127 protein-coding genes, 5 tRNA genes and 2 pseudogenes (2 of these 134 cut by a window edge) are annotated in these 109697 nt (G+C 58.9%); 102 read left to right on the top strand and 32 right to left on the bottom strand.

Translation table 11 applies throughout. The features are described 5' to 3' along the window. The 5 genes from plsX to LPU83_RS45620 all read left to right on the top strand — a co-directional run. Positions 1–673 carry the 3' portion of a phosphate acyltransferase PlsX gene (gene plsX / locus LPU83_RS45600; protein WP_024316599.1) on the top strand. It extends 374 nt beyond the left edge of the window, so 673 of the gene's 1047 nt are visible here — the last part of the coding sequence; the start codon falls outside the window, past its left edge; it ends in the stop codon at positions 671–673. Between the two features lie 19 nt (positions 674–692). Next, on the top strand, positions 693–1664 hold the full coding sequence (locus LPU83_RS45605) for a beta-ketoacyl-ACP synthase III (protein WP_024316598.1): 972 nt from the start codon (positions 693–695) through the stop codon (positions 1662–1664). A gap of 107 nt (positions 1665–1771) precedes the next feature. Beyond that, complete coding sequence (locus LPU83_RS45610) at positions 1772–2110, top strand: integration host factor subunit alpha (RefSeq protein ID WP_024316597.1); 339 nt, start codon at positions 1772–1774, stop codon at positions 2108–2110. 217 nt (positions 2111–2327) lie between these two features. Then, on the top strand, positions 2328–2870 hold the full coding sequence (locus tag LPU83_RS45615; protein ID WP_024316596.1) for a MerR family transcriptional regulator: 543 nt from the start codon (positions 2328–2330) through the stop codon (positions 2868–2870). Positions 2871–2982: 112 nt separating this feature from the next. Further along, on the top strand, positions 2983–3648 hold the full coding sequence (locus LPU83_RS45620) for an HAD family hydrolase (RefSeq protein ID WP_024316595.1): 666 nt from the start codon (positions 2983–2985) through the stop codon (positions 3646–3648). Positions 3649–3654: 6 nt separating this feature from the next. Here LPU83_RS45620 and LPU83_RS45625 read toward each other — a convergent pair whose 3' ends face one another. The 3 genes from LPU83_RS45625 to LPU83_RS45635 all read right to left on the bottom strand — a co-directional run bounded on the left by LPU83_RS45625 (position 3655) and on the right by LPU83_RS45635 (position 4950). Beyond that, positions 3655–3849 carry a hypothetical protein gene (locus LPU83_RS45625; RefSeq protein ID WP_141652586.1) on the bottom strand — a complete coding sequence of 65 codons (195 nt, stop codon included), beginning with the start codon at positions 3847–3849 and terminating at the stop codon, positions 3655–3657. Between the two features lie 99 nt (positions 3850–3948). Next, entirely contained in the window at positions 3949–4461 is a 513-nt protein-coding gene (locus tag LPU83_RS45630) for a CAP domain-containing protein (protein ID WP_309475112.1), read from the bottom strand. A gap of 105 nt (positions 4462–4566) precedes the next feature. Further along, positions 4567–4950 (bottom strand): hypothetical protein, encoded by a 384-nt coding sequence (locus LPU83_RS45635; protein WP_029710222.1) that lies wholly within the window; start codon positions 4948–4950, stop codon positions 4567–4569. Between the two features lie 368 nt (positions 4951–5318). On the opposite strand from LPU83_RS45635, the gene LPU83_RS45640 reads away from it, so the two are divergent. The 3 genes from LPU83_RS45640 to LPU83_RS45650 all read left to right on the top strand — a co-directional run bounded on the left by LPU83_RS45640 (position 5319) and on the right by LPU83_RS45650 (position 6199). Next, positions 5319–5395 (top strand) — tRNA-Pro (locus LPU83_RS45640). Positions 5396–5592: 197 nt separating this feature from the next. Continuing rightward, positions 5593–5808: a hypothetical protein gene (locus LPU83_RS45645; RefSeq protein WP_024316592.1), complete on the top strand. Its 216-nt coding sequence runs from the start codon at positions 5593–5595 to the stop codon at positions 5806–5808. Positions 5809–5986: 178 nt separating this feature from the next. Next, complete coding sequence (locus LPU83_RS45650; RefSeq protein ID WP_024316591.1) at positions 5987–6199, top strand: hypothetical protein; 213 nt, start codon at positions 5987–5989, stop codon at positions 6197–6199. Between the two features lie 27 nt (positions 6200–6226). Here the strand turns inward: LPU83_RS45650 and LPU83_RS45655 are convergent, their stop codons facing one another. The 5 genes from LPU83_RS45655 to LPU83_RS45675 are packed head-to-tail and all read right to left on the bottom strand — an operon-like array spanning position 6227 to position 11168. After that, positions 6227–6520, bottom strand: coding sequence for a helix-turn-helix domain-containing protein (locus LPU83_RS45655; protein WP_024316590.1), 294 nt, complete (start codon positions 6518–6520; stop codon positions 6227–6229). Between the two features lie 3 nt (positions 6521–6523). After that, the gene (locus tag LPU83_RS45660; protein ID WP_024316589.1) at positions 6524–7804 is read right to left on the bottom strand and encodes an O-antigen ligase family protein; all 1281 of its coding nucleotides are present in this window, start codon (positions 7802–7804) and stop codon (positions 6524–6526) included. Beyond that, positions 7801–9360, bottom strand: coding sequence for an undecaprenyl-phosphate glucose phosphotransferase (locus LPU83_RS45665; RefSeq protein ID WP_024316588.1), 1560 nt, complete (start codon positions 9358–9360; stop codon positions 7801–7803). Before LPU83_RS45665 ends, LPU83_RS45660 begins: the two co-directional genes overlap by 4 nt. A 56-nt stretch (positions 9361–9416) precedes the next feature. After that, positions 9417–10586, bottom strand: coding sequence for a glycosyltransferase family 4 protein (locus tag LPU83_RS45670; RefSeq protein WP_024316587.1), 1170 nt, complete (start codon positions 10584–10586; stop codon positions 9417–9419). Between the two features lie 6 nt (positions 10587–10592). Continuing rightward, the gene (locus tag LPU83_RS45675) at positions 10593–11168 is read right to left on the bottom strand and encodes a polysaccharide biosynthesis/export family protein (RefSeq protein ID WP_024316586.1); all 576 of its coding nucleotides are present in this window, start codon (positions 11166–11168) and stop codon (positions 10593–10595) included. Between the two features lie 191 nt (positions 11169–11359). Between LPU83_RS45675 and LPU83_RS45680 the strand changes: the two genes are divergently transcribed. Continuing rightward, positions 11360–13510, top strand: coding sequence for a GumC family protein (locus tag LPU83_RS45680; protein ID WP_024316585.1), 2151 nt, complete (start codon positions 11360–11362; stop codon positions 13508–13510). On the opposite strand, the gene LPU83_RS45685 is transcribed toward LPU83_RS45680, so the two are convergent. Both LPU83_RS45685 and LPU83_RS45690 read right to left on the bottom strand, forming a co-directional pair. Beyond that, the gene (locus tag LPU83_RS45685; RefSeq protein WP_024316584.1) at positions 13511–14752 is read right to left on the bottom strand and encodes a GNAT family N-acetyltransferase; all 1242 of its coding nucleotides are present in this window, start codon (positions 14750–14752) and stop codon (positions 13511–13513) included. Positions 14753–14870: 118 nt separating this feature from the next. Beyond that, complete coding sequence (locus LPU83_RS45690) at positions 14871–15080, bottom strand: DUF2842 domain-containing protein (protein ID WP_024316583.1); 210 nt, start codon at positions 15078–15080, stop codon at positions 14871–14873. Positions 15081–15193: 113 nt separating this feature from the next. On the opposite strand from LPU83_RS45690, the gene LPU83_RS45695 reads away from it, so the two are divergent. Further along, positions 15194–16297 carry a COX15/CtaA family protein gene (locus LPU83_RS45695; RefSeq protein ID WP_024316582.1) on the top strand — a complete coding sequence of 368 codons (1104 nt, stop codon included), beginning with the start codon at positions 15194–15196 and terminating at the stop codon, positions 16295–16297. Between the two features lie 96 nt (positions 16298–16393). Then, on the top strand, positions 16394–16954 hold the full coding sequence (locus tag LPU83_RS45700) for a dihydrofolate reductase family protein (RefSeq protein ID WP_024316581.1): 561 nt from the start codon (positions 16394–16396) through the stop codon (positions 16952–16954). Positions 16955–17044: 90 nt separating this feature from the next. On the opposite strand, the gene LPU83_RS45705 is transcribed toward LPU83_RS45700, so the two are convergent. Next, entirely contained in the window at positions 17045–19873 is a 2829-nt protein-coding gene (locus tag LPU83_RS45705) for an Rne/Rng family ribonuclease (RefSeq protein WP_024316580.1), read from the bottom strand. 635 nt (positions 19874–20508) lie between these two features. Between LPU83_RS45705 and LPU83_RS45710 the strand changes: the two genes are divergently transcribed. The 3 genes from LPU83_RS45710 (at position 20509) to prfB (ending at position 25696) form a co-directional block, all read left to right on the top strand. Next, a complete protein-coding gene (locus LPU83_RS45710) occupies positions 20509–21774 on the top strand; it encodes an N-acetylmuramoyl-L-alanine amidase (RefSeq protein ID WP_024316579.1) in 1266 nt (421 codons plus the stop codon). Positions 21775–22016: 242 nt separating this feature from the next. After that, positions 22017–24464, top strand: a complete 2448-nt coding sequence (locus tag LPU83_RS45715) for a penicillin-binding protein 1A (protein WP_024316578.1) — start codon at positions 22017–22019, stop codon at positions 24462–24464. Positions 24465–24564: 100 nt separating this feature from the next. Next, positions 24565–25696, top strand: a protein-coding gene (gene prfB / locus LPU83_RS45720; protein WP_112334072.1) for a peptide chain release factor 2 whose coding sequence is annotated in 2 segments (ribosomal slippage) — positions 24565–24633 and positions 24635–25696 — 1131 coding nt in all. Because the reading frame shifts where the segments join, the coding sequence is not laid out codon by codon here. Between the two features lie 107 nt (positions 25697–25803). Here the strand turns inward: prfB and LPU83_RS45725 are convergent. The 3 genes from LPU83_RS45725 to LPU83_RS45735 all read right to left on the bottom strand — a co-directional run bounded on the left by LPU83_RS45725 (position 25804) and on the right by LPU83_RS45735 (position 28613). Further along, entirely contained in the window at positions 25804–26319 is a 516-nt protein-coding gene (locus LPU83_RS45725; RefSeq protein ID WP_024316576.1) for a hypothetical protein, read from the bottom strand. A 3-nt stretch (positions 26320–26322) separates the two neighbouring features. Further along, positions 26323–27096: an NAD kinase gene (locus tag LPU83_RS45730; RefSeq protein WP_024316575.1), complete on the bottom strand. Its 774-nt coding sequence runs from the start codon at positions 27094–27096 to the stop codon at positions 26323–26325. A 281-nt stretch (positions 27097–27377) separates the two neighbouring features. Next, entirely contained in the window at positions 27378–28613 is a 1236-nt protein-coding gene (locus tag LPU83_RS45735; protein WP_051509103.1) for a tyrosine-type recombinase/integrase, read from the bottom strand. 177 nt (positions 28614–28790) lie between these two features. On the opposite strand from LPU83_RS45735, the gene LPU83_RS45740 reads away from it, so the two are divergent. The 5 genes from LPU83_RS45740 to LPU83_RS45760 all read left to right on the top strand — a co-directional run bounded on the left by LPU83_RS45740 (position 28791) and on the right by LPU83_RS45760 (position 33877). Beyond that, positions 28791–29006: a helix-turn-helix domain-containing protein gene (locus LPU83_RS45740; RefSeq protein ID WP_037069233.1), complete on the top strand. Its 216-nt coding sequence runs from the start codon at positions 28791–28793 to the stop codon at positions 29004–29006. 60 nt (positions 29007–29066) lie between these two features. Next, positions 29067–29483, top strand: coding sequence for a hypothetical protein (locus LPU83_RS45745; RefSeq protein WP_037069235.1), 417 nt, complete (start codon positions 29067–29069; stop codon positions 29481–29483). 256 nt (positions 29484–29739) lie between these two features. Next, positions 29740–32088 carry a DNA-primase RepB domain-containing protein gene (locus tag LPU83_RS45750; protein ID WP_051509070.1) on the top strand — a complete coding sequence of 783 codons (2349 nt, stop codon included), beginning with the start codon at positions 29740–29742 and terminating at the stop codon, positions 32086–32088. Between the two features lie 389 nt (positions 32089–32477). Then, complete coding sequence (locus LPU83_RS73430; RefSeq protein ID WP_197901958.1) at positions 32478–32747, top strand: hypothetical protein; 270 nt, start codon at positions 32478–32480, stop codon at positions 32745–32747. A 2-nt stretch (positions 32748–32749) separates the two neighbouring features. Then, entirely contained in the window at positions 32750–33877 is a 1128-nt protein-coding gene (locus LPU83_RS45760; RefSeq protein ID WP_037070228.1) for a hypothetical protein, read from the top strand. Between the two features lie 776 nt (positions 33878–34653). Here LPU83_RS45760 and LPU83_RS45765 read toward each other — a convergent pair. Further along, complete coding sequence (locus LPU83_RS45765; RefSeq protein ID WP_037069240.1) at positions 34654–35088, bottom strand: hypothetical protein; 435 nt, start codon at positions 35086–35088, stop codon at positions 34654–34656. A gap of 740 nt (positions 35089–35828) precedes the next feature. After that, positions 35829–36011 carry a DUF3606 domain-containing protein gene (locus tag LPU83_RS45770; protein ID WP_037069244.1) on the bottom strand — a complete coding sequence of 61 codons (183 nt, stop codon included), beginning with the start codon at positions 36009–36011 and terminating at the stop codon, positions 35829–35831. 468 nt (positions 36012–36479) lie between these two features. Here LPU83_RS45770 and LPU83_RS45775 point away from each other — a divergent pair, with 468 nt between their 5' ends. The 13 genes from LPU83_RS45775 to LPU83_RS45830 all read left to right on the top strand — a co-directional run bounded on the left by LPU83_RS45775 (position 36480) and on the right by LPU83_RS45830 (position 44801). Continuing rightward, positions 36480–36908, top strand: a complete 429-nt coding sequence (locus LPU83_RS45775) for a hypothetical protein (protein ID WP_037069251.1) — start codon at positions 36480–36482, stop codon at positions 36906–36908. A gap of 91 nt (positions 36909–36999) precedes the next feature. Beyond that, the gene (locus LPU83_RS45780) at positions 37000–38457 is read left to right on the top strand and encodes a terminase TerL endonuclease subunit (protein ID WP_244656136.1); all 1458 of its coding nucleotides are present in this window, start codon (positions 37000–37002) and stop codon (positions 38455–38457) included. A 101-nt stretch (positions 38458–38558) separates the two neighbouring features. After that, complete coding sequence (locus LPU83_RS45785; protein ID WP_244656137.1) at positions 38559–39734, top strand: phage portal protein; 1176 nt, start codon at positions 38559–38561, stop codon at positions 39732–39734. After that, positions 39731–40342, top strand: a complete 612-nt coding sequence (locus LPU83_RS45790) for an HK97 family phage prohead protease (RefSeq protein ID WP_037069260.1) — start codon at positions 39731–39733, stop codon at positions 40340–40342. The genes LPU83_RS45785 and LPU83_RS45790 overlap by 4 nt, the downstream gene beginning before the upstream one ends. An 86-nt stretch (positions 40343–40428) precedes the next feature. After that, positions 40429–41682, top strand: a complete 1254-nt coding sequence (locus LPU83_RS45795) for a phage major capsid protein (RefSeq protein ID WP_037069263.1) — start codon at positions 40429–40431, stop codon at positions 41680–41682. A gap of 55 nt (positions 41683–41737) precedes the next feature. Then, the gene (locus LPU83_RS45800) at positions 41738–41911 is read left to right on the top strand and encodes a hypothetical protein (protein WP_157997332.1); all 174 of its coding nucleotides are present in this window, start codon (positions 41738–41740) and stop codon (positions 41909–41911) included. After that, positions 41911–42453 (top strand): head-tail connector protein, encoded by a 543-nt coding sequence (locus LPU83_RS45805; RefSeq protein ID WP_037069266.1) that lies wholly within the window; start codon positions 41911–41913, stop codon positions 42451–42453. The genes LPU83_RS45800 and LPU83_RS45805 overlap by 1 nt, the downstream gene beginning before the upstream one ends. Before the next feature lie 61 nt (positions 42454–42514). Next, positions 42515–42691, top strand: coding sequence for a hypothetical protein (locus LPU83_RS73020; RefSeq protein ID WP_167546203.1), 177 nt, complete (start codon positions 42515–42517; stop codon positions 42689–42691). After that, on the top strand, positions 42678–43028 hold the full coding sequence (locus LPU83_RS45810; protein ID WP_037069268.1) for a phage head completion protein: 351 nt from the start codon (positions 42678–42680) through the stop codon (positions 43026–43028). Before LPU83_RS73020 ends, LPU83_RS45810 begins: the two co-directional genes overlap by 14 nt. A 9-nt stretch (positions 43029–43037) precedes the next feature. Continuing rightward, entirely contained in the window at positions 43038–43451 is a 414-nt protein-coding gene (locus tag LPU83_RS45815) for a DUF3168 domain-containing protein (protein WP_051509072.1), read from the top strand. Continuing rightward, positions 43451–43915 (top strand): HK97-gp10 family putative phage morphogenesis protein, encoded by a 465-nt coding sequence (locus LPU83_RS45820; protein WP_037069271.1) that lies wholly within the window; start codon positions 43451–43453, stop codon positions 43913–43915. Before LPU83_RS45815 ends, LPU83_RS45820 begins: the two co-directional genes overlap by 1 nt. A 26-nt stretch (positions 43916–43941) precedes the next feature. Further along, complete coding sequence (locus LPU83_RS45825) at positions 43942–44385, top strand: phage tail tube protein (RefSeq protein WP_037069274.1); 444 nt, start codon at positions 43942–43944, stop codon at positions 44383–44385. Beyond that, positions 44385–44801: a gene transfer agent family protein gene (locus LPU83_RS45830; RefSeq protein WP_037069276.1), complete on the top strand. Its 417-nt coding sequence runs from the start codon at positions 44385–44387 to the stop codon at positions 44799–44801. The genes LPU83_RS45825 and LPU83_RS45830 overlap by 1 nt, the downstream gene beginning before the upstream one ends. Before the next feature lie 152 nt (positions 44802–44953). On the opposite strand, the gene LPU83_RS45835 is transcribed toward LPU83_RS45830, so the two are convergent. After that, positions 44954–45268, bottom strand: coding sequence for a hypothetical protein (locus tag LPU83_RS45835; protein ID WP_037069279.1), 315 nt, complete (start codon positions 45266–45268; stop codon positions 44954–44956). A 52-nt stretch (positions 45269–45320) separates the two neighbouring features. On the opposite strand from LPU83_RS45835, the gene LPU83_RS45840 reads away from it, so the two are divergent. The 19 genes from LPU83_RS45840 (at position 45321) to LPU83_RS45930 (ending at position 58724) form a co-directional block, all read left to right on the top strand. Beyond that, a complete protein-coding gene (locus tag LPU83_RS45840; RefSeq protein WP_037069282.1) occupies positions 45321–47549 on the top strand; it encodes a tape measure protein in 2229 nt (742 codons plus the stop codon). Then, positions 47550–48188, top strand: coding sequence for a hypothetical protein (locus LPU83_RS45845; protein WP_037069285.1), 639 nt, complete (start codon positions 47550–47552; stop codon positions 48186–48188). It begins immediately after the preceding gene. Continuing rightward, positions 48188–48856: a hypothetical protein gene (locus LPU83_RS45850; protein WP_037069287.1), complete on the top strand. Its 669-nt coding sequence runs from the start codon at positions 48188–48190 to the stop codon at positions 48854–48856. The genes LPU83_RS45845 and LPU83_RS45850 overlap by 1 nt, the downstream gene beginning before the upstream one ends. Next, a complete protein-coding gene (locus LPU83_RS45855; protein WP_037069290.1) occupies positions 48856–49296 on the top strand; it encodes a GNAT family N-acetyltransferase in 441 nt (146 codons plus the stop codon). The genes LPU83_RS45850 and LPU83_RS45855 overlap by 1 nt, the downstream gene beginning before the upstream one ends. Positions 49297–49299: 3 nt before the next feature. Beyond that, complete coding sequence (locus tag LPU83_RS45860) at positions 49300–51939, top strand: phage tail protein (protein WP_037069294.1); 2640 nt, start codon at positions 49300–49302, stop codon at positions 51937–51939. Further along, positions 51939–52349 (top strand): hypothetical protein, encoded by a 411-nt coding sequence (locus LPU83_RS45865; RefSeq protein ID WP_037069297.1) that lies wholly within the window; start codon positions 51939–51941, stop codon positions 52347–52349. The genes LPU83_RS45860 and LPU83_RS45865 overlap by 1 nt, the downstream gene beginning before the upstream one ends. Next, complete coding sequence (locus LPU83_RS45870; RefSeq protein WP_037069300.1) at positions 52350–52829, top strand: hypothetical protein; 480 nt, start codon at positions 52350–52352, stop codon at positions 52827–52829. After that, positions 52829–53185: a hypothetical protein gene (locus LPU83_RS45875; protein ID WP_037069303.1), complete on the top strand. Its 357-nt coding sequence runs from the start codon at positions 52829–52831 to the stop codon at positions 53183–53185. Before LPU83_RS45870 ends, LPU83_RS45875 begins: the two co-directional genes overlap by 1 nt. Before the next feature lie 12 nt (positions 53186–53197). Continuing rightward, positions 53198–53521, top strand: coding sequence for a hypothetical protein (locus LPU83_RS45880; RefSeq protein ID WP_037069306.1), 324 nt, complete (start codon positions 53198–53200; stop codon positions 53519–53521). Further along, positions 53521–55278 (top strand): hypothetical protein, encoded by a 1758-nt coding sequence (locus tag LPU83_RS45885; protein ID WP_051509073.1) that lies wholly within the window; start codon positions 53521–53523, stop codon positions 55276–55278. Before LPU83_RS45880 ends, LPU83_RS45885 begins: the two co-directional genes overlap by 1 nt. Before the next feature lie 2 nt (positions 55279–55280). Beyond that, the gene (locus tag LPU83_RS45890; protein ID WP_037069309.1) at positions 55281–55745 is read left to right on the top strand and encodes a hypothetical protein; all 465 of its coding nucleotides are present in this window, start codon (positions 55281–55283) and stop codon (positions 55743–55745) included. Between the two features lie 154 nt (positions 55746–55899). Further along, positions 55900–56112, top strand: coding sequence for a DUF7940 domain-containing protein (locus LPU83_RS45895; protein ID WP_082321254.1), 213 nt, complete (start codon positions 55900–55902; stop codon positions 56110–56112). Further along, on the top strand, positions 56096–56575 hold the full coding sequence (locus tag LPU83_RS45900) for a lysozyme (RefSeq protein WP_037069312.1): 480 nt from the start codon (positions 56096–56098) through the stop codon (positions 56573–56575). The genes LPU83_RS45895 and LPU83_RS45900 overlap by 17 nt, the downstream gene beginning before the upstream one ends. Continuing rightward, positions 56572–56784, top strand: coding sequence for a hypothetical protein (locus tag LPU83_RS45905; protein WP_037069315.1), 213 nt, complete (start codon positions 56572–56574; stop codon positions 56782–56784). Before LPU83_RS45900 ends, LPU83_RS45905 begins: the two co-directional genes overlap by 4 nt. After that, positions 56781–57179, top strand: a complete 399-nt coding sequence (locus LPU83_RS45910; RefSeq protein ID WP_037069319.1) for a hypothetical protein — start codon at positions 56781–56783, stop codon at positions 57177–57179. The genes LPU83_RS45905 and LPU83_RS45910 overlap by 4 nt, the downstream gene beginning before the upstream one ends. Before the next feature lie 31 nt (positions 57180–57210). Beyond that, entirely contained in the window at positions 57211–57411 is a 201-nt protein-coding gene (locus tag LPU83_RS45915; RefSeq protein ID WP_244656143.1) for an anaerobic dehydrogenase, read from the top strand. Next, positions 57408–57713, top strand: a complete 306-nt coding sequence (locus LPU83_RS45920; RefSeq protein ID WP_037069325.1) for a hypothetical protein — start codon at positions 57408–57410, stop codon at positions 57711–57713. Before LPU83_RS45915 ends, LPU83_RS45920 begins: the two co-directional genes overlap by 4 nt. 96 nt (positions 57714–57809) lie before the next feature. Next, positions 57810–58262 (top strand): Panacea domain-containing protein, encoded by a 453-nt coding sequence (locus tag LPU83_RS45925; RefSeq protein ID WP_037069328.1) that lies wholly within the window; start codon positions 57810–57812, stop codon positions 58260–58262. A gap of 3 nt (positions 58263–58265) precedes the next feature. Beyond that, positions 58266–58724: a hypothetical protein gene (locus LPU83_RS45930; protein ID WP_037069330.1), complete on the top strand. Its 459-nt coding sequence runs from the start codon at positions 58266–58268 to the stop codon at positions 58722–58724. A gap of 176 nt (positions 58725–58900) precedes the next feature. Here the strand turns inward: LPU83_RS45930 and LPU83_RS45935 are convergent, their stop codons facing one another. Beyond that, complete coding sequence (locus LPU83_RS45935; RefSeq protein ID WP_037069332.1) at positions 58901–59221, bottom strand: hypothetical protein; 321 nt, start codon at positions 59219–59221, stop codon at positions 58901–58903. 166 nt (positions 59222–59387) lie between these two features. On the opposite strand from LPU83_RS45935, the gene LPU83_RS45940 reads away from it, so the two are divergent. The 3 genes from LPU83_RS45940 to ligD all read left to right on the top strand — a co-directional run bounded on the left by LPU83_RS45940 (position 59388) and on the right by ligD (position 61193). Continuing rightward, positions 59388–59648 carry a hypothetical protein gene (locus LPU83_RS45940; protein ID WP_037069335.1) on the top strand — a complete coding sequence of 87 codons (261 nt, stop codon included), beginning with the start codon at positions 59388–59390 and terminating at the stop codon, positions 59646–59648. Between the two features lie 220 nt (positions 59649–59868). After that, complete coding sequence (locus LPU83_RS45945) at positions 59869–60153, top strand: DUF982 domain-containing protein (RefSeq protein WP_037069338.1); 285 nt, start codon at positions 59869–59871, stop codon at positions 60151–60153. Next, entirely contained in the window at positions 60153–61193 is a 1041-nt protein-coding gene (gene ligD / locus LPU83_RS45950; protein WP_037069342.1) for a non-homologous end-joining DNA ligase, read from the top strand. The genes LPU83_RS45945 and ligD overlap by 1 nt, the downstream gene beginning before the upstream one ends. 593 nt (positions 61194–61786) lie before the next feature. Here ligD and LPU83_RS45955 read toward each other — a convergent pair. The 4 genes and pseudogenes from LPU83_RS45955 to LPU83_RS45970 all read right to left on the bottom strand — a co-directional run bounded on the left by LPU83_RS45955 (position 61787) and on the right by LPU83_RS45970 (position 65133). Further along, positions 61787–62162: pseudogene (locus LPU83_RS45955) on the bottom strand (thermonuclease family protein). Between the two features lie 486 nt (positions 62163–62648). Beyond that, on the bottom strand, positions 62649–62987 hold the full coding sequence (locus tag LPU83_RS45960; RefSeq protein ID WP_037069348.1) for a hypothetical protein: 339 nt from the start codon (positions 62985–62987) through the stop codon (positions 62649–62651). Between the two features lie 1291 nt (positions 62988–64278). After that, a complete protein-coding gene (locus LPU83_RS45965; protein ID WP_082321181.1) occupies positions 64279–64896 on the bottom strand; it encodes a hypothetical protein in 618 nt (205 codons plus the stop codon). Positions 64897–64899: 3 nt separating this feature from the next. Next, a complete protein-coding gene (locus tag LPU83_RS45970) occupies positions 64900–65133 on the bottom strand; it encodes a helix-turn-helix domain-containing protein (protein WP_425301931.1) in 234 nt (77 codons plus the stop codon). Positions 65134–65225: 92 nt separating this feature from the next. Between LPU83_RS45970 and LPU83_RS72785 the strand changes: the two genes are divergently transcribed. After that, complete coding sequence (locus LPU83_RS72785; protein ID WP_162392069.1) at positions 65226–65573, top strand: hypothetical protein; 348 nt, start codon at positions 65226–65228, stop codon at positions 65571–65573. Continuing rightward, a complete protein-coding gene (locus tag LPU83_RS45975) occupies positions 65551–65736 on the top strand; it encodes an HNH endonuclease (RefSeq protein ID WP_244656144.1) in 186 nt (61 codons plus the stop codon). The genes LPU83_RS72785 and LPU83_RS45975 overlap by 23 nt, the downstream gene beginning before the upstream one ends. Positions 65737–65947: 211 nt before the next feature. On the opposite strand, the gene LPU83_RS45980 is transcribed toward LPU83_RS45975, so the two are convergent. The 5 genes from LPU83_RS45980 to rlmB all read right to left on the bottom strand — a co-directional run bounded on the left by LPU83_RS45980 (position 65948) and on the right by rlmB (position 69764). Further along, positions 65948–66967 carry a hypothetical protein gene (locus tag LPU83_RS45980; RefSeq protein WP_051509074.1) on the bottom strand — a complete coding sequence of 340 codons (1020 nt, stop codon included), beginning with the start codon at positions 66965–66967 and terminating at the stop codon, positions 65948–65950. Positions 66968–67364: 397 nt separating this feature from the next. Continuing rightward, positions 67365–67658 carry a hypothetical protein gene (locus tag LPU83_RS45985; protein ID WP_037069356.1) on the bottom strand — a complete coding sequence of 98 codons (294 nt, stop codon included), beginning with the start codon at positions 67656–67658 and terminating at the stop codon, positions 67365–67367. Positions 67659–67924: 266 nt separating this feature from the next. Then, positions 67925–68000, bottom strand: a tRNA-Thr gene (locus tag LPU83_RS45990). 129 nt (positions 68001–68129) lie between these two features. Then, positions 68130–68258 (bottom strand): hypothetical protein, encoded by a 129-nt coding sequence (locus tag LPU83_RS75130; protein ID WP_258579660.1) that lies wholly within the window; start codon positions 68256–68258, stop codon positions 68130–68132. Positions 68259–68873: 615 nt separating this feature from the next. Next, positions 68874–69764 (bottom strand): 23S rRNA (guanosine(2251)-2'-O)-methyltransferase RlmB, encoded by an 891-nt coding sequence (gene rlmB / locus LPU83_RS45995; RefSeq protein WP_024316574.1) that lies wholly within the window; start codon positions 69762–69764, stop codon positions 68874–68876. Between the two features lie 206 nt (positions 69765–69970). Here rlmB and LPU83_RS46000 point away from each other — a divergent pair. Then, positions 69971–70055: transfer RNA gene (locus LPU83_RS46000), tRNA-Tyr, on the top strand. Positions 70056–70081: 26 nt separating this feature from the next. Further along, positions 70082–70155: transfer RNA gene (locus LPU83_RS46005), tRNA-Gly, on the top strand. A gap of 64 nt (positions 70156–70219) precedes the next feature. Here LPU83_RS46005 and LPU83_RS46010 read toward each other — a convergent pair. After that, positions 70220–70729, bottom strand: coding sequence for a hypothetical protein (locus LPU83_RS46010; protein WP_024316573.1), 510 nt, complete (start codon positions 70727–70729; stop codon positions 70220–70222). Positions 70730–71002: 273 nt separating this feature from the next. Between LPU83_RS46010 and tuf (LPU83_RS46015) the strand changes: the two genes are divergently transcribed. The 11 genes from tuf (LPU83_RS46015) (at position 71003) to rpoC (ending at position 86223) form a co-directional block, all read left to right on the top strand. Continuing rightward, positions 71003–72178 carry an elongation factor Tu gene (tuf, locus tag LPU83_RS46015; RefSeq protein WP_037069361.1) on the top strand — a complete coding sequence of 392 codons (1176 nt, stop codon included), beginning with the start codon at positions 71003–71005 and terminating at the stop codon, positions 72176–72178. Positions 72179–72831: 653 nt separating this feature from the next. Continuing rightward, positions 72832–73725 carry an NAD-dependent epimerase/dehydratase family protein gene (locus LPU83_RS46020; protein ID WP_024318432.1) on the top strand — a complete coding sequence of 298 codons (894 nt, stop codon included), beginning with the start codon at positions 72832–72834 and terminating at the stop codon, positions 73723–73725. 140 nt (positions 73726–73865) lie between these two features. Continuing rightward, positions 73866–73941, top strand: a tRNA-Trp gene (locus tag LPU83_RS46025). 188 nt (positions 73942–74129) lie between these two features. Continuing rightward, positions 74130–74330: a preprotein translocase subunit SecE gene (gene secE / locus LPU83_RS46030; RefSeq protein ID WP_007531587.1), complete on the top strand. Its 201-nt coding sequence runs from the start codon at positions 74130–74132 to the stop codon at positions 74328–74330. Positions 74331–74347: 17 nt separating this feature from the next. Then, on the top strand, positions 74348–74878 hold the full coding sequence (gene nusG / locus LPU83_RS46035) for a transcription termination/antitermination protein NusG (RefSeq protein ID WP_024318431.1): 531 nt from the start codon (positions 74348–74350) through the stop codon (positions 74876–74878). A gap of 142 nt (positions 74879–75020) precedes the next feature. Beyond that, the gene (gene rplK / locus LPU83_RS46040; RefSeq protein WP_024318430.1) at positions 75021–75452 is read left to right on the top strand and encodes a 50S ribosomal protein L11; all 432 of its coding nucleotides are present in this window, start codon (positions 75021–75023) and stop codon (positions 75450–75452) included. Between the two features lie 4 nt (positions 75453–75456). After that, on the top strand, positions 75457–76149 hold the full coding sequence (gene rplA / locus LPU83_RS46045) for a 50S ribosomal protein L1 (protein ID WP_024318429.1): 693 nt from the start codon (positions 75457–75459) through the stop codon (positions 76147–76149). Positions 76150–76477: 328 nt separating this feature from the next. Beyond that, positions 76478–76996: a 50S ribosomal protein L10 gene (gene rplJ / locus LPU83_RS46050; RefSeq protein WP_024318428.1), complete on the top strand. Its 519-nt coding sequence runs from the start codon at positions 76478–76480 to the stop codon at positions 76994–76996. A 58-nt stretch (positions 76997–77054) separates the two neighbouring features. Next, complete coding sequence (gene rplL, locus LPU83_RS46055) at positions 77055–77432, top strand: 50S ribosomal protein L7/L12 (RefSeq protein ID WP_024318427.1); 378 nt, start codon at positions 77055–77057, stop codon at positions 77430–77432. Positions 77433–77688: 256 nt separating this feature from the next. Continuing rightward, on the top strand, positions 77689–81828 hold the full coding sequence (rpoB, locus tag LPU83_RS46060; protein ID WP_024318426.1) for a DNA-directed RNA polymerase subunit beta: 4140 nt from the start codon (positions 77689–77691) through the stop codon (positions 81826–81828). 186 nt (positions 81829–82014) lie between these two features. Beyond that, positions 82015–86223: a DNA-directed RNA polymerase subunit beta' gene (rpoC, locus tag LPU83_RS46065; protein WP_024318425.1), complete on the top strand. Its 4209-nt coding sequence runs from the start codon at positions 82015–82017 to the stop codon at positions 86221–86223. Positions 86224–86309: 86 nt separating this feature from the next. On the opposite strand, the gene LPU83_RS46070 is transcribed toward rpoC, so the two are convergent. Further along, positions 86310–86738 carry an NUDIX hydrolase gene (locus LPU83_RS46070; protein WP_024318424.1) on the bottom strand — a complete coding sequence of 143 codons (429 nt, stop codon included), beginning with the start codon at positions 86736–86738 and terminating at the stop codon, positions 86310–86312. Between the two features lie 6 nt (positions 86739–86744). Continuing rightward, on the bottom strand, positions 86745–87038 hold the full coding sequence (locus tag LPU83_RS46075; protein WP_024318423.1) for a hypothetical protein: 294 nt from the start codon (positions 87036–87038) through the stop codon (positions 86745–86747). Between the two features lie 484 nt (positions 87039–87522). On the opposite strand from LPU83_RS46075, the gene rpsL reads away from it, so the two are divergent. The 32 genes and pseudogenes from rpsL (at position 87523) to LPU83_RS46235 (ending at position 107473) form a co-directional block, all read left to right on the top strand. Then, positions 87523–87894, top strand: coding sequence for a 30S ribosomal protein S12 (rpsL, locus tag LPU83_RS46080; protein WP_011424978.1), 372 nt, complete (start codon positions 87523–87525; stop codon positions 87892–87894). Positions 87895–87972: 78 nt separating this feature from the next. Then, on the top strand, positions 87973–88443 hold the full coding sequence (gene rpsG, locus LPU83_RS46085; protein WP_024318422.1) for a 30S ribosomal protein S7: 471 nt from the start codon (positions 87973–87975) through the stop codon (positions 88441–88443). 29 nt (positions 88444–88472) lie between these two features. Next, positions 88473–90572: an elongation factor G gene (gene fusA, locus LPU83_RS46090; RefSeq protein WP_024318421.1), complete on the top strand. Its 2100-nt coding sequence runs from the start codon at positions 88473–88475 to the stop codon at positions 90570–90572. A gap of 69 nt (positions 90573–90641) precedes the next feature. Further along, positions 90642–91817, top strand: a complete 1176-nt coding sequence (gene tuf, locus LPU83_RS46095; RefSeq protein ID WP_037069361.1) for an elongation factor Tu — start codon at positions 90642–90644, stop codon at positions 91815–91817. A 311-nt stretch (positions 91818–92128) separates the two neighbouring features. Beyond that, positions 92129–92437, top strand: a complete 309-nt coding sequence (gene rpsJ / locus LPU83_RS46100) for a 30S ribosomal protein S10 (RefSeq protein ID WP_003547547.1) — start codon at positions 92129–92131, stop codon at positions 92435–92437. Between the two features lie 34 nt (positions 92438–92471). Next, the gene (rplC, locus tag LPU83_RS46105) at positions 92472–93113 is read left to right on the top strand and encodes a 50S ribosomal protein L3 (protein ID WP_024314776.1); all 642 of its coding nucleotides are present in this window, start codon (positions 92472–92474) and stop codon (positions 93111–93113) included. Between the two features lie 13 nt (positions 93114–93126). Next, positions 93127–93747, top strand: a complete 621-nt coding sequence (gene rplD / locus LPU83_RS46110) for a 50S ribosomal protein L4 (RefSeq protein ID WP_024314775.1) — start codon at positions 93127–93129, stop codon at positions 93745–93747. Then, the gene (locus LPU83_RS46115) at positions 93744–94037 is read left to right on the top strand and encodes a 50S ribosomal protein L23 (RefSeq protein ID WP_024314774.1); all 294 of its coding nucleotides are present in this window, start codon (positions 93744–93746) and stop codon (positions 94035–94037) included. The genes rplD and LPU83_RS46115 overlap by 4 nt, the downstream gene beginning before the upstream one ends. 11 nt (positions 94038–94048) lie before the next feature. Next, positions 94049–94885 (top strand): 50S ribosomal protein L2, encoded by an 837-nt coding sequence (rplB, locus tag LPU83_RS46120; protein ID WP_024314773.1) that lies wholly within the window; start codon positions 94049–94051, stop codon positions 94883–94885. A gap of 15 nt (positions 94886–94900) precedes the next feature. Continuing rightward, complete coding sequence (gene rpsS, locus LPU83_RS46125; protein WP_007531666.1) at positions 94901–95179, top strand: 30S ribosomal protein S19; 279 nt, start codon at positions 94901–94903, stop codon at positions 95177–95179. Positions 95180–95181: 2 nt separating this feature from the next. After that, positions 95182–95571 carry a 50S ribosomal protein L22 gene (gene rplV, locus LPU83_RS46130; protein WP_007787740.1) on the top strand — a complete coding sequence of 130 codons (390 nt, stop codon included), beginning with the start codon at positions 95182–95184 and terminating at the stop codon, positions 95569–95571. Further along, entirely contained in the window at positions 95571–96290 is a 720-nt protein-coding gene (gene rpsC, locus LPU83_RS46135; protein WP_007531669.1) for a 30S ribosomal protein S3, read from the top strand. The genes rplV and rpsC overlap by 1 nt, the downstream gene beginning before the upstream one ends. Before the next feature lie 36 nt (positions 96291–96326). Further along, positions 96327–96740, top strand: a complete 414-nt coding sequence (gene rplP, locus LPU83_RS46140) for a 50S ribosomal protein L16 (protein ID WP_003573792.1) — start codon at positions 96327–96329, stop codon at positions 96738–96740. A 12-nt stretch (positions 96741–96752) separates the two neighbouring features. Continuing rightward, a complete protein-coding gene (rpmC, locus tag LPU83_RS46145) occupies positions 96753–96953 on the top strand; it encodes a 50S ribosomal protein L29 (protein WP_016553554.1) in 201 nt (66 codons plus the stop codon). A gap of 11 nt (positions 96954–96964) precedes the next feature. Next, the gene (rpsQ, locus tag LPU83_RS46150) at positions 96965–97204 is read left to right on the top strand and encodes a 30S ribosomal protein S17 (protein ID WP_007787739.1); all 240 of its coding nucleotides are present in this window, start codon (positions 96965–96967) and stop codon (positions 97202–97204) included. A 260-nt stretch (positions 97205–97464) separates the two neighbouring features. Beyond that, positions 97465–97833 (top strand): 50S ribosomal protein L14, encoded by a 369-nt coding sequence (gene rplN / locus LPU83_RS46155; RefSeq protein WP_007787738.1) that lies wholly within the window; start codon positions 97465–97467, stop codon positions 97831–97833. Positions 97834–97845: 12 nt separating this feature from the next. Further along, positions 97846–98154: a 50S ribosomal protein L24 gene (rplX, locus tag LPU83_RS46160; protein WP_024314772.1), complete on the top strand. Its 309-nt coding sequence runs from the start codon at positions 97846–97848 to the stop codon at positions 98152–98154. Beyond that, positions 98147–98704, top strand: coding sequence for a 50S ribosomal protein L5 (gene rplE, locus LPU83_RS46165; protein WP_024314771.1), 558 nt, complete (start codon positions 98147–98149; stop codon positions 98702–98704). The genes rplX and rplE overlap by 8 nt, the downstream gene beginning before the upstream one ends. Before the next feature lie 32 nt (positions 98705–98736). Next, positions 98737–99042, top strand: a complete 306-nt coding sequence (gene rpsN / locus LPU83_RS46170) for a 30S ribosomal protein S14 (protein ID WP_003573787.1) — start codon at positions 98737–98739, stop codon at positions 99040–99042. 12 nt (positions 99043–99054) lie between these two features. After that, positions 99055–99453, top strand: a complete 399-nt coding sequence (rpsH, locus tag LPU83_RS46175; RefSeq protein WP_003547562.1) for a 30S ribosomal protein S8 — start codon at positions 99055–99057, stop codon at positions 99451–99453. Positions 99454–99495: 42 nt separating this feature from the next. Next, the gene (gene rplF, locus LPU83_RS46180) at positions 99496–100029 is read left to right on the top strand and encodes a 50S ribosomal protein L6 (RefSeq protein ID WP_024314770.1); all 534 of its coding nucleotides are present in this window, start codon (positions 99496–99498) and stop codon (positions 100027–100029) included. Positions 100030–100041: 12 nt separating this feature from the next. Beyond that, complete coding sequence (gene rplR / locus LPU83_RS46185) at positions 100042–100404, top strand: 50S ribosomal protein L18 (protein ID WP_024314769.1); 363 nt, start codon at positions 100042–100044, stop codon at positions 100402–100404. 132 nt (positions 100405–100536) lie between these two features. After that, positions 100537–101106, top strand: coding sequence for a 30S ribosomal protein S5 (gene rpsE, locus LPU83_RS46190; RefSeq protein WP_016553561.1), 570 nt, complete (start codon positions 100537–100539; stop codon positions 101104–101106). Between the two features lie 14 nt (positions 101107–101120). Next, positions 101121–101330 carry a 50S ribosomal protein L30 gene (gene rpmD, locus LPU83_RS46195; RefSeq protein ID WP_007531681.1) on the top strand — a complete coding sequence of 70 codons (210 nt, stop codon included), beginning with the start codon at positions 101121–101123 and terminating at the stop codon, positions 101328–101330. Between the two features lie 15 nt (positions 101331–101345). Next, the gene (gene rplO / locus LPU83_RS46200) at positions 101346–101819 is read left to right on the top strand and encodes a 50S ribosomal protein L15 (RefSeq protein WP_024314768.1); all 474 of its coding nucleotides are present in this window, start codon (positions 101346–101348) and stop codon (positions 101817–101819) included. Between the two features lie 239 nt (positions 101820–102058). Next, positions 102059–103399, top strand: a complete 1341-nt coding sequence (secY, locus tag LPU83_RS46205; protein WP_024314767.1) for a preprotein translocase subunit SecY — start codon at positions 102059–102061, stop codon at positions 103397–103399. Further along, a complete protein-coding gene (locus tag LPU83_RS46210; protein WP_024314766.1) occupies positions 103396–104046 on the top strand; it encodes an adenylate kinase in 651 nt (216 codons plus the stop codon). Before secY ends, LPU83_RS46210 begins: the two co-directional genes overlap by 4 nt. Positions 104047–104266: 220 nt before the next feature. After that, entirely contained in the window at positions 104267–104635 is a 369-nt protein-coding gene (gene rpsM / locus LPU83_RS46215) for a 30S ribosomal protein S13 (protein ID WP_024314765.1), read from the top strand. Between the two features lie 134 nt (positions 104636–104769). Further along, positions 104770–105159 (top strand): 30S ribosomal protein S11, encoded by a 390-nt coding sequence (rpsK, locus tag LPU83_RS46220; protein ID WP_003547577.1) that lies wholly within the window; start codon positions 104770–104772, stop codon positions 105157–105159. A 100-nt stretch (positions 105160–105259) separates the two neighbouring features. After that, positions 105260–106270 carry a DNA-directed RNA polymerase subunit alpha gene (locus tag LPU83_RS46225; protein WP_024314764.1) on the top strand — a complete coding sequence of 337 codons (1011 nt, stop codon included), beginning with the start codon at positions 105260–105262 and terminating at the stop codon, positions 106268–106270. Between the two features lie 145 nt (positions 106271–106415). Beyond that, positions 106416–106841 (top strand): 50S ribosomal protein L17, encoded by a 426-nt coding sequence (gene rplQ / locus LPU83_RS46230; RefSeq protein ID WP_024314763.1) that lies wholly within the window; start codon positions 106416–106418, stop codon positions 106839–106841. A gap of 251 nt (positions 106842–107092) precedes the next feature. Beyond that, positions 107093–107473, top strand: a pseudogene (locus tag LPU83_RS46235) (VOC family protein). A gap of 63 nt (positions 107474–107536) precedes the next feature. On the opposite strand, the gene msrQ reads toward LPU83_RS46235, so the two are convergent. Both msrQ and msrP read right to left on the bottom strand, forming a co-directional pair. After that, positions 107537–108193: a protein-methionine-sulfoxide reductase heme-binding subunit MsrQ gene (msrQ, locus tag LPU83_RS46240; protein ID WP_024314762.1), complete on the bottom strand. Its 657-nt coding sequence runs from the start codon at positions 108191–108193 to the stop codon at positions 107537–107539. Then, positions 108193–109140 carry a protein-methionine-sulfoxide reductase catalytic subunit MsrP gene (msrP, locus tag LPU83_RS46245; protein WP_024314761.1) on the bottom strand — a complete coding sequence of 316 codons (948 nt, stop codon included), beginning with the start codon at positions 109138–109140 and terminating at the stop codon, positions 108193–108195. The genes msrQ and msrP overlap by 1 nt, the downstream gene beginning before the upstream one ends. 319 nt (positions 109141–109459) lie before the next feature. Between msrP and ilvD the strand changes: the two genes are divergently transcribed. Then, on the top strand, positions 109460–109697 hold the start of the coding sequence (ilvD, locus tag LPU83_RS46250) for a dihydroxy-acid dehydratase (protein ID WP_024314760.1). It continues 1601 nt past the right edge of the window; 238 of the gene's 1839 nt are visible here — the first part of the coding sequence; its start codon is at positions 109460–109462; its stop codon lies beyond the right edge, outside the window.

Genomic DNA, 109697 nt, shown 5'->3' on the forward strand with positions numbered 1-109697 from the left:
GCCGGCGATCGCCGCTATCTGGCCGACGCTGAAGGGCGAGAGCATCGTGCTTGATGTCGGCGCGACGATCGGGGCGGATTCACAGCAGTTGATGGATTTCGCCCTCATGGGTGGGGCAATGGCACGCGCACTGTTTGAGATCGAACGTCCGACGATCGGCTTGCTGAACGTCGGTGTCGAAGAGATCAAGGGGCAGGAAGAGGTGAAGGAAGCGGGGCGCCTGCTCCGCGAGGCGAACATCGACTCGCTCGAGTACTATGGCTTCGTCGAAGGAAACGATCTCGGCAAGGGGACCGTCGATGTCGTCGTGACCGAAGGCTTCTCCGGCAATATTGCGTTGAAGGCGGCCGAAGGTACGGCGCGCCAGATCGGCGAATATCTGCGCGCTGCAATGTCGCGCACGCTTCTTGCCAGGATCGGCTACTTCTTCGCGAAAGGCGCGTTCGACATGCTGCGCGAAAAGATGGATCCGAGCCGTGTGAACGGCGGTGTCTTCCTGGGCCTCAACGGCGTTGTCATCAAGAGCCATGGTGGCGCTAACGCCGAAGGCATCGCTGCTGCCATCGAGGTCGGCTATGACATGGCCAAGAATGGCCTCAATCAGAAAATAGAAAACGATCTTCAAAAGTATCATGCCAAGCGGCAGCCGCCGATCGGGCCGGAAGCCGCATGAGCGACGGGGTTTAAGCAATATGATCCGTTCAGTTGTTCGCGGGTTCGGAGCCGCACTTCCGAAACGCGTTATGACCAACCGCGACATGGAAGATGTCGTGGACACATCTGACGAATGGATTGTCCAGCGCACGGGCATTCGCCAGCGCTACATTGCCGGCGAGGGCGAGACGACATCGTCGCTCGGCGAAGCGGCAGCGCGTGCTGCGCTCGACAGGGCCGGACTGACGCCGGCCGATATCGACCTCATCATCTGTGCCACCTCGACGCCGGATAACACCTTTCCGGCAACTGCCGTCAATATTCAGAATCGCCTCGGCATGAGCCATGGCTTTGCCTTCGACGTGCAGGCGGTTTGCACGGGCTTCGTCTATGCTGTGACGACGGCCGACGCCTATATCCGCGGCGGTCTTGCCAAGCGCGTGCTGGTGATTGGCGCCGAGACTTTCTCGCGCATCCTCGACTGGAACGATCGCACAACATGCGTACTCTTCGGTGACGGTGCAGGCGCGATTGTGCTCGAAGCCGCGGAAGGCGAGGGCACGACTGCCGATCGCGGCGTACTGACGGCGCATCTGCGCTCCGATGGCTCCCACAAGGACAAGCTCTATGTGGACGGTGGCCCCTCGACGACGGGCACGGTCGGCAAGCTGCGTATGGAAGGCCGGGAAGTCTTCAAATATGCCGTCGGTATGATCACCGATGTCATTCAGGCTGGCTTCGACGCAACCGGGACGACTGCGGATGATCTCGACTGGCTGGTGCCGCATCAGGCCAATCGGCGTATCATTGATGGCTCCGCCAAGAAGTTGCATATCTCTCCTGAGAAAGTAGTCATTACGGTTGATCTTCACGGCAACACGTCTGCCGCCTCGATTCCGCTCGCGCTGGCAACGGCAGCCGGCGATGGCCGGATCAAGGAAGGCGATCTGGTGATGCTGGAGGCGATGGGCGGCGGCTTCACCTGGGGCGCAGCACTCCTGCGCTGGTAACCCGAAAATCCAAAAAACTACCGACGAACAAGAGCTTGACCGTGAGGCGCAAGACAAATACTCTTTGTTCGCTTTCATAATATAATTGGCAAATGGGCGGGGAAACCATGACCGGAAAGACAGTGACGCGAGCAGACTTGGCGGAATCGGTTTTTCGCAAGGTCGGTCTTTCGAGAACCGAATCTGCCGAGCTCGTGGAAACTGTCATCGACGAGATTTGTAACGCGATTGTCCGCGGCGAGACCGTCAAGCTCTCGTCCTTTGCGACCTTCCAGGTGCGAGACAAGAACGAGCGCATCGGACGTAACCCCAAGACGGGCGAGGAAGTACCGATCTCTCCCCGACGCGTCATGACCTTCAAGGCGTCCAATGTCTTGAAGATGCGGATTCTCAAGGCGCACACCCTGCGCAAGACCAAGCAGAAAACCGCCAATCCGGCCTCCTGATCGGACCCAAAAGAGAGAATCGTTCTCTCGTTCGGCGACAACAACTATAATCTTCCCTGAACGATCTGTGCGGTATTCAAGACGTGACTTGAATTCACGGCGTCAAACCGTTGAAATATGATGAGTCGCGGCTCGGTTCTGGCGTTCGTGAGATACAGCTGTGTCCTATCAGCCGAAGAGACGCGCGGCACGCCCCGAGACCGCGTAGGGAGTAAGGATGTTGGATAAGAGCCCCGATGCTTTCCGCACCATCAGCGAGGTGGCGGATGACCTAGACCTTCCACAGCATGTCCTACGCTTCTGGGAAACGCGATTTCCTCAGATCAAGCCGATGAAGCGCGGCGGTGGCCGCCGCTATTACAGGCCCGAGGATATCGATCTCCTGAAGGGCATTCGCCACCTGCTCTATGATCACGGCTACACGATCAAGGGCGTGCAGAAGCTTCTGAAGACCAATGGCAACAAGTTCGTCATCTCGATAGGACATGGCGACCTTGCCAGTGTCCAGGCGCTGACGGGCGGCCCGCAGGATGACGCCAACACCGCCGAACCGCGGGTCGGAATGTCCGACGAGGATCAGGTGGTCGGGCGCGCGAAACCGCCGATCACCCGCCGCTTCTTCAATTTCGGCGGTGGCGACGAAGAATCTCCCGAGATTTCGATCGGCAAGTCGAGCGTCGGCAAGGAGGATCGGGCTCTGCTGCAGGAAGCACTCTACGATCTCCTGGAGTGCAAACGCTTGCTGGACCAGGTTCGCTGACCAACGTGTTCGCCTTCGGGTGATCTAGGGAAGCACCGTTCCTTCATTCGATCGGAGAAGACGCCATCGGCTGCCGATGCGGAATTCGATACAACTTACCAAGGAAGCCCTCGTGACTGCGTCTCATTCCGTTCCCGGCAAACTTTATGACGCCTTCCTCTTCGATATGGACGGCACGCTCTTGAATTCCATTGCCGTGGTTGAACGGGTCTGGAGCGAGTGGGCAGTGCGCCATGGACTGGAGCCGGAGGTTTTCCTCAAGACGATTCACGGCATTCGCGCCAGCGATGTCATTCGCCAGCTGGCGCTGCCGGGCGTCGATCCTCAACATGAGGCGAGGCAATTGTTGAAAGAGGAGATGGAGGATGTCGAAGGCATCGTCCCGATCCCGGGAGCGATTGATTTCCTAAACAGCATTCCGCAGGCGAAGTGGGCGATCGTAACCTCGGCACCGATCGAACTCGCCAGAAGCCGCATGGCGGCGGCGGGAATTCCGACGCCGGTCGCGATGGTGAGCGGCGAAGAAGTGGCGGCTGGAAAGCCTAGCCCGGAATGCTACCTGCTGGGTGCCAAGCGCCTCGGAGTCGATCCGACGAAATGCCTGGTGTTCGAGGATGCCGTTGCCGGAATCCTCGCGGGCGAAGCGGCGGGCGCAGATGTGACGGTCATTACCGAAACGCATACGACGCCGTTCGCGACGCCGCATTTTTCGATCCCCGACTACCGGGGCTGGCGTGTTGACACCAGCGCCGACGGCCGCGTTGCGCTCGCCAAATAGCGCGGGCTAGTGCTTGCGTTGTTGCTGCGCTTGCTTCTTCATGCGCTCGTAGGCGGCAAGCATTTTTGCCTTGACCGAGCCCAGCGTCCCCAATTCATGCCCGCAGGTGAAGCAGATGAGGATATCGGTGTCGAGCGGCTCGGGACGCTCGAATTTCATTCGTGTGTTCCTGCATTTCGGGCAGGGGATCTCGATCTGCATGTTCTTATCCAAAGTCTCGCGTTTTGCAGGTCTCTTATTCGCGTAGCGCGGATCGAGCAAGCATTTTTGAGTTACTGGCCAACAGCGACATGTGACGTGCTACTGGCAAGCAAAGAAAGTCGAGTAGCCTCCGATCACAGCTACTCCCGCGTATCGCAGGTTAGGTCGAAGCAAGTTCGTGTTGTGACCCGGGGACCTCCTCCAGCCGGCAAAAAGCTGCTGCGGAGTCGTATACCCGACGCCGACATTTTCTGAACACACCACGCTGAGCCCCGCAGCTCTGGCTTGAGCCGATCTCTGGCGAAAGCCATCATGGTTGATGGCTCTCCGTGTTGCTTGGTACCGGCTGTGTTGGCGAGCCAAGGCTTTCAAAGTGCCATTTGCGGCGAGGGGAGATAGGCCGCGGCTCGTCCTATAAGAATTAATGAGAGCCAGTGTCTGGGAGCCAAAATCGCTTGTCGTCGTTGGCGGTTGTGCTGCACTTGCACATGCTGAACTGAGAATCGCAATTGCTGTTGTCCGTAGCATTTTCATGGTCGGATTTCCCATCTTGGCAACGATTCGCCTTTGGCCTGCCCGAGCAGAAACAAAGCAAGCGATCCAGGCAACCATAAACGAGGCATTGCGCCACAGTTATCGATATCGAGCAGAAATGTGAGCTACAAAGAGCTAGGCCAGCTGGATCGATGCGGTGAGGAGGCACTCGAAGGACGAGCCTCAGCTGACGACGCCGTTCTGCCGGCACATGTCGTTGAGGTTTGTTTGTGCGTTGCCCTGGGCGGTCAGGGTGAACGAAAAGGCGGATCTCCCGGCCGCAATCGTGTTTTTCAAAACGCCAGCGAAGGGCTCACCGCCAGTAAAGGCCCCAGCTTTGTTCTTCGAGTTTACTATGCCGCAAACATAGACGATGCCTGGTTGTCTCTGTGCTGCCATCATGCGTCCGAACGTCGCACTGGCGGGATCTTTAAGGAACCTTCGAATTCCATTCTGAACGGCAGAAATCTCGCCCATGGAGAGCGTGTACGGGATCGTTTGGTCTCGCTGAGTGAAGCCTGCGCAAGAACTGAGCATCAATATGCCGGCAATCACGATTTTCTTCATGTCGTCCCCCAAGAGCATCGCCGAATTGCATGGTATGTCCCCGGGAAAATTCGCCTTAAGTGGTTGCTAACGCAAGCCCGTATTTCGACGTATATCGATATGAGGCGCGAGCCGGGATTCCAAGAGTCCGTTGCGTCTCAGAAATTTGTGGCTCACTTGGCCCATCGCAAAGCCACTGCGTCCCGACAAGCGAATGGCGTTCGCTCACGCGACTTGTTGTGAGATGCATTGCCTCCCGGAACGCAGCGGAACCCTTAGCGGCCGAAGCGCGCTTTTCCCCTCGTCGTTCCTTTTTTATTCTCTCCTGTCGATTTCCTCTTGCGCCCCAAATCCCAAAATACTAACAGGATCAGGCCGTTTCGGCAGGTCGGGGCGTAGCGCAGCCCGGTAGCGCACTTGACTGGGGGTCAAGGGGTCGCTGGTTCAAATCCAGTCGCCCCGACCATTTACAATCTAACCTTCGGCACCCCCAGCAGCCCGAAGGTCACCTCTCCTGCTTGATGGTCACTTGTTGAACAATCGGCTGATGGTTTGCCTGTTGGGGCCTCAACGGAAATACAGCTGTTAGAAATTTGTCTTCGCAACTCGAATAAACTATTAGTGTCCTGTAATATACGTCCCGCGAATATTGGTGGATGACGCATGGCAGACCGCGAAACGAGCGAAACATGCCGGGAAGCACTATCGGAGCCCTTTGGGGCTCTGGTCGAGAAGGCTGTGTCGTCGGGCTGGCCGGAGCACGAAATCGCGCTGGCGTTGACCGAACTGGCCGAGGCCTATGTCGTCAAGGTCAGCGCAAGGATCATCATTGAGGGCTCGCTCCAGTCGCAGCTTGCCTCGGAGCGGCTGAAAAACTGAAGCCGGATGTGCGCATTAAGCCGGCTCGGTATGCGCCGTTCACACACATGTTTCTGTCGGAAATGTTCGGTTGATAAATGGTTGGCTCGGGTGCATAGTGGCCGCAATGTCGGCTATGGATGGGCGGTCGACGACAATGTTTTCCGTGTTGATAGCCCCTGATGGGACCTGTGGCGTCATGCTCAAATCCCCAGTTCTTCCGCGTGACCTGCCGCTTTTCTCGGACGATCTCGATCTTCTGTCCGGGGTGCTTGACGATGTCTGCAAGGACAGGGGGCTCGAGCGGAACACCTCGGCCGCCGAGACCATCGGTGCGCTCCTGATCCAGCTTTACCGACAGGGTGTCAGGGATCAGGGCAAGCTCGCGGCTCTTGCAAAGGCCTATTTGTAATCCCGGAGCTCTAAGAACGCCGACGAGCTAGTCGTCGTTTGCGGCGTTGAGGTTTTCTGGGCGGATACCTTCATCGATCCCGGTACGCGCTCGTAGCCTGACGCCCGGTCCGCCTTCGTCGTGATTGCCGCTGGCGATGAAGATGATGCCCGCCGCTTCAAGCGCTTGCTTTACGGCGAGCAGCGCGTGCGGCGGGCCTTCCTGCTCGTCGCGCTCCATCGTTTCGATAGTGGCAGCGGGCAGACCGGATGCGGCTGCCAGTTGCTCGATGCTCATTCCGGTCATCGCGCGGGCGCCGCGCATCTGTGTTGCTGTGATCATGAATCAAAGACTAGCGCGCCGGTGCTCATTCGCAAGGCCGATGTGCGGCACTTGTGCCGCATGATTGCGTATGTGGCGCTGTTCCAGCGCGGCGCAGCCCCAGACGACGCCGAAAAGCAAGTAGACATGCCGCCAGTGGTCGATGTCGATGACGTTGCCGATCGCTGCATGGCCAAGCACTCCGATCCAGGCAATCATCAGATAGGGTTGCCAGGGACGATCCTTGAGGAGATTCCTGAACCCGAGATAGATCGTCCAGCAAAGCATTGTGATATAGCTGACAAAGCCGAGCCAGCCGTAGCTCGTCAGCGATTTCAGCCAGATGTTGTGCTCATCCTCCGGGAACATCGTGCCGAAGACCAGCGGACCGATTCCGAGCGGCCGCTCCATCATCATCGTGAAGCCGATGCGGTGGCGATCGAAACGGCCGAGATGCTCGCCGTCATATTGCTGCACGAGCTGGGCACGCGCCGAAAAGAGCGCACTGATTTTCGGGAACTGCAATGCAACGACCAGTGACGCAGCCAGCAACATGACCGCCGCGAGCGACAAGATCAGGATACGCAGGCGAAACGCGCCGCTGCGCTCCTTGAGCAGCATGCAGAAGATCAAAAGGATGATGCCGAGAAGAAAGAGGCCCCAGGCCGCACGCGAGAAAGACAGAAACACGCCAAGTGCCAAAATCAGCAGCGCAAAGGCCTTGATCGGCGCAGCTCTGAAATTGCCGACAAGAATGCCATGGACGAGATAGATGGACGGCGGGACCAGGAATGGGCCAAATACGTTCGGGTCCTGGAAGGCACCCTTGGCGCGATCATAGAGCGTGAAAACCTCCGCTCCCGGGAAGGCGTGAAAATAGCCAAGGATCCCAAGCAAAGAGGTGATGACAGCGGCGAATGCCCAGGCATCGAAGATGAGCGGCAGTCGCCGATGGCTTTCCTCGATGATCGCCGCGTAGAAGATGGCCGTAAGTGCGAGGAAGGTCGAGACGGCCACATACATCGGCGCGGTCCCGAGATCCTTCATTTGCGTCAGCGAGAGCATTCCGCCGACGTTGAAGGCAAGCAGCAGGGCAAGAAGCGGCGCGGTGAAGCGAGAGATCCTGAGGCCCAGGATGAACCAGATGCCGAGGAGGGCTGCCATCCAAAGCTCGTAGGGCGCCGGCTCGTCGATGACGAAGCCGGAGAGAAAGACCCCAAAGGCGACCATCGCCGACCCAATCAAGCGCAGCGTCGCCCGCTGTGGCTGGGCAACCCGCAGATGTGTCGCCTCGACCGCACTCAATAGGCGTTTTCCGTGTTGAACAACCGGAAGGGCGTCAGGAACAGGATCTTCAGATCGAACCAGAGCGACCAGTTCTCGATGTAGTAGAGGTCGTAGGCCGTCCGGAACTTGATCTTGTCGTCGTGATCGACTTCTCCTCGCCAGCCGTTGATCTGCGCCCAGCCGGTCACCCCGGGCTTCACGCGATGGCGGGCGAAATAACCTTCCACGACATCACCAAAGGCCCGGTCCCGCGCCTGGGCAAGAATGGCATGCGGACGCGGCCCGACCAGCGACAGGTCGCCCTTCAAGACGTTGAAAAGTTGCGGCAATTCGTCGATCGAACTTTTGCGGATGAAGCGTCCGACAGGTGTGACGCGAGGATCCCCCTTGGTGACGGCGGCCCGCCCGGTGGGGTCGCCCTTGTCGGCGTACATCGAGCGAAACTTGAAGATGTTGATGATCTCGTTGTTGAAGCCATGGCGGTTCTGCATGAAGAAGACCGGCCCCTTCGAGGTCAACTTTATGGCGATCGCTGTTGCCAGCATGACCGGCCAGAGAAGCGCCAGAGAAAGCAGCGTAAAGAAGATGTCGAAGCAGCGCTTGGCGACCGAGTCCCAGTCCCGGATCGGCTTGTTGAAGATATCCAGCATCGGCACAGACCCGATGCGCGAATAGGCGCGCGGGCGAAAGCGCAGGCGATTTGCGTGAGCGGCCAGGCGGATGTCGACCGGCAGTACCCAGAGCTTTTTCAACAGCTGCAGGATGCGGGCCTCCGCGCTTAGCGGAAGCGAAATGATCAGCATGTCGATGCGGGTGATGCGGACGAATTCGACCAGTTCGGCGACCGTTCCGAGCTTCGGATAGCCGGCGACCATGATCGGCGACCGTTTCTCGCCACGGTCATCGAAGATGCCGCAGATCCGGATGTCGTTGTCGGCCTGCTGTTCGAGGACACGGATCAGATTCTTGGCCGGTTCTCCGCCACCGACGATCACCGCACGGCGCTCCATGATACCGTTGCGCGACCAGTTGCGGATGCCGTAGGCGATCAGGAAGCGCGCGGCGAGCAGGAAGATTGCCCCAGTAACGAACCAGGCAAGGTAGGCCTGCGCCTGTCCCAACCCGACATTGCCGGAGAGCGCGCTTCCGGCAATGACGATCAGGAAGACCGATGTCCACACCGCAAAGACGCGTGGCAGCAGACGCATACGGGCGCGGAGCGCTGGGATGGAGTAGGTGTCGGCCGTCTGGAGCGCACAAACGAGGAGAACCGCAACAATAGCCGCAGTGATCCCGCGGCCCGAAAGCGTCTCCGCCCCATTCCCAGGCCAGAAAGGGAACGCGAGCAGCCCGATCAGAAACTGCGTTGCAAATTCGAACAGGCGGAGCTGGCCGATGATGATGGCCGGCGAGCGGTTTCCAGCGCTGAATTGCTCGGCGATCTGACGGGCATAGGTGTTGATCGGCTCCGGCTGAACCTCTTCGTCCGCCTCTTCGGCGCGTCGCTTGATGTCCGAAACCTGCTTGCGCAGCGCTTCCAGGTCAAACTGATCGCTTTTCTCTGCCTTGTTCATGAGGCTACCGCCGCTGGTTATCGGAACGGCAATAGCAGAAAGGCCCTAAGAAACTTTTACGAAGCAACCGCAATAGCTTGCTTGGATTGGGGATCCAGGAGGTCGTGGTACAATTTCAGGACATCATTGGCCATGATCGAGGCCGAAAAGACCGACTTGACCTTTTCCATCGGCGGCATTGCCTCATCGTGCCAGCCCGAGATGCGGATTGCATCCGCCATCACGCGCGCCAGATCGTCGGAATCTTCGGGGTTGACGAGGGCAGGGCTATCTCTGCCCAATACCTCGGGAATTCCGCCGACGCGGGTCGCGATGATGGTCTTGCCGGCGCCGAGGCCTTCGAGCACGATGTACGGCATGGCTTCGGCCCGCGACGGCACGACGAGGTTCTGGGACATGGCGAAAGCCTGCTGAACGCGCATTGCCGGCAGCATGCTGATCCGCTTGCCGAGGCCACGCTCGATCATCATCTCGCGGTATCTGTCGCGGTCTGGCCCATCGCCGATCATCACAGCCGAAAGCGGGCGTCCGAGAATGCGCTCCGCTTTCGCGAAGGCCTCCACAAAGAGATCGGGACCCTTAAGGTCCCGCAGCATGCCGACATAGATGTAGTGGACAGCATCCGAACGGGTCGGGATGAGCTCGAAGTCTCGCTCGGCGATCCCATTGTAGATCAGCCGCGTTGCCGTCTGCGGTCGTCCGACCTTCTTCGTGTAGGCATCACGCTCGTATTCGCAGATGAAGACGAGCGCGTCCGTGAAGTATTCCTGCAAGCGCTCCATGCGGAGCACGAATTGCCCCGTGAGCGACCTGCGGGAATAATGCAGACTTCCGCCGTGCGCAGTGTAGAGGCGGGCTACGCGATACCTGTTCACCCGCAGGGCTGAGCCGGCAAGCCGCGCGAGCACACCGCCTTTGGCGCCGTGACCGTGCAGCACATCCGGCCGCAAACTTTTAATGTTCTTGTACGTATCCCAGATCACTCCGATGTCGGAGAGGCTGACATGCCGCCGCATGGGCATGCGCGTCAATCCCATCGACAGAAAGGGACGAATGTCGTCGAACAGCCGGTCCTCATGCTCGCCGCCCGTTGAACTGTCGCAAAGAATGCCGACCTCATGCCCCGCCTTGCTGTGTTCCAGCACCAGATCGCGGACATGGCGGAAGATTCCGCCGACCGGTGACCTGAAGCAATGGAGGATGCGGAGGGGGCGCTGTTCGGTCATCGAGGATCAGAACAGTCGTTCGCGCACGTAGATGGTGTCGCCGGCGATGATCGCAGAAGAGATGTTGACGCGGCCGGTGATAACTTGCCCATTGATCTTGCGGGTGACGTCGACGGCGCCTTGATTGGCGCGCGAGGTAAAGCCGCCGGCAACGGCAACGGCGTTCTGCACCGTCATTCCGGGAACGTAGGCGTATTGGCCGGACTGGCCGACTTCGCCCATAACGAAGATCGAGCGGTAGCGGTCGACATCGATCGTCACGTCTGGATCCCGCAGGTAGCCTTGCCGGAGTTTCTGGGCGATCTGGCCCGACAGCTGCTGCAGCGTCCGTCCGCGAGCCGGGACCTGGCCAACCAGCGGGAAGGCAATGTAGCCAGCCTGGTCGATCGTATAGGTGTTGGTCATGCTCGGTTGGTCGAACACGGTGATGCGCAGCCGGTCGCCGCTGTCCAGCGAATAGGGCTGGATCGTCGCCTGATTGAAGGCCTGAGGGGCGGGCTTATAGCTATTGCAGCCGCTCACGACCGCGGTCATGGCGGCGAGGCTCAGAGCCATCAGGAACTTGGGCTGTGCGAAAGGCATCGCGTCTGCTCATAGGAAAACGAATTCGGTCTCAGCCGTTATCAATCCGTTAGGGTTAATGGTCGGTAAAAACCGCCGATTTTTTTGGCTTCGGCCAGCCGACGTACCGCCGGAATGCCGGAGCGGACATTAACCGTTGGGTTACTATAGTCATTTACCCTCGCGGCCACGTTTGTTCTTGGAGTACAAGCATGTCCGGCGTATCGGGTAATCAGGATGTGGACATAGATCTTGGACAATTGGTCCGCGCCGTTTGGGCACGCCGGCTGAAGGTCTTGGCAATCACCGCGTTGGGGGCAGGGGTCGCCTTCACGGGCGCCAAGATGATCTCCCCCAAATACCGAAGTGAAACGCGCATCCTGATCGAGCCGCGCGCTCCTGCCTTCGCCAATGCCCAGGTAAACGATACCAACGCGGGTCCGTTGCTGGACGAACTCAATATTGCGAGCCAGGTGCAGCTTCTGCAGTCCGCAGACCTCATCAAGCAGGTCATCAACGGCCAGAAGCTCTACGATTTGCCGGAGTTCGATGCGGCCGCCAACGGCTCCGCTCTCACCGATATCCTGGTGGCCCTTCACCTCAAGAAAAATCCATATGAAAATCCCCCCGAAGAGCGCGTGATCGACGCCTTCACGGAGCGGCTTCAGGTCTATCAGGTGCCGGGATCGCGCGTGATCGGTATTACCTTCACCTCGAAGGATCCGAAGCTCGCGGCAACGATTCCGAATGCGATGGCCCGTGTCTATCTCGCTACACAAAGCGGCGCCAAGCTGGATTCGAATTCGGAGGCGACACGTTGGCTGGAGCCGGAAATCGAAAATCTCCGCCAGAAGGTGAATGACGCCGAGCAGAAGGTGGCGGAATACCGTGCCGAGCACGGATTGCTGCCGACCAATGGTGGCGCGAATTTCCCGACGCAGCAATTGAACGACATTTCGGCAGAGCTTACCCGCGTCCGAGGAGAGCGAGCCAATGCCGATGCACGCGCACAGTCCGTGCGCAATGCCCTCTCTGCCGGCGAGGCATCCGATACGCTGCAGGACATCATGTCGTCTCAGTCGATCCAGCGGCTGAAGAGCACTGAGTCAGGCCTGCAGTCGCAGATCTCCGACCTGCAGACCTCATTGCTCAATAGCCATCCGCGGCTGAAGAGCCTGCGAGCGCAGCTTTCGGACATCAAGGTTCAGATTCGCCAGGAGACGCAGAAGATCCTGGCAAGCATCGAAAACGAAGCGAAGGTCTCAGCGGTTCGCCAAAAGGAATTGGAACAGCAGGCCGACAAACTGAAGGCCAACAGTGCCCAAGCCGGCGAAGACGAGGTCGGTCTCAATGCCCTGACGCGCGAAGCCACGGCACAGCGGCAACTCCTGGAAACCTATCTCTCTCGTTACCGCGAGGCGGCGTCGCGGGCCGACAAGAACTCAAGCCCGGCCGACGCCCGCATTGTGTCGAAGGCCATACAGCCGGTTGATCCCTATTTCCCGAAGGTTCTGCCAATCGTCATCGTCGCTGCCTTGGCGACCTTCATCATGTCATCGATTGTGATCATGCTCGCCGAACTCTTCAGCGGTCGGGCACTCCGCTCCATCGAGCCGCCCGAGGAGGAGGTGGCGCGTGAAGAAGCAGAGGAACCTCACGCAACAACGGCCGGCTCCGCCAAGCGAACGGCTACGCCGAGCCTGCTCGCCACCCCCGCAGACGAGGAGCCGGTTGCCCAGCTAGTCGAGGAAGAAGATGCCGTTGAAACGAACGAGTTCTCGATCGCATCTGTCTCGGATTACCTTCGCGGCAGCAGGGCGCCACTGGCGATTGCCATTTCGCCGACCGGCGATGATGGATCGGTGGCAACCGTATCGCTTGTGCGCAAGTTGGCCGAGGATGGCTCGCGGGTCATCCTGGTCGACATGACGGGCTCGGGGCTGCCGACCGACCTCATGGCCGAGGATCGCAATATGCTCGGCATAACCGATTTGCTCTGCGGGGATGCGGCCTTCGGCGATACGATCCATGGCGACAGCCGCACCGACGCGCACTTCATTCCGCAGGGCATCAGCGATCCGCGGCGGGCGATGCGCGGTGCCGATCGGCTGTCCCTGCTGCTGGACGCTCTTGTCTCGGCCTACGACCTGGTGATCGTGGAATGCGGCGCTGCCGACGTGGCCGGCGTTTCGCGCCTGACGCAGAGCAAGGACGTCGAAATCATCCTCTCCATGCCTGAAATCGTCGAGCAGGAGTTCGTGACTGCTATGACCGAGTTCGAAGCGGCCGGCTACGAGCGTGTCGTGCTGATGTCCGATAGCGACGAGCCCCTTGAGAGCCCGGTCTCGCGGCACGCAGCGTGATCAAACGCCGATCACCCGGTGTATGCGCTGGGCAAGGTGGTAGATCTTCGGGCGAGACTTAGTGAAGGCTTTGCCTCGTGTGATTGCCCGATGGACGAGGCCGCCCACTCTGCCGCGTAGCGAAAGCGGCAGAACAACGTCATAGTGCTCGGTTTCTACAGGCGCCCAGGAGCGCTTGTATCTTTGGTCGCCGAGGCCGAAGTCGAACAGGCCGACGCCCTTACCATGCTGCCCGGCGATCATCTGCCAGAACAGGAATTCGCCAGGGCTCGTCTCCGCCGCCAAGCTCTCATCGATGGCGCTGAATTGGCAGATGATGTGGTCGCCCTTACGAGAAATGCCAGCCAGGGCCGCGATATGACCATCGTACGCACCCTTCAGGCGGATCGCGTGCATTTCCAGCCCTACCGTCTTGCTGCCGGGGTCGCGAATGTCGAGTGCGCCGTGCAGAAAAGCCTTGGTCTGCGAGGCTTCAAACACATCCGGCAGTCCGAGCGCGTTGAATCGTTCGCCCTTCTGTTCGAAGAAGCGATCGAGCAGCCGGTGTTGCTCATCTGAAGTTCCGCTAGAAATGTAGTCGAACCCGCCGAGCGCCTCCAGGCGTCTCAGCTGCGTTCGGAACTTCTTACGCCGGCCCTTTGCATTCACTTGTTGGAGTGTCGACTCCATGTTTGCCAGGAGCGGAAGATGGTAGGCGTGGTTCTGGTTCTGGACCATCGGCAGCAGTGCCAGGGGACTGTGGCATCCGCGCCATTCCAACGGTATGTTCTGCAGCAACAGAAGGTCGGCGCTTCCGACCAGAGCACGGCGCAGCAGCTCCGCGAATTTCCGCGGCTCGAGATTCGTGGCCAGTTCGATGAAGCGCGCTGTGAAAAGGCCCGTGTTGATGTTGCTGTGATCGGCACCGACAAATCTGGCGGTGCGGAAGCCGTGAAACCTGTTTATCTCTATTGGCAGAATGAATGCGGTCTCTTCGCCAAGCCTGCCCCAGACGATCGACAATGGGTTTCCATGGGCCTTGGCCCAGGATAGGCACCAGTCGTAGCCTTGGTGCAGGGAATTCAGATCGTCACGATCGAGTTCACGCCAGATCTCTTCCAGCGGCCCCAAGCTATCCAAGACGACGATATCGAGTTCGGCCACCGCAATCTGCGCGTTCAGCGCCCGCAATTCGGAAACTTCCGCGTTGGATTCTGTTGAATGGTGCGCTTTGCGTGCGACAGGAAGCTTCTGCGCCTGCACGGTTTTTCTCCGGTCTGACTTGCCGGCGCGGAGAATAGCGGAGCGGTGCATCCATTTCGTTTATGAGCCGCGAGGGACAGTGGTTTCCGTTGATCACGGTTATCCTGTCGTTAACGGATCACTGCTGGTTCGGCCCAGCCATCCATTTGATGATGACCATGGCGGGAAGCACCCACAGTAGTCCTGTCAGGAAAAAGTACAGGAGTTGCCCCCACCATGGAGCGTTGCCGAGCGTCGCAACGGCGATCGTGTTTGCAAGCAGCGCGTAGGCGAGCACGAGCACGACGATCAGGATCGTACCGATGAATTTGCGGAGGCGGACAGGCATCAAATATCTTTCGCACTGGTGTTTGAACTGCCGCGACGGCATGCCGCAAAGGTTCGGGGCTTGTTTTGCATGAGCCGCTCAGGCAAATCAACTGCCGGACGTAAGGAGCAGTCATGGCGATCGCGAACTTGAGCACTGAACAGCAGATCCTGCGTGAGATACGCCGACAGGACGGCAATCGCCGGGCTGTTCGCATCTGGCTGGGCTTTGTGCTTCTGGCGCTGTTCTGTCTCGTAATCGTCGGCGGTGCCACCAGACTCACGAATTCGGGCCTGTCGATCACCGAGTGGAAGCCGATCCACGGCGTGATTCCGCCTCTGGGTGTCGCGCAATGGGACGAGGAATTCAAGCTCTACCAACGCATTCCCGAGTATCAGCAGATAAATGACGGAATGACCATCGACGAGTTCAAGGGCATCTTTTGGTGGGAGTGGGCCCACCGACTGATTGCACGCGGCATTGGTGTCATCTTCGCGCTGCCGTTGCTCTATTTCTGGATAACGGGAAGGGTGGAAAGACGGCTGCGCTGGCCTCTCTTCGGAATTCTGATGCTGGGTGGACTGCAGGGCGCGATCGGCTGGTGGATGGTCTCTTCGGGGCTCTCAGTACGAACCGACGTGAGCCAGTATCGGTTGGCAACGCACCTTGTCATGGCCTGTCTCATCTTCGCGTCCTGCATGTGGATCATGCGGGGGCTTTCGCCTCACTCCGACGATCCCGCGCCCACGCAAGGCTCGCATGTCTGGGCCGCTGCGATAGCGGTGTTTGCGCTTTTCCAGATCTACCTCGGCGCGCTCGTCGCCGGCCTCGACGCCGGCTTCACCTACAATACCTGGCCGTTGATGGACGGCGCGGTCTTGCCCTCCGATCTGCTGATCCAGCAACCGGCCTGGATCAATTTCTTCGAGAACCCGAAGACGGTACAGTTCGTCCATCGGCTGGGTGCCTACACGCTTTTTGCGCTGACGCTGATCAACATGATCATTGCCCTTACCGCAGCGCCGTCGACGACACATGCTCGGCGTGCCGTCGTTCTGTTCGTGTTGGTGACTGTCCAGGCGGCAATTGGAATCGCTACTTTGTTGCTGCAGGTCCCGCTTCATTGGGGGCTGCTGCATCAGGCCGGAGCGCTGGTGATCCTTGGTTTCGCAATCGCCAATTGGCGGGGTTTTCATGGAGCGTACCCGCGCGAGACCATGATTGCCGAGCAGGATTGAGCTCGACAACGGCGGCGTTAAAAAATCGTCAGTTCGCTGTCGAAACCGAGCCATCTCAAACGTCCTTGAAGCAGGGCGGTGGAACGGGAGACGACGATGCGACAACTCAGCGTATTTCTGAGCATTTCTCTTGATGGATACTTTGCCGCTTTGAACGGCGATGTGAGTTGGGCTCACCGCGACGATCCCGAGTTCAATGCTTTCGTTGCCGGCAATGCGAGCGCCGGCGGTGAGCTCCTCATGGGACGCAGAACTTACGACCTCATGGCTTCCTATTGGCCGACGGCGGTGGCAAAGGAACGCGACCCGATTGTGGCGGACCGAATGAACAGTCTGCCGAAGATCGTGTTCTCGCGAACGATGAGCGAGGCCGGCTGGATCAATACGCGGCTAATTCGCGAAAACCCCGCGCAAGCCGTAGACGCCCTCAAGCGGGCAGAGGGCAAGGATATGGTTGTCCTTGGCAGCGGCAGTATCGTTGCACAGCTCGTGGAAGCCGGCCTGGTCGATGTGTTTCAGTTTGTCGTCGTGCCGATAGCGCTAGGGGCGGGCCAATCCGTGTTTGCCGGTATCAGCGAGCGATTGGCACTAACCCTCACGGATAGTCGAGCCTTTGCCAAAGGCAATGTGGTCCTGACCTATGCTCCTTCGCGATAGCGGAGCCAACGCATTGACCTCATCGGCGGCATAAAAAATCCGGCTGCGTCACCGCAGCCGGATCGTATTACTTATCGCCGAATATCAATCTCAGAAAAAACCGCGGCGCTGCCACCAGCCAGCTTTCTTCGGCTTACCGTCGCCCTCGCTCTCGGCGGCATCGCTGCGCGTCGACTTCACCGTCGGTTCAGACGAGGAGATGTTCGACTCCCTGTTGGCGCGGACAGGCTTTGCATCTTCGGGGGCCGGCGTCGCGAGGTCTGCGGCTGCCGCCTCAGCTTCAGCGTCTACGGCCGGGACCACTTCGGCCGCTGCCTCTTCCACGACAGGCTCCTCGACCGGCGATGCCTTGCGGCTACGACGTGCGCGCCTCGGCTTCACGTCTTCCGTCACAGTAGCACCGGTCTCGACCGCTGCCATCGCCGGCTGAGCTTCGACTGCTTCTTCGGCGGCAGCTTCGATCGCGTCGACAGCGGTCACGTCTGTCTCGCCATCTTCAGCGCCGTCACTTGCCAGTTCGGCTTCGGAAGCCTCCTGCTCGCCGCCTTCCTCGCGGTTGCGGCGGCCGCCGCGCTTGCCACGACGGCGGCGCTTGCGGCGTTGGGTCTCATCACCTTCGTCACGCGTGTCCGAGGTGGCAGCAACGCTTTCGTCGCCTTCATCCTCGTCGTCACCGTCGGTCTGGTCGCCTTCCTCAGCGTCGGCAGAGCTGCTGTCGGCGGCAACCGGCTCGCCGTTGCCATTGCGGCCCCGACGACGACGGCGGCGCTTGCGCTTGCGGCCTTCTCCATCGCTTTCGGCGCTCGGCGCCGGACGTTCGGAAGCAGCCGGCTTGGCCTCCAGTTCCTCTTCTTCCTCCTCATCGACTTCGACCACGATATCGTCGTCTTCGTCATCGGGGATGGCGGCAAAGTTGAACAGGCTTTCGATCTTGACTGGATTCTCGACCGGCTCGCCGCGGTCGATCGCGAAGTGCTGTGAGCCGACGGAGCCGTCTGCGTCGATAATGATCGCAACACCGAAGCGGGCTTCGTAGTCGAGGATCGTCTGCCGCTTGTGGTTGAGCAGGTACAGCGCAATATCAGGCGTCGTGCGAACCGTGATGTTATGCGTGGTGTTCTTGAGCAGGTACTCCTCGATGCCGCGCAGGACGTGCAGGGCAACGGAGGACTGCGAACGCACGTGGCCGGTGCCGCCGCAATGCGAGCAGACCTGGGTCGTCGATTCAAGAACGGAAGCGCGGATACGCTGGCGCGACATTTCGAGCAGGCCGAAATGCGAGATGCGGCCGACCTGGATGCGGGCGCGGTCGTTCTTCAGGCATTCCTTCAGCTTCTTCTCGACCGCGCGGTTGTTGCGCTTCTCTTCCATGTCGATGAAGTCGATGACGATGAGGCCGGCAAGGTCGCGCAGGCGAAGCTGGCGGGCCACTTCATCGGCGGCCTCGAGGTTCGTCTGCAGCGCGGTGTCCTCGATCGAGTGCTCGCGGGTCGAACGGCCGGAGTTGACGTCGATGGAAACCAGCGCTTCCGTCTGGTTCATGATCAGGTAGCCGCCGGACTTCAAGGTCACCTGCGGCTGCAGCATGCGGTCGAGCTGAGCTTCGATGCCGGAGCGCGAGAAGATCGGGTGAATGTCGCGGTAGGGCTGGACCACCTTGGCATGGCTCGGCATCAGCATCTTCATGAAGTCTTTCGCTTCACGATAGCCTTCCTCGCCGGAGACGATGATCTCGCCGATGTCCTTGTTGTAGAGGTCGCGGATCGAGCGCTTGATGAGCGAGCCTTCCTCGTAGACGAGGCAGGGAGCGGTCGACTGCAGCGTCAGCGTGCGCACGTTCTCCCACAGGCGCATTAGGTATTCGAAGTCTCGCTTGACCTCGACCTTGGTCCGGTTTGCACCGGCCGTGCGCAAGATGACGCCCATGCCCTGCGGCACTTCGAGCATCCGTGCGATTTCCTTCAGGCGCTTGCGGTCCTGCGGATTGGTGATCTTGCGGGAAATGCCGCCGCCACGCGCCGTGTTCGGCATGAGGACGGAATAACGGCCGGCCAGCGAAAGATAGGTGGTCAGGGCCGCGCCCTTATTGCCGCGCTCTTCCTTTGCCACCTGCACCAGCAGGATCTGGCGGCGCTTGATGACTTCCTGGATGCGATACTGCTTGCGCGGCTTGCGCTGGACGCGATCGGGAACTTCCTCCATGGCGTCTTCAGCGCCAACGGATTCGATCACTTCCTCTTCGTGGTCGTGATCATCGTCATCGTCGTCATCGCTGCGGCGGCGGGCGTCGACCTCTTCGGAGATCGAGTCCGTCTCGACCATCGCTGCCATCTCGTTGCCCGGCGAGCCTTCGTCATCGTTGTCGACCGTGGCTTCGCTGGCAGCCTCATCGCTTGCCGGCACTTCGGCAACCGGCGCTGCCTTCTTGCGGCTGCGGCGTGGCCTTGCCTTCTTGGCAGGTGCTTCCTCAGCAACGTCCGCAACGGCCTCGACCGTCTCGGCTACAGCAGCAGTTTCTACCTCTGGCGCGGCTTCCGCTGCAGGCACTTCGACACCGACGTCCGGCTGCTCTTGAGTGGAGAGATCGACCGGTGCCGTCTCGACATGTTCGACGTCGTCGTCGCGGCGATGCTCCTCGGCTTCGGCGCGAAGCAGGGCCTGACGATCAGCAAGCGGGATCTGATAGTAGTCGGGGTGAATTTCAGCAAAGGCCAGGAAGCCGTGCCGGTTGCCGCCGTAGTCAACGAAAGCGGCCTGCAGCGAGGGCTCGACCCTCGTTACCTTTGCGAGATAGATATTGCCGCGAATCTGCTTCTTGTGCTGCGACTCGAAGTCAAATTCTTCTATGCGGTTTCCGCGAACGACAACAACGCGCGTCTCTTCCTCGTGAGACGCGTCGATAAGCATCTTGTCTGCCATGTAAGCTGTGCTCCTCGGCGCGGCCGAACGTCGGCATCCCCTTGTGTCAATGAGACAGAAGAGGTGCGGCTCGTCATTGCAGCGCCGGATAATGAAAGTCGCGATTGGTGCGGTGTGGAAGGCAGCAGCCAGACAGCAGCGGGGGAGATGTTCTCCCGGGGCCTGTAGACTTCAGATAAAACCTGCTGCGACACCATCAAAGACCAAGCGAGATCGACAAAACTAAGACCTTGTTCAGGTCCGATGAGTTTGCTCTCTCTGTAAAGAGCGGTTGGTGGCTTTCCACCGATGAAGTTCCCGCATACGCCGGAAAATTCAGGATCCAATTTCGAGTGGAAACACATTTGACGGCGGACGATTGCCGGTTGTGGCGCCAGTTCCTTAGCGGTTTGGCTGCCGTGCAGGCGACTCTATCCCGTCAGCACTTCTACCCTAAAAATCCTTGTATGTTTTCTCTGTCACAATAGCAAGGGAAAAGCCAAATGTGCCATAATATTGATGGATTTTGGAAGGCATACAAAATCGGGGATTAAGGGCGCCGATTCGGCTCCGCGGCCGCGAACGGCGCCGACACCGGCAATTTCGCGTTTACCGGGAGAACTTGATCGGAATGTTATTTAAGGTGTGGCGGTCGATTGTTTAAGAGGGTGCGACCCGCGACGGTGATATCCGGATGGCGGAGGACGAAGGTTGCGGGTGCGTTCGTCGCTGCTGTGGCGGCGATGGTTTTTGCATTTCTTCCGGACGTGAGAGCAGATGATGTGGCGAAGGTCGAGCCGTTGCTCGCCTATGGTGCCCGCATCATCGGCGACGATGCCCGCACCCGCATCGTCATCGATTTCGATCGGGCACCGGACTTTTCGATCCATTACATTGCCAATCCCGAACGCGTTGTCATCGATCTCCCGGTGACGGCCTTCGGATTCCCAGCCGGCGACCTTTCGGCGAGGGGGCTTTTCAAGGACATCCGTTACGGCAAGATGGATGAGGACAGCGCCCGTATCGTGCTGACGGCCAAGAAACCGGTGAAGATGGAAGTCGCCAAGGTTCAGGCAGATGAGGGCGGCAAGGGGCATCGTCTCATCCTTGATGCCGCAATGACGGACAAGGACAAGTTCGCGGAACTGGTCAAGGCCCAGTCATGGAGCGATCCTTCCTCTCAGCAGACGACCAGTGCCATCCCCGCGCCGGAGAGGCCGGCCAACGGCGATTTCATCATCGCCGTCGATGCCGGTCACGGCGGGATCGACACGGGCGCGATCGGCGTCGATACCAAGACGCAAGAGAAGGACGTAACGCTCGCTTTTGCCAATGCGCTTGCCGATCGTCTCAACCGCGAGAGCGGCATCAAAGCATTTCTGACGCGAAAGGACGACTCGTTCCTGTCGCTTTCCGAGCGTGTGGAGATTGCCCGTCAGAACCATGCGGGTCTGTTCATTTCGATGCATGCCGACACACTGAAGCAGAAGGATATTCGTGGCGCGACAGTCTACACGATCTCCGACAGGGCCTCGGATAAGCTCGCCGCCGATCTGGCTGACCGCGAAAACCTTTCCGACCAGATTGCCGGCAAGGAGACCGTGGCCGAGCCTCCCGAAGTCGCGGACATTCTGCTCGACCTAACACGCCGCGAAACGCAGGCTTTCTCGATTTCGCTGGCAGAGAGCGTGCTCGCGTCCTTCAAGGATCAGGTGGGGACAATCAACAACCCGCACCGCCATGCCGGCTTCCGCGTTCTTCAGGCGCCGGATGTGCCGTCTATCCTGTTGGAACTGGGCTTTCTTTCGAACAGGGAGGACGAAAAACTCCTGCTCGATGACGCATGGCGGGGAAGGATGGCGGACCTGCTGACGGAAGCGGTAAAGCACTATCGCACGGCGATGGTTGCAAATGGTGGCTGATTCAGCCGTGGCCCAGATGTGACACTCGGTCGGGTAACACAATCGCAATGTGGGAATAGCGCTTCAAGGCCCTATTTTACTCACATTCACGCCGTTACTCAGCCTTGTGTTTCCGTAGGTGAAACTGAATCGGCTTGTGGCGAAAACGCTCATGGAGTAAGTCGCCCAACGTGCAAGATGCCCCGATCCATGCGATTGTTATGCTCGCGCCGATCGATGATTGAGATACCGGTAGCTTAAATATGATTAGACTTCTTGGATATTTCTTCGGAGTGGCTTGCGTCCTGTTCTTGGGCGTGGCCGCTGTTGTTGCCATTTACCTGGCGACCGTCACGAAGGATCTTCCGGACTACGCAGTGCTGAGCAGCTACGAGCCGCCGGTGACGACCCGCGTGCATGCAGGCAACGGTGCGCTGATGGCGGAGTACGCCAAGGAGCGCAGACTTTTCCTGCCGATCCAAGCTGTTCCCGATCGCGTCAAGGCTGCATTCCTGTCTGCCGAAGACAAGAACTTCTATCAGCATCCCGGCATCGACGTTACCGGCTTTGCGCGTGCGGTCGTCGCTTACCTGACCGGCGGCCCGACGCAGGGTGGTTCAACGATCACGCAACAGGTCGCCAAGAACTTCCTGCTTTCCAGCGAACAGACGATGGAGCGCAAGGCGAAGGAAGCGATCCTCTCCTTCCGTATCGAGCAGGCATACAGCAAGGACAAGATCCTTGAGCTGTACCTGAACGAGATCTTCTTCGGTCTAAACTCCTATGGTATCGCGAGCGCCTCGCTCACCTATTTCAACAAGTCGGTGAATGAACTGACGATCGCCGACGCGGCCTACCTAGCCTCCCTGCCGAAGGGCCCGGCCAACTATCATCCCTTCCGTCATCCCGAAGCAGCGGTCACCCGCCGCAATTGGGTCATCGATCGCATGGTTGAGAATGGCTATGTCAGCCAGTCCGATGGCGCCGAGGCAAAGAAGCAGCCGCTTGGCGTGACTGGCCGAAGCAGCGGTCCCTCGCTCTTTGCGTCCGGTTATTTTGCCGAGGCAGTCCGTCGCCAGCTGATCGAGCAGTACGGAGAGAAGATGCTTTATGAAGGCGGCCTGTCCGTTCGTACCTCCTTCGATCCCGAGCTTCAGGTCTTCGCGCGCAAGGCGCTGCAGGACGGCCTGACGACCTATGACGAACGCCGCGGCTTCCACGGCCCGATCAAGCAGATCGACACGACGGCTGACTGGGGCAAGGCGCTGGCCGATATTCCTGCGTTGATCGACGTGTCCGAGTGGCGATTGGCGGTCGTGCTGGCCGTATCGGACGATAGCGTCGACATCGGACTGCAGCCGCCGAAGGATGGCGCCGGCAAGATCCCTGCTGAACGCGAGCGCGGTGTCATCGAGGCCAAGAACATGCAGTGGGCGTATCGCTCGGCTGCCGGCCGGAAGACGGCAAAGTCGCCAGACGGCGTCCTGTCGGCCGGCGATGTCGTCTACGTCGAACGGCTGGGTGACGAAGGTTCGAGGTCCTACCGGCTTCGCCAGCCGCCGAAGGTCGAGGGCGGTCTGGTGGCGATGGATCCGAAGACCGGTCGCGTTCTCGCGATGGTCGGCGGCTTCTCCTACGCGCAGTCGGAGTTCAACCGCGCGACCCAGGCGATGCGTCAGCCTGGATCGTCCTTCAAACCGTTCGTCTACGCGGCCGCCATGGACAATGGCTATACGCCGGCTTCGGTTGTGAGCGACGATCCGCTCTCGATCCAGACCGGCAATGGCCAGGTATGGGCGCCGGACAACTATGAAGGCGAGGGCGGTGGCGCCAACACGCTTCGCTTTGCCATCGAGCACTCGCGCAACCGGATGACGGTGCGCCTTGCGAACGACCTCGGCATGAACGTTGTTGCCGAGTATGCCGAGCGCTTCGGTATCTACGATCACATGATGCCGGTTCTCGCCATGTCGCTGGGTTCCGGGGAGACCACGGTGCTGCGCATGGTGTCGGCCTATTCGGTCATCGCCAACGGCGGCAAGCAGATCAAGCCGACGCTGATCGACCGGATCCAGGACCGCTACGGCCGCACCATCTTCAAGCATGAGGAGCGCGTCTGTGAGGGCTGCAACGCCAGCGACTGGCAGAACCAGGAAGAGCCCAACGTCGTCGACAATCGCGAAACCGTTCTTGATCCGATGACCTCCTACCAGATCACTTCGATGCTGCAGGGCGTCGTCCAGCGTGGCACCGCTGCTGGCAAGGTCGATCTCGGTGAGCGCGATGTGGCCGGCAAGACCGGCACGACGAACGACGAGAAGGATGCGTGGTTCGTGGGCTTCACACCGGATCTCGTCGCCGGTCTCTATATCGGCTTCGATTCGCCTTCGACGCTCGGCCGCGGTGGCACGGGTGGCTCGCTGTCGGCGCCGGTCTTCAACGAATTCATGCAGGCTGCCGTCAAGGACATGCCGGCTTCCAAATTTGTCATTCCCGCTGGGATGAACCTCATTCCGATTGACCGCAAGACCGGCATGGCGGCAGCGCAAGGTGATCCGAACACGATCATCGAAGCTTTCAAGCCGGGCACTGGTCCCGCCGAGAGCTTCTCGGTCATCGGTATGGACAACACCATGGCGCCCGAGGAGATTTTGAAGACCTCGCCGCAGGCCAACCAGGCCGTTCAGTCCGGCGCCGGCGGTCTCTACTAACCCTTCCCCCGAACAGTTGTGGCGGCTGCGGCTCTTTACATCCGCAGCCGCCACAATTATTTGACGGGCAACTTTCGAAGCAACGCAAAGAAGCAGGAAAATGCGAGCGGAAATCCAGAACGTGGTCGATGAAACCAAGCAGGCTATCACCCTGCTGAGGAGGCATCTTTGACTGGGACCAGGCGGTAAGACGACTGGACTGGTTGAACAACAAGGCAGAGGATCCGAACCTCTGGAATGACGCCTCCGAGGCGCAGAAGCTGATGCGCGAGCGCCAGCAGCTCGACGATGGCATCAATGGCGTGCGGCACCTGGAGCAGCAGCTGAACGACAATGTCGAGCTCATCGAAATGGGCGAGGAGGAGGGCGACGAAGGCGTCGTCAAGGAGGCTGAGGACGCCCTGAAGGGTCTGAAGACCGAGGCCGCGCGCCGCCAGGTCGAAGCGATGCTTTCCGGCGAAGCCGACAGCAATGACACGTATCTCGAAGTCCACTCCGGCGCCGGCGGCACGGAAAGTCAGGACTGGGCCAACATGCTTCTGCGCATGTACACCCGCTGGGCGGAACGTCAGCGCTTCAAGGTGGAGCTTCTCGAAGTCCATGATGGCGAAGAAGCCGGCATCAAGTCTGCGACCCTGCTGGTCAAGGGCCAGAACGCCTATGGCTGGCTGAAGACGGAATCGGGCGTTCATCGCCTGGTTCGAATCTCGCCCTACGACAGCAATGCGCGCCGTCACACATCCTTCTCGTCGATCTGGGTCTATCCCGTCATCGACGATTCGATCCAGATCGACGTCAACGAAAGCGATTGCCGCATCGATACGTACCGCTCGTCGGGTGCCGGCGGCCAGCACGTCAACACGACAGACTCCGCGGTCCGCATCACGCATATTCCCTCGGGCATCGTGGTACAGTGCCAGCAGGAACGCTCGCAGCACAAGAATCGCGCCAAGGCGTGGGACATGCTGCGTGCCCGCATGTACGAAGCCGAGCTGAAAAAGCGGGAAGACGCCGCAAACGCCGAAGCCGCCTCCAAGTCGGACATCGGCTGGGGCCACCAGATCCGCTCCTACGTTCTGCAGCCCTATCAGCTGGTCAAGGATCTACGGACGGGTGTGGCGAGCACGGCGCCTGGCGATGTTCTGGACGGCGAACTCAACGAGTTCATGGAAGCAGCTCTCGCCCACCGCATCAGCGGCAAGCCGGACGCCGTCGTCGACGACATCGACTAACTGCTCTCAAGTTTGAATTTGGAGGCGGCCCGAACGGGCCTTTTCGATTCACTCGGGAGCCCCCATAAAGAGGGAACCCGTCAGCGTCAGAAGCGATGGAGGCGCGGCTAGTTGCTTGCTTTGCCGACGGTAACCTCTCCAAACTCATCGATCACGACAGTCCAGGTCTCCGATTCCACGTCCGGGTCGGTCTTCAAATAGATCATTGCAAAGAGCCCCGGCTCCTTGAGTATGCCGGAGGAGTTTTCGGGCCTGATGTCGGTGACATAGGGCCTGAGATCGTTGAGTTCCTGCAACTCCACCGTCGAGGCGATGGCTGGTCCGCCGTCGCCCTGCTCGATCTGTTGCAGATAGATCTTGGCCGTGCGGTCTGCTTGCCTGACAGCAAACAATTTGTAGTAGCCGTGGCGCGGTTTTGCCGGAGCGGCAGCGGGCATCACGGTCTGAGAGGCTGAAGGTGCGCGTTGGACGCCAGGCGTCGTGCCGTCGTCTTCCCAGTAGCCCGTGCTCGTCGCGAATATGATCGAAGCCGGCAGGACTGGGTCGTCTGCCGCAGCGGTCCGAGCGCAGAGTGCGGGCACGGCGAGCAGCAATGCACAAAGCGTCGTTCGTCGCAGGTTCATCTCTCAGTCCTCAAACTGCTCGGCAAGAATACGATCGGACCATGATCGATCAGGATCGGAGAGAATGCGCGCCGTGGTATGTTCCGATTGAGCGATGCGAATATGAAGCACCGATTTCACTTCCGTGTTGTCGGCAACCGCGTTGACCGGACGTTTCTCCGCCTCGAGAATATGAATATCGACTGTCACCTTGTTGGGCAGTAGCGCGCCGCGCCAACGCCGCGGCCGGAACGCGCTGACCGGAGTCATCGCCAGCAGCGGTGCGTCAAGCGGCAGGATCGGTCCGTGGGCGGAGAGGTTATAGGCCGTCGAACCCGCGGGCGTCGCCACCATCAGGCCGTCGCAGATGAGTTCGTCGAGCCGGACGACGCCGTCCACCTCGACCCGCAGCTTGGCGGCCTGGTAGGATTGCCGGAACAACGACACTTCGTTGATGGCAAGGGCTGTCAAATTCGTGCCGTCCGAATTCGCCGTTGTCATCTGCAACGGGTGAAAGGCGTTTTCGACAGCCGCGCAGATTCGATCCTGCAGGTTCTCCGTTCGGTAGTCGTTCATGAGGAAGCCGACAGAGCCGCGATTCATGCCGTAGACAAGCTTGCCGGAATTCATCGTGCCGTGCAGCGTCTGCAGCATGAACCCGTCGCCACCAAGGGCGACGATGACGTCGGCATCATCAGGGGGCACGTCGCCATAAATGCCAATCAGCTCTTCCCGCGCCGCCAGCGCCTCAGTTGCCGAGGAGGCAAGGAAGGAAAGCGTCTGAAATGAACGGCCCATGTAATTCCTTTGTCGTATTCAACGAACGATAACATAGTCTTGGCGTCTAGGCGCCAATAAAAGCCGATTTTGTCAAGTGCATCTGCGGCGCTGGACGGAGCCAACGTCAACTCGAAGGGTCGCATTCACGCGAAGAGCTAGCTCGCCTCGGTTCACACCGTCGGCGCAACAGCCCCAAAGTCAATGCTTAGGTAGTTCTGAGTAGAAGGAGAAGGATGGTGCCCCCGGCAGGGTTCGAACCCGCGACCCCCTGATTACAAATCAGGATGGAAAGCCTTATTTCACAGTGCCTTTACGGAGTCATGCGCCATTTGTGCGCCATCGCCGAAAATGGATGTCGAAATCTGGTCCATGACGTTGCGATGGCTGTCGCTTGGAAAGAGGTGCGCATATCTCGACATCGTGACGGCCAGCGAGGAGTGGCCGGCGAACGTCTGGACGGTCTTTGGCTGTAGGCCAGCCTCGATCCATGTCGATATCGCGAAATGGCGAAGGGCGTGCCAATTGAAGGGCTTGAATTTCTTGCCGCCCTCTTTTGCCTTGGCGGCTGTCGTGGCCAGGAGAGGCCGGAAATCGCGCTTGAGGATGTTCTTGTGATCGAGGAACCCGCCCTTGGAATTTGGGAATACTAGATCGTCCGCCTCTGACTTATTGGCGGCTTCTTTCCACTTTCGAAGCTCGGCCAGCATCGCGGACGAGAGAGGAACCTGCCGGAGACCTGCAGTCGATTTGGTTGTGTCCTCGTTTTTGTAAGCATCGACGCGACCATCGACAGTTAGTTCACCGGCGTTGAAGGCGACGTGCTTCCAGCGGAGCGCATAGAGCTCCGATGCGCGCACGCCAGCCGAGGCCGACAAGCGCATGCGGATGGCAAGGCTTCCCGTTGCCTGGGCGAGGGCGGCAGCAAGATCCGCTTTGGACGGGGGAACGACCTTCTTGGATCCTTCTCCGCGCTTGCCAGTCACTCGGATGTTGCTGGCCGGATTGGCTGCGAGGAGATCATTGCCAACGGCATTTTGTAAAGCGCGAGAGAGGCTGCCGATAATACGGCGCGTGGTTACCACCCCGACGCCAGCGTCGCGCAATCGATCGCGGAAGTCGCCAATGACCTTAGCCGTGCACTGAGAAAGCTTAACCGGCCCGACACCACCTTCAAAAATGATTCTCGTCTTTTCTGGCTGCTTGGCTCGATGCTCTTCGGTTGGCGCCACATAATTCCGCAGCTGCCCTTCGACCGTTCGAAAGTAGTGCTCTGTGACGTGCTCGCCGCGGTCACGTCTGCCCGCCAGGAGATTTAAATAATCCTTCACTGCGTCATCAACGGTGGTACTCGCCGCATCTGCTCGAAACGTGCCAGCCGCTACTTGGTGTGTAACTTCGGTGCGGTGGGCCTCAGCTTCCCGCTTTCGCTCGAATTGGTTTCTGTGCCGTTTGCCAGACGCATCGGTCCAGGCAACCGTCCATGCTTCGTGGTCGCCGCTCTTGTTTACCCATCGCCGTTTAGTGATCGTTGCCATTCATGACCCCCTGATATTGATGGCGCATGAAAGCACGACGCAAAAAAGTAATCAAGGTAAAAACCTTGACATTTTTGTATGTTTACACCAATGTGCTGAAAGTGAACAAGGCACAATTGTCCACGCTCAGAAATAGCACGTTTACAAAAAACCTGTCAACACTAAAGAGGAGAAAAAATGCAGTCAGCAAACGATAACATTATTGAGGGCGATCTTCTGGTCGGAGCCAAGGCAATTGCAAGGTTCCTCGGCATCACCCAGCGCCAGGCCTACCGCCTTACAACCGACCGCATTATCCCAAGCATGAAGCTTGGCGGCACCGTCGCCGCGCGCCGCTCATCGTTGGTTCGATGGATGTCTGAAGCTGAAGCTCAGGCGGCCAGAGCCGCCTAATCACTCATCTGAAAACTTAACTGCTAAGCCGACCGGCCGAGCGCCGGCGAAGGAGGAAATATGCACGCAGAAATCAAAGGGCCGTCGCTTGCAGATGTGCTCGCATTCACGATGATCGAAAAGGCCGCTGACGTAGCTCGTGTCGAGCGTGCCGTAGCTCACCGGATGTCCGTGGTACGCGGGTGGGTGGGCTGGCGGGTGATAGCAACCGAGATGGACGAGGACGAGGACGATCTGTGGCGGGTCAAGGTATTCTGCGATCCGATCGGTGGCGGCCACCGCGAACTGGCGGTCTTCCAGTTTCTTGTGAGCCATGGCACCAAGCGTCGCTCACACCGGTTCGAAAGCTTCGTTGCCGCGTGTGGCCTGAAGGCGATCAGTGACACCGACGACCTGAATAGCAGGTACTTCGCGACAAAGGATGGAGGCCGGACGGCTGCTGACTTTGGCTCCCTGACAAACGCTATAGTCGCTTAATCAATGAGAGTTCTTTCTCTGTCACCCGCCACCAATCCAGGCGGCGGGTCGATGAAGGTGGTCGCCACATTCGATCTGCAGTTGACCCCCGACATCGCCGTCTACGGCATGCGCCTTCTTCGAGCGCCAAACGGAGATCACGTCTCGTATGCCCCAACCGCATTGGGTGGTCGCCGATCGGTGACATTTGGCCGGTCTCTCGCTGAAACTATCACCGCCGCAGCCCTCAAGACACTAACGGAGCACGACACTGCACATGGCGCCACTTCCCAAAAGCAAAAATGAGCCTACCGTCGCCTCATTCGACGAGCCTGCGATCCGTGAACATGTCGAGATGCTTCACTCTCTGGCCGCCGGTCTGGATGGTCTTCTCGTTGTGTCGACGTACCACGCCAATCCGACAGGCGAAACAGACACTCCGGGGATCGTCACGCACCATCGTATTGGTGATGTCGAAGGCATGGTCGACTCCATTCTCTCCCACGCAGAGACACCCAACGCGAACATCTTCACTGGCCTTCACGTGATGCGTCGCGGGGTTGCTGTGGGTAAGCGCGGAACTGAAGCAGACATTCTGGCCACGCTCGGCTTCGTCGTCGACCTCGACGCGGATACTGGTAAGATCGGCGATATGCCGATAGAGCCGAGTCTTGCCTTGGAAACGTCCAGCGGCAACTTTCAGCCATTCGTCTTGCTCGATCGGCCAATTGCGCCAGGTGCAGCGAAGCCATTGGCTGCAGCGCTTAAGCGCGCGACTGGCAGCGATCATGGAACGGGTGACGTGGCCCATGTCTGGCGCATCCCGGGAACACTGAACTGGCCGAACAAGAAGAAACTCGAACGCGGACGCTCTCCCGAGCCTGTGGCAGTAACGGTCGATCTACGTTGGGATGGCAGCCTTACGAGCGTTGATGACCTAAGCGCCGCGCTCGAGCCATGGATGACTGCACCTGCAAGTCCCTCAGCGGTGACAATCGGGGATCTACCAGCGCTGGACGGTGTCGAGATTTCCGACCGGGCGGCCGAGTTGCTCGCGTCCAACGACGTCGGTGATCGTTCGGCTTGGGCCTCAAAGGTCATCGAACAGTTGGCATTCGACGGCCTTACTGCGGAGCACGCGTGCGCCGCTTTCCTGTCGGCGACCGGTGACTGGTTCAAGCGCTACGAGAGCAAGGATCCTACGAAGGACTTTGAGCGGATCTGGGGAAAGTTCGCGCTACCGATGATCGAGGCTCGCGAAGAGCAAGCCGAGGTAGCTCGCCAGTTCGTAGCGAAGGCAACCGCTAGACGCGCTCCGGTCGCGGCCAATGACAACGTGCCGGTAACGGACACGCCAGCGATGCACCCCAATCCGTTCACCCCACAGGCGGCTGGCGGGCTGCTGGAGAAGATAGCGACATGGGTGAACGATACGGCCATCGTCCCTGTGCCCGAGCTATCGCTGGCCGCCGCAATTGCTCTTATGGCCGGCTGCTTTGGCAAGATGGCGATCGGGCCCACCAACGCCGGCGTGAATGTCTATTTCGCAACGCTGCTAGCGACGGCCGGCGGTAAAGGGCACCCTCCTAAAGCAATCCGTACTCTAGGAGATCTCTGCGGAGCCCAGGGCGCGGTTAGTAACGGAGATCCGACCAGTTATGCTGCGATCGAGCGGATGCTACGAAAGAGCAGTTCCACGGTCGTCACGATGGACGAGTTCGGCGTGACGCTTCAGGACATCAACGGCCGCAATCAGAACTCTGCTTCAGCCTCAATCCGGAAGATGCTGCTAGCGATCTACGACCAGTCGAACTCGGTTTTTGACGGCCGCATATATGCCAGCAGCGAGACGAAGAAGGATGATGGCCCAATCGTTGGACCGGCACTCACGGTTCTTGCGATGACGACGCCGTCGACCTTGTACGCAGGGTTGTCAGCTGCTTCCGTGTCGGACGGCTTCATCAACCGCTTCGTGTTCGTCACTGGGGCGCGGGATGAAGGGGGTATTAGGCCGCCGCGTCTCGATGTCGACCTGAAGCCACCCGCCCACCTTGTCGCATCGTTGCAGAACGCCATCACGGGTTTCCCGAAGTCCGGCAAGCCTGGCGCCAAGTACAAGGTCGGATTTGAAGGCGGCGAGGGTGGTGCAGCCTACAGGCGTTGGGGTGAGATTTTCATGTGGCAGCACCGCCCTGGTTGGGATGAAATCTACAACGACATCAACGGTCGCGCTGCGGAGAACACCGTACGCTTAGCAACAATCCGCGCGATCAGTCGCGACGCCCGTTCACCTGCGATAACACTTGAAGATGTCGAGTGGGCTTGGGCTGTTGTCTTCCGGTCAATCGATCTAATCGCCAAGGGCGTAAGCCGTCACATGTCATCCAGCCCCGCCGAGGCTTTGCGCAAATGTATCGTTGAGATCCTGCGCGAGGCGCCCGAGCAGACCATGGCATATTCCACCCTTCTGCGGCGCAGGGGCGTCCGCGGGTCCGACCTATGGGAGGTTGATAGCGCACTGACATACCTGATGGAGAGCCGCGAAATCGGGATCATTGGTCGCCCGAAACCAGGTGCCGGAAGCAAGTTTCAGCTGCTCGATTTGGCAACGGAAACGGCAACGTAGCAACGGCTCAAAGCCTCATCCCTTGCATAGTGGCAACGGTTGCCATTCATTGCAACCATATGGCAACAGAAAAGACTATATATATCAATAACATATATATATTTTTCTTCTCTATTGCCACATTGCCAAGATGCTTTTGAAATTGGTTTTTTCCCGTATCTGCCCCTGTCTGAATCCATGTTGGCAATGTGGCAATACGGCAATGGCGTTCAATTGGAGGGTTTATGATCAGAACACGAGTTCAGAATATCGGCGGACCGTTCCCCGGCAAGGGAGCGGCCCCCAGTATGGCACACGACAAGATTCTGCCTCGCGGCCAGCGGGCAGGGTTCGAAAAGCTCAACGACGTGGCGGCAATGCGCCCCACGATAACGGATGCCGGCAGCCTTATGGCTGCGAATGACAACACGCCAAAGCCAGAAGCCACGCCGACTTGGTCAAACAAAGAACTGCGCTTGACCAAAGCACAGGCGGATTTTCTGGGCAGCGGCCGCAACAGCGTTCATCAACGTGTCGACGATCGGACGCAGTTGATCCTCGAGTCCCGCAAGATGTTTGGGCCATGGAAACCGAACGGCGACGGCACCTACAGCTTGCCGCTTTCAGCAAAGGGCGAGGCGGCTTTACGGCGCCATCACAATCGGAAAACGAGGGGATGAAAATGGAACGCAGCACCGCAGAGCATCGCGCAGCCGTCGAAGCATGGCGGGCCTCGGCTCCCAAGCATGACCATGAAATTTTCGGCCGAAAACTGAAGACTGAGAAGCCAAGGCACAAGGACCTGTCCCAGCTGTCAGCCTTGCTGGCAATGCGTAGCCGCGCGGTCGGCGTTGCTGAGGGTGTGGAAGAAGCGGCCGAAATCCCGACAATCTCGACCAATTGGCGCATCGTTGCTGCAAATGACAACCAGCCGCCGGAAGAAGATGAGGGTTTCGGAACCGAACGAGCAGTAGAATACGAGCCAAGTCTTGATCTGTTGGAAGCCGAGATTGAACACCTGCCTGTTCGCCATCGCGTCGAGCCAATGGTCCGCGGTGGTCGAAGTGATCGCGAGGTTCACGCCATCCCGGTTGATGGTGATGTGGCATACGGCACCCACGTCGATGAAGACGACAAGCCGCACAAAGTGATCGTCCGCATCGGTCGCCTTCGCTTCAGCGACGGCTCACAAACCGAGAAGGGACACAAGCTCGTCATGGACAAGGTCGTCAACACTGACCTCAAAATGCCAGTGGGATCGATGCTCGGCAGCCGCGAGAAGTCAACTCGTGACCGCGGCGGCGAAGACGACACATCCGGTAGCAACGCTCACTATCGCTGGATCGTAAAAGGTCGCGTTGCCACTCCGGCCAAGCTCCACCCCACCAAGGACCAGCGTGTCGAGATCTCGAAGGCCCAGGCGCGACAGATTATTGCCGACGCAATGGCCAAAACTGATGTCGTGATCACGAAATGCCCCGACGGGTTCCCCTACGGGCCAACCAACCTCCGTCAGCTATTTATCGGTGGTCGGAAAGGCAAGAAGGGCGAATCGGGGTCACAGGCATGGGCGGATATCTTCACGGAAAAAGAAAACCGCGATGCATTCACTCGCGGACTCGATGCGATGCAGGAGAAGCACGTTCGAGTTCTAACTGAAGCGATGACGGCAAAAAGCCTCAGTGCGCTTGGAGAGGCACGCGGTTACCGTGGCCGCCACGCGGTTGATGCCGGGCGTCGTCTTCTTCGGGCAGCAAACGACAACTTTACGGAAGCGATGAAGCTCGCGGAGTTTGCTGCGGAGGCGTGAGGGAAGTTTCTCGCAACTCATCCCCCTATAAAGGTGAAGGGGATGGTGAAGGCCATCCCTCATCCTTTCCGGGCGCACAGATTGGTTGCGACGGACGCTCGGCCAGTGATGAGCCGGGCGTAACTATTGGCAAGGCAGGGCTTTGTACACCTTGCAAAGGCACCTAGAGCAACGCTCCGGCCGTTCCTGCCTTTCGCATGAGCATCCTAGTCCTCTGGCCTGGCGAACTACGGTTGCGCCATGTTCATGCCTAACATCCTGAAGCAACAGGAGGGCGCCACTGACGAGTGGTGGCCGGATGCAATCCCATTGCCCACCCACGGCACGATGCTTGCGGCGTGGACGCGGCATTCCGTTGGGCAACCCCATTACCATGGCGCCGCCTCCTCCGGCGACGTGGTAATCGTGCGGCCGCTCCGCTGCGATGTGCGGTGTTGAGCGGCCGCTTTCGGTTTCTGGTGCTACCTTTGGCGTTACGATTACGTGTCAAATGGTTAACGTGTTGCACACATTCTGCGTCTCGTCGCGTCAGATGCGTTTAGTCAACGGACATCACCTGCGACAATAATGCGTTTGAATTTCGCGCGTTTAATTGCGTCTACATGTGTAGGTTATATTGACGCCGGCCAGAATCTGAACCATATCTCATTACGAACTACAGGCGGTTCCGCGTGCGCTTGGATCCTTCGTCCCGTCGGCAGGATAGATTTCCTGGGGGTTGAAACGGTCGCAAAGCGGATATGGCTACCGACGCCAGAAGGTGGAGTTCGCTTCCATCAGCCGCCAGTTCTCGTCCAGACGATGTCGAGATTTCGAGCCGACGTCGTTGGAAGCGCGGTGGTCACACTCCAAATTGCAAGCTCCGGGTCCCACTGTGCAATGACGCGATGGTGGTAATTGTTGTGTTCGCGCAGGAATATAAGACGCCCGTCGTCTTGGGCGGCTATGCGATCGTAATTCGAGACGACGAAATGAACGTACGCGACCACGCTGTGGTAGCCTAGGCCGGTGAGGTGCTTGAGACGGCGCGCTTCGATATGCGCTGCGCCAAAGCCACCTTTCGCCCCTTCGACGCCATTGAGGAGCTTGATTGGCCCCTCGTTTTTGTCGATCAACGCCGATATCTCGGCTGTAACAACGCCGAGATCGCCCTGTCCTGAACTCGTATAAACGGTTCGTTTTTCATTCCGTAGGAGCAGCAGCTTATTCACACGAGGCCTCGTTGTTACGCGGTCGGTCAATTTTATTGTGTCAGGCAACTGCTGCAAACACTAAATATAGTATTAACAGCGTATTATCGCCTATCTCGGATGTGGCGGTTACGCTCGGAAGCGCACACGCGGGACTACATCGGCGTGACGAACCTTCAGGTTCGGCAAACCGTCACCATATCGCTGGATTTTGAAGGGAACCGGCCTCGTTAATTCCGGTCCAACTGCCGCAGCAACATCTAGTGCTATTGAGATGGAAACTGCAGATTCCGTCAAGGGGTTGTTTTTAACGAACCGTTCACCACAAGATGTTGTGGATCGGGTTGTGGAGAACGTGGAAAACAAACTTCCGAAACAAATTCAACATGTTACGTGCGTTTTCAGTCTTAAGGAGCAAGAAGTCTAAGAAAAGCTGGGACACTGTTGATTTGGTCGCGGCTTTGCCAATCAAATGCGGCAGCTGATTCGTTGAGATCTCTGCGGCAGTTGATGGCGCGCGCCTCGTTTGTTTTTGTACGTCTTCCGATCCTAGAAACCACCCGCCTCAATCACCACATTAAGATCATGCGCCGGGCCCGTTTCCCAACGACCGACGTATGAGGTCGGCTCGCGCACACGCAGTGTAGCGTTGAGCCGGCCGCTTCCCGAAAATACCCAATCACCTGGCGCCGATCTCTCCCGGCGACGGTGAGGCACGCGGCGGGTAGAGCGTAGCCAACACCCAGCTCCCTGCCGCGTTGCTATTTCAGTCGATTGGCGGCCTTGTCGCAAGCATCCCGATCCGAGCCATGCTGATTGATAATCCGCTTTGCGTCCGCGGTTGCGATCCCGTGCTTCTTCGCAAACGGGGCGACCTCGTAGGGGTCCCGCGTTGGTAGTCCGCCATGATCGGCCTTGCCGCGCCTCGGCTTATTATATGCCATCTGTGGACTCCTTCGGTACATGGGAACAATTCATGGCGTATTCGGCTGAAGACCGGCGGAGCGAAGAGGCGAGGCAATGGCGTCGTCTCTATAGGACCGTCGCATGGAAGAAGCTTCGTCACTATCAGTTGAGCATGCAGCCTTTGTGTTCGTTTTGTCTCGAGGTCGAGGACGTCACAGCGGCCGAAGTCGCTGACCACGTAAAACCTCACAAAGGCGACCTGAGTCTCTTTTACGATCCAACCAACCTACAGTCTTTGTGCCGCCCACACCATGATGGCACTAAGCAGCGCCTCGATAGCGGATCGGTCGACACTCGCCTTGATGGCGATGGTTGGCCGGAATGGCGGCACGGCCGATGACCCGGAGGGGCTGGGTCCGAAGGTCCTGCCGTCAGACCGGGGTACCGGCGTCGGGGGCAACTTAGTCTAAACCTGTAGAAAAAAAGTTTCTGATTGGAGAATTTCGATGGCGGCTCGCGGACGCAAGTCGGCGGCTAGCACGGAGATTGTGATCGCCTCCAATGTCGAGGTGATCAACCGCCCACTGCCGCCACGGGAACTCACTGCCGAGCAGGGAGCGGAGTGGCGGGCGGTTGTAGACCGCATGCCGGCTCATTGGTTTCCCCGCGAAACCCACGCCATGCTTACGCAGTACTGCCGGCACGTGGTTGTTGCCAGGCGCATCGCACAATTGATCCAGAAAGCGGAGAAGGCCGAGGCTTTCGACATCGATGGATACGACAAGCTCCTAAAGATGCAAGAGCGCGAGGGTAGAGCGATCTCGTCGATCGCCACGCGGATGCGGATCACACAACAAGCAACGGTTCGAGCTGAATCGGCGAGGAAGCCGGGGCAGATCATCGCGCCATGGGAAGATGATGGCGAAGACACTTAGTCGGGCCGAGCGAAACATCCGCTGGCTCGAGAAGCACATCAGGATTCCCGAGGGCCGCTTTTTTGGCCAGCCGATCAAGTTGGCGCCGTTCATGAAGGACGACCTCAGGGCTATCTACGATAACCCGCACGGCACTCGCCGCGCCATTATCTCCCGTGGCCGTAAGAACGCGAAGACCACAGAATCGGCGATGATCCTCCTGCTGCACCTATGCGGCCCGGAGGCGAAGCCTAACGGCCAGCTGTTCAGTGCTGCGCAGTCTCGCGACCAGGCAGCCATTTTGTTCGAGTTGGCCGCGAAAATGATCCGGATGTCTCCCGTGCTCTCAGCGTTTGCCGAACCGAAGGACAGCGGTAAGCGTATCGTGTGTCGAGGGCTGGGCACCGTTTACCGAGCTCTCTCGGCGGACGCTGCGACTGCCTACGGCCTGTCTCCAGCCCTCACCATCCACGACGAACTCGGCCAGGTAAAGGGTCCGCGGTCATCGCTCTATGATGCCCTGGAGACGGCTACGGCCGCGCAGGGCGAGCCGCTTTCGATCATCATTAGCACGCAGGCACCCACGGACGCTGATCTTCTCTCCGTTCTAATTGACGACGCTAAGAAGGGTCGCGACCCGCGCACCGTTCTGCGATTCCAGACTGCCCCAGCTGAACTCGACGCGTTTAGCGTAGAAGCGGTCAGGGCTGCCAACCCGGCTTTCGACCTATTCATGAACCAGGACGAAGTCCTGGGCATGATGGAAGACGCACGGAATATGCCGGCCCGTGCCGCCGAGTTCGAGAACTTGGTTCTCAATCGGCGCGTTGAAACGAGCAATCCGTTTGTGTCTCGCAAGGTCTGGATGGAGAATGCCGAGGAGCCAAACCGCGATTTCGGCGAACGCCCCGTGTTCGGCGGCTTGGACCTTAGCGAATGCAACGACTTGACGAGCCTTGTGCTCGTAGCGCCTGAGGACGTCGAGGCCGGCACGGTTTGGGATGTTCGGCCGCACTTCTGGCTACCTGGCGAGGGCTTGGCCGCGAAGTCTCGCATGGACCGTGTCGGCTACGACGTTTGGGCGACGGATGGTTTCATTGAGGCGATCGAAGGAGCCAAAAGCATCGAGTATGAACTCATTGCTCGGCATATACGCGATGTGTGCGATGAGATGAATGTCCAAAGGATGGCCTTCGACCGGTATAATTTCAGGCACCTACGACCATGGTTGCTGAAAGCCGGCTTCGGCGAGGAAGAGATAGACGCGAAATTCGTCGAATTCGGCCAGGGCTTCGTTTCTATGTCTCCGGCCCTGCGCACCGCAGAATCCCTTCTGCTCAACAACAAAATACGACACGGCAACCATCCCGTACTCACGATGTGCGCGGGCAATGCGGTCGTGAAGAAAGACGACGCGGGGAATCGTAAGCTGACCAAGGCGGGCAGCCGCGGCCGTATAGACGGAATGGTGTCGCTTGTTATGGCCCTTTCGGTTGCTGAAGAATATGTGCCCGAAATTGCGGCCACATCCCCTTGGGACGATCCAAACTTCCAATTAATGGCGGGATAATGGGTATTTTTGAACGACTCTCCCGCCGAAACGCGGACAATGCGCCGGAAACGCGCGCATCCATCGAAAATCCTACGGTGCCAGTGAGTGCCGAGAATTTCATGGCATTCTTCGGCGTTCAGAGCGCCAACCTGCCGCACGTCACGATCGACAACGCGCTTAGGGTCCCGGCTGTTTGGGCTGCGGTTGCATTTCTATCTCGCACGCTGGCCGCGCTGCCTCGGCATGCATATCGCGATACCAAAGATGGTGCGAAACGCGTGGGCGGCAGGCTTGAGACGGTGGTCAACGCGGCGCCAAACGACACGATTGGCTCCTTCGGGTTCTGGCAGTGGTTCTGGCAGCAGGTATTTACCGGCGGCCGGGGCCTCGCCTACATCGAGCGCACGCCGCAAGGCATCGACTCGCTCTGGCCGATGGATCCGACAAAGACCACGATCAAGCGCGTCGGTATGCGGGTCGTCTATCAGTTCGAAAACAAGGAATACGACGCGGCCGATGTGATCGACGTGCCGTTCATGCGCCGCAGCTGCGGATTGAAGCACTACGGGCCGATCGCCCAGGCGTCCAAGGCGATCCAACTCGCAATCGCCATGAATGATTATGGCTCAAACTTCTTCGCTGGCGGTGGTGTTCCGCCGTTGGCGCTAGAAGGTCCTCTTCCTGCCGGCGCCGAGGCAATGAAGCGAGCGCAGGCCGATATCAAGCGGTCGGTCGACGCAGCTAAGAATGCTGATGAGCCAATCTTCCCCATTCCGGCAGGATATAAACTATCGCCGGTCGGGATTGATCCTGCCAAGGGCCAGATGGTCGAGGCGCGGCGATTCCAGGTGGAAGAAATTTCACGCACCTACCAACTTCCGCCGGTGTTCTTGCAGGACCTGACCCACGGAACGATGGCCAACACAGAGCAGCAGAACCTAATGCTTGTTCAACACCTGATCGGCCAATGGGCCAAGGCGTTGGAAGACGAACTTAATCTGAAATTCTTTGGTCGGAGCGGCGGCTCACGTTACGTGAGACATGTGCTCGACGGGTTAATGCGCGGCGACTTCGCCACCCGCATGGAGGGTCTAGCAAAGGCCGTTCAGAATGCGTTGCTGACGCCGAATGAGGCACGCGCCTTGGATGATCGTCCTGCGATGCCACATGGCGACGATCTGTTCCTCCAAGGCGCAACGGCACCTCTGGGAACTGCGACGTATGGCCAGAAAAACAAGGCTGGTGCTCCGGCGCCCGCCAATGACAACGCCGACGACGGGGCTGACGCAGCATGACGACCAACATTGAAAAGCGCAGTTATGTCGGCGCGGTCGAGCACCGTGCTGACGACGGCAAGCGCACGCTGATCGGCTACGCCGCCAAGTTTGAGCGGCTGGCCATGATCGGGAGCTACTTCCAAGAAAAGATCGCGCCTGGCGCCTTCTCGACCGCGATCGGCGGTGACATTCGGGCTCTGGTAGATCACGACCCGGGCCGGGTTATCGGCCGCACGAAGAGTGGGACGCTCCGACTTCGTGAGGATGGTGTCGGATTGGCCGTTGAGGTCGACATCCCAAACACTACCGATGGCAATGACCTTTGGGAGCTAGTCGAGCGCGGTGACATCAGCGGCATGAGCTTCGGCTTTCGCGTCACCAAGGAGACTTGGGACGAGACAGGCGACGTACCGGTGCGCACGATCCAGGCCGTGGAGCTCTTCGAAGTCTCCGCGGTTGCATGGCCGGCTTACGAAGACACGACTATTGGCCTTCGCTCGCTAGATGCGGCGAGGTCAGACGGTGATTCCGCGAGCCGAAACGCAGCGGCCGCGGCCAGACGCGTCGCCGAAAAGCGCGCGGCATTGGAACAACGAATTCGGGGCATCCGGCAGGAAGCTTCGTAAGTCCACCCGGCTCCGCCGGAGGGCAGGGTCTCCTGCCATTTCATCCTGAAGGCGCCGCGTGGCGCCATTTTCATTTGGAGAAAAGTATGTCCCTTAAGGAACTGAACGAGAAGCGCGGCAAGCTTGTACATGACGCCCGCGAAGCTCTCGACGCCATCAAGGCAAACACCGACGAAGCGCGTGCAGCTGAGCTAGACACACGCCACGACACCGTCATGGCTGAGTTCGACAAGATCTCAAAGCTGATCGAGCGCGAGCAGAAGCTCGCTGAGATCGAAGCCCGGTTTGAGCAGCGTCGTCAGGAGCGCCGTCCGATCTCTGGCGAGGGCGAGCAGCGCGGCCAGGATACTGGCGACAAGATCGAGTACCGCCAGGTGTTCGCGAAGGTCGTTTGTGGCGGCCTCGACGACCTGAGCCCGGAAGAGCGCGCTGTGCTGAAGCAGGGCGTCGCCAAGTTCGAGCAGCGCGCTCAGACGGCCGGCTCGACGACTGCTGGCGGCTACACGGTTCCGACCGAACTGGCCAACGAGATCGTTCGCAGCATGCTGGCCTGGGGTCCCATGTACGACGGTGATGTCGCACGTGTGATCACGTCTTCGGCCGGCAATCCGATGAAGGTGCCGACTGTCAACGACACTGCGAAGTCGGCTGGCGCACACACTGAAGGCACTGCGCTGACAGACGACGGCTCCGAAGACGTTACCTTCGGCCAGAAGTCGCTCGACGCATACGTATTCGACACTGAGTTTATCCGGTGGTCATTCGAGCTCGAAGCCGACTCGATCTTCTCCATGGAAGCTCTCTTGGCGGACCTCCTCGGCGAACGCCTTGGCCGCATCGCGAACGCCCAGCTCACGCTCGGCACTGGTTCGTCTGCTCCGAATGGTGTTGTTACGGCATCGACGCTCGGCAAGACCGCTGCTTCGGCGACGGCGCTGACCTGCGACGAGCTTATCGACCTCGAGCACTCAGTGAACCGCGCATACCGCAAGTCGCCGAAGGCAGCGTTCATGATGAATGACCTGACTGTCAAAGCGGTGAGGAAGCTGAAAAATTCTGACGGAGACTACATCTGGTCAGCCGGCGACGTCACCCAAGGTCGCCCAGCTACGCTGCTTGGCTACAAATTGAACGTCAATGACAGCATGGCAGATATCGCTACCGGACAGAAGACCGTTCTGTTCGGGGACTTCAACAAGTACTTCGTGAGGAAAATTGGTTCACCTGTCATAGGGGTGCTCCGCGAGCGCTTTTGGCCTGACCTCGGGATTGCGGGTCTGATCCGCTTCGACGGAGAGCTCGCTGACACCGCGGCGATCAAACATTTGATCCAAGCGTAGTGAAACGAGCGGGCTGGCCTTCGGGCTGGCCCGCATCTCTTTCAGGAGGCGACATATGCTTTTGAAAATGACTGCGGGCCTTTCCGGTCCCGACTTCAATCTCGCCTCTGGCGACGAATACGATTTCGATGCGGACGAAGCCGAGCGCCTGAAGGCTGCTGGCTTTGCTGTAGATGCCGAGCCCGAAATTAAGGCTCCGGTTAAGACCAAGAAGGGCAAGGCAGCCTGATGTGGTATCCGGCCAAAGTGACGACGGCAGCGACGGCGGAGCCGGTAACTCTTGATGACGTGAAGCGGCGCCTTCGCGTCGACTTTGCCGATGAAGACGTGGACATCGAATTGATGATCGCGTCGGCGCGCGATCACGCCGAGAAATACTGCAATGTGCTGTTTGCCGAGCAAACGGTTGAGTTGAAGTGCGATTGCTGGGGCGATCTGGCACGACTGCCGGTAGCTCCAGTCTCGTCGGTGACATCGATCGCCTACGTCGATACGGACGGAGCCACTCAGACGCTAGCCGCCGACGCCTACGAGCAGCGTCTTGAGGGTTTGGAGCCGGCAATCGTTCTTGCGTACGGCAAGCAGTGGCCGGCTATTCGGTCGGGCTCGCGGATCACTGTGACTGCGGTTGCTGGATACGAAGAGGCGCCGCCAGCCGTGAAGCACGCACTTCTCCTATTCATCGCCGACGCCTATGGGACCCGCGAAAACTCGAAGGTCGACGACTGGACGGCGCTCGACGCTCTTCTTTGCAACTTCAGGCGCGGCTAGCCCGCACAATGACGCTGCTCTACCGATTCCGCGACCCAGCAGTCGCTTTAAGGACCTTTCCATGGCACGTGTCCGTTTCACCGGTGACTTCGACTACAAGCCTACTACTCCGACCACGATCGGCTACAAAGCCGGCATGGAACTCACTGTGAAGCGCGAGTGCGCTGATCGGGCGGTGGCAGCGGGAAAGGCTGTCGAGCTTCCATCGGCAGGAAGGCCGGCCGATGGCGCCGAGTAAACCAACCTCCGGTGAGTTACAGCATCGCGTTGCCTTCGATGAGCGAACTACCGTCGACGATGGCCTCGGCAATAGCGAGGGCGTGTTTACGGAGCGCTTCAAGTCGTGGGCTGCATTTCGCTCTCGTGGCGGATCAGAAGCAGTCGTGGCCGCGCGGCTCGAAGGCCGAAATCTCCTTGGCGTCTACGTTCGTTCGACCGCAGAGACAGTCCAGATCAAAGCGGACTGGCGAATGCGAGATGTTCGGACTGGCGACACTTACGCGGTCCGGATCGTTGATGCCGTTTCGGATCGGTATTGGGTTTACCTCGAAGCTCAGACGGGCGTGGCGCCCTAAGGATCACTCATGAGCGCTGGAAAAGAATTATGGGCCGCCATCTTTGGCGCGCTCAAGGCGAATGCTGCCTTGGTGGCACTCGTCGATGGCATCCACGATAAGGCGCCGGACCGGCCATGGGGAGCCAAAAACGCTTACATCAGCCGTGGCCCATTCTACGCTTCCACCGACGATGCAGACTGCATCTACGGTCAGGAGATCACGGCTCAGATTGATATCTGGTCACGCAAGCCAAGCAGATGGGCCATGGACGACATGATTGCTGAGGTCCGGAGATCTCTCCACGAGAAGGAATTCCCGCTCGACGAGGTGGCGCTTGCGACCATGGAAGTCCGTCTCTGGCGCGTCATGGACGATCCTGATCCAACAACGCAGCATGGCGTAGTCCAGGTCGTGGCCCTCGTTGAAGGGGCGGCGGACTGATGGCGCCGAAGATCGAGAACCTGAAACGCCTTCAGGCCAAGCTCGATAGACTGCCCACGAAAGTAAAGCAGCGCATTCGGGATGCGATGGAGGCAGGCGCAGACGAGATCATCGCCATGGCCAAAGCGCTGGTTCCTGATGATACTGGCGCCCTGCGTGACAGTATCGGATGGACCTACGGGCGAGCGCCAAAGGGTGCTATGACCTTGGGGAAGGTCGAGTCACTAGGCGGTGACCTGACCATTACGATCTACGCCGGCAACAGCGAATCCTTCTATTCGCGTTTCATCGAGTTCGGCACCCAAGCACATATCGCTGGTGGCAAGTTCGTCGGCGCGACGATCCCCGCGCAGCCTGCCAGGCCATTCTTCTATGTCAGCTTTAGAGCCAACCGCAGGCGCGTCAAAGGGCGCATCTCGCGAGCAATCACCAAGGCAGCAAAAGAAGTTGCGGCGGGTGGTTAAACAGTAACTTCATCAAGGAACACACTATGGCCCAGCCCTCCACAGCCCGTTTTGGAAAATTCAGGGTACTTCTCGGTGACGATGCGACACCGATTGTCTATTCCGCACCTTGCGGCTTCACTTCCAAGAGCCTCACGCTCACCAAGGATCTGACCGAAGTCAATTTGCCAGATTGCGCAGACCCCGACGCCGTGGCGTGGATTGGTCGCGACGCAAGCTCTCTTTCTGCCTCTATCTCGGGCGAGGGCGTTGCTGCCGCCGAATCCATCGAGACCTGGCTTGAAGCTTGGGAAAACGTCGAGAGCGTTCCGGTCAAGATCGAGATCGAATTCCCTTCCCCCGCGAAGACGATCACTTGGACAGGCCTCATGCATGTCAGCTCGCTCAACCCATCGGCAGAGCAGGGCGGCCGCGTCACCCTCTCTGTTGAAATGCAGAGCGATGGCGAACTCGTCCGCGTCGTAGCTTAATGCGCGACGCCAGGATCGAACTGGATTGGGCAGACGGGACGTATTCGTTCCGTCTTGCCTGGTCTCAGCTAGCGGAGCTTCAGGAGAAGTGCGACGCGGGCCCATACGTGGTTCTCGACCGGCTCCGCACGCATCAATGGCGGGTCGAGGACATCTCGAGCGTGATCCGGATTGGCCTGATCGGAGGAGGACTAGAGCCTGCAAAGGCCCTCATCCTAACTCGCCGCTACGTTGAGGATCGTCCTCCGCTTGAGAGCGTTGCTTATGCAGTCGGAATTCTCACGGCTGGCCTGATGGGGGCACCTGACGAGCCATTGGGGGAGGGCGAAGCGCCAAGTCCGAGCGAGACCGCATCGACGATCTCCCCAACGGAAAACTCAGGTTTGGCGCCGTCTACGGAACCGGAGCCGCAATAGGCTACACCCCGCAAGAAGTGAATGCGATGTCAATGTGGCAGTTCACTGCCGCAGTCGAAGGTTACATTGCCGCCAACTCGCCCGATGACGGCAAGATGGGGGACAAAGAGGCCGACGATTTATTCGCGTGGCTGAAGTCGAAGGGATGACGCTCAGAGCTTGCAATAGGCGATCGACTCGCCGTTGCTGAAGGGCGACTTAATCTGAAGCGTCCACCCTGCTTCGAATGATGCGCCCCTCTCCTTCATTAGGCCGGCTATCCGCGGGCACACGTCCCTTGCTTCACCGCTGTCCATGTCGACCGTCGCAATGACTGCCGATGACCATGCGGAAACCTCGCACGGCTTGCTGGCCAGCCCTGAGTTGTCAATCGCAGCGCACAGTGCATAGCCGCTCTTGAGGCTGTCTGCTGCTGCCGACGTCGCGCCCGCGATTGCAGCGCTGAAAGCCAAAACCCACAATTTCATCGATCCCCCAATACCCGTTCACGCGGGTATTTTTCTATAGGATACAACCGCTGTGGCTGCAACAGATCTCGAGCGCCTGGTCGTTCAGCTTAGTGCTGATGTCACCAAGTATGAGCGGGCAATGAACCGCGCCAGCAACGTCGCAAACAAGCAGCTTGCGTCGATCGAGAAGCGCGCCTTGTCGATGAACAGGAACCTTGGAAACTCTTTCACGACTCTCGGCGTTCGGGTAGGTGCGGCTCTCGCCGGTGCTTTTACGATCAAGGGTTTTTCTGAGCTTCAGGATTCTTACATCAAGATCCAGAATTCCTTGAAGGCGTCCGGCCTCGCTGGCCAGGAGCTTACGGGCGTCTATAATCAACTTTATGCGTCGGCACAGAAGAACGCTGCACCGATCGATGCGCTCGCAACTCTATACAGCCGCGTGGCGATCAACCAGAAAGAACTCGGGGTTTCAAGCGAGCAGGTTGCCGAGCTCGCCGAGACCGTCGCCAAGGCGCTGAAGGCGCAGGGTTCGAGCGCTACCGAAGCGCAGGGCGCGCTTCTACAACTTTCGCAAGCTCTCGGCTCTGGCAAGGTGCAGGCGGAAGAATGGGGCTCGCTGATTGATGGCGCACCGGTCCTGTTGCGGGCCGCAGCTGCAGGGATCAAGCAAGCGGGCGGATCTGTCGCCCAACTTACCAAGCTTGTGAAATCTGGGCAGCTTTCCAGCAAAGCGCTCTTCGATGGTATTCAGGCGGGTGCGCCTGTGATCGACGACATGCTTGCCGGAGCAAGCGAAACAGCTGCGTCGTCCATGACGCGCCTCGGAAATTCGCTCACGAATGCGGCCGGTCGATTCGGTGAGGCAACAGGCGCGAATGACATATTCCAAGGTGCCGTCTCCAAGATGGTCACCTATCTAGATACGGTCTCGTTTGATGGCTTCATCGGGGCTATCAACGCTGTTGCGACAGCACTCGACGGTGCCGCAACTAAGTTTTCCAGTTTCATTCAGCGCGCCAACGAGGCCACCGGGCTCACGCCTAAGGTCATTGAGGACCTCAACAAGTTCGGGCCGTCGACGGACAAGCAGATCTTTGACGATCTGTACAACGGCGGCATAGAGCGAGCGAAGGAAAAGAAGGCCGCCGAAGAGCGCCTCGATATCGAGCGCAATATCGCTGCGCTCAAGAGCAACCCGGTTGGCAACTCTGAGCTTCTGCGGGACCTGCAGGAAAAGCGTGACGCCATCCTCTCCGCCAAACAAGAGGCGGCGGCAAGCGGGCCGGGCAGCGTCCGTAAACCAGTGCAAGGTCCCCTGAATTTCCAAGGGCCAGCCAAGCCAGCAGCCGCGGTCGTCTCTCCGGTGGATATCACCAAGCCGGAGTATGCAGTAACTGCGACAGGCACTGGCAAGTCCAAGAAGACGCGAACAGACGACTACGAGCGCGAGACGCAGCAGCTCAGGGAGCATACTGCGGCGTTGAACGCTGAGACGGATGCGCAGGCTAAGCTTAATCCGGTCATCGACGATTACGGCTTTGCAGTCGCTAAGGCCCGCGCGCAGCAAGATCTGCTGAACGCGGCACAGCAGACCGGCAAGGTGGTTACTCCGGAGCTCTCAGCTGAGATCGACAAGCTCTCGACGGCCTATGCCGCTGCGGAGGTTGCCGCCAACCAGCTTGCGGAAAGCCAGGACAAGATCCGCGAGCGTGCGGCCGAAATTCAGGACCTGAACAAAGAGGTGTTTCGCGGCATCGTCGACGGCTTCACCGAGGGCAAAGACGCGGCTGAGGTGTTCAGCGAGGCGCTTAGCAAGGTCGGCAGCAAGATCCTGGATCTGGCGTTTGACGACTTCTTCGGCACAGGCGGTAAGGCCGGCGCAGGCGGCGGTGGCGCCAACATCCTTGGCAGCTTCTTCAAGATGCTGGGCTTTGCCGGCGGTGGCTATACCGGCCCGGGCGGGAAATATCAGCCGGCAGGCATCGTCCACAAGGGCGAATATGTCGTTCCCAAGAACGTCGTCGACCAAGTCGGCGTCGGCAATCTCGAGAAACTTCTAGGCGGATACGCAGACGGCGGCATCGTTGGAAGCGCGCCCACAATGCCTTCACTGTCGAGCATTGGACGCAGCCCTGCTGTGTCGATCAACTACGCGCCATCTTACGATAACCGCGGCGTCGACAGCGAACGCCTGGCTCGGCTTGAGCAGATCCAGGAGAAGGATCGCCGGGAATTCTCATCTCGTGCTGTCAACGCGATCCAGAAGGCCCGCAAGGGCAATGTGAAAGGTCTCTAAATGGCAATCACTTTCCCGCGTGATATCCTGGCGGGCTTTTCGGGCTGGTCGACGAAATTCGAGTTGGCCTATCGCCAGGAACGGTCTCGCACGGCCGGCGGCAAGACGTTTGCCAAGGATCTGGGCTCGCCGATCTGGCGGGCCTCATACGTGACGAAGCTTGTGCGAGCGAACACGGTCGACAAGTGGCGGGCAATCCTTGCCAGCATGGACGGCGGCATTCAGACATTTATCGGCGTCAACCTGTCCCGTTGCTACCCGATCGCCTATCCGCGCGGCTCATGGCCCACCGGTGACGCCTTCGATGGAACGGGCGGCATTACCGGCATCGATTCCAATCGCAAGACCTTCGACGTGCAGGGCTTCCCGCCCGGATTTAAACTGCAGGCCGGCGACATGATCCAGGTTGGCGATACGGATCTGCATTGGGTTCAAGCTGATGCCACGGCGAACGTATCTGGCGTGTTTGTGCAGCTCGAAGTGCGGCCGCATCTCTGGCCGTCCGTCACGATCGGTGCCGAGGTCAGCGTTAAGCGTCCTCACTGCATCATGTCCATTGATCCTGACAGCGTCAGCTCACAGACGGACCTTTCGACCGGCATGGGTTCCATTTCATTTGATGCATGGGAGGCCCGCTGATGCCTCGCAATATGACTGCCGCCAACGTCGCGGCCTTGCAGGAGCGCCGGCTGGTTGCGCGCGACTTCCTCTGGATAGTCGCCCGTGATCGGACAACTGGCGAGCTTGTGCCAGATGGCACATGGAGCGATTGGGGCGACGTTGCAGCGCAGGTCATCAATCCAGATACCGGCCTGACAGAAACCCGCAACTTCTACGGTTCCGGCACACTGATTCAGATGAGCGATATTCCGCTCGTTAAGAACTTGAGCGTCCAGAACATCACGATCCAGATGTCGCAGATCGATGACCACGTGCAGCAGCTCGTGCGCGATTATGACATTCGCCAGGCGCGCGTGGAGGTCTACCGCGGTCTTTTCGATCCGGACACCAGGCAGATGGTTGCGCCGGCTGAAAACCGCTTCGTCGGCTTCGCGGACAATCTCGTCATCGAGACGCCAAGCGAAAACGAGACGGGCGGCGTTAGCCTTACATGTGTGAGCCATACGCAGGAAATGACTCGAGCGAACGCCGAGACGCGGAGCCATGAGACGCAGGTCCTGCGGAACGTCGGTGACGCCTTCTACAAGGACGCAGCCACAACCCCGACTTGGAAAATTTGGTGGGGATCTCAAAAGGGCGTCGTGCCCACGCAGAAGAAACGCAAGAAGTTTCTAGGGATTTTCTGATGGACATTTACGAGGCGCGACTGAGCGACCTGTCGGCGCTCGTTGCGCTGGCGGAACGGTTCCATGCAGAAGCTGGCGGCTCATATCACTTCAGGATCGACCGCGTACGTGCGTTTCTCGCCCAGGCGATAACGAGCCGGGAATATCTCGCGGTCGTCGCTGGCGAGGCGCCTTGCGGATTCCTGATCGCGAGAGCCGGGGAGAACTACCTGACAGGCGAACGGATGGCTGAAGAGGTGGCGATGTACGTCGAGCCTGACGCTCGATCTGCTTGCCTGGCGGCAAGCCTCATCGGCAAGTTTGAAGCGTGGGCAGCAGCCACGGGATGCTCTGTTGCCAAACTGACGGCACAGCATTCGGCACGGCCGGCGGCCGTCGCCAGGCTTTATCGACGAAGCGGCTATGCCGCGGCGGAAACAGCTTTCATCAAAAGGCTTTAACTGATGGCAATTTTTACGGCTCTGGCGGCGACATTTTCCGCTGTCAGCTCCTTTATCGGTAGCCTTAGCGCGTTCGGCACGTTTGCCCTGCGCACGGCCGTCGGCATCGGTCTGAGCCTCGCGGCGCAGGCTCTCGCAGGCAAGCAGAAAGATAATACGAACTTCTCCATCAACGGAGACATTCAGGGCGGCGGCGATCTTGCGCGTTCGTTCATCCTGGGCCGCTACGCGACGGCTGGCAGCCTCGTCTGGTCGAATACCTGGGGCAATGATGGAGATACGCCGAACGCCTGGTTTACTCAGGTCATCGCGATTTCCGATTTGCCAATCACCGGCCTCGTCGAGATCTGGGTCGATGGCAAGAAGGTGACCTATGATCCGGCCGGCAACAACAACACGGCCTTTGGCTACTCCATCCCGGACTACGAAAGCAGCGGCCCGAACCTCTACGTCAAATTCTACAATGGCAAGCAGACGGCAGCTGATCCGGCGCTCTACACCTATGCCCAGAGCATAGAGCGCCCCTGGGGCGTCGACCGCATCGGCTACGGTGTGGCCTATGCGGTTGTGCATGCTCGCGCGACCAGGAACATGTTCAGCGGCTTCCCGGCCGTGACCTTCGTCGTTGACGGCATCCCGCTCTACGACCCCTCGAAGGATTCGACCGTCGTTGGCGGCTCTGGGCCTCAGCGCTTCAGCGATCCTTCCACGTGGGGCGGCGACGGCGACAGGCTTCCTGCCGTGCAGGTCTACAACATCATGCGTGGCCTTCGTTTTGGAACCCGATGGGTATACGGCGTGCAGGGCCTGACGACGGCCCGCCTGCCGGTTCAAAACTGGATCACCGCTATCAACGAGTGCCGCAAGGTCATCGTTTCCGTCTCTGGCGATGGTACTCAATACCGATCGGGCGGCGAGATCTCTGTTGATCAGCCGGTCAATGCGACCGTCGAGAACCTGCTGACGGCGTGCCAGGGCTCGCTCTCCGAGATCGGCGGCGTCTATCGCCTGTTTGTCGGCGAACCCGGCACTCCGACGATCAGCTTCACGGATGACGATATCCTGTCGACCGATGGGCAGACGTTCACGCCGTTCTATGGTCTGGCCGACACGATCAACGGCATCAACGGGACGTATCCGGAGCCGTCCAATGGCTGGGTGACGCAGACGGCGCCTCCTTACCTGCGGCCCGATCTGGAAGCGAAGGACGGCAACAGGCGGCTCCTGGCTGACGTTTCCTTTGACCTCGTGCCCTACGCCGAGCAAGTGCAGCGGCTGATGAAATCGGCACTGCTTGCTGCGCTTCGGGCCCGCCGACACACGATCGTGCTGCCGCCAAGCTTCTGGCCGTATGCGGTGCCCGGCGAGGTCATCCAGTGGACATCGGTCCGCAATGGCTACGCGAACAAGTGGTTCGTGATCGACGGTGCAGTCGATCGTGGCAACCTCGATGTGATGGTCGATATCACCGAGGTTGATCCGTCCGACTATGACTGGGATTCGGAAACCGAGTTCCAGCCGCCGGTCGATGGAGCCGTCGGTCCCGTCGTGCCGCAGCCTCAGCCGATCATCGACTGGTTCGTCGAGCCGTACACGCTACTGGATAACGCCAGCAACAGCCGCCGGCCTGCGATCCGCATGGTTTGGGATAATTCACCAGGCGGCCTGATAGGCGTCATTGGCGTGCAGTGGGAGGTGCGGGACGCGGCGACCTTCGAAGTCGTCTATCGCGGCAACACACTGCGAGCCGACGTCGGCTCGGTCATCATCGCGCAGAACCTCTTGCCGAATAACGCCTATGGGGTTCGCGGCCAGCTCGTGCCGTCCGATCCCGACCGGCTCATGGAGTGGAGCGACTGGCTCCCGGTCACGACGCCCAACGTCCTGCTGACGGATATGGATATCTATCTGCCGGGTGTTGTCGAAGGCGTAGAGGAGTTGGTCAACGACGCGACGGCATGGATCCGGGATGGAACGCGTCAGACCATCCTTGAGGCGCAGCGCATTTCCCGTCTGCAGGCGGACGAGGACTTTGGCAGCTTCCTGGCGCGTCAGCAGCTCCGGACGGAAATGGTGCTGACGAATGGCAGCATCACGGCCAGCTACCTCAATGCCATCACGATCGCCACCGGGCCGAATTCGGCTCTGGCGCTGCGCCTGGAGGATCTGGAGGTCTATGTCGATACGACCGTGGCGACGGCGATCGACTCGCTGCAGGTGCAGATCGACGAGCAAGGCGATGCACTGGCGTCAGCTATTACCTCGCTTTCGGCCGCATCCAATACGGGCGACGTGGCGACGGCAAACTTCCGCATGACGGTCAATGCCGGTCCCTCTGGCTATGCCGCGCGTATCGGCGCGGAGGCACGGGCGGGAGGCTCTGGCAGCTTCAAGGCTGCTGCATGGTATCTCGATGTCCCAAGCTCACCGTCGCAGCCCACGCGTTTCCTCGTGGTCGCCGAGCAGTTCGTTGTTGCCAACCAGGCGGATCTTGGCAACGTCAGCAACCCGCTCGTGTTCCAGTCCGGCGTGCTTTCGCTGAACGTCGCCAATATTGGCACGGTCAACACCGGCATCCTGCAAAGCCCCAACGGCAAGATGGTTATCACCCTGACAGCCGGAACGATCGAGATCTACGACTGATGGCAGTACGAGTGAAGTTGACGCCCGGCCGCGTGGTGATTTCCAAGCCAGGCTACGATGCCGGCAACCCGGATGGGATCGGAGACCGCAACAAGGTTTTCGATTCCAACTGGAATTTCTCTGGAACAATGCTCCAGGCGGGGCGTGCAGCGGGCAACAACGGGGCAAGCAACGCACCAATCACCATCCCGTTTGGCCGCACCTACACGTTCGTGCCGGCAGCGCGCGTCGTTGCGTTCTTCAGGGCAAACGGCAGCTTTCCGACGATCACCGGATATCAGGCCTACTACGACCTGCCGCAGTGGGGCGCCAACTCGCGCATCTATCAGGACCGCATCTACCTGGAGTCCGATACCGACGGTGCGACCGCGTGCGAGTACATTCTCTGGCAGATCTACGGAGTTCGATGAATGGCCAAGCGGACCAGAATAGGCCCGCACGTCACGACAGGGGAGCCGGGTGTCTACATCAGTCATCCAGGCGTCGACGTCGACAACGTGGCGGTGCCGTACTTGCTGGATTCTCGATACAAGAATCTGGACCTCTTCACGTACGGCGTTGTTGGCATGAACCGCATGAATGCGGTGTCGGAGACGGTCTACTACGCGACGGTGACGATCGCTGACCTGGGCTACCAGCCGCAGTTCTACGCGAACATGGTTTATGCGTCGAACAATGCCGGCGGCATTCCTGTTAATTCGGCTTATTGGCCGTCTTCCGGAGTGACGTTCTACGTGAACGCCGGCAACAGCCAGTTCACGCCGCAATCGTCTGGCGTCTGGATGCCTAACCGCACAACAATCTGCGCGCAGGCCAACATTCTGCAGAACAACGTGAACGGCAACATGGTGCTCTACTACGTCGTCTTCAAAAATCCGGAGGCCGCATAATGGGACGGCGCGTTTTCATCGGTAGCGATGCCGGCGTCATGAAGTTTCGGGCGACGAACATGTCGACGATCGATTCCCGCTATGCCGACATCAGCCAGTTGACCGTTCACGAGCAGATGGCTCCGATGGTTCCGAAGGACAGCGGGCAGATCACTTTCGGCGGTGCAGGCTCTGCAAACGTCGGCCTGACGAAGTCGTATAGCTATCCGCCATTCATCTTGCTCAAGTCGAGTATCGGGGTTGTCCCCGGTCACCCGAATCTATGGGCCACGATCAACGTCAACAGCTTCGTCATTACAATCTCGACACGGTTCGCTCACACCGTGACCTGGTGCGCATTTGATGAGCTCGTTTAGCCAGGAGCCGCAATGTCTGAAGAGAACAAAATCATCATCTCGCCGCAGGTGCAGCTTGTAGAAACGGCGGCGCAGAAAGGCTTTCTCGAACAGCGAGTGCTGATGCTGTCTCAGCTTTTGCACGACAAGGCCGAAGAGGTCTCCGCCCTGCAGCACGACGTCAACGAGCGCAACGAGGGTAACGCCGAGTTGTCCAGGCGAGTGGAGGAGTTGAACGCCCGTCTACAAGCGGCTGAGGCGAACTCGGCCGAGTTCGAGCGGCAGCTTTACCTCGCTCTCAATCAGCCGGTGGAAAACTTCACCGGCAAACAAACCGAAACCATAGAGGCTGTCTGATGGCTGCTATTCTTCCGTCTTCCTACAAGGAAGGCACCGTAACCATTGCCAACGGCAGCACGGCGGTAACTGGCACCAACACCTTCTGGGGCGATCCGAACGGCGAGGGCAATCCCATCCTGCCGGGCGACTGGTTTGGCGTGCACAAGGGCTACGCCATCCGTATCGCATCGATCGAGGGCAACGGTGCGCTGACGCTGGCCAACCCTTGGCCCGGTCCGTCACAGACCGATGCGGCCTATGAGGTTATGCTACAGAGCGACAACGCGCGCATGGCGACGTCGACACGTCAGCTTCTGCAGCAGCTTATGAATGGCAACATCGCGGCTTTCACGGGACTGAGCGGCGAGCCCGATACGGTTCCGTATTTCGTCGGACCCGGCGCCATGGGCTTGCTGACGCGGCAGGACCTGACGCAGGGCGTGAACTACGATGTGCAGGTTGATACGCTCACGGATCGTGCTGCCTATGACTTGCAGGTTCCCGGCTTCGCTATCCTAGTATCTGACGTGGGGGACGGACGGGCGGCCATCTATTCGAAGGTAACGGCCGCTTCCGGCGACTGGAGCGATCCGGCCTACATCACCGGGCCGCGCGGTTTGAACTGGAAAGGCGCATGGAGTGGCGCGACGGCGTACGAGAAGGATGATGCTGTCAGCTACAACAACGCATCCTGGATCGCGCTTGTCGAGAACAACAACGTTGCGCCTGTAGCGGGCGCCACCTGGGGCTTGCTCGCAGCGCGTGGCGCTACTGGCGCAATCGGTGTCAACCCGCGTGGAGCATACGATAACGCGACGGCCTACGCTGTTACGGACTCCGTGCTCTACAATGGATCGACCTGGATTGCCATCGCGGCGACCATCGGAAACGCGCCGCCCAACTTGCCGACTACGTCTAACACATGGTGGCAGTTGCTTGCACAAAAGGGCGTTGATGGAACCGGAACGGGTGATGTCGTCGGGCCGATCGGGGCTGTCGATGGCAACGTACCGGTTTTCGACACGGCGACGGGCAAGAAACTGAAGGATGGTTTCCCCGTAACCGCGTACATGAAGACCCTTCTTGATGATACCGATTCGGGCGCAGCGCGCGCGACGCTTGCAGGTTTCGGCGTCGTCCGGCAGACCGTATTCACCGCATCGGGCACCTTCACCCCTCACGCTGACATGATCTACTGCATCATAGACTGCTACGGTGCGGGTGGCGGTGGCGGCGGCGCCGCTTTGACGACAAGCAACACAATCAATGGTGCAGGCGGTGGCGGCGCCGGTGCAAAGTCTCGGAAGATCGCCAGCAAGGCGGATATCGGCGCATCGCAGGCCGTGAGCATCGGGGCGGCGGGTACGGCGGGATCGAGCGCGCCGGGCGATGGCGGTAACGGTGGGACGTCCAGCGTCGGGACACTTTGTACTGCTCCGGGCGGATCAGGGGGCAAGGCTGCGGGAGCTGGTAGTTCTGGTCTCGGCGGTGCCGGTGGCGTCGCTGGGACGGGCGATCTGTCGTTGCCTGGATGTCCTGGGGTGACCGGATTTCGGTCGGGGACCACACTCACAATTGTTTACATGCGACAGGGCGGCGACGCGGCTGACAGCGTTGGGTTCGGCGGGCCGTTGCTGCTCGGCGCGGCGGGGGCTCCCGCGGTCGGATACAGTGCGGGCGGTTCAGGCGGCTCCGATTACAGTGGCGGCGGCACAAAGGCAGGCGGCGTTGGCGCTAATGGGCTCGTCGTAATCACGCAATTCTGCGCGAGGTGATCATGATATTTTGTAAAATCGAGAATGCGGTAGTCGTCGACAGGATCATTGCTGACGATCTCCCGAGTGACTGGCCAGACCTTTCTTCGTGGGTGCAGGAAGATGAAGCCCAAATCGGATGGGGATACACTGGCGGCGCATTTATACCGCCTCCTGCACCTGTCCTTCCGGTTGATGTGCCCGCTGAAATATCGAGACGACAGTTCTTCCAGGTGCTTGCAAACCGGCAGTTGATCAGCAAGGGCGAAGCCTTGACAGCAGTAACGGCTGGCACTCTGCCTGCCGCGCTGGACGCGCTAGTCTCCCAGATCCTCGATGAGGATATCGAGTGGGAGGCCCGCATGCTCTTTGCTGGTGCGCAGACCTTCAATCGTTCGAATGGCTTCGTGGATTTCTTCGGCGCCATGCAGGGGATGTCCACCGTCGATCTCGATCAGCTATGGCGGGATGCGTCCGTCTTGGATTGATCTGCTGACATCAGGGAGCCCGCCGGGGTGGGCGGGCTTCCTGACGCATTACTGACAGGAGCTGACCGCATCTCGGTCGGCTCGATAAAAGCACAACCACGCATTGCTGACGCCTCAGCCAATAGGCGTAGGTTGCCTACCTTCCGGTGAAAAAATGAAACTCATCCCCGACTGGCGCCGGGTGCTTTCGCGCGCCTGGTCACTGCGGCTTATTGAGCTCGCAGCACTGGCCGACATCATCCTCAATCTGGTTCCGGCCGTGTCTGACTTCCTGCCGTGGTGGCTGACGCTGCTGCTGCTTGGCGGCGCGTACGTCGGCCGGATGCTGGCGCAGCCGTCTGGAGAAGAAAATGCCAAAACTGAATAAGAAGGCGGTCGCAGCAATTGCGGCCGTTGCGCTTTCGATCGGCTCGCTGATCAAGCCATGGGAAGGGCTTTCGCTCTCCTCTTATCCCGACATCGTCGGAGTGTGGACGGCCTGCTACGGCGAGACCCTTGGCGTCCGGCCCGGGCAGAAGTTCACCAGGGCGGAGTGCGACGAGAAGCTGCTGACGCGCGTCATGAACGATTATTACGTGCCGCTCACCGGATGCATCGCCGACTTCGACCGCAAGCCGGTTGAGTGGCAGGCCGCAGCAATCTCCGTCACCTACAACGTCGGCGTCGGCGCAGCCTGCAAGTCCACGTTCGCGCGGCTCGCACGAGAGAACCGCATGAAGGACAGCTGCCAGGCCATGACCGCATTCAATAAGGCTGGCGGCAGAGTGGTGCAGGGGCTCGTCAATCGGCGCGCTGCTGAACTCAAGCTTTGCCTTAAGGGGGTCGCATGAACTCCACCAAGATCAACTACATCGTTTATGGCCTAGCAATCCTCTCATCGATCATTGCCGGCCTGCAAGTCGTCGACTGGACCGCGTTCCTCACGAAGGATCAGACCATCGCCATTATGGGCGGCCTGAACACCCTTGGTGTGATGATTAAAGGCTGGATGGCGACCGCGGAGTTGATGGCCAAGCAGATGGCGGGAGCGTCCAAATGATCGGCGCAATCGCAAAACTGCTTGGCGTCGACAAATGGCTTGTCAGCGCCGTCTGCGCGCTGGTCCTAGCCGTGCTCGTCTTCTTTGCGGCCAGCACAGTCTACAACCGGATTTATGATTCCGGATATCAGGCTGCGGCTGGAAAGTTCACGGCGGAGATCGCCGAGATGAAGGCGGCGGCCATTACTGCCGCCAACGCCGAAACCGAGCGCCAGGATGCAGCCAACAACGGCGCAAAGGCTCGCGAAGCGGCCCGCATCGCTGCGATTGAAGCCGAAAACGATTCCCTAGAACAGAAAATCACGGAGCTAGAGCGTGAAGCTAAGCAAGATCCTGATGCTGGCCGCGCTGCTATTGGTGCTGCCGGGGTGCGTCGCATTAACCAGATCCGATAGACTTGTCGTTCCACCGGTGGCTCCTCGCTTGGTGGCTCCGGACTCGGCGCTCGTGCAGAAGTGCGCTGGCCCGGTCGACATCGGCGACAAGGAGTTGACGCAGGCAGATCTGGAACGCTTGTGGATCTCCGATCGCCAGCGCCTTCTGACATGCGTCCGACGCCATCTGGCTCTCGTGGGGTTCTACGCCGACCGTGATGCTGGCCTGTCCGGCAAGGCGGTGCAGAAGTGACACCAGAAGAAATCATGAAGGCGGTTCTGTTCTTCCTGACGGTGGCCGGCGCTGGCTGGGGCATCTGGTGGCGCATTGAGGCGAAGACAAAGGTCGCCGAGGACAAGGCAAGCAAGATCACCGAAGATCTGGCCGATTTTAAATTGCGAGTTGCGGAGACCTACGCCACCAAAGCCGGAATGGAAGCCCAGACTGCTCAGCTGCTCCGGGCCATTGAGAGCGTTGGGAACAGAATAGATGGACTCCACGAACGGCTAGACCGAGCATTCGAACGCACCACCGGGCGCGCAACGCGGGGGTGACGCAACCTGTAGATTGGTTGAGACTTTGTAAGTGCAATTGTGATAGAAGCCCCTATATAGAGGACGGAATCAATCGCGCGGACAGGAGGGTATGTAATGTATGACGCACGACATATTGCCAACTGGTTCGTGAACCGCGCTAGGCAGGACGGCAGGCAGCTGACGATTATGCAGTTGCTGAAGCTTGTCTATATCTCGCACGGCTGGCATTTGGAAATGCAAAACTCTCCGCTGGTGATCAACAAGATCGAGGCGTGGAAGTTTGGTCCGGTTATCCCCGACGTCTACAACTCTTTCCGCCCGCAGGGGGTGGTTGTGGGCGCTCCGTTGCCGTTGAATGCACCGCCGCTCTCTCCACGGGATGTCCATCTGCTGGAGCAAATATACAAGAACTACGGCACCATGTCGGCACAACAGCTTTCTGATCTCACCCATGAGCCTGGCGGCCCATGGGATCAGGCTACGAGGACTTGGGGCTACTTCGCGCCAATTCCTAACAATCTGATCCTGGGCCACTATCAGGAAAAACGTCGGAGAGCGGCGGCGTAGTGCATGACAACTGATGTGCCTCTGCCGCAACCTTTTGCGCCTACTGAAGCTCCCCCTTCGACAGAGGGGGAGATTAACTCCCTAGATGTCCGACTTGCCCAGCTCGAACTTAAAATCGATGAGGCTCGCCTCAGCGGAGAAGCCAAGCATCGCGATCTGCTGATCTCGGAAGTTCGGCAGCGCATTCGGGTGCGCTATTGGGTCGTAATCATTGCGATGGTGGCCATGTTCTTCATGGGAGTGGTGCTATCGCATGCTGCTCACCATTACTTTTGGGGGCCGGTCGTTATCATTCCTCCGGCGGTGGCGATCGCCATGTTCGTAGGCCCTATCATTTCCATCACGACAATCACAATTGTACTGCTTGTAGGTGCTTTCAGGCGCTTTAAGGATGACGACATGGATCAGATCAATGTCGCCTCCATCGCCGCGGAGGCCACGAAGTCGGTCGTCGGTCGCTAGCAATCAGCCTAGGCGCACCACGCGCAGTTAATCCAGCCGCCCTGCCTTAACCGGGGAGGCGGCTATTTTCGTTTTTAAGCGATCGTTAATATAAATGGGACATTCTAGGAAACTTCCGATCGGCGGGAAGGGGACATGTTTCTAACAAAGCTACTCTTTCTGATGCTGGCCGCGATCTACATTGGGCTTTTCTTCGTTCCCCACTGAAGCCCGTTCGCGGCCAGCAGCCGATCATAATAGTCCTCTGCCATTCGCGATGCTTCTCGAGCAGTCGGCTCGAAGCCCTGATGCGGCATTTGCCGCTCGCGCACCTCCGGCCCATGGCCGCTCCACTGCCATTGTCCGCTCTTCGGGCCGGAATCCTCAAGCCGTATCCGCCCGACCGACACGTCGCCGTCCCATGCCTGAAAGTCCTGCATCGGCTTGCCGTCGAGGCCGGTCTCACCCGGCCATGTCTCGCGCCATTTGTATTTTGGTTGGTATTCGGGCGTGCGCACAGGGCCTCACATGAAAGAGGTTGCCGACAGCCGCTTGTCGATGGTTTGAATTCTCGCTCCGCCCGAGCGTCGTGACAGATGGCGTTGTTCGTCGGCTGCGTCAAGGTCCGCGATCGCCTATCAGAGCGCAGCTGCCGCTTCGCAGAATCGATGATATAAAGGCGGGATGCCAAGACCGACAGACGATCAAATTCTGGAATACACCAACCAATTCGTCGAGGTGATGCGAGAGGACTTTGAGCGTTCATTTGGGCTGAGAGAATTCAGAATTTATGTCGGCGCCGAGTTTGACTTTGATGCTCGCGAAATGGACGACGATCTCGAGCTTGCCATTATCCGGCGCTTCGATGCCCACTACGACTTAGCGCGCGCTACTTTCGACATGCGTTGGGAGTTCCTTGATTCGTATGTAGAAGCGCAGCTGTAGCCGGAGGCCATCGCGCTCAGGACGTTTCTTCTTACGGTCCGAAAAGGCCCCGCTGTGAGCACGGGGCAAGTTCCAGGGTGCTTCGGGGTGGTTACCCAAGGCGATAATTCAACTTAAAATCGTCTTCGGGGTTCCGTTCGGCATATATTTTTTCGACTCATCTAGACGAAAACGAATCACTTGCCATTTGTTGATTCTGCCTTGTCAAGGAGTTTCGAGAATGGACCTGGACATTCCCGTTTTCATCAAGCCGCTGGAAGTCGAGATCGACGGCCACGGGAAATATCGACATGCCGAAACCGTTCAGGATCTCGCGCGGATGCTCCTGAGCAAATGGCCAGGCTCCGAAGGGGAAAAATTCCATAGCGCCCTCATGCGATCCATTGAGGCGATGGAGTGGTATGTCGCCGCCGCGACAGCACGCTCAGCCTTCGTCGATGCCGCTCACGAGGCCGGTATGCATGTCCTTCCGGATGACATGGACGAGATGAAGAAGGCCAGCTGATGGCCAAGACGCCGCGTTCTCAGCCTCTGCAGGCTGACGCACAGCCGCTCCGTTCGCGCGCACGAAAGCCGCGTGACCCTTCCCAGCCCAAACTCCCCCTTGATCCAATGCCGGCTCGCATAGAGCCGTGCCTGGCGCTGCTCAAACCGCGTCCGCCCGTCGGTCCGGATTGGACCTATGAGGTCAAGTGGGACGGGTACCGCATTGCCCTCCATCTCAACAATGGAAATGTCCGGATACTCACCCGTGGCGGCCACGATTGGACGCATCGTTTCCCCGGGATCGAGGATGCAGCCAAGCGCCTTGGCGTCGGAACGGCTATCCTGGATGGAGAGGCCGTTGTACTTGACGACGAAGGGAGACCTGATTTCGGCAGGCTGCAGAACTCGCTCGGTGGGCGCGGCGGGAAACTGCCGGCCGGCAATGCGATCATGTTCGCCTTCGACCTTCTGTATTTCGACGGGCACGATATCCGAAACATGGAGTTGTCGTCACGCCGGTTCTTCCTGGAGTCGCTCCTTCGCAACGAGGAGGGCGCAATTCGCCTCTCGGAGGAAGTCGAAGGCGACGGTCGCGAAATCTTCTCTGCGGCGTGCGAGCACGGCCTCGAGGGCATCATCGCGAAGAACAAGGAAAGTACCTATCGCTCCGGCCGACTTGGCGATTGGGTAAAGGTGAAGTGCGTCCAGTCTGACAGCTTCATCGTCGTGGGCTACGAACTCTCCACCGTGGCCAGATCGGGGATTGGCAGCATTCTGTTGGCTGCGCGTAAGGGGAACGACTGGATCTACGTCGGCAACGTCGGGACAGGCTTCAACGAAAGCAGCGCCGAGTATCTCCGAAAGACACTCGATCGGATCACGCGAAAGACGCCGCCGGTCAGGTACGAAGGCCGGCGCAGGAACCTCGTCTGGGTTCAGCCGACGCTGATTGCCGAGATCGAGTATCGCGCCTGGACGCATGACGGGAAGCTGCGCCATGCGTCGTATAAGGGCCTGCGCGAGGTGCAGGACAGTGCGTCGGTTTACGAAACCGAGTGACGCCACAATACGCAAGCCACTTCGCCTCGATGTATTTGGTCAAACGCTATCAGGTGGCGCGAAGAAGCAGTTCATGACGGGAGCTCGTTGCCATAAGGAATGAAAAACAGATGGTGTCTCGTGGCTAGGTGATGGTCGCCAGGATGAATAATGACTGAGTATCCACGGCGCCCTCTTTTCACGTCATACCCGGGAATGGCCTCGCAGTCTCCACCGACATCTGTACCTTTGCAGCATGCTGGCGGATACGTCCAAGCGCTTTTAGCCTGATGGGCATCGCCCTCCCCAAAAGGGAAGATCAATGCAACTGCGAATAGGATCTCGGAGGCGGTGGAAAGTGCGACTGTCATCTGAGGACTCCAATCGAAGGAATTCCATTCCGGAGAGAGCGATTCTACGCCCGAGCGCTCAATCATGTAAGCGACAACCTGGCACAGCAGGCATAGGGCCACAAATGGCTGCGAAAGGTGCAGGACAACGCGGCGGTTTATGAGATCAACTCAACTAGTAGTGTCTATTGAGGGATTTTTGCGCAAGTTCCGCCGCCGTACGCTAGTGCGACGAAACGATTCCCTCAATTGCAGAAGAGCTGGCTAGTTTGTGCACCAATCGTTACGGAGCCCAGCGTCACACTCGCGCAAAACCTTCCTTGAGCAGCTTCTGTCCGACCTCTTCGCCGTTCCGGTCATAGATGTTGACTAACGGCCGGTGTGAAAGAGTCTTGTCCTTTACGCCATAGAATTCGATCGTAAGGCCACCCTCGGCCAAAATCTCTTTCAGCCTTCCCTTGGCAAGCAGCGCCATCTTGCGTTCCTTCATGCACTTGGCATGACTACCGATCTCCGGCGTATCGATGCCGGAGACAAATGGAACGCCTCCTCCCATTAGTCTCAGGTTCTGTCCGTCACACTTCACGGTGTCCCCATCGACGGCGGTAAGCGATGCACACATCAAAAGCGTTGCGATCATCTACTGTTCACCATCATCGCACACTTACCGTGGGCTCGGCCTAAGCCAATGGATCACCCCTCCGCAAAGTGCGGCAAATGCAATAGGAGTAAGCATCAGCTTCCAGAGGAATGACCAATCAGAAGATGACCAATAGGATCCGAACGGATCAAATATGAAGACATAGCACCACACCGCCACAATCCAAACGAGCGAGCCCGCCGCATAGAATCTCAGCGGTCCTCTGAAGGATACTGGCCGCTGCAACAATCGCGGGAATCCAGTTTCGGCAAAGCGAGCGCCCGCCATACCAGCAGCCAAAGGACCTAGGAGCCATCCGATCCCGCGAGGCATGTAGTGCTTTCCCGTAGCATCGTTGAGTAAGGCGAAGAAACCGAATGCCAGGAGATAGCAAAGGGCAACAGCAATCACGAATCCTAGGATACGCGCGCCCCATTTTCTCATAGAAGTACTCCCACCGTCCAATTTCGAGCTACACGCAAGTTGTCAACCAGCCGCGCAATTCTTGCTACGCATGGCGTTTTGAATTGCCTGCACCTTGCCCTTTGAAACTGCTACCTGGCCTTCTTTGTCCCCACCAAACGTGCTTGAAGTCGGAACACCGATCAGGAAGACGCCCACAGCATCTCCCGTTGCTGCGTCGTTCTGCTGCTTGGATACCGTTGCGAGATTTTGTTGTTCTTTAACGAGCTCTGCCGCGAGTACAGGACAGCTCGACCCGGTGTATGCCGCCATAGGAATATCTACCGGAACGATTGCGTCCGGACGTTTGGCGCACGAGGTTGCGGCCAGCAGAATTGCCAGCGAAGCGTAGCGAATTTTCATGAATGCCCCATTAGAAAGACTCTTAACCCGACCACGAAATATGCATGACGTGTCGTGGCTTGAAAGGGATAATTCAAGGTTGATCGTGCTTTTCCACTGCCGCAACCAATCGGCGTGGCCGCAGTGAAGAAAAAGGCCGGCACCTTCCTCGGCGTCGACCTTTAGATTTCAGGCAATGATAGCAGCCGGAATGCTGATCGGTCTGGCCGCGATTACCTCAGCTTGCACGACGACGCCCCAAAATTCAAATCGCGCCGATTTTCGGTAGTGTCTCAGTTTGAAATTTGCGGAAACGCCTAATTCGTTTGGCCGAGTTGTGCAAACGCCTATATGCCGCTGCGGATGTCGCCTGCCATGGCCGCTGGCGTTGCCGACAAGCTCTGGTCGATGGACGATCTGGTTGCGATGATGGACGCTGTTGCGCCCCGGGTCGCCTCAAGACCTACAAAAGCAGCTGGCTGCCGCGGAGTTATGAGGATAAGTTCCAAGTTTCCGAGCCGACGAAACAAAAAGGAGCAAGCCATGAAGTGCAGAGGTTGGTTGCTCATGACCGCTGTGACTATATTTGGAATGCTCGGCGATCTGTCGGTCGCGCGCTCAGAGTGGAACGGCAACGTTGGCTCTTTTTGTGCCACGTATAGGTTGCCTGGGGGATGCCTATCTACCGCCGGAGCTAGGTGCCACCGACTAGATTGTTACATAGAGAGGCGGGGCAAGTATAGCCGAGAGGCGAGACAAGAAAGGGAACCGTTACTTTGTGATGTGTACCCGCAGTGTGAATACAAGGGGCCGGGCATACCTGGCGGCCTCAGCTTAAAGCCCAACACCCCTCCCTTCGCTCCGCCGCGGCGCTGCGACCCGAACTACAAGGGGAAGGGGGTATGTGTTCCAATCGCATCTGACGTGGATTGCACGGGCGGCTGCGGTAACGGTCCAGCCTTTGTTACTGGACCGTTCAGGTACACGGGCACTGATGTCTACGGCTTGGATGCCGACCATAATGGGATCGCGTGCGAGCACCCGTGTGAAGATTAGGTTCGCCTGCTCGGCCGGACTACCAACTAAGCCAAGACCCGTTAGCTTCCCACGCTCTAGCGTTTTCGCAATTTCCGCGTTGACTTGATTGGGAGCCTCAAAATTTCAAACTGAGACACTACCCGATTTTCAATATCATCCAAGGCATTCCGTGAATCCGGCCTGCAGCCAGGGCTTCAGGCCGGCCAACGCTCTGTCGTGTGCCTACAGATGGGGCTGGGGCTAGTTGATCGAAGGGCGAAAGCGCAATAAAAGACTATGATGGGCGCGCCGACCATTTGTCGTGGCGATCAACCTCCGCTTTGCCCTCCTTTGTCACCCGCAATGTCTTTAGTCCGCGATGATCTTTTCCGACCGCGCGGACTAGCCCAGCCGAGACCAACACACTGATCGTGTGTTCACCTGCCCGGGGGATGAGGTCGATGGTATTGCAATCAGGACGATTGATCATGTAGCGCAGTGCGCGCACTTCTCGCGGATGAAGTCTATGACGAGGTTCATGCTTCAGCCGATCCTCTTCTTGCCGCCTAATGCGCTCCTGATTTGCAATCTCTTCTTGGCGTTCCTGCTCGTCGATATCCGCCCAGAACCGAGTGTCCTCCGCCCACGCCGTAACCACATTTTCCAACGGCGGGGCGGTCTCGAGTTTACGCACTACGACGCACCAGCCTGCAGCGCCGTCGTGACTATCGACAAAGACTCTGCGTTGGACGCTATAAAAGTCGTAAACGTCGTGCAGGTGCCACATGGCATAGGTGTCGCCGACGTTTGGAACAACGCCGCAGAAGTAGTCCTCGTCGACGCCGAGGATTGGTTCCAGCGCGCCATCTGGCTGGATTTCGAAAAGCCTTACGCCGAAGCCGCGACTACCCATCGGTTAAGCCTGCTGGTCCCGCAGCTTTACGACGCCATCGCCTCGGTCGTTGTTGATAAACTCTATGCCGGCCACTTCCAGGGCCGATTGAATCGCGCTGAGGGTCCGCGGCATTATTGCTTCTCCGCGCTCAAGACGAGAGATCGTATCGACGGCGACGGCCGACATTTTGGCTAGGTCTCGAACTCCCCAGCCAAGCGCCGCGCGAGCCATCTTGCTTTGAACAGAATTTATCATGACAATGTACCGAAATCGTATTGACGCACCGATAAAGTGCTGTTATCAGTACATTGTCACGAAAGCAGTTCAAACGCAATGAGGAGACCTAGATGCAAGCAGAACAGGCCAATACGCAGAGAATTCAGTTGCCGAGAAGTTTGATTGGCAGACGACACACCTTTCAGTTCTCCTGGAAGTTTGAAGTCGGCCAGGCGGTCAAGTTCCACGACGTACGCGCCATTGTCACTGGCCGCAGATGTTCAGCGTTGGGTCGCCAGCTTTACGAAATCGCAATGGATTGCGCCGATCGACCGCATCGCACGGTACGTGGCGAGTACTTGGTAGCGACCGATGAACACCGAGACACGACGCATATACACGTTAATTCTGTTTCACCGGCAGGGTGGAAAGTGCTGCTATTGCAACCGCTTCATGATGATATCTTACGAGCCGCGTGAGCGCTGGCGACCCAACGCCGCGACCCTTGAGCATCTTCGGCGCAAGGTAGACGGCGGCAGGGACAATCGAGATAATTTCGCCGCGGCATGCAAGGACTGCAACAACCGCCGCGGCAAACGCGACTGGCTTTCTTATACCAGCATTAAGCGTAACGAGTTTTAGGCGCGTAATGCGCGCCGGCCCGCCATGATGGCGTGCCTCTTTTATTCAAAGTCACCTATGGCCGGCGCGGTCACCACCTGCGCCTACACCAGCAGCGCGCCGGCCGGTCTGGTTCGTCTTACTTTCCGCTCGTATTGCCGCCACAAGCACGCCCGTCCGCATTTTTCAACAGGCGAACATCTCGACGCAAAACGCAAGGCCGGTTGAGCTGTTAAGGCGTGTAATCAAGCTTGAAGTTGAACCCTTGTGCACGGTGACCACCGCCGGTGGGGCACGCACCTTTGTTTGCCTCTCTGTTCCAGAACATTGAGCGGCAGCGATCACAGAAGCGCCATTCGTCCTGGCCGAACCCTGCATGATCATGTGGTAAGAAGAAATTGTAACCCGCAGCCGCGTGAGCGCCCCCGGCAGAGCAGACGCCAAGCTGTGCCGGGTCGCCAGCCCAATGCATGCAGTTGCATTTGGTGCAGAAACGCCAGTCGGGTTGCCCCCCGTCCGCGCCGGGATGCTCATGCGGCAGATAGTATGTCCAACCCGCAGCTTCGTGGCCGCCGCCTGCCGGGCAGACGCCCTTAATTGGAGTGCCATCGAAGAACAGTGATCGGCACTTGTGACAGAACCGCCATGCAGCTTGGCCCCGGTTACGCAAGGCAAATGTCATCGTGTAGTCGCCTCCATCGCCTTGCGCTCGCACGTTGACTCTTGCAGTCTGGCCGGTCTCGGCGAAGGCGATGTCGGCGGGAGTAAAAAAGATTTCGCGTGCCCCGACGACTACGTCGTCCACCATTGGAGCGATGTCAGGAATACCGTGCGCTGCGGAATCCACGGCTTGAAGGACTAGATCCCGACGTACGTTCCGATCCTGCACCGCAAGACTCGCGAAGAGAGCGCTGTTGACTCCCGCCGCAATGATTCCCCGCAGACCCTCTGCACTTCCCTCATCGTTCTCAATAAGGGTGGCGGTAAAGATTGTCGTCGCCTGGTCCAGCGATCGCTCTTCACCAAAAAGGCCCCAGAACGGTGCGAAACCGTGAGCATGCGTCTCGGCCCCGTCTACGTCACCGAACGGGCCATATCGATAGGCGCGAGAGGACGGAATCGGGACCGGAACCCCCGCAGCCGGGACAGTAGTGGAAAGATCGGTGGCCGTTACGATAACGTACGGTTCGTCAGAACCGACTTCATCGGTCTCGACATGGCAACGAATGGACTCGAGATAAGCGTAGAGCATGTCAGGATCTCCTTCGAAAGAAATGATGATGGCTTCTAGGCTAACGGCCTATCATCGCAGGATAGGCATCTCAGCTTTTCAAACGTGCGGCATCGCCTTCGCGTGACGCAAGATATCGCTGCTTGGTGGAGGCGGCGGCACTAGGCAGAAAATTGGCATCTTAGACATGCGTATTCCCGCGCGAACACGAAGGAACGGCGCCGGTGCTGCGCAACTACAATGAGAATTCGCTAAACGCTATGCACGGTGCACTGTAGCTTAAATCAGCGGGATTTCAACAAGAAGATGCACGGAGTCTAAAATGCAAGCGCCCCTATCTCGTGGGGCAAACGTGCGAGGCGGGCGCAGGCAGTTGCACCCGTCGGCGCGAATGCCGGCGGGTTTTTCTATTCAAGTTTCAAGTTGCCGCTGCGTTTTTCGATGGCTCGAGATTGGCGCCGAATATGTCGCTTTCTGGCCGTTCTGGGATGGCAGTCTCGTCGGGCACAATCTCTATCTTGCTTGGTTCCGTGAAAAAGAACTCCGCATTTGGGTCACTTGGCCAGATCGCCTGAAACACTTCGGATATCGTTGTGTCAGGTGTGAAAGTATACGCCTTTGTTGGTGCGGCTTCCTTTGCTCCAACCCCGGCGGCGGGCGGAAAAGAAGCTACGACAACAAATCGAGAGGCCTTGTGGCTCATACTATCCATGCGAATCTCCTTTGTGGGACCGCGTGGATTCTATCACATCTGCGATTGCGGAAGCGCCGTCATGCACGCTGTTCGACTTATTCACAGGGGCGCATTTAGCACGGGCGATCGTGCGCCGTCATGCGCCATTCATGTTCCACGGAATCCCCGCTAAGGCTGAGAAAGCCCGGAAAACATGGTAATTCTGGTTAAAGATTTGGCGCATGAAAAACCCGCCAACGAAGGGCGGGTTTAACATCAAGTCACTGATTTCGTTCACAAATCGATGGTGCCCCCGCCAGGGTTCGAACCCGGGACCCCCTGATTACAAATCAGGTGCTCTACCAACTGAGCTACAAGGGCGATGCCTGCCAAGTACCAGATTCTGCCGTCCTGTAAAGCAGAAATCGGCGCGATCTTGATTTCTTTGGTGCCACCTGACCGCCGGAGATTGGCGAACGCAACGAGATTGCGGCGTCCGGGTTCCCAAGCCTAATTCTGAGCAGTCTGCCGCACGCTCGCTTGCACGTCGCCGGTCTTCCCGGCGCCTGATGGTGACATCATTGTGATGGTCAGCACCGAGGCAACCATGAAAACAATGACGGCGATCATCACCCGCACGTTTCTCTCCTTCAAAATCGTGCGAGGCAAACGCACGGGGCCGATCTACTGTTTCCCGGGCGATCGCCGAGCGTTTACGGCATTGGCGTTGGGATGGGGCGTTCAGGGGCAGGTGCAAGCGGAGAGGGTTCGTGCGTTGGCTGCGACTTGTCGATCCAAGCGATGCTGAGAATGATGGCGACGAATACAGCGACGAAGAGAGTGCCGACAATGAGGGAGCGGATGGCCATATGGGATACGTTCCTCCTGTTCGAGTGCGGGACAGCTATAGAAAACGGCAGCGTCAAAAGCGAGGCGAGTTCGTTTTTTTCTGATCATCAGCAATGGCTTGCCGCCTTCCTCGTTGCTTTTCCCGAAGTTGCCGTGGTCCCGCAGTCGAATGAAAGGGATGCTTCGTTGGCGCTCATCAGTACGAGCCAGAAGCCCTCAATGTGGAAGATCGAAGGATCGAGCCTTCCAATGGCTGTCGCGCAGTCTCCGGCCGGTGACAGGGCGAAATTGCTATTCGCGTTGGCCGCGTCGCTCAGCGCGCAAACTGGCAAAAAAGTGCCGCCGATCGAAGAACGAAGGGGATCGCGGCATTCCCTCTGTTGCCACGATCTGCCGCTGATCCCATCATACTTTCAGATGCAGCCTCGCCGCATAGAGACCGATCGCCGCCGCGTTGGACACATTCAAAGACTTGATAGCACCCGGCATGTCGAGCCTTGCAAGTGCGCTGACGGTTTCGCGTGTCTTCTGCCGCAGCCCCTTGCCCTCGGAGCCCAGCACCAGCGCCACCTTGTCACCTGAGAATGTGCTCTCGAGCGGAGCCGGGCCTTCCGAATCAAGACCAATCGTGAAGAAGCCAAGCTTGTGCAGTTCGCCAAGCGCGTCTGACAGATTGGTGATCTGAATATAGGGAATGAGTTCCAGGGCACCGGAGGCTGATTTTGCCAGCACGCCTGATTCGGTCGGGCTGTGGCGCTGCGTGGTGATGACAGCCCCGGCATTGAAGGCAACGGCGGAACGCATGATTGCGCCGACATTGTGCGGATCGGTCACCTGGTCGAGCACGAGAAGCAGCGGGCTGCCTTTCAGTGCTTCCAGCCGTCGAACGGGCAATGGCCGCGTTTCCAGCATCACACCCTGATGGATCGCGTCGGGGCCGAGGACCTTGTCGATATCCTGCGGAGAAACGGTCTCGACCGGAATGCCGAGCGTATCCGCATCGATCTCGAGACGGGCAAGCGCATTCTGAGTCACCGACAGCTTGACGTTCTTGCGCTCCTTGTTGTCGAGCGCAGCACGAACCGTATGCAGGCCGTAAAGATAGACCTGATCAGGCGCGAGTGCCGGAGGTTTCCAGTCCTCGGCGCCGCGCCGGCGCTTCTGTGGTGTGGGTGTCGGAATCTCGCCGCGCTCGCGCTTGCTGTCGCGATGCGCGCGGCGCAAGTTTGCATAATGTGTGTCCTTGGCGGACTTGTCGTCGGTGGGCTTGCCACCGGTTTTGTTGTCTTTGCTCATGCGGCTTTATAGCGAGGGCGCTTCTTTCCGCATAGGATTTCTTTCAGGAGCCCGGCTTTCCGCTGCCGATGAAATTTTTCACATTTTTTCCATCGTCATCGTGTTGACATGCGGAAATCGTCCGGTCATATACGCGGCGCAGACCGAGGGGTGGCAACGCTTCGAAAGTCTGACGAGCTTGGTCTCGCGATCCGGACGAAAAGACTGGAGAGATGCCCGAGTGGTTAAAGGGGACGGACTGTAAATCCGTTGGCTCAGCCTACGTTGGTTCAAATCCAACTCTCTCCACCATTCGTCATTGGATCGGATACCACCCCGCGGGTATAGCTCAATGGTAGAGCAGCAGCCTTCCAAGCTGAATACGCGGGTTCGATTCCCGCTACCCGCTCCAAATTTCCGAAAGTCCGGTATTCACCTAGACGTTTTACACGGCTTGCACTGCTTCTGCGTGGCTGCTAGCCCCACAAGAGCACAAGAGGCGAGGCGAGCGCGATGATGCCGGCGATCATCCACCTCGTCTGTCCGTAGGCACTGAGGTCTTCCCTCGAAAGCCAGGCGCGGACGGCAATGAATCCGATTGCTATGATCGCGCTGTAGATCAGGGCGCGCAGCAGGATCGACCAGCCGCCCCCGAAAAGCCCGATGGCGATGCCGAAGCCGGTCAGGGCACCGAGAATGCCATATCCGACATCGAACATCAAAGTGGTGGTGGCCGAAAGCGGCGTCAGCATCTTCGGGAAGGCGATCGCGAATGCTGCGGTGAGCAGCCATATGGCCACAATCGCCTGCAGCGTCGACGAGTTGACAATGGATGTCGCCAGAGCCGGAAGGCGCTCGGGCGAGGACAGGCGCAGAAGCTGTGCGACCCAGTCGATCGCGGCGGCAAGAATCCACAGTATGAATGCGCAGGCGGCAAAGATCAGAAAGTTGCCTGCGGATCGCTTTGCAATTTCCTTCGGTTCCATTGCGTTGTCTCCGAGTGCTTCCGCGTGAGCGCAGCAAATGAAGTAGTATCATATTCTTGGCCGGTCGCGCGCGTTCTTCGGGAATATATCTTCGCTGCTATTTGCAGTGCAGGTTGCCGATTGGATGCTTGCTGCCCTATGCGTGCCCGGGTCAGGAATCGGGCTAGGAATAGCGTCCGCAATTAGGTCTTGCGCAATTTCCCCGAAAGCCTTAAACGGCGGCACTAAACCGGTTCGCCGGGGTCATCCATTTCGTTCACAGGAAGCATTCAAATGGCAAAGAGTAAGTTTGAGCGCAACAAGCCGCACGTTAACATCGGCACGATCGGCCACGTTGACCACGGCAAGACGTCTCTGACGGCAGCGATCACGAAGTATTTCGGCGAGTTCAAGGCGTACGACCAGATCGACGCTGCGCCGGAAGAAAAGGCCCGCGGCATCACCATTTCGACGGCCCACGTCGAATACGAGACCCCAGCCCGCCACTATGCTCACGTTGACTGCCCCGGCCACGCCGACTACGTCAAGAACATGATCACCGGTGCGGCGCAGATGGACGGCGCGATCCTGGTTTGCTCGGCTGCTGACGGCCCGATGCCGCAGACCCGCGAGCACATCCTGCTGGCTCGCCAGGTCGGCGTTCCTGCGATTGTCGTGTTCCTCAACAAGGTCGACCAGGTTGACGATGCCGAGCTTCTCGAACTCGTCGAGCTCGAAGTGCGCGAACTGCTGTCGTCCTACGACTTCCCGGGCGACGACATTCCGGTCATCAAGGGCTCGGCTCTTGCTGCTCTGGAAGACTCGGACAAGAAGATCGGCGAAGACGCGATCCGCGAGCTGATGGCAGCCGTTGACGCCTATATCCCGACGCCTGAGCGTCCGATCGACCAGCCGTTCCTGATGCCGATCGAAGACGTGTTCTCGATCTCGGGCCGTGGTACGGTTGTGACCGGCCGCGTCGAGCGTGGCATCGTCAAGGTTGGCGAAGAAGTCGAAATCGTCGGCATCCGCCCGACCTCGAAGACGACGGTGACCGGCGTTGAAATGTTCCGCAAGCTGCTCGATCAGGGCCAGGCTGGCGACAACATCGGCGCTCTCGTTCGCGGTGTGAACCGTGACGGCGTCGAGCGTGGTCAGATCCTGTGCAAGCCGGGCTCTGTCAAGCCGCACAAGAAGTTCAAGGCCGAAGCCTACATCCTGACGAAGGAAGAAGGCGGCCGTCATACGCCGTTCTTCACGAACTACCGTCCGCAGTTCTACTTCCGCACGACGGACGTGACGGGCATCGTCACGCTGCCGGAAGGCACGGAAATGGTTATGCCTGGCGACAACGTCACGGTTGACGTCGAGCTGATCGTTCCGATCGCGATGGAAGAAAAGCTGCGCTTCGCGATCCGCGAAGGCGGCCGTACCGTCGGCGCAGGCATCGTTGCCTCCATCGTCGAGTAACGACCTGGATCGAATTGATAGAGCCCCGCTGGAAACAGCGGGGCTTATACATTGAGAGGCCGGAACATTGTGATGATGCTCCGGCCTCTGGTGTGCTTGGGAGGCGTGTCGTCACCGGGGAGCGGGTAAAGGGTTGAACTTTTCCTTGGAACCCGCGGTTTAAGTGTCTTCGCGCAGCGCGCTGCGGTGGCCCGCCCAACTTCTTCGTAGGAAGTGAACAGGACGTGCTCAATCGACTAGCTGAAGGCCAGACCATCGCATTGGAGCCTAAGTGGAATCACCAGCACAGCAAGAGCGCTCCGGCGGACGTCCGGATCATTCATTCCACCCACGCAAAGCCGAATCCGACCCACTGCGTCCATCCTGAGAAGACCACTTTCCACCGGTCCAAGACACCTTGGGCGAATGCTCGGGGATAGGCGGCTCGACCGTATCGCCCACTCGGTCAAGAGGAAATGGGTTCGTGTGAACAGGGCTCTTCGGAGTTAGGCTTCAGTTCTTAACACCCACTCATAAGTCTTCATCCACTGGCCTTGGCCGCCTCATGAGAATGGAGCGCGTCACCGCGTGGTGACAGCGCAGCGCAGGCAGTGGTCTTGCGCTTGAGTGCAAAGCCTTTATCTATCCCTCCGATTTCATATGCGGAGGAAACTATGAAAAAGCGTATTCTCTTCACGGGCGGTTCGGGCAAGGCAGGGCGCCATGCGGTGCCATGGCTGGTCAACGCCGGCTACGAGGTTCACAACGTCGATCTGGTGCCGCTTGATAGCCCCGGTGTGACCAATCTGATCGCCGACATCACCGACAGCGGCCAGATCTTCAACGCGCTTTCGATGCATCGGGACTTTCCCGACCTTGATGCGGGCAGGGGCGTCCAGCCTTTCGATGCCGTGGTGCATTTCGCCGCGATCCCGCGCATCCTCATCAAGCCTGACAACGAAACGTTCCGCATCAACACGATGGGTACCTATAATGTCATCGAGGCAGCGGTGAAGCTCGGCATCCGCAAGATCATCGTCGCCTCCAGCGAGACGACCTACGGCGTCTGCTTTGCCGAAGGCCATCGCGACTTCCATCAGTTTCCGTTGGAAGAGGACTACGATGTTAATCCGATGGATTCCTACGGCCTCTCCAAGGTGGTGAACGAGAAGACAGCCCGCGCTTTTGCGGAGCGCTCAGGTTTCGACATCTACGCGCTGCGCATCGGCAATGTCATCGAGCCGCACGAGTACGAGAAGTTTCCGACCTATTTCTCCAATCCTGAAATGCGCAAGCGCATCGCCTGGAGCTATATCGACGCCCGTGATCTGGGCCAGATCTGCCACCTCTGCATCGAGAAGGACGGCTTGGGCTTCCAGGTCTTCAACGCCGCGAACGACACGGTCTCGGCCAATACGCCGTCGAGGGAACTCGCCAGGCGATTCTATCCGAGCGTGCCGTTCACGCGCGAAATCGGCGAATACGAGGGGCTGCTCTCCAACCGCAAGATCCGCGAAGTGCTTGGCTTCAAGGAGGAGCACGACTGGCGCAAATATGTGAAAGTCTGATCGCAGGCGTTTCGCGCACCGCAGGATTGGAAAAATAGAAAAACGCACTTGCCAATCCTGCGCTGCCGCCTTAAAGGGAGCGCCATGCTTGCAGTTGCGCTTCGCGGCCAGTCGGTCAAGAAGCTGAATGTAAAGCGTAAAGGGGTATAGCTCAGCTGGTAGAGCGGCGGTCTCCAAAACCGCAGGTCGTGGGTTCGAGCCCCTCTGCCCCTGCCATCTTTCTTGAACGAGTAGAGCGGATATATCGCGGCGGTTCGGACAGAAAGGCGACGTATGGCTAAGTTCGTTAAACTTCGGTTTCCCTCTTGTGTAATCGGGAATCGATGTTTATGTAGGGTTCAACAGACACGCGGTGCGTGGGGCTGAATTTTCAGCTTTACGCGCCGTAATTGCGTGGGCAGTCGATGGCATCCAAATCCAATCCGTTTACGTTTCTACAGCAGGTTCGCTCCGAGACGTCGAAAGTTACCTGGCCGTCGCGCCGCGAGACGATGATCTCGACGGTCATGGTGCTTGTAATGGTGATCTTTGCCGCGCTGTTCTTTTTTGCCGCTGACCAGCTCATTGGCTGGCTGTTGAGCTTCGTGCTTAACGTCGGCAATTGATCGGGTGGAGTAGTAACATGGCGGCACGTTGGTACATCGTCCACGCGTATTCGAATTTTGAGAAGAAGGTGGCTGAATCCATCGAGGAGAAGGCCAGGCAGAAGGGACTCGAGCATCTTTTTGAAGAGATCCTCGTACCGACTGAAAAGGTGGTTGAAGTGCGTCGCGGCCGCAAGGTCGATTCCGAGCGCAAGTTCTTCCCGGGCTACGTTCTCGTTCGTGCCAATCTCACGGACGAAGCCTACCACCTGATTAAGAACACGCCGAAGGTTACTGGTTTCCTCGGCTCCGACAATAAGCCTGTTCCGATTCCGGATTATGAAGCCGAGCGTATTCTCGGCCAGGTTCAGGAAGGCGTCGAGCGGCCGAAGGCATCCGTTACCTTTGAGATTGGCGAGCAGGTCCGCGTTTCCGACGGTCCGTTCGCGTCGTTCAACGGCACGGTTCAGGATGTGGACGAAGAGCGTTCGCGCCTGAAGGTTGAGGTGTCGATCTTCGGCCGCGCTACGCCGGTCGAGCTGGAATACGCTCAGGTCGAAAAGGTCTGAGCGGGCGCGGTGTGAGCCGCGAACCGCGTGGAAGGTGAGGGGTCTTAGCCGGACCCTGTGATCCGCACCACGCAACCGCAGCCGCCGGAGAAATCCGGCATCACTGGCCGGGCAACCGGTCATCAATGAAAGGCAGAGAGATATGGCTAAGAAAGTTGCAGGCCAGCTCAAGCTTCAGGTCAAGGCAGGATCGGCAAACCCGTCCCCGCCGATTGGTCCGGCGCTTGGTCAGCGTGGCATTAACATTATGGAATTCTGCAAGGCGTTCAATGCCGCTACGCAGGAAATGGAAAAGGGTATGCCGATCCCGGTCGTCATCACCTACTACCAGGACAAGTCCTTCACCTTCGCGATGAAGCAGCCGCCCGTCAGCTACTGGCTGAAGAAGGAAGCGAAGATCACGTCCGGTTCGAAGACGCCTGGCAAGGGCGCTACCGCCGGCAAGCTCACCAAGGCTCAGATCAAGTCGATCGCAGAAGCCAAGATGAAGGATCTGAACGCAGCGGATATCGAAGGTGCAATGGCGATGATCGAGGGCTCTGCCCGCGCCATGGGCCTGGAAGTGGTAGGATAAGACCATGGCTGGCAAGCGCACCAAGAAGATCAACGAAGGTGTTGATCCCACAAAGCTCTACGCTCTGAACCTTGCAATCGGTATGGTCAAGGAGCGCGCGGTTGCGAAGTTCGATGAAACCATCGAAGTCGCTATGAACCTCGGCGTTGATCCGCGTCACGCAGACCAGATGGTCCGCGGCGTTGTCAATCTGCCGAACGGCACGGGCCGCGACGTTCGCGTTGCTGTCTTTGCTCGTGGCGCCAAGGCTGACGAAGCCAAGGCAGCTGGCGCAGATATCGTCGGTGCTGAAGAGCTCGTCGAAATCGTCCAGGGCGGCAAGATCGATTTCGATCGCTGCATCGCGACCCCGGATATGATGCCGCTCGTCGGCCGCCTCGGTAAGGTTCTCGGCCCGCGTGGGATGATGCCGAACCCGAAGGTTGGTACGGTTACGATGGACGTCGCTGGTGCCGTTAAGGCATCTAAGGGCGGCGCTGTTGAATTCCGCGTTGAAAAGGCCGGTATCGTTCACGCCGGCATTGGCAAGGCCTCTTTCGACGCCAGGGCGCTGGAAGAAAACATCCGTGCCTTCGCTGATGCGGTCATCAAGGCCAAGCCGGCAGGCGCCAAGGGCAACTACGTCAAGCGCGTAGCGATCTCTTCGACCATGGGCCCGGGCGTCAAGATCGACCCGTCGTCGGTTACGGCCGCTTAAATAATATCGCCGGGCTTCGGCCCGGTTCATGAATTCCGGCCTCGCAAGGGGCCGGAGTATTCCGGAGAAATCCGGAATCCTGTCCGAGATTGCAGGTGGTTTTCCCTTAATCACTTCGCCTGCATGAGACGGGTAAGACCCGAATTGCATGAAGTTCTCTTCTAGGAATTTGGTTCGAGCCTTGGATGCCTTGTGCCTTCGGCCTTTCTTTGGCGCGAAGCGCGAGGGGACAGGATCCTCAAGCGTCGCTTGGGATCTCTTCTGATCCCAGGAGGCAAAGGCAACCCGGTAGGTCCCGTCAAAAGGTCCTGCCAACTGGAGATAGGCAGTGGAAAGAGCGGAAAAACGCGAATTCGTCACGGAACTGAACGAAGTCTTCAAGGCTTCGGGCTCGGTTGTCGTGGCCCACTATGCTGGTGCTACAGTCGCGCAGATGAACGACTTCCGTTCGAAGATGCGCGCTGCTGGCGGCACCATCAAAGTCGCGAAGAACCGCCTGGCCAAGATCGCCCTTCAGGGTACGGAAGCGGAAGGGATTTCCAATCTCTTCACCGGTCAGACGCTGATTGCATACAGCACTGATCCGATCACCGCTCCGAAAGTCGTCGTGGATTTCGCCAAGGGCAACGACAAGATCGTTGTACTGGGCGGCGCCATGGGAACAACCACGCTCAACGCCGATGCAGTCAAGTCGCTTGCGACCCTGCCGTCGTTGGACGAACTGCGCGCGAAGCTGCTGGGCATGATCCAGACTCCGGCTACCCGCATCGCAGGCGTTGTTGCAGCACCGGCAAGCCAGCTTGCTCGCGTGTTCTCGGCTTACGCCAAGAAGGACGAAGCCGCATAAGGCGGTTTTTTGCTGTTTATAAAATACCGGTTCGAACCGAACAAAAGGAACTGATAACATGGCTGATCTCGCAAAGATCGTAGACGACCTCTCCTCGCTGACCGTTCTGGAAGCTGCAGAACTGTCGAAGCTTCTCGAAGAAAAGTGGGGCGTTTCCGCTGCTGCTCCGGTAGCTGTTGCTGCTGCTGCTGGCGGTGGCGCTGCTGCTGTCGTTGAAGAAGAAAAGACCGAGTTCGACGTCATCCTCACGGATGCCGGCGCAAACAAGATCAACGTCATCAAGGAAGTCCGCGCCATCACCGGCCTCGGCCTCAAGGAAGCCAAGGACCTCGTCGAAGGCGCTCCGAAGGCTGTCAAGGAAGCCGTTTCCAAGGCTGAAGCTGCTGACATCAAGAAGAAGCTTGAAGACGCCGGCGCCAAGGTCGACGTTAAGTAATCTTGAACTGCATCTGGGAGGTGGGTTTACCGCCTCCCATTTGCCGTTTAGTCGAACGAATTACCCAAAAGCCGCGTGAGAACGGCTTTTGGGTAATGGGTTCTTCAAGAGGATGGTCTCGAACCGAGACGCGCAGGCAATCCGGCCTCGCATTTCGGGAAGTGAGACGAGATTGAACTACTCATTGATTGACGGGGCCGACTGGCCATCGGTTCCCGTCCGTTGCAGGCCCGGATGCAATTTTGAAGGAGCGACGATGGCTCAGACCCTTTCGTTCAATGGTCGTAGGCGCGTACGCAAGTTTTTCGGTAAGATTCCAGAAGTCGCAGAAATGCCGAACCTCATCGAGGTTCAGAAGGCATCGTATGATCAATTCCTGATGGTTGAAGAGCCCAAGGGCGGTCGCCCTGACGAGGGCCTTCAGGCTGTCTTCAAGTCCGTTTTCCCGATCACGGATTTCTCCGGCGCTTCGATGCTGGAGTTCGTGTCCTATGAGTTCGAACCGCCGAAGTTCGACGTTGATGAATGCCGCCAGCGCGACCTCACCTACGCCGCGCCGCTGAAGGTTACTCTCCGTCTGATCGTGTTCGATATCGATGAAGATACGGGCGCGAAGTCCATCAAGGACATCAAGGAACAGTCGGTCTACATGGGCGACATGCCGCTCATGACCAACAACGGTACGTTCATCGTCAACGGCACCGAGCGCGTTATCGTGTCTCAGATGCACCGTTCGCCGGGCGTCTTTTTCGATCACGACAAGGGCAAGAGCCATTCTTCCGGCAAGCTGCTCTTCGCTGCCCGCGTGATCCCGTATCGCGGTTCCTGGCTCGACATCGAGTTCGACGCCAAGGATATCGTCTATGCCCGTATCGACCGCCGCCGCAAGATCCCCGTAACTTCGCTGCTGATGGCGCTCGGCATGGACGGTGAAGAAATTCTGTCGACCTTCTACACGAAGTCAGACTATCAGCGCGACGGCAAGGGCTGGCGTATTCCGTTTACGCCTGAGACCCTCAAGGGTGCCAAGGCGATCACCGAAATGGTCGACGCCGATACCGGCGAAGTCGTTGTCGAAGCCGGCAAGAAGCTGACCCCGCGTCTGCTCCGCCAGCTCGCGGACAAGGGCCTGAAGGCTCTGAAGGCAACGGACGAAGATCTGTACGGCAACTACCTCGCCGAAGACATCGTCAACTACTCGACGGGTGAAATCTACCTCGAGGCCGGCGACGAGATCGACGAGAAGACGCTGCCTGTCATCCTGCAGAACGGTTTCGACGAGATCCCGGTTCTCGGCATCGACCACATCAATGTCGGCGCCTATATCCGCAACACGCTGACGGCAGACAAGAACGAGCACCGCCAGGACGCTCTGTTCGACATCTACCGCGTCATGCGTCCGGGTGAACCGCCCACAATGGACTCGGCCGAAGCCATGTTCAACTCGCTGTTCTTCGATGCGGAGCGGTACGACCTCTCCGCCGTTGGCCGCGTGAAGATGAACATGCGTCTTGATCTCGACGTCGAAGACACCGTCCGCATCTTGCGCAAGGACGACATCCTGGCCGTGGTCAAGATGCTGGTCGAACTGCGCGACGGCAAGGGCGAAATCGACGACATCGACAACCTCGGCAACCGTCGTGTTCGCTCCGTCGGCGAATTGATGGAAAACCAGTACCGTCTCGGTCTGCTCCGCATGGAGCGTGCGATCAAGGAACGTATGTCCTCGATCGAAATCGACACGGTCATGCCGCAGGATCTGATCAACGCGAAGCCGGCAGCTGCTGCCGTTCGTGAATTCTTCGGCTCCTCGCAGCTGTCGCAGTTCATGGACCAGGTGAACCCGCTTTCGGAAATCACCCACAAGCGCCGTCTATCGGCTCTTGGCCCAGGTGGTCTGACCCGCGAGCGCGCAGGCTTCGAAGTCCGCGACGTTCACCCGACCCACTACGGCCGCATTTGCCCGATCGAAACGCCGGAAGGCCCGAACATCGGTCTGATCAACTCGCTTGCGACCTTCGCCCGCGTGAACAAGTACGGCTTCATCGAAAGCCCGTACCGCCGCATCGTTGATGGCAAGGTGACGAACGACGTTCTTTACCTCTCTGCCATGGAAGAAGCGAAGTACTACGTCGCGCAGGCGAACGCCGAGCTCGGCACCGACGGTTCCTTCACCGACGAATTCGTCGTCTGCCGTCACGCCGGCGAAGTCATGCTCGCACCGCGCGACAGTATGAACCTGATGGACGTCTCGCCCAAGCAGGTCGTTTCGGTTGCTGCCGCTCTCATCCCGTTCCTGGAAAACGACGACGCCAACCGCGCTCTCATGGGCTCGAACATGCAGCGTCAGGCCGTGCCGCTGCTGCGCGCCGAAGCTCCGTTCGTCGGCACCGGCATGGAGCCGGTCGTCGCCCGCGACTCCGGTGCTGCTATCGGCGCCCGCCGCGGTGGTGTTGTCGACCAGGTCGACGCGACGCGTATCGTTATCCGTGCGACGGAAGACCTCGAAGCTGGCAAGTCCGGCGTCGATATCTACCGCCTGCAGAAGTTCCAGCGTTCGAACCAGAATACCTGCGTTAACCAGCGCCCGCTGGTCACCGTCGGTGACGAGGTCAACCGCGGCGACATCCTCGCCGACGGTCCGTCGACGGACCTGGGCGATCTGGCACTCGGCCGCAACGCGCTCGTCGCGTTCATGCCGTGGAACGGTTACAACTACGAAGACTCGATCCTGCTCTCCGAGCGTATCGTTGCTGACGACGTGTTCACCTCCATCCACATCGAAGAATTCGAAGTGATGGCGCGTGACACCAAGCTTGGTCCGGAAGAAATCACGCGCGACATTCCGAACGTATCGGAAGAAGCACTGAAAAACCTCGACGAAGCCGGTATCGTCTACATCGGCGCCGAAGTTCAGCCGGGCGATATCCTCGTCGGCAAGATCACGCCGAAGGGCGAAAGCCCCATGACGCCGGAAGAAAAACTTCTGCGCGCCATCTTCGGTGAGAAGGCTTCGGACGTTCGCGATACCTCCATGCGCATGCCGCCCGGCACCTACGGCACGATCGTCGAAGTGCGCGTCTTCAATCGCCATGGCGTTGAGAAGGACGAGCGCGCGATGGCGATCGAGCGCGAAGAGATCGAGCGTCTTGCAAAGGACCGCGACGACGAGCAGGCGATCCTCGACCGTAACGTCTACGGTCGTCTGGTCGACATGCTGCGTGGCCAGGTCGCCATTGCGGGCCCGAAGGGCTTCAAGAAGGGCACCGAGCTGGCAAACGCCGTCGTCTCCGAATACCCGCGCTCGCAGTGGTGGATGTTCGCGGTCGAAGACGAGAAGGTCCAGGGCGAACTCGAAGCTCTGCGTGGCCAGTACGACGAATCCAAGTCGCGCCTTGAGCAGCGCTTCATGGACAAGGTCGAAAAGGTCCAGCGCGGCGACGAAATGCCTCCGGGTGTCATGAAGATGGTCAAGGTCTTCGTTGCTGTGAAGCGCAAGATCCAGCCAGGCGACAAGATGGCCGGCCGTCACGGCAACAAGGGCGTCGTGTCGCGCATCGTTCCGGTCGAAGACATGCCGTTCCTGGAAGATGGCACGCACGTCGACGTCGTTCTGAACCCGCTGGGCGTGCCTTCGCGCATGAACGTCGGTCAGATCCTCGAGACCCACCTTGGTTGGGCATGCGCCGGTATGGGCCGCCAGATCGGCGACATGCTGGAAGCCTACAGGGCAAGCGGCAACATCGAGCCGCTGCGCAAGACGATCGGCGACGTTGTCGGCGACGGTCCGAAGGCCGAACAGGTCAAGGACTTCGACGATGACTCGGTCCTGCGTCTGGCTGACCAGTGGAAGCGCGGCGTTTCGATTGCAACGCCGGTCTTCGACGGTGCTCATGAAGGTGACGTCAACGAGATGCTGGCTCTGGCTGGTCTCAAGGAAAGCGGTCAGTCGACGCTGTACGACGGCCGTACCGGTGAGCAGTTCGACCGCCAGGTCACGGTTGGCTACATCTACATGCTGAAGCTGAACCACCTTGTCGACGACAAGATCCACGCCCGTTCGATTGGTCCTTACTCGCTCGTTACCCAGCAGCCGCTGGGCGGCAAGGCGCAGTTCGGCGGTCAGCGCTTCGGCGAAATGGAAGTCTGGGCTCTGGAAGCATACGGTGCAGCCTACACGCTGCAGGAAATGCTGACGGTGAAGTCGGACGACGTCGCCGGCCGTACCAAGGTCTACGAAGCCATCGTCCGTGGCGACGATACGTTCGAAGCCGGTATTCCGGAAAGCTTCAACGTTCTCGTCAAGGAAATGCGCTCGCTCGGTCTCTCTGTCGAACTCGAGAATTCGAAGGTCGACGAGCAGCAGGCCGGCCAGTTGCCGGACGCCGCCGAGTAACCACCGATAGGGTGTGCGCTGCAACGCAGCGCGCACCGTTCCCGCTCTGGCCCCGTACGTGTCGGCCGGGCAGGGACGATTTCGCCGCATTCTGCGGTTATTGTCGTTTTGAGCGTTGGCGCGGCTCCCGGGATTTGCCGCCGTCCATGCAAGCTAAGGGCGCATCCGCCCATGAAGGAGACAGGCATGAACCAAGAGGTCATGAATCTTTTCAATCCGCAGGTGCCTGCACAGAACTTCGATTCCATCCGGATTTCGATTGCTTCTCCGGAGAAGATTCTTTCCTGGTCTTACGGTGAGATCAAGAAGCCGGAAACCATCAACTACCGCACGTTCAAGCCGGAACGCGACGGTCTCTTCTGCGCGCGCATATTCGGACCGATCAAGGACTACGAGTGCCTGTGCGGCAAGTACAAGCGCATGAAGTACAAGGGCATCATCTGCGAAAAGTGCGGCGTCGAAGTCACGCTGTCGCGCGTTCGCCGTGAGCGCATGGGCCACATCGAGCTCGCAGCTCCCGTTGCCCACATCTGGTTCCTGAAGTCGCTGCCGAGCCGCATCTCGACGCTGCTCGACATGACGCTGAAGGATGTAGAGCGCGTTCTCTACTTCGAAAACTACATCGTCACAGAGCCGGGCCTCACCGCCCTTAAGGAGCACCAGCTCCTCTCGGAAGAAGAGTATATGCTGGCCGTCGACGAATATGGCGAAGACCAGTTCACGGCCATGATCGGCGCTGAGGCCATCTACGAGATGCTGGCCTCGATGAACCTCGAGAAGATCGCTGGCGATCTGCGCTCTGAGCTTGCCGACACGACGTCGGATCTCAAGCAGAAGAAGCTGATGAAGCGCCTGAAGATCGTCGAGAACTTCATGGATTCGGGCAACCGCCCGGAATGGATGATCATGAAGGTCGTTCCGGTGATCCCGCCGGACCTGCGCCCGCTCGTTCCGCTTGATGGCGGTCGTTTCGCGACGTCGGACCTCAACGATCTCTACCGCCGTGTCATCAACCGTAACAACCGTCTGAAGCGCCTGATCGAACTGCGCGCTCCGGGCATCATCATCCGCAACGAAAAGCGCATGCTGCAGGAATCTGTGGACGCGCTCTTCGACAACGGCCGCCGTGGCCGCGTTATCACCGGCGCCAACAAGCGTCCGCTGAAGTCGCTGTCCGACATGCTCAAGGGCAAGCAGGGCCGCTTCCGTCAGAACTTGCTCGGCAAGCGCGTCGACTACTCCGGCCGTTCGGTCATCGTGACCGGTCCGGAACTGAAGCTGCATCAGTGCGGTCTTCCGAAGAAGATGGCGCTCGAGCTCTTCAAGCCGTTCATCTATGCCCGTCTCGACGCCAAGGGTTACTCCTCGACGGTCAAGCAGGCCAAGAAGCTGGTCGAAAAGGAAAAACCTGAGGTTTGGGATATCCTCGACGAGGTCATCCGCGAGCATCCCGTTCTCCTGAACCGCGCGCCGACGCTGCACCGCCTGGGCATCCAGGCCTTCGAACCTACCCTGGTCGAAGGCAAGGCTATCCAGCTGCACCCGCTCGTCTGCACGGCATTCAACGCCGACTTCGACGGCGACCAGATGGCCGTTCACGTGCCGCTGTCACTCGAAGCCCAGCTCGAAGCCCGCGTTCTGATGATGTCGACGAACAACATCCTGCACCCGGCAAACGGTGCACCGATCATCGTTCCGTCGCAGGATATGGTTCTCGGCCTCTATTACCTCTCGATCATGAATCAGAACGAGCCGGGCGAAGGCATGGCCTTCTCCGATCTCGGCGAACTGCATCATGCGCTCGAGACCAAGGTCGTGACGCTGCACACCAAGATCCGCGGTCGCTTCAAGTCGGTCGGCGAGGACGGCAAGCCGTATTCGAAGATCTACGAAACGACGCCGGGCCGTCTGCTCATTGGCGAACTTCTGCCGAAGAACGGCAAGGTGACCTTCGACATCTGCAACCAGGAAATGACCAAGAAGAACATCTCGAAGATGATCGACGCGGTCTACCGTCATTGCGGCCAGAAGGACACGGTCATTTTCTGCGACCGTATCATGCAGCTCGGCTTCAGCCATGCGTGCCGCGCCGGCATTTCGTTCGGCAAGGACGACATGGTCATTCCGGAAACCAAGGCGAAGATCGTCGGTGATACCGAAAACTTGGTGAAGGAATACGAACAGCAGTACAATGACGGCCTGATCACCCAGGGCGAAAAGTACAACAAGGTCGTCGACGCCTGGGGCAAGGCCACCGAGAAGGTCGCCGAAGACATGATGGCGCGCATCAAAGCCGTCGAATTCGACAAGACCACCGGTCGTCAGAAGCCCATGAACGCCATCTACATGATGTCGCACTCCGGCGCCCGTGGTTCTCCGAACCAGATGCGTCAGCTGGGCGGCATGCGCGGCCTCATGGCCAAGCCGTCGGGCGAAATCATCGAAACGCCGATCACGTCGAACTTCAAGGAAGGCCTGACCGTCAACGAGTACTTCAACTCGACGCACGGTGCCCGTAAGGGTCTCGCAGACACCGCCTTGAAGACCGCGAACTCCGGTTACCTGACACGCCGTCTCGTCGACGTCGCCCAGGATTGCATCGTCAACTCGGTCGATTGCGGTACCGATACCGGCCTCACCATGACTGCCATCGTCGATGCCGGTCAGGTCGTTGCCTCGCTCGGCGCGCGTATTCTCGGTCGTACGGCTCTCGACGATATCGATCATCCGGTTACGGGTGAGCGCCTCGTTGACGCCGGCAAGATGATCCTCGAACCCGATGTCATCGAGATCGAAAAGGCTGGTATCCAGTCGATCCGCATCCGTTCGGCCCTGACCTGCGAAATCCAGACCGGCGTTTGCGCGGTCTGCTACGGTCGTGACCTTGCGCGCGGCACGCCTGTCAATATGGGCGAAGCGGTCGGTGTTATCGCTGCTCAGTCGATCGGCGAGCCGGGCACGCAGCTCACCATGCGTACGTTCCACCTTGGTGGCACGGCAACCGTGGTCGACCAGTCGTTCCTGGAAGCTTCGTATGAAGGTACGGTTCAGATCAAGAACCGCAACCTGCTACGCAACTCGGATGGCAACCTCGTTGCTATGGGCCGCAACATGACCGTCCAGATCCTGGACGAACGTGGTGTCGAGCGCTCCTCGCAGCGTGTGGCCTACGGTTCGAAGCTGCACGTCGACGAAGGCGACAAGGTCAAGCGCGGCCAGCGTCTGGCAGAGTGGGACCCCTACACCCGCCCGATGATGACGGAAGTAGCAGGTACCGTTCAGTTCGAAGACGTTGTCGACGGTCTGTCGGTTCTTGAAGCGACCGATGAATCCACGGGTATCACCAAGCGTCAGGTTATCGACTGGCGTTCGACCCCGCGTGGTTCGGACCTCAAGCCGGCAATCGTCATCAAGGACGCCAGCGGCAATGTCATGAAGCTGTCCCGAGGTGGTGACGCTCGCTTCCTGCTTTCGGTCGATGCGATCCTGTCGGTCGAGCCGGGCACGAAGGTGTCTCAAGGTGACGTGCTTGCACGTTCGCCGCTCGAAAGCGCCAAGACCAAGGACATCACCGGTGGTCTGCCGCGCGTTGCCGAACTGTTCGAAGCTCGTCGTCCGAAGGACCACGCCATCATCGCTGAGATCGATGGTACGATCCGCCTCGGCCGCGACTACAAGAACAAGCGTCGCGTCATCATCGAGCCGGAAGACGGTGTCGAGCCGGTCGAATACCTGATCCCGAAGGGCAAGCCCTTCCACCTTCAGGAAGGCGACTATATCGAGAAGGGTGACTACATCCTCGACGGTAACCCGGCTCCGCACGACATCCTGGCGATCAAGGGCGTCGAAGCTCTGGCTTCGTACTTGGTCAACGAAATCCAGGAAGTCTATCGCCTGCAGGGCGTTGTCATCAACGACAAGCACATCGAAGTGATTGTGCGTCAGATGCTGCAGAAGGTGGAAATCACCGATGCAGGCGACTCGACCTACATCGTCGGCGACAACGTCGACCGCATCGAGCTCGAAGACGTCAACGATGCGCTGATCGAACAGGGCAAGAAGCCTGCTTATGGCGATCCGGTTCTGCTCGGTATCACCAAGGCGTCGCTGCAGACCCCATCCTTCATCTCCGCCGCGTCCTTCCAAGAAACGACGAAGGTGCTGACGGAGGCTGCAATCGCCGGCAAGACCGACGGCCTGCAGGGTCTGAAGGAAAACGTCATCGTCGGCCGCCTGATCCCGGCCGGTACCGGTGGCACGATGACCCAGATCCGCCGCATCGCGACGTCGCGCGACGAGATGATCCTCGAAGAACGCCGCAAGGGCACGGGCGCCGATGTCGCCACCCCGATGCTGCAGGATCTCGCAGGCGAGAGCGCGCCGGCTGCCGAATAATCGGCAGTTTGGTTCTCAGAATTGAAAAGCCGCCCGGAGCGATCCGGGCGGCTTTCGTTTTTGGTTCGTTATTATTGGTGGGAGGCTCAGCTAAGCAGCGGCAATCCATGCTCCATGCCGTAGCCGAGCCGTGTGCGGGCGTGGTCGAAGCTGAGCCAGAAGAAACGGAACAGGATTGGCCCTCCGCCGCTGAACGGCGTCATTTCCCGATGCAGCCAGGTGGCGGGCTGCCTACCTTCGAGGGAAACGTGGAAGTAGTGCCGCCGGTGGCAAGTTTCGGTGCCGTCTTTGGAAAAGCGATAGTCATGGACGGCGAGCGGGGCGAGGCGAGTTGCGGGCAGGATCCCGGTCTCTTCCGAGAATTCCCGAAGTGCCGCGGCACCGACATCTTCGCCGGCCTCAACCGTACCGCCGGGAACCTGGAGCGCGACCTCGGGAAAGTCGGGCTCATCGAAAACCAGTAGCCGGTCGCGCCACGTGGCATAGATCAGCACCTTGAGCGCATTCGGCTTCATCGGGTCTCAGCTGAAGCGGATGATCGCGACTTCGCCGTCGACGGCTCCCTGGTAAGCGGAGGCGTGCGGCTCCTCTTCTGGTACCTCGGTCAGCATGCCGATCTGGTCGAGATCTGCCTCGATGAAGCCTTCCTCGGCCAGTGCGTTCAGAGCCTCGCGCACGGCGCTGTCGTCATCGGCGGCCTTGAGCATGATGTGGAGGTCGACGCCCTCGCTGTCATCGGACTGATAGCCCTTGCCGATGATGATGAAGACCATCGGGCCTTCGGAATTGTTGTCGTTGTCGGGGGCAGTAATCATCGGATGTCCTTCGATTCGAGATTTGAATCTGATGTCATGCGCTTAGCGTCTGCAATCGGTGATTCCATAGCCGCTTTTTGTCGCGATGCTCAAGTTTATCTTGCCGCGCCGCAGTGAATTCGCCTAGAAGCGCCAAAAGAGCGCGGAATGACCCGGTTTCAAGGCGTTTGGCCGAAGTTTATTTCTCAAGGCCTTGACGAGACGACGGGAAACCAGTAGTACCCGCGCCATCCGGACCCATGTGAGGCATGGCCATTCGGGGCGACGCGCTCCGGAGATCACCTCAAACAAGGTCCGAAACGCACGTTGAAGATATGATGCCTGCACGCACGACGCATGTCTTTTGCGTCCTCTGCTCTCTGTGGTCCATCTGCGAAAGCGGATCGGGCCACGTTTTGCGCATTGAGACAAGCGTGTGATCTTGCCGGAGACGGCGCGAGTTACGCCCGCAAGGGATTGAGATATAAACGTAAGGGATGGTTGAATGCCTACCGTAAACCAGCTTATCCGCAAGCCGCGTCAGGCGAACGTAAAGCGTAATAAGGTTCCTGCCCTGCAGGAAAACCCGCAGAAGCGCGGCGTTTGCACCCGCGTCTACACGACGACGCCGAGGAAGCCGAACTCGGCTCTCCGTAAGGTCGCAAAGATCCGTCTGACCAACGGCTTCGAAGTCATTGGTTACATTCCCGGCGAAGGTCACAACCTTCAGGAACACTCTGTCGTCATGATCCGTGGCGGCCGCGTTAAGGACCTTCCGGGTGTCCGTTACCACATCATTCGCGGCGTTCTCGATACCCAGGGTGTCAAGAACCGCAAGCAGCGCCGTTCGAAGTACGGTGCGAAGCGTCCGAAGTAATTCGGGTTTTTAAGAAATCCGGCGCTGCGTGAGGTCCTCCGCGTGATAAAGCGCCTTAACGGTTAAGAGACGAGAAGTATGTCCAGACGTCACAGAGCAGAAAAGCGCGAGATCAACCCGGACCCGAAGTTCGGCGATCTCATCGTCACCAAGTTCATGAATGCCATCATGCTTGACGGCAAGAAGTCCGTCGCTGAAAGCATTGTCTACGGCGCATTTGACTCCGTACAGGGCAAGTCCAAGCAGGAGCCGCTCGGCGTGTTCCATCAGGCTCTGGACAACGTTGCTCCGCACGTTGAAGTCCGTTCGCGCCGCGTTGGTGGTGCTACCTATCAGGTTCCGGTCGACGTTCGTCCGGAGCGCCGTCAGGCCCTGGCCATCCGCTGGCTGATCGCTGCCGCGCGCAAGCGCAACGAAACGACCATGGTCGACCGACTGTCGGGCGAGCTTCTCGATGCATCCAACAACCGTGGTTCCGCGGTCAAGAAGCGCGAAGACACGCATAAGATGGCTGATGCCAACCGTGCGTTCTCGCATTATCGCTGGTAATCCCGAACGGGTTCGAAAGGCAGTCCACAATGGCTCGCGAATATAAAATCGAAGACTACCGAAATTTCGGTATCATGGCGCACATTGACGCCGGCAAGACGACGACGACCGAGCGTATTCTTTACTACACCGGCAAGTCCCACAAGATCGGTGAAGTGCACGACGGCGCAGCCACCATGGACTGGATGGAGCAGGAGCAGGAGCGTGGCATCACGATCACTTCCGCTGCGACCACGACCTACTGGAAGGGTCGCGACGGCAAGACGCGCCGCTTCAACATCATCGACACCCCCGGCCACGTCGACTTCACCATCGAAGTCGAGCGTTCGCTGCGCGTTCTCGACGGTGCTATTGCTCTTCTCGATGCCAACGCAGGCGTAGAGCCGCAGACGGAAACCGTCTGGCGTCAGGCTGAGAAGTACAACGTTCCGCGCATGATCTTCTGCAACAAGATGGACAAGACCGGCGCGGACTTCTACCGCTCGGTTGAGATGATCAAGACCCGTCTCGGTGCGACTGCTGTTGTCATGCAGCTGCCGATCGGCGCAGAAACAGAGTTCAAGGGTGTTGTCGACCTGATCGAGATGAATGCTCTCGTCTGGCGCGATGAATCGCTCGGCGCCCAGTGGGACGTCGTCGAAATCCCGGACGACCTGAAGGCCAAGGCTGAAGAGTATCGCGAAAAGCTGATCGAGACCGTTGTCGAGATCGACGAAGCCGCGATGGAAGCCTACCTCGAAGGCAACATGCCCGACAACGATCAGATCCGTGCGCTCGTTCGCCGCGGCACGATCGACGTCAAGTTCCACCCGATGTTCTGCGGCACGGCCTTCAAGAACAAGGGCGTTCAGCCGCTACTCGACGCCGTTGTCGACTACCTGCCGTCGCCGCTCGACATTCCGGCGATCAAGGGCATCGACTTCAAGACGGAAGCCGAAATCGAGCGTCATGCTGACGATTCCGAGCCGCTTTCGATGCTCGCGTTCAAGATCATGAACGACCCCTTCGTCGGTTCGCTGACCTTCGCGCGCATCTACTCCGGCAAGCTCGAAAAGGGTTCGTCGGTTTTGAACACGGTCAAGGACAAGCGCGAGCGTGTCGGCCGTATGCTGCAGATGCACTCGAACTCGCGCGAAGACATCGAAGAAGCCTTCGCAGGCGACATCGTTGCTCTCGCCGGCCTCAAGGAAACCACCACGGGTGACACGCTCTGCGATCCGCTGAAGCCTGTTATTCTCGAGCGCATGGAATTCCCTGAGCCGGTTATCCAAATCGCGATCGAGCCGAAGTCCAAGGGCGACCAGGAAAAGATGGGCCTCGCGCTCAACCGCCTGGCTGCTGAAGACCCGTCCTTCCGCGTTAAGACCGACCAGGAATCCGGCCAGACAATCATCGCCGGCATGGGCGAGCTTCACCTCGACATCATCGTTGACCGTATGCGTCGCGAATTCAAGGTTGAAGCAAACGTCGGTGCTCCGCAGGTTGCTTACCGCGAAACCATCACGCGCCAGCACGAGGAAGACTATACGCACAAGAAGCAGTCCGGTGGTACCGGCCAGTTCGCGCGCGTCAAGATCGTCTTCGAACCGAACCCGGAAGGCGAAGACTTCAAGTTCGAATCCAAGATCGTCGGCGGTGCTGTTCCGAAGGAATACATCCCGGGCGTTCAGAAGGGGATCGAAAGCGTTCTGTCGTCCGGCCCGCTGGCTGGCTTCCCGATGCTCGGCGTCAAGGCGACGCTCATCGACGGTGCCTTCCATGACGTCGACTCGTCGGTTCTGGCCTTCGAAATCGCCTCGCGTGCTTGCTTCCGTGAAGCAGCCAAGAAGGCCGGCGCTCAGCTGCTCGAGCCGATGATGAAGGTCGAAGTCGTAACGCCTGAAGATTACGTCGGTGACGTGATCGGCGACCTGAACTCCCGTCGTGGCCAGATCCAGGGCCAGGAAAGCCGTGGTGTAGCGGTTGTCATCAACGCCAACGTTCCGCTGGCGAACATGTTCAAGTACGTCGACAACCTGCGCTCCATGTCTCAGGGCCGCGCGCAGTACACGATGACCTTTGATCACTATTCGCCGGTCCCGTCGAACGTCGCAACGGAAATCCAGGCAAAGTATTCCGGTCAGAAGTGACCGGAATACCAATTGACCGATAACAAAAATTAGATCCCTCAGGGGACCTTAAAAGAGTGGAGAGCCCACATGGCAAAGAGTAAGTTTGAGCGCAACAAGCCGCACGTTAACATCGGCACGATCGGCCACGTTGACCACGGCAAGACGTCTCTGACGGCAGCGATCACGAAGTATTTCGGCGAGTTCAAGGCGTACGACCAGATCGACGCTGCGCCGGAAGAAAAGGCCCGCGGCATCACCATTTCGACGGCCCACGTCGAATACGAGACCCCAGCCCGCCACTATGCTCACGTTGACTGCCCCGGCCATGCCGACTACGTCAAGAACATGATCACCGGTGCGGCGCAGATGGACGGCGCGATCCTGGTTTGCTCGGCTGCTGACGGCCCGATGCCGCAGACCCGCGAGCACATCCTGCTGGCTCGCCAGGTCGGCGTTCCTGCGATTGTCGTGTTCCTCAACAAGGTCGACCAGGTTGACGATGCCGAGCTTCTCGAACTCGTCGAGCTCGAAGTGCGCGAACTGCTGTCGTCCTACGACTTCCCGGGCGACGACATTCCGGTCATCAAGGGCTCGGCTCTTGCTGCTCTGGAAGACTCGGACAAGAAGATCGGCGAAGACGCGATCCGCGAGCTGATGGCAGCCGTTGACGCCTATATCCCGACGCCTGAGCGTCCGATCGACCAGCCGTTCCTGATGCCGATCGAAGACGTGTTCTCGATCTCGGGCCGTGGTACGGTTGTGACCGGCCGCGTCGAGCGTGGCATCGTCAAGGTTGGCGAAGAAGTCGAAATCGTCGGCATCCGCCCGACCTCGAAGACGACGGTGACCGGCGTTGAAATGTTCCGCAAGCTGCTCGATCAGGGCCAGGCTGGCGACAACATCGGCGCTCTCGTTCGCGGTGTGAACCGTGACGGCGTCGAGCGTGGTCAGATCCTGTGCAAGCCGGGCTCTGTCAAGCCGCACAAGAAGTTCAAGGCCGAAGCCTACATCCTGACGAAGGAAGAAGGCGGCCGTCATACGCCGTTCTTCACGAACTACCGTCCGCAGTTCTACTTCCGCACGACGGACGTGACGGGCATCGTCACGCTGCCGGAAGGCACGGAAATGGTTATGCCTGGCGACAACGTCACGGTTGACGTCGAGCTGATCGTTCCGATCGCGATGGAAGAAAAGCTGCGCTTCGCGATCCGCGAAGGCGGCCGTACCGTCGGCGCAGGCATCGTTGCCTCCATCGTCGAGTAATCTTCGCAACGGCCGCTCCACGGGAGCGGCCGGTTCGATGACAATATTATGAAGCAAGTGGCTTTGGCCGCTTGCTTATTACAGTAAAATGTTGCAAATGGCGCGCGAGCGCTATTTGCGCCCTGCTTCGCTCATCGAAGCGGGTGACTACAGCAAACAATAAGGTGGGCTGGAAGGCCTGAAGACTGGATAGGGGCACCGTAACCCGGCGCCTCTCTCGATCTTTGAAACCGGTGGTCCGCCTTAGGAATAAAAACAGCCCGTGCCTAACCGAAAGGCGCGCGGGATAACAAACACAAGGATAACGTCGAATGAACGGCCAAAATATCCGCATTCGCCTGAAGGCGTTCGATCACCGCATTCTCGACGCTTCGACGCGCGAGATCGTGTCGACGGCGAAGCGCACCGGAGCTAGTGTCCGGGGCCCCGTTCCGCTTCCGACTCGCATCGAGAAGTTTACGGTCAACCGGTCCCCACACATCGACAAGAAGAGCCGCGAGCAGTTCGAGATGCGCACGCATAAGCGCCTTCTCGACATCGTTGACCCGACACCGCAGACGGTAGACGCGCTGATGAAGCTCGATCTCGCCGCTGGTGTCGATGTTGAGATCAAGCTCTGAGCCCTGCTCGAGCTGAGTTGGAAGGATTGAACCGATGCGTTCAGGTGTGATTGCACAAAAGGTGGGCATGACCCGCGTCTACAACGACGCCGGGGAGCATGTTCCGGTAACTGTACTGCGCATGGAAGGCTGCCAGGTTGTGGCCCAGCGCACAGTGGAAAAGAACGGCTACGCCGCAGTTCAGCTCGGTGCTGGCGCGGCGAAGGTCAAGAATACGTCGAAGGCGATGCGCGGTAACTTCGCTGTCGCCAATGTCGAGCCGAAGGCCAAGCTCGCGGAATTCCGCGTCACGGAAGACAACCTCCTCGAGGTTGGCACCGAGCTCAAGGCTGGTCACTTCGCAGCTGGTCAGCTCGTCGATGTGACGGGTACGACGATCGGTAAGGGCTTTGCGGGCGCCATGAAGCGTCACGGTTTCGGCGGTCTTCGCGCCACGCACGGTGTGTCTGTTTCGCACCGCTCGCATGGTTCGACGGGTTCGCGCCAGGATCCGGGCAAGGTTTTCAAGAACAAGAAGATGGCTGGTCACATGGGCCAGACGCGCGTTACGACTCAGAACCTTGAAGTGGTTTCGACCGATGAAGATCGCGGTCTGATCCTGATCAAGGGTGCAGTACCCGGTTCCAAGGGTGCCTGGATCATTGTGCGCGACGCCGTCAAGTCGGCCGCGAAGTAAGGGAGCCAGACCAATGGAATTCAACGTCAAGACCCTCGAGGGAAAAGACGCAGGGAAGGTTTCTCTTTCTGACGCGATTTTCGGCCTCGAGCCCCGCGAAGACATTCTCGCCCGCGTCATCCGCTGGCAGCTTGCCAAGAAGCAGCAGGGCACGCACAAGGCCAAGGGCCGCGCCGAAGTATGGCGCACCGGTGCCAAGATGTACAAGCAGAAGGGTACGGGCCGCGCTCGTCACCATTCGGCTCGCGCTCCGCAGTTCCGCGGCGGTGGTAAGGCTCACGGCCCGGTTGTTCGCAGCCACGAACACGACCTTCCGAAGAAGGTTCGCGCGCTCGGCCTGCGCCTCGCTCTTTCGGCAAAGCTGAAGTCCGATGATGTCATCATCATCGACAACCTAGTCGCTGCTGAAGCAAAGACCAAGGCACTGGCATCGACCTTCGAGACGCTCGGCCTGACCAACGCTCTCTTCATCGGTGGCGCTGAACTTGATGGCAACTTCAAGCTCGCAGCCAAGAACATCCCGAATATCGATGTTCTGCCGATCCAGGGCATCAACGTTTATGACATCGTGCGCCGCGGCAAGCTCGTGCTTTCCAAGGCAGCCGTTGAAGCTCTAGAGGAGCGTTTCAAGTGACCGATCTTCGCCACTATGATGTGATCGTCTCGCCGGCGATCACCGAAAAGTCCACTCTGGTATCGGAAAACAACCAGGTTGTTTTCAATGTCGCCAAGACGGCGTCGAAGCCGGAAATCAAGGCTGCAGTCGAGGCGCTCTTCGGCGTCAAGGTCACGGCCGTCAACACCCTGCTCCGTAAGGGCAAGACCAGGCGTTTTCGCGGTATTGTCGGCAAGCAGAAGGACGTGAAGAAGGCTGTCGTGACTTTGGCTGAAGGCCAGACGATCGACGTCTCCACCGGTCTCTGAGGAATAAAAAGATGGCATTGAAAACATTCAATCCGACGACCCCGAGCCAGCGTCAGCTGGTCATCGTCGATCGCTCCTCGCTCTACAAGGGCAAGCCGGTCAAGGCGCTGACGGAAGGTCTGACTAAGAGCGGTGGTCGTAACAACCTCGGCCGCATCACTGCCCGCTTCATCGGCGGCGGTCACAAGCGCACTTATCGTCTGGTCGACTTCAAGCGTCGCAAGTTCGACGTCGAGGGCACCGTCGAGCGTATCGAATACGATCCGAACCGTACGGCTTTCATCGCGCTGGTGAGCTATGCTGACGGCGAGAAGGCCTATATCCTCGCTCCGCAGCGCCTTGCTGCCGGCGACAAGGTCATCGCTTCGGAAAAGGCTGTCGACGTGAAGCCCGGCAATACGATGCCGCTGCAGTTCATTCCGGTCGGCTCCATCATCCACAACGTGGAAATGAAGCCGGGCAAGGGTGGTCAGATCGCCCGCTCCGCCGGTGGTTACGCACAGCTCGTCGGCCGCGACCAGGGCATGGCGATCCTTCGCCTGAACTCCGGTGAACAGCGCCTCGTCCATGGCTCCTGCCTTGCGTCGATCGGAGCCGTCTCCAACCCTGACCACGCCAACATCAATGACGGCAAGGCCGGTCGTACTGTTTGGCGCGGCAAGCGTCCGCATAACCGCGGTGTCGTCATGAACCCGGTCGACCATCCGCACGGCGGTGGTGAAGGCCGTACCTCTGGTGGTCGTCACCCGGTAACTCCGTGGGGCAAGCCGACCAAGGGCAAGCGCACCCGGTCGAACAAGTCGACCGACAAGATGATCATGCGCTCGCGTCATCAGCGTAAGAAGTAAGAGAGGAAGTCTCCAATGGCTCGTTCAGTATGGAAAGGTCCGTTCGTTGACGGCTATCTTCTCAAGAAGGCTGAGAAGGTTCGTGAAGGCGGACGTGCAGAAGTAATCAAGATCTGGAGCCGTCGCTCCACGATCCTGCCGCAGTTCGTCGGTCTCACCTTCGGCGTCTACAACGGCAGCAAGCATGTTCCGGTCAGCGTCAATGAAGACATGGTCGGCCACAAATTCGGTGAATTCTCTCCGACCCGGACCTACTACGGTCACGGTGCGGACAAGAAGGCAAAGAGGAAGTAATCATGGGCAAGGCAAAAGCCGAACGCCGGCTGAAGGACAACGAGGCGCAAGCAGTCGCCCGTACGCTCCGCGTCAGCCCACAGAAGCTCAACCTCGTTGCTGCGGCTATCCGCGGCAAGAAGGTCGATCGTGCACTCGCTGAGCTGGAATTCTCCCGCAAGCGCATCGCAGGCGCCGTCAAGAAGACGCTCGAATCTGCGATCGCAAACGCCGAGAACAACCACGATCTCGACGTTGACACGCTGGTTGTCGCAGAAGCCTACGTAGGCAAGTCGATCGTCATGAAGCGTTTCCACGCTCGTGGCCGTGGCCGTGCATCTCGCGTCGAGAAGCCGTTCGCGCACCTCACGATCGTTGTCCGCGAAGTGCAGGCACAAGAGGAGGCCGCATAATGGGTCAGAAAATCAATCCAATCGGTTTCCGTCTTGGCATCAACCGTACCTGGGATAGCCGCTGGTTTGCGGACAATGCCGAGTACGGCCAGCTGCTGCACGAAGACCTGAAGATGCGCAAGTTCGTGATGAGCGAACTGAAGCAGGCCGGTATCGCCAAGGTGGTCATCGAGCGTCCGCACAAGAAGTGCCGCGTCACGATCCACTCGGCTCGTCCTGGCCTGATCATCGGCAAGAAGGGCGCAGACATCGACAAGCTCCGCAAGAAGCTGTCGGAGATGACGAATTCCGAAACGCACCTCAACATCGTTGAAGTTCGCAAGCCGGAAGTCGACGCTACGCTCGTCGCACAGTCGATCGCTCAGCAGCTCGAGCGTCGTGTTGCTTTCCGTCGCGCCATGAAGCGTGCCGTTCAGTCTGCAATGCGTCTTGGCGCCGAAGGCATCAAGATCACCTGCGCAGGCCGTCTCGGCGGTGCAGAAATCGCTCGTACGGAGTGGTACCGCGAAGGTCGCGTTCCGCTGCACACGCTGCGTGCTGACATCGACTATGGTACGGCTGAAGCGGAAACCGCTTTCGGCATCTGCGGCATCAAGGTTTGGATCTTCAAGGGCGAAATCCTTGAGCACGATCCGATGGCCTCCGAGCGCCGCGCACTCGAGGGTGACGCTCAGGGTCCGGCAAGCCGTGATCGCGATCGTCGCCGCGACAACGCTTAATGGCGTTGGTGGCAGATAAGTTCGGAGAATAAGAAAATGTTGCAGCCAAAGCGTACCAAGTACCGCAAGCAATTTAAGGGCCGCATCAAGGGCGTCGCCAAGGGTGGTTCAGACCTCGCCTTCGGTGAATTCGGCCTTAAGGCTCAAGAGCCGAACCGCGTCAATGCACGCGAGATCGAAGCGGCCCGCCGCGCGATCACGCGTTACATGAAGCGCGCCGGCCGTGTATGGATCCGCGTGTTCCCGGATGTTCCGGTAACCGCAAAGCCGACCGAAGTCCGTATGGGTAAGGGTAAGGGCTCTGTTGAATATTGGGCATGCAAGGTCAAGCCAGGCCGTATGATGTTCGAAATCGACGGCGTTAGCGAAGAAATCGCTCGCGAAGCGCTTCGCCTCGGCTCTGCCAAGCTCTCGGTCAAGACGCGCTTCGTACAGCGCATTGCAGAGTAAGGAGCAAGGCACATGAAAGCCGAAGAAGTTCGCGGCCTGACGGCCGATCAGCTCAAGGACAAGCTTGCCGACCTGAAGAAGGAGCAGTTCAACCTGCGCTTCCAGAAGGCCACCGGTCAGCTCGAAAAGTCCTCTCGCGTCAACGAAGTTCGCAAGGACATCGCCCGCGTGAAAACCATTGCCCGCCAGAAGGCGGCAGAAGCAAAGGCGTAAAGGAAAAGATCATGCCGAAGCGCATTCTGCAGGGCGTTGTCGTTGGCGACAAGAACGAGAAGACTGTCGTAGTTCGCGTTGAGCGTCGTTTTGCTCACCCGCTGCTCCAGAAGACCGTTCGTCGTTCCAAGAAGTACAAGGCTCACGACGAAAACAACCAGTACAAGATCGGCGATACCGTATCCATCGAGGAATGCGCGCCGATCTCGAAGGACAAGCGCTGGACGGTCGTTTCCGCCCAGGCCAAGTAAGATTTTTGCGCGAGGCCTTGCGTCTCGCGGAAATATCTGTATGAAGCAGCGTCAGAACGCTCGTCCGTCGGGCGTTCTTTTGCTTTGAGCGCACGGAAGGTCCCGTTGGGAAACCACCCTGGCACGATCGATCCCGCGCTATTCAAGCTATGCCGTGTTTTCGCCTGCTCTCGTAGCAAGCGGCCGGCTGACAATTTTCATATGCCGGGGAAGGGGGCTCGCAGCCCAACCATTCCGGTAAACCAAGAAGGCGACCTGATATGATTCAGATGCAAACAAACCTCGACGTGGCGGATAATTCCGGCGCACGTCGTGTCATGTGCATCAAGGTGCTGGGCGGCTCGAAGCGCAAGTATGCCGGGATCGGCGACGTTATCGTCGTTTCGATCAAGGAAGCGATCCCGCGTGGCCGCGTGAAGAAGGGTGACGTGATGAAGGCGGTGGTTGTTCGTACCGCCAAGGAAATCCGTCGCGTTGATGGCAGCATCATCCGTTTCGACACAAATGCAGCAGTCCTCATCGACAACAAGAAAGAGCCGATCGGCACCCGTATCTTCGGACCGGTTCCGCGCGAACTTCGCGCCAAGAACCACATGAAGATCATCTCGCTGGCTCCCGAAGTACTGTAAGGAGCGCGAACGATGCAAAAGATTCGTAAGGGCGACAAGGTCGTCATGCTCGCAGGCAAGGACAAGGGCCGCACCGGCGAAGTCCTTCAGGTTCTGCCTAAGGAAGATCGCGCCGTTGTTCGTGGCGTCAACGTCGTAAAGCGCCATCAGCGCCAGACGCAGACCCAGGAAGCCGGCATCATCAGCAAGGAAGCCTCGGTTCACTTGTCCAACGTTGCAATCATCGACAAGGACGGCAAGCCGACCCGCGTTGGTTTCAAGGTTGTTGACGGCAAGAAGGTCCGTGTGGCTAAGCGTTCTGGAGATGTGATCGATGGCTGAGGCAAAGTACGAGCCGCGGCTCAAGAAGGAATATGTTGAGCGCATCCGCGCGGCGATGCAGGAGAAGTTCTCCTTCGCCAACGAGATGATGATCCCGAAGCTCGACAAGATCGTAATCAACATGGGTGTTGGTGAAGCAACGGCTGATTCGAAGAAGCCGACTGTTGCTGCAGCTGACCTGGCTGCTATCGCTGGTCAGAAGCCGGTCATCACCCGTGCACGCAACTCCATCGCTGGCTTCAAGGTCCGCGAAGATATGCCGATCGGCGCAAAGGTTACCCTGCGCGGCGCTCGCATGTACGAGTTCCTGGACCGTCTGATCAACATCGCGCTTCCGCGCGTTCGCGACTTTCGTGGCCTGAACCCGAAAAGCTTTGACGGCCGTGGCAACTTCGCCATGGGCATCAAGGAGCACATTGTGTTCCCTGAGATCAACTACGACAAGGTTGATCAGATGTGGGGCATGGACATCATCGTTTGCACGACGGCAACGAAGGACGACGAAGCACGGGCTCTGCTGACAGAGTTCAACTTCCCGTTCCGTCAGTAACCGTAACGACGAGCGTAGAAAAGGAACCGCACATGGCGAAGACAAGCGCAGTTGAAAAGAACAAGCGCCGCCGTACTACGGTCGCCAACCAGGCCGCTAAGCGGGCTGCGTTGAAGGCGATCATCATGAACCAGGCTCTTCCGATCGAAGAGCGGTTCAAGGCCTCGATCAAGCTGGCATCCCTGCCGCGCGATGGATCCAAGACCCGCATTCGCAATCGTTGCGAAGTATCGGGCCGTCCGCGCGCATACTACCGCAAACTGCGCATGTCGCGTATCGCGCTGCGTGAACTCGGCAATCTCGGCAAGGTGCCGGGCATCGTCAAGTCGAGCTGGTAAGGAGCAGGTTAGATGACAATGACTGATCCGTTGGGCGATATGCTCACTCGCATCCGCAACGGCGCTTCTCGCCGCAAGTCGTCGGTCTCGACGCCTGCTTCGAAGCTCCGTGCACGCGTTCTCGATGTTCTGCAGTCCGAAGGCTACATCCGTGGCTATTCCGTTGTCGATTTCGGCAATGGCAAGTCGGAACTCAGCATCGAGCTCAAGTACTACGAAGGCGCATCGGTGATCCGTGAGATCGGCCGTGTGTCCAAGCCGGGCCGCCGGGTTTATGTCTCGGTCAAGTCCATTCCGCAGGTCGCGAACGGCCTCGGCATCACTATCCTTTCGACCCCGAAGGGCGTGATGGCCGATCACCAGGCTCGCGAACAGAACGTTGGTGGCGAGGTTCTTTGCTCGGTCTTCTAAGACAGAGCAAGGATCTCCATAGCGAACAGACAGGATTGAAACATGTCTCGTATCGGTAAAAGGCCCGTTCAGGTACCTGCTGGGATCACGGCTACGGTCGAAGGCCAGAAGGTCACTGCAAAGGGCCCGAAGGGCGAACTGTTCTTCGTCGCAAATGACGGAATCGGCATCAAGCTCGAGGATAATGCGGTTGTTGTAACGCCGCTCACGCAGTCGAAGGAAGCTCGTTCGAAGTGGGGCATGTCCCGCACGATGATCGAGAACATCTTCAAGGGCGTCAAGGACGGCTACGAGCGCAAGCTCGAAATCAACGGCGTTGGTTACCGCGCATCCCTGCAGGGAAAGAACCTGCAGCTGGCGCTCGGCTTCAGCCACGACGTGGTTTATGAGCCGCCGCAGGGCATTACGATCGCTGTGCCGAAGCCGACGGAAATCGTCGTTTCCGGCATCAACAAGCAGCAGGTCGGCCAGGTTGCCGCTGAAATCCGCGAATACCGCGGTCCTGAGCCTTACAAGGGCAAGGGCGTCAAGTATGCCGAAGAGCGGATTGTCCGCAAAGAAGGCAAGAAGAAGTAAGGATCACGCGAAATGGCTAGCAGGAAAGAAGCACTTGCACGTCGTGCCAACCGCGTGCGTCGTCACCTCAAGTCGGTGGCCAACGGTCGGCCGCGCCTGTCGGTTCATCGCTCGTCGAAGAACATCTATGCTCAGATCATTGACGATGTCGCCGGTAAGACGCTCGCGTCTGCCTCGACCCTCGACAAGGATCTGCGCGGTTCTCTGAAGACCGGTGCTGACACGGCAGCAGCGACCCTCGTAGGCAAGCTCGTTGCTGAGCGCGCATCGAAGGCAGGCGTCAAGGACGTGGTATTCGACCGTGGCGCCTTCATCTACCACGGCCGTATCAAGGCTCTGGCAGAAGCAGCCCGCGAAGGCGGTCTGTCCTTCTAATAAAGTTTCCGGCCGGCAAGCCCTAGGGCACCGGCCGGATCTCACCGGACCGCAGGCGTCTCGAAAGGGGAGGCCGATGCGGTCTTCGTTTTGTTTGCCGATTGCACCCGGAAAAGAAAAAGGAAAAGGACAATGGCACAGGAAAGAAGAGGTTCTCGCGACGATCGCCAGAACCGCGAAGAACGCGATAGCGAATTCGTCGACAAGCTGGTCGCGATCAATCGCGTTGCCAAGGTTGTAAAGGGTGGCCGCCGTTTCGGTTTCGCCGCTCTCGTCGTCGTAGGTGACCAGAAGGGCCGCGTTGGCTTCGGTCACGGCAAGGCGCGCGAAGTGCCGGAAGCAATCCGCAAGGCGACTGAAGCCGCTAAGCGCGAACTGATCTTCGTACCGCTGCGTGACGGCCGTACGCTGCATCACGACGTTCATGGCCGCCATGGCGCTGGCAAGGTTCTGCTTCGTTCGGCCAAGGTCGGTACCGGTATCATCGCCGGTGGCCCGATGCGCGCCGTTTTCGAAACGCTCGGCGTTCACGACGTCGTCGCCAAGTCGACCGGTTCCTCGAACCCATACAACATGGTTCGCGCTACCTTCGACGCCCTGAAGCACCAGGTTCACCCGAAGGACATCGCAGCTCAGCGCGGCATCAAGTATGCAACGCTCCAGGCTCGCCGTGCCGCTTCTGGCAATGCCTCTGAAGAATAAGAGGAGTCTGACAGATGGCTAAGGCTACCAAGAAGACTGAAGCGAAGACGGTTACTGTCGAACAGATCGGCAGCCCGATTCGTCGTCCGGACGTCCAGCAGCGCACGCTGATTGGCCTCGGACTTAACAAGATGCACCGTCGCCGCACGCTGGAAGATACCCCTTCCGTTCGTGGCATGATCCGTGCTGTCCAGCATCTCGTTCGCGTCGTCGACGAGAAGTAAGCCGGGAGATTCACTATGAAACTCAATGAAATCAAAGACAACGAAGGTTCAACCCACAGCCGCAAGCGCCTTGGCCGCGGTATTGGTTCGGGTTCGGGCAAGACCGGTGGTCGCGGTGTAAAGGGTCAGAAGTCCCGTTCTGGCGTTGCCATCAACGGTTTTGAAGGCGGTCAGATGCCAATCTACCGTCGCCTGCCGAAGCGCGGCTTCAACAACATCTTCAAGGCCGACTTCGTCGTCGTGTCGCTTGAGCGTGTTCAGGCTGCCATCGACGCTGGCAAGCTCGACGCGAAGGCAACTGTCGACGCAACAGCTCTGAAGGCTGCCGGCGTTATCCGCCGCGTCAAGGACGGTGTTCGCGTTCTCGCAGACGGCGAGCTGAAGGCAAAGGTCAAGTTCGAAGTTGCTGGCGCTTCCAAGCCGGCGATCGAAAAGATCGAAAAGGCAGGCGGTTCCGTCACGCTTCTTTCTGCCGCAGCTGCAGAATAATTAATCTTATGATAAGTCGCCCGGGGTGCTTCACACCGGGCGATTTTGCTCCCATATGTGAGCCTCACAAAAACCGGCTGGACGCACGTGCGTCATGGGCGGTAGGAACGAACACATGGGTGAGGCATAGGTTGCGTCCGCAATCCGTCCGAAGCCCGCTTTTGAATAATTCAGAATGCTGATTCCGGGTCCGGCACCTCGCTTGGCTTGAGCCCGAAATTGGTAGCGCGGAGAAACGCATGGCGTCTGCAGCGGAACAGTTGGCTTCCAACCTCAATTTCTCGACCTTCGCCAAAGCCGAGGATCTCAAGAAGCGCCTGTGGTTCACACTGGCAGCTCTCCTCGTGTACCGGCTGGGTACGCACATTCCGCTCCCAGGCCTCAATCCAGAAGCTTATGCCCAGGCCTTCCGTGGCCAGGCGGGAGGCATTCTCGGCCTCTTCAACATGTTCTCGGGTGGTGCCGTGCAGCGCATGGCAATCTTTGCGCTCGGCATCATGCCTTACATTTCTGCTTCGATCATCGTGCAGCTGATGACCTCGGTCGTCCCGGCGCTCGAAAACCTGAAGAAGGAAGGCGAACAGGGCCGCAAGATCATCAACCAGTACACGCGCTACGGTACGGTCCTCCTCGGTGCGCTTCAGGCCTACGGCATTTCCGTCGGTCTTGAGAGCGGCAACGGCCTGGTTGTCGATCCGGGCATCTTCTTCCGCGTTTCCACGGTTGTTACGCTGCTCGGCGGCACGATGTTCCTGATGTGGCTCGGCGAGCAGATCACCTCGCGCGGCATTGGTAACGGCATTTCCCTGATCATTTTCGCAGGGATCGCAGCCGGCCTTCCGCAGGCTCTTGCTGGCACCCTTGAACTCGGCCGCACAGGCGCCCTGTCGACGACGCTAATTCTCGCGGTCATCCTCGTCGCGATTGGGGTCATCGCCATCATCGTTTTCGTCGAACGCGCGCAGCGCCGCCTTCTGATCCAGTATCCGAAGCGTCAGGTCGGCAACCGCATGTTCCAGGGCGATACCTCGCATCTGCCGCTGAAGCTCAACACCTCGGGTGTTATCCCGGCGATCTTCGCGTCCTCGCTGCTGTTGCTGCCAGCGACGCTCGCAGGCTTCGCAAACACCTCGTCCTTGCCTGCATGGGCAACCTCGATTGTGGCCGCGCTTGGGCACGGCCAGCCGCTCTACATGCTTTTCTATGGCATGCTGATCGCTTTCTTCGCCTTCTTCTACACGGCGATCGTCTTCAACCCGAAGGACACGGCCGACAATTTGAAGAAGCATGGCGGCTTCATCCCCGGTATCCGTCCGGGTGAGCGGACCGCAGAATATATCGACTACGTGCTGACCCGCATTACGGTAATTGGCGCGATCTACCTCGTTTTCGTGTGCATTCTGCCTGAAATTCTTGTGTCGCAAACGGGCATTCCGTTGTCCCTGGGTGGCACTTCGCTCTTGATCGTGGTTAGCGTAACTCTCGATACGGTGGCACAGATTCAGGGTCATCTGATCGCACAGCAGTACGAAGGCCTGATCAAGAAATCGAAGTTGCGCGGAGGAAAGAGGGGGCGATGAGACTCATACTGTTAGGGCCGCCGGGTGCGGGTAAGGGGACCCAGGCTCAGCGGATCGTGGAGAAGTACGGAATTCCGCAACTCTCCACGGGTGACATGCTCCGTGCTGCCGTTGCGGCTGGTACGGAGGTAGGCATGCGGGCAAAGGCCGTCATGGACGCCGGCAAGCTTGTCTCCGATGAGATCGTCAATGCCATCGTCTCCGAGCGTCTGGATGCTCCAGATTGCGGCAAGGGTTTCATTCTCGACGGTTTTCCGCGCACGCTGGTTCAGGCCGACGCCACGGAAACCATGCTGAAGAGCAAGGGCCTGGAACTCTCCACCGTGATCGAGATCCAGGTCGACGACAACGTCCTCGCCGACCGCGTCTCCGGACGCTACACCTGCGCCAACTGCGGTGCAGGCTACCACGACACCAACGTCAAGCCGAAGGTAGAAGGCGTCTGCGACCGTTGCGGCTCGACACACTTCAAGCGCCGTCCCGACGACAACCGTGAAACGGTCGTCACGCGCCTGCAGGCCTACTACAAGGAGACATCTCCACTGATCGGCTACTACTATGCCAAGGGCAAGTTGAGGTCGGTCGATGGCATGGCGGACATCGATCACGTCACCGGCGAGATCGATAAGGTACTTTCGAAGCTTTAGTCTTTGAAAATAAACTTGGCGGAAGCGGTTGCTTTTCAGCACTGATTCCGCTAAACACCGCGCCAACTCGCGACATTTGATGCGATCGGCGCGGATTTCCAGGGAAGTCCGGGTTCGGTCTTTTTGACATGTACGAACCCAAATTTGAACGAGCGGCCGGTTCGGCTGCGCAACGAAAAACCTCTTGCCGGATGGCAACGGGAACGCAAGGAGAATAGGCGTGGCACGTATCGCTGGCGTCAACATCCCGACTGCGAAGCGCGTCGTTATCGCGCTGACGTACATTCACGGGATCGGTTCAAAATTCGCGCAGGAAATCATGGAAAAGGTTGGCCTGCCGGCTGACAAGCGCGTCCATCAGCTGACGGACTCCGAAGTCCTGCAGATCCGTGAAACCATCGACCGTGACTATCAGGTCGAAGGTGACCTGCGTCGCGAAACCTCGATGAACATCAAGCGTCTGATGGACCTCGGTTGCTACCGCGGCCTGCGTCATCGCCGTGGTCTTCCGGTCCGCGGTCAGCGCACGCACACCAATGCTCGTACCCGCAAGGGCCCGGCAAAGGCTATCGCTGGTAAGAAGAAGTAATTTCCGGGAAACCGGAGGTGAGGGGGCTGGCGGTCTGCGCCGGCCTCTTTTGAGTTTCGGGCAGGGCCGCAAGGTCTCGTTCCGGTGTAGCCGCTGGCATTACGGCGGTGAAGAGATCCAAGAAAGGGATTTAGATGGCCAAGGAAGCCGTACGCGTTCGCCGTCGCGAACGTAAAAACATTTCGTCGGGTGTTGCCCACGTCAATTCGACCTTCAACAACACGATGATCACCATCACTGACGCACAGGGCAACGCGATTGCCTGGTCGTCGGCTGGCGCCAAGGGCTTCAAGGGCTCGCGCAAGTCAACCCCGTTCGCTGCCCAGATCGCTGCTGAAGACTGCGCCAAGAAGGCTCAGGAACATGGCATGAAGTCGCTGGAAGTCGAAGTTTGCGGTCCGGGTTCGGGTCGCGAATCCGCTCTGCGCGCGCTCCAGGCTGCTGGTTTCATGATCACGTCCATCCGCGACGTGACGCCGATCCCGCACAATGGCTGCCGCCCGCGCAAGAAGCGCCGCGTCTGATCATCGCCACTCACAACGCCGGTGAGCGGATTTTCGCCCCCGGTGCTTCTCAAGCTCGGTTGCCACGATTGGATGGTGGCAACGAACGGAAGGCAAAAATATGATTCAGAAAAACTGGCAGGAATTGATCAAGCCGAACAAGGTCGAGTTCTCGTCGAGCTCGCGCATCAAGGCGACGCTCGTAGCAGAGCCGCTTGAGCGTGGTTTCGGCCTCACCCTCGGTAACGCGCTTCGCCGCGTTCTGCTGTCCTCGCTGCGCGGTGCCGCAGTCACGGCTGTGCAGATCGATGGCGTGCTGCATGAGTTCTCGTCGATCCCGGGCGTCCGCGAAGACGTGACGGACATCGTGCTCAACATCAAGGAAATCGCCATCAAGATGGATGGCGATGACGCAAAGCGCATGGTCGTGCGTAAGCAGGGCCCTGGCGTTGTAACGGCTGGCGACATCCAGACGGTCGGTGACATTGAAATCCTCAACCCCGAGCATGTCATCTGCACGCTCGACGAGGGTGCGGAAATTCGTATGGAATTCACCGTCAACAACGGCAAGGGCTATGTTCCGGCCGATCGCAATCGTGCGGAAGATGCTCCGATCGGTCTCATCCCGGTCGACAGCCTTTATTCGCCGGTCAAGAAGGTGTCCTACAAGGTAGAAAATACCCGTGAAGGACAGGTTCTCGACTACGACAAGCTGAACATGACGATCGAGACCGACGGTTCGATCTCCGGCGAAGATGCCGTCGCTTTCGCGGCTCGCATTCTCCAGGATCAGCTTGGCGTGTTCGTCAACTTCGACGAGCCGCAGAAGGAAACCGAAGAGGAAGCAGTTACCGAACTCGCTTTCAACCCGGCGCTCCTCAAGAAGGTGGACGAACTCGAACTGTCTGTTCGCTCGGCAAACTGCCTGAAGAACGACAACATCGTCTACATCGGTGACCTCATTCAGAAGACCGAAGCAGAAATGCTCCGCACGCCGAATTTTGGTCGCAAGTCGCTGAACGAAATCAAGGAAGTTCTCGCTTCCATGGGCCTGCACCTCGGCATGGAAGTGCCGGCATGGCCGCCTGAGAACATCGAAGATCTCGCCAAGCGCTACGAAGACCAATACTAAGGCCGCAAGCGCTCCTGCGGAGCGCATAAAGCTTGGCCTTAGCATGTTAAATGGCGCATATGCCTTGTCGCTCCGGCTGGAGCCGGAGCGGGACATGCGCAGGTTCAAACGGCAGGCGGATGCCTGCAAGTGAAGGAGAATAGCAATGCGCCACGGTAAAGCCGGCCGCAAGCTGAATAGAACCGCTAGCCACCGCAAGGCAATGTTTGCCAACATGGCGGCTTCGCTCATCACCCATGAGCAGATCGTGACCACCCTGCCGAAGGCAAAGGAAATCCGTCCGATCGTTGAAAAGCTCGTCACCCTCGGCAAGCGCGGTGACCTGCACGCTCGCCGTCAGGCGATCTCGCAGATCCGCGACGCCGCTGTCGTTTCGAAGCTCTTCGACACGATCGCTTCGCGCTACGCAACCCGCAACGGCGGCTACCTGCGTATCATGAAGGCTGGCTTCCGCCAGGGCGACAACGCTGCTCTCGCCGTCATCGAATTCGTTGACCGCGACACCCACGCCAAGGGCGCAGCCGACAAGGCTCGCGTAGAAGCCGAAGCGACTGCAGCTGAAGCCGCTTAATCATTTCCGGTTCGCCGGAATCAAAACAGCCGGGCTGCGAAGCCCGGCTGTTTTTGTTTGGGGCGCTGTGTTCGGGGACAAAAGCGGTGTTTTCGATCGCGGCCTGATGGTCTCTGGTCACAGAAGAGGCTCTTCTGGGCATCCGGACAACGAGCATATCGAGATCGGGCACCCATCGGATGCTTGTCGAGCAAATTTCGGATCGGCGTTGGCTTTGCCTCTGCCGTCAGGCGCTCCAAGGAGTGCGCAGCGTGATCGACCACATAACCATTGCAATGAGTGATCTGCAGAAGAGCAAGCTGTTCTACGAAAGCGCTTTTGCATCGCTGGGGTACAAACTTTCCTTCGGTAAGGTGAGCGTATTCTGGGCTTTCGCTATTGGCGGCGGCAGCCTATTCGAGATCCAGCAGGCGGACAGCGAGCCGCCTTTGACGCGCCTGCACGTCGCCTTGCGAGCTCGTAGGAAGACGGACGTCGACCCTTTCTAGGCCGCGCTCGAGGCCGGTGCCAAGGACAATGGTGCTCCCGGTCCACGACCGCAATATGCTCCTGATTATTACGCCTGCTTCGTTCTCGATCCCGATGGCTACAACATCGAAGCCATGATCAATCAGCCAGCGGCGGGAGCGTGACCGGACGCGTGCCCGATCCGCCTGGCGCCCGCCCGCGGAAGGCTGCATGGGGCACCTGTGGCATCACGACACGGTCGCAGGAGCCCGCGTGCGCTCGCGACCTTGCCCGCGCTTCCTACTCCGGGCAATCGGCCGCCATGAGCGGTAGAGGATCAAGAGGATCAGCAGACCGATATAGATGGATTGCTCGAGGCCGAGGAGTTTGGTCGACAGCGCGAAATGCAGCGCGCCGCAGGCTGCCACGATGTAGACGAGGCGGTGCAGGCGGACCCAGTTCGGTCCCATGCGGCGGATCGAGAAATTGTTGGAGGTCACGGCAAGTGGAATAAGCAACGTCAGGCCCGCCATGCCGAACATAATGAAGGGGCGCTTCACCACGTCATTGATGACAGCCGAAAAAATCAAGGCCTGGTCGAGGACCATGTAGACCGTGAAGTGCATCGCCACGTAGTAGAAGCAGAGCAGGCCGAGAGCGCGGCGATAGCGGAGATAGTTCCAGCCGAGCAGATCGCGGGCAGGGCTGACGACAAGCGTCAGGATCAGGAAGCGGATCGCCCACAGACCCAGGAAGAGTTCGAAGGTCTTCACCGGATCGGCGCCGAGCTGGTCCGTCGCCCCGAGATAGAAGGTCCAGGCAGCAGGGAGGAGCCCCGCCACGTAAAGGAGCCACACGGATGCCGGCTGCCAGCGTTTCGGAAGCGCGAGCGAGAAATCCGTCATTAGAAATTCGCCTTTAGATCCATGCCGCTATAGAGGCTGGCCACCTCGTCGGCATAGCCGTTGAACGGCAGTGTGGGGTGGCGGCTCGCACCGAAGAAGCCACTTTCGCCGATGCGCCGCTCTGTTGCTTGGCTCCAGCGCGGATGATCGACCTCGGGGTTGACGTTGGCGTAGAAGCCGTATTCCTGCGGATTGGTGACCTGCCAGGTGTTCTTCGGCTCCCTGTCGGTCAGCGTGATCCGCACGATCGACTTGATGCCTTTGAAGCCGTATTTCCACGGCACGACCAGGCGGATCGGAGCGCCGTTCTGATTTGGCAAGGTCTCGCCGTAAAGGCCGACGGCGAGCAGCGTCAGTGGATGGCGTGCCTCGTCCAGCCGCAGGCCTTCCAAATAGGGCCAGTCCAGCGACTGGAAGATGCCCTTCTGCCCCGGCATCTCCTCCGGTCGCACGACCGTCTCGAAAGCGACGTACTTCGCGCTTCCGAGCGGCTCCACCTTGTCGAGCAGGGAGGCAAGGGGGAAGCCGTCCCACGGAATGACCATCGACCAAGCCTCGACGCACCGCATGCGATAGGTGCGGCTCTCGATCGGAAATTCCTTCATCAGCGCTTCGACGTCGAACGTGCCGGGCTTGTTGGCCATGCCGTCGACCTTGATCGTCCAAGGCCGCGGCTTGAAGTCGCCCGAAAGTGCCGCGGGATCGCCCTTGTCGAGCCCAAATTCATAGAAATTGTTGTAGCTCGTGACATCCTTGAGCGGCGTCGTCTTCTCGTCGACGGTGTATTTACTTTCGATGACCGACAATGCTGCGGCACTGGCCTTGCCGGCGCTGTAGAGCGCCATGGCGCCCAGCGTCGCAGCGCCGAGGAACTCGCGACGCCTCAGGTAGACCTGCTGCGGCGTGATCTCCGAGGTGGCGATCTTTGGGGGACGATAGGATAGCATCTGAAACCTCCTGAGCATTCGAGCTCGGCCTGAACCTTCAACGCGTCACATGCGTCTTTGGATCATTGTTTATGCCCACCGACAGGCCTGCGGAAAGCCAACTTTTTGTGTACGGTGTTTGGCGGAATAGTCTGTAACAAAACCACTGCGGCGACCGTATATGCTCGATGCGTGCAGGCGTACCGGTTTCAGCCTTCCCGGTAGTGACAGTACAGGTCGTTTGGATTAGGACAATTCCAAAAATCAGCGATCGCCCGGCCGCGCAATACCGTTGCCGCCCTGCATCGCCGACGATTTCACGACGCGTGAGGAATACGCCATGCCAGCTTATCGTTCCAGAACCACGACCCACGGCCGCAACATGGCGGGCGCGCGCGGCCTTTGGCGCGCCACGGGCATGAAGGACTCCGATTTTGGCAAGCCTATCATTGCGGTGGTGAACTCTTTTACCCAGTTCGTGCCCGGTCACGTCCATCTTAAGGACCTCGGCCAGCTTGTCGCTCGCGAGATCGAAGCGGCCGGTGGTGTCGCCAAGGAGTTCAACACCATTGCCGTCG

It is taken from the genome of Rhizobium favelukesii (genome assembly GCF_000577275.2).
Taxonomy (GTDB): Bacteria; Pseudomonadota; Alphaproteobacteria; order Rhizobiales; family Rhizobiaceae; genus Rhizobium; species Rhizobium favelukesii.

Excerpts from the sequence above, each read along its gene's own strand:
- LPU83_RS45605 (WP_024316598.1), top strand. The coding sequence starts at position 693 with ATGATCCGTTCAGTTGTTCGCGGGTTCGGAGCCGCACTTCCGAAACGC.
- LPU83_RS45610 (WP_024316597.1), top strand. The coding sequence starts at position 1,772 with ATGACCGGAAAGACAGTGACGCGAGCAGACTTGGCGGAATCGGTTTTT.
- LPU83_RS45615 (WP_024316596.1), top strand. The coding sequence starts at position 2,328 with ATGTTGGATAAGAGCCCCGATGCTTTCCGCACCATCAGCGAGGTGGCG.
- LPU83_RS45625 (WP_141652586.1), bottom strand. The coding sequence starts at position 3,849 with ATGCAGATCGAGATCCCCTGCCCGAAATGCAGGAACACACGAATGAAA.
- LPU83_RS45630 (WP_309475112.1), bottom strand. The coding sequence starts at position 4,461 with ATGGTTGCCTGGATCGCTTGCTTTGTTTCTGCTCGGGCAGGCCAAAGG.
- LPU83_RS45635 (WP_029710222.1), bottom strand. The coding sequence starts at position 4,950 with ATGAAGAAAATCGTGATTGCCGGCATATTGATGCTCAGTTCTTGCGCA.
- LPU83_RS45645 (WP_024316592.1), top strand. The coding sequence starts at position 5,593 with ATGGCAGACCGCGAAACGAGCGAAACATGCCGGGAAGCACTATCGGAG.
- LPU83_RS45650 (WP_024316591.1), top strand. The coding sequence starts at position 5,987 with ATGCTCAAATCCCCAGTTCTTCCGCGTGACCTGCCGCTTTTCTCGGAC.
- LPU83_RS45655 (WP_024316590.1), bottom strand. The coding sequence starts at position 6,520 with ATGATCACAGCAACACAGATGCGCGGCGCCCGCGCGATGACCGGAATG.
- LPU83_RS45665 (WP_024316588.1), bottom strand. The coding sequence starts at position 9,360 with ATGAACAAGGCAGAGAAAAGCGATCAGTTTGACCTGGAAGCGCTGCGC.
- LPU83_RS45670 (WP_024316587.1), bottom strand. The coding sequence starts at position 10,586 with ATGACCGAACAGCGCCCCCTCCGCATCCTCCATTGCTTCAGGTCACCG.
- LPU83_RS45675 (WP_024316586.1), bottom strand. The coding sequence starts at position 11,168 with ATGCCTTTCGCACAGCCCAAGTTCCTGATGGCTCTGAGCCTCGCCGCC.
- LPU83_RS45680 (WP_024316585.1), top strand. The coding sequence starts at position 11,360 with ATGTCCGGCGTATCGGGTAATCAGGATGTGGACATAGATCTTGGACAA.
- LPU83_RS45690 (WP_024316583.1), bottom strand. The coding sequence starts at position 15,080 with ATGCCTGTCCGCCTCCGCAAATTCATCGGTACGATCCTGATCGTCGTG.
- LPU83_RS45695 (WP_024316582.1), top strand. The coding sequence starts at position 15,194 with ATGGCGATCGCGAACTTGAGCACTGAACAGCAGATCCTGCGTGAGATA.
- LPU83_RS45700 (WP_024316581.1), top strand. The coding sequence starts at position 16,394 with ATGCGACAACTCAGCGTATTTCTGAGCATTTCTCTTGATGGATACTTT.
- LPU83_RS45705 (WP_024316580.1), bottom strand. The coding sequence starts at position 19,873 with ATGGCAGACAAGATGCTTATCGACGCGTCTCACGAGGAAGAGACGCGC.
- LPU83_RS45715 (WP_024316578.1), top strand. The coding sequence starts at position 22,017 with ATGATTAGACTTCTTGGATATTTCTTCGGAGTGGCTTGCGTCCTGTTC.
- LPU83_RS45725 (WP_024316576.1), bottom strand. The coding sequence starts at position 26,319 with ATGAACCTGCGACGAACGACGCTTTGTGCATTGCTGCTCGCCGTGCCC.
- LPU83_RS45730 (WP_024316575.1), bottom strand. The coding sequence starts at position 27,096 with ATGGGCCGTTCATTTCAGACGCTTTCCTTCCTTGCCTCCTCGGCAACT.
- LPU83_RS45735 (WP_051509103.1), bottom strand. The coding sequence starts at position 28,613 with ATGGCAACGATCACTAAACGGCGATGGGTAAACAAGAGCGGCGACCAC.
- LPU83_RS45740 (WP_037069233.1), top strand. The coding sequence starts at position 28,791 with ATGCAGTCAGCAAACGATAACATTATTGAGGGCGATCTTCTGGTCGGA.
- LPU83_RS45745 (WP_037069235.1), top strand. The coding sequence starts at position 29,067 with ATGCACGCAGAAATCAAAGGGCCGTCGCTTGCAGATGTGCTCGCATTC.
- LPU83_RS45750 (WP_051509070.1), top strand. The coding sequence starts at position 29,740 with ATGGCGCCACTTCCCAAAAGCAAAAATGAGCCTACCGTCGCCTCATTC.
- LPU83_RS73430 (WP_197901958.1), top strand. The coding sequence starts at position 32,478 with ATGGCTGCGAATGACAACACGCCAAAGCCAGAAGCCACGCCGACTTGG.
- LPU83_RS45760 (WP_037070228.1), top strand. The coding sequence starts at position 32,750 with ATGGAACGCAGCACCGCAGAGCATCGCGCAGCCGTCGAAGCATGGCGG.
- LPU83_RS45770 (WP_037069244.1), bottom strand. The coding sequence starts at position 36,011 with ATGGCATATAATAAGCCGAGGCGCGGCAAGGCCGATCATGGCGGACTA.
- LPU83_RS45775 (WP_037069251.1), top strand. The coding sequence starts at position 36,480 with ATGGCGGCTCGCGGACGCAAGTCGGCGGCTAGCACGGAGATTGTGATC.
- LPU83_RS45780 (WP_244656136.1), top strand. The coding sequence starts at position 37,000 with ATGAAGGACGACCTCAGGGCTATCTACGATAACCCGCACGGCACTCGC.
- LPU83_RS45785 (WP_244656137.1), top strand. The coding sequence starts at position 38,559 with ATGGCATTCTTCGGCGTTCAGAGCGCCAACCTGCCGCACGTCACGATC.
- LPU83_RS45790 (WP_037069260.1), top strand. The coding sequence starts at position 39,731 with ATGACGACCAACATTGAAAAGCGCAGTTATGTCGGCGCGGTCGAGCAC.
- LPU83_RS45795 (WP_037069263.1), top strand. The coding sequence starts at position 40,429 with ATGTCCCTTAAGGAACTGAACGAGAAGCGCGGCAAGCTTGTACATGAC.
- LPU83_RS45800 (WP_157997332.1), top strand. The coding sequence starts at position 41,738 with ATGCTTTTGAAAATGACTGCGGGCCTTTCCGGTCCCGACTTCAATCTC.
- LPU83_RS45805 (WP_037069266.1), top strand. The coding sequence starts at position 41,911 with ATGTGGTATCCGGCCAAAGTGACGACGGCAGCGACGGCGGAGCCGGTA.
- LPU83_RS73020 (WP_167546203.1), top strand. The coding sequence starts at position 42,515 with ATGGCACGTGTCCGTTTCACCGGTGACTTCGACTACAAGCCTACTACT.
- LPU83_RS45810 (WP_037069268.1), top strand. The coding sequence starts at position 42,678 with ATGGCGCCGAGTAAACCAACCTCCGGTGAGTTACAGCATCGCGTTGCC.
- LPU83_RS45815 (WP_051509072.1), top strand. The coding sequence starts at position 43,038 with ATGAGCGCTGGAAAAGAATTATGGGCCGCCATCTTTGGCGCGCTCAAG.
- LPU83_RS45820 (WP_037069271.1), top strand. The coding sequence starts at position 43,451 with ATGGCGCCGAAGATCGAGAACCTGAAACGCCTTCAGGCCAAGCTCGAT.
- LPU83_RS45825 (WP_037069274.1), top strand. The coding sequence starts at position 43,942 with ATGGCCCAGCCCTCCACAGCCCGTTTTGGAAAATTCAGGGTACTTCTC.
- LPU83_RS45830 (WP_037069276.1), top strand. The coding sequence starts at position 44,385 with ATGCGCGACGCCAGGATCGAACTGGATTGGGCAGACGGGACGTATTCG.
- LPU83_RS45835 (WP_037069279.1), bottom strand. The coding sequence starts at position 45,268 with ATGAAATTGTGGGTTTTGGCTTTCAGCGCTGCAATCGCGGGCGCGACG.
- LPU83_RS45845 (WP_037069285.1), top strand. The coding sequence starts at position 47,550 with ATGGCAATCACTTTCCCGCGTGATATCCTGGCGGGCTTTTCGGGCTGG.
- LPU83_RS45850 (WP_037069287.1), top strand. The coding sequence starts at position 48,188 with ATGCCTCGCAATATGACTGCCGCCAACGTCGCGGCCTTGCAGGAGCGC.
- LPU83_RS45855 (WP_037069290.1), top strand. The coding sequence starts at position 48,856 with ATGGACATTTACGAGGCGCGACTGAGCGACCTGTCGGCGCTCGTTGCG.
- LPU83_RS45860 (WP_037069294.1), top strand. The coding sequence starts at position 49,300 with ATGGCAATTTTTACGGCTCTGGCGGCGACATTTTCCGCTGTCAGCTCC.
- LPU83_RS45865 (WP_037069297.1), top strand. The coding sequence starts at position 51,939 with ATGGCAGTACGAGTGAAGTTGACGCCCGGCCGCGTGGTGATTTCCAAG.
- LPU83_RS45870 (WP_037069300.1), top strand. The coding sequence starts at position 52,350 with ATGGCCAAGCGGACCAGAATAGGCCCGCACGTCACGACAGGGGAGCCG.
- LPU83_RS45875 (WP_037069303.1), top strand. The coding sequence starts at position 52,829 with ATGGGACGGCGCGTTTTCATCGGTAGCGATGCCGGCGTCATGAAGTTT.
- LPU83_RS45880 (WP_037069306.1), top strand. The coding sequence starts at position 53,198 with ATGTCTGAAGAGAACAAAATCATCATCTCGCCGCAGGTGCAGCTTGTA.
- LPU83_RS45885 (WP_051509073.1), top strand. The coding sequence starts at position 53,521 with ATGGCTGCTATTCTTCCGTCTTCCTACAAGGAAGGCACCGTAACCATT.
- LPU83_RS45890 (WP_037069309.1), top strand. The coding sequence starts at position 55,281 with ATGATATTTTGTAAAATCGAGAATGCGGTAGTCGTCGACAGGATCATT.
- LPU83_RS45895 (WP_082321254.1), top strand. The coding sequence starts at position 55,900 with ATGAAACTCATCCCCGACTGGCGCCGGGTGCTTTCGCGCGCCTGGTCA.
- LPU83_RS45900 (WP_037069312.1), top strand. The coding sequence starts at position 56,096 with ATGCCAAAACTGAATAAGAAGGCGGTCGCAGCAATTGCGGCCGTTGCG.
- LPU83_RS45905 (WP_037069315.1), top strand. The coding sequence starts at position 56,572 with ATGAACTCCACCAAGATCAACTACATCGTTTATGGCCTAGCAATCCTC.
- LPU83_RS45910 (WP_037069319.1), top strand. The coding sequence starts at position 56,781 with ATGATCGGCGCAATCGCAAAACTGCTTGGCGTCGACAAATGGCTTGTC.
- LPU83_RS45925 (WP_037069328.1), top strand. The coding sequence starts at position 57,810 with ATGTATGACGCACGACATATTGCCAACTGGTTCGTGAACCGCGCTAGG.
- LPU83_RS45930 (WP_037069330.1), top strand. The coding sequence starts at position 58,266 with ATGACAACTGATGTGCCTCTGCCGCAACCTTTTGCGCCTACTGAAGCT.
- LPU83_RS45940 (WP_037069335.1), top strand. The coding sequence starts at position 59,388 with ATGCCAAGACCGACAGACGATCAAATTCTGGAATACACCAACCAATTC.
- LPU83_RS45945 (WP_037069338.1), top strand. The coding sequence starts at position 59,869 with ATGGACCTGGACATTCCCGTTTTCATCAAGCCGCTGGAAGTCGAGATC.
- ligD (WP_037069342.1), top strand. The coding sequence starts at position 60,153 with ATGGCCAAGACGCCGCGTTCTCAGCCTCTGCAGGCTGACGCACAGCCG.
- LPU83_RS45960 (WP_037069348.1), bottom strand. The coding sequence starts at position 62,987 with ATGAAAATTCGCTACGCTTCGCTGGCAATTCTGCTGGCCGCAACCTCG.
- LPU83_RS45965 (WP_082321181.1), bottom strand. The coding sequence starts at position 64,896 with ATGGGTAGTCGCGGCTTCGGCGTAAGGCTTTTCGAAATCCAGCCAGAT.
- LPU83_RS45970 (WP_425301931.1), bottom strand. The coding sequence starts at position 65,133 with ATGATAAATTCTGTTCAAAGCAAGATGGCTCGCGCGGCGCTTGGCTGG.
- LPU83_RS72785 (WP_162392069.1), top strand. The coding sequence starts at position 65,226 with ATGCAAGCAGAACAGGCCAATACGCAGAGAATTCAGTTGCCGAGAAGT.
- LPU83_RS45975 (WP_244656144.1), top strand. The coding sequence starts at position 65,551 with ATGATATCTTACGAGCCGCGTGAGCGCTGGCGACCCAACGCCGCGACC.
- LPU83_RS45980 (WP_051509074.1), bottom strand. The coding sequence starts at position 66,967 with ATGCTCTACGCTTATCTCGAGTCCATTCGTTGCCATGTCGAGACCGAT.
- LPU83_RS45985 (WP_037069356.1), bottom strand. The coding sequence starts at position 67,658 with ATGGATAGTATGAGCCACAAGGCCTCTCGATTTGTTGTCGTAGCTTCT.
- rlmB (WP_024316574.1), bottom strand. The coding sequence starts at position 69,764 with ATGAGCAAAGACAACAAAACCGGTGGCAAGCCCACCGACGACAAGTCC.
- LPU83_RS46010 (WP_024316573.1), bottom strand. The coding sequence starts at position 70,729 with ATGGAACCGAAGGAAATTGCAAAGCGATCCGCAGGCAACTTTCTGATC.
- tuf (WP_037069361.1), top strand. The coding sequence starts at position 71,003 with ATGGCAAAGAGTAAGTTTGAGCGCAACAAGCCGCACGTTAACATCGGC.
- LPU83_RS46020 (WP_024318432.1), top strand. The coding sequence starts at position 72,832 with ATGAAAAAGCGTATTCTCTTCACGGGCGGTTCGGGCAAGGCAGGGCGC.
- secE (WP_007531587.1), top strand. The coding sequence starts at position 74,130 with ATGGCATCCAAATCCAATCCGTTTACGTTTCTACAGCAGGTTCGCTCC.
- nusG (WP_024318431.1), top strand. The coding sequence starts at position 74,348 with ATGGCGGCACGTTGGTACATCGTCCACGCGTATTCGAATTTTGAGAAG.
- rplK (WP_024318430.1), top strand. The coding sequence starts at position 75,021 with ATGGCTAAGAAAGTTGCAGGCCAGCTCAAGCTTCAGGTCAAGGCAGGA.
- rplA (WP_024318429.1), top strand. The coding sequence starts at position 75,457 with ATGGCTGGCAAGCGCACCAAGAAGATCAACGAAGGTGTTGATCCCACA.
- rplL (WP_024318427.1), top strand. The coding sequence starts at position 77,055 with ATGGCTGATCTCGCAAAGATCGTAGACGACCTCTCCTCGCTGACCGTT.
- rpoB (WP_024318426.1), top strand. The coding sequence starts at position 77,689 with ATGGCTCAGACCCTTTCGTTCAATGGTCGTAGGCGCGTACGCAAGTTT.
- rpoC (WP_024318425.1), top strand. The coding sequence starts at position 82,015 with ATGAACCAAGAGGTCATGAATCTTTTCAATCCGCAGGTGCCTGCACAG.
- LPU83_RS46070 (WP_024318424.1), bottom strand. The coding sequence starts at position 86,738 with ATGAAGCCGAATGCGCTCAAGGTGCTGATCTATGCCACGTGGCGCGAC.
- LPU83_RS46075 (WP_024318423.1), bottom strand. The coding sequence starts at position 87,038 with ATGATTACTGCCCCCGACAACGACAACAATTCCGAAGGCCCGATGGTC.
- rpsL (WP_011424978.1), top strand. The coding sequence starts at position 87,523 with ATGCCTACCGTAAACCAGCTTATCCGCAAGCCGCGTCAGGCGAACGTA.
- rpsG (WP_024318422.1), top strand. The coding sequence starts at position 87,973 with ATGTCCAGACGTCACAGAGCAGAAAAGCGCGAGATCAACCCGGACCCG.
- fusA (WP_024318421.1), top strand. The coding sequence starts at position 88,473 with ATGGCTCGCGAATATAAAATCGAAGACTACCGAAATTTCGGTATCATG.
- tuf (WP_037069361.1), top strand. The coding sequence starts at position 90,642 with ATGGCAAAGAGTAAGTTTGAGCGCAACAAGCCGCACGTTAACATCGGC.
- rpsJ (WP_003547547.1), top strand. The coding sequence starts at position 92,129 with ATGAACGGCCAAAATATCCGCATTCGCCTGAAGGCGTTCGATCACCGC.
- rplC (WP_024314776.1), top strand. The coding sequence starts at position 92,472 with ATGCGTTCAGGTGTGATTGCACAAAAGGTGGGCATGACCCGCGTCTAC.
- rplD (WP_024314775.1), top strand. The coding sequence starts at position 93,127 with ATGGAATTCAACGTCAAGACCCTCGAGGGAAAAGACGCAGGGAAGGTT.
- rplB (WP_024314773.1), top strand. The coding sequence starts at position 94,049 with ATGGCATTGAAAACATTCAATCCGACGACCCCGAGCCAGCGTCAGCTG.
- rpsS (WP_007531666.1), top strand. The coding sequence starts at position 94,901 with ATGGCTCGTTCAGTATGGAAAGGTCCGTTCGTTGACGGCTATCTTCTC.
- rplV (WP_007787740.1), top strand. The coding sequence starts at position 95,182 with ATGGGCAAGGCAAAAGCCGAACGCCGGCTGAAGGACAACGAGGCGCAA.
- rpsC (WP_007531669.1), top strand. The coding sequence starts at position 95,571 with ATGGGTCAGAAAATCAATCCAATCGGTTTCCGTCTTGGCATCAACCGT.
- rplP (WP_003573792.1), top strand. The coding sequence starts at position 96,327 with ATGTTGCAGCCAAAGCGTACCAAGTACCGCAAGCAATTTAAGGGCCGC.
- rpmC (WP_016553554.1), top strand. The coding sequence starts at position 96,753 with ATGAAAGCCGAAGAAGTTCGCGGCCTGACGGCCGATCAGCTCAAGGAC.
- rpsQ (WP_007787739.1), top strand. The coding sequence starts at position 96,965 with ATGCCGAAGCGCATTCTGCAGGGCGTTGTCGTTGGCGACAAGAACGAG.
- rplN (WP_007787738.1), top strand. The coding sequence starts at position 97,465 with ATGATTCAGATGCAAACAAACCTCGACGTGGCGGATAATTCCGGCGCA.
- rplX (WP_024314772.1), top strand. The coding sequence starts at position 97,846 with ATGCAAAAGATTCGTAAGGGCGACAAGGTCGTCATGCTCGCAGGCAAG.
- rplE (WP_024314771.1), top strand. The coding sequence starts at position 98,147 with ATGGCTGAGGCAAAGTACGAGCCGCGGCTCAAGAAGGAATATGTTGAG.
- rpsN (WP_003573787.1), top strand. The coding sequence starts at position 98,737 with ATGGCGAAGACAAGCGCAGTTGAAAAGAACAAGCGCCGCCGTACTACG.
- rpsH (WP_003547562.1), top strand. The coding sequence starts at position 99,055 with ATGACAATGACTGATCCGTTGGGCGATATGCTCACTCGCATCCGCAAC.
- rplF (WP_024314770.1), top strand. The coding sequence starts at position 99,496 with ATGTCTCGTATCGGTAAAAGGCCCGTTCAGGTACCTGCTGGGATCACG.
- rplR (WP_024314769.1), top strand. The coding sequence starts at position 100,042 with ATGGCTAGCAGGAAAGAAGCACTTGCACGTCGTGCCAACCGCGTGCGT.
- rpsE (WP_016553561.1), top strand. The coding sequence starts at position 100,537 with ATGGCACAGGAAAGAAGAGGTTCTCGCGACGATCGCCAGAACCGCGAA.
- rpmD (WP_007531681.1), top strand. The coding sequence starts at position 101,121 with ATGGCTAAGGCTACCAAGAAGACTGAAGCGAAGACGGTTACTGTCGAA.
- rplO (WP_024314768.1), top strand. The coding sequence starts at position 101,346 with ATGAAACTCAATGAAATCAAAGACAACGAAGGTTCAACCCACAGCCGC.
- secY (WP_024314767.1), top strand. The coding sequence starts at position 102,059 with ATGGCGTCTGCAGCGGAACAGTTGGCTTCCAACCTCAATTTCTCGACC.
- LPU83_RS46210 (WP_024314766.1), top strand. The coding sequence starts at position 103,396 with ATGAGACTCATACTGTTAGGGCCGCCGGGTGCGGGTAAGGGGACCCAG.
- rpsK (WP_003547577.1), top strand. The coding sequence starts at position 104,770 with ATGGCCAAGGAAGCCGTACGCGTTCGCCGTCGCGAACGTAAAAACATT.
- LPU83_RS46225 (WP_024314764.1), top strand. The coding sequence starts at position 105,260 with ATGATTCAGAAAAACTGGCAGGAATTGATCAAGCCGAACAAGGTCGAG.
- rplQ (WP_024314763.1), top strand. The coding sequence starts at position 106,416 with ATGCGCCACGGTAAAGCCGGCCGCAAGCTGAATAGAACCGCTAGCCAC.
- msrQ (WP_024314762.1), bottom strand. The coding sequence starts at position 108,193 with ATGACGGATTTCTCGCTCGCGCTTCCGAAACGCTGGCAGCCGGCATCC.
- msrP (WP_024314761.1), bottom strand. The coding sequence starts at position 109,140 with ATGCTATCCTATCGTCCCCCAAAGATCGCCACCTCGGAGATCACGCCG.